84 protein-coding genes, 1 tRNA gene and 3 pseudogenes are annotated in these 90172 nt (G+C 59.8%); 47 read left to right on the top strand and 41 right to left on the bottom strand.

Translation table 11 applies throughout. The features are described 5' to 3' along the window. Positions 1 to 740 precede the first annotated feature (740 nt). The 10 genes from HV670_RS19250 to HV670_RS19205 all read right to left on the bottom strand — a co-directional run bounded on the left by HV670_RS19250 (position 741) and on the right by HV670_RS19205 (position 7440). Entirely contained in the window at positions 741 to 1295 is a 555-nt protein-coding gene (locus HV670_RS19250; RefSeq protein WP_175106465.1) for a metal-dependent phosphohydrolase, read from the bottom strand. A 187-nt stretch (positions 1296 to 1482) separates the two neighbouring features. Further along, positions 1483 to 2391, bottom strand: coding sequence for an ATP-dependent DNA ligase (locus HV670_RS19245; protein WP_175106464.1), 909 nt, complete (start codon positions 2389 to 2391; stop codon positions 1483 to 1485). Further along, positions 2388 to 2687, bottom strand: a complete 300-nt coding sequence (locus HV670_RS19240) for a hypothetical protein (protein WP_175106463.1) — start codon at positions 2685 to 2687, stop codon at positions 2388 to 2390. The genes HV670_RS19245 and HV670_RS19240 overlap by 4 nt, the downstream gene beginning before the upstream one ends. After that, positions 2684 to 3979, bottom strand: coding sequence for an AAA family ATPase (locus HV670_RS19235; protein WP_175106462.1), 1296 nt, complete (start codon positions 3977 to 3979; stop codon positions 2684 to 2686). Before HV670_RS19235 ends, HV670_RS19240 begins: the two co-directional genes overlap by 4 nt. A gap of 220 nt (positions 3980 to 4199) precedes the next feature. Then, positions 4200 to 4766 carry a toprim domain-containing protein gene (locus HV670_RS19230; RefSeq protein WP_175106461.1) on the bottom strand — a complete coding sequence of 189 codons (567 nt, stop codon included), beginning with the start codon at positions 4764 to 4766 and terminating at the stop codon, positions 4200 to 4202. Positions 4767 to 5228: 462 nt separating this feature from the next. After that, a complete protein-coding gene (locus HV670_RS19225; RefSeq protein WP_175106460.1) occupies positions 5229 to 5522 on the bottom strand; it encodes a hypothetical protein in 294 nt (97 codons plus the stop codon). A 38-nt stretch (positions 5523 to 5560) separates the two neighbouring features. After that, complete coding sequence (locus HV670_RS19220; RefSeq protein ID WP_175106459.1) at positions 5561 to 5932, bottom strand: hypothetical protein; 372 nt, start codon at positions 5930 to 5932, stop codon at positions 5561 to 5563. 280 nt (positions 5933 to 6212) lie between these two features. Then, positions 6213 to 6632 carry a hypothetical protein gene (locus HV670_RS19215; RefSeq protein ID WP_175106458.1) on the bottom strand — a complete coding sequence of 140 codons (420 nt, stop codon included), beginning with the start codon at positions 6630 to 6632 and terminating at the stop codon, positions 6213 to 6215. Beyond that, entirely contained in the window at positions 6629 to 7228 is a 600-nt protein-coding gene (locus HV670_RS19210; RefSeq protein ID WP_175106457.1) for a hypothetical protein, read from the bottom strand. Before HV670_RS19210 ends, HV670_RS19215 begins: the two co-directional genes overlap by 4 nt. Further along, positions 7225 to 7440: a hypothetical protein gene (locus HV670_RS19205; protein WP_175106456.1), complete on the bottom strand. Its 216-nt coding sequence runs from the start codon at positions 7438 to 7440 to the stop codon at positions 7225 to 7227. The genes HV670_RS19210 and HV670_RS19205 overlap by 4 nt, the downstream gene beginning before the upstream one ends. 1189 nt (positions 7441 to 8629) lie before the next feature. On the opposite strand from HV670_RS19205, the gene HV670_RS19200 reads away from it, so the two are divergent. Continuing rightward, positions 8630 to 9604 (top strand): S24 family peptidase, encoded by a 975-nt coding sequence (locus tag HV670_RS19200; protein WP_175106455.1) that lies wholly within the window; start codon positions 8630 to 8632, stop codon positions 9602 to 9604. A gap of 11 nt (positions 9605 to 9615) precedes the next feature. Here HV670_RS19200 and HV670_RS19195 read toward each other — a convergent pair whose 3' ends face one another. Further along, positions 9616 to 10476, bottom strand: coding sequence for a DUF2806 domain-containing protein (locus tag HV670_RS19195; RefSeq protein WP_175106454.1), 861 nt, complete (start codon positions 10474 to 10476; stop codon positions 9616 to 9618). A gap of 311 nt (positions 10477 to 10787) precedes the next feature. Between HV670_RS19195 and HV670_RS31120 the strand changes: the two genes are divergently transcribed. The 22 genes from HV670_RS31120 to lysC all read left to right on the top strand — a co-directional run bounded on the left by HV670_RS31120 (position 10788) and on the right by lysC (position 32726). Further along, positions 10788 to 11105: an HNH endonuclease gene (locus HV670_RS31120; RefSeq protein ID WP_175106475.1), complete on the top strand. Its 318-nt coding sequence runs from the start codon at positions 10788 to 10790 to the stop codon at positions 11103 to 11105. A 1016-nt stretch (positions 11106 to 12121) separates the two neighbouring features. Beyond that, positions 12122 to 13660, top strand: a complete 1539-nt coding sequence (locus HV670_RS19185; RefSeq protein WP_175106453.1) for a terminase large subunit — start codon at positions 12122 to 12124, stop codon at positions 13658 to 13660. Beyond that, positions 13620 to 14273 carry an HK97 family phage prohead protease gene (locus HV670_RS19180; protein ID WP_175106452.1) on the top strand — a complete coding sequence of 218 codons (654 nt, stop codon included), beginning with the start codon at positions 13620 to 13622 and terminating at the stop codon, positions 14271 to 14273. Before HV670_RS19185 ends, HV670_RS19180 begins: the two co-directional genes overlap by 41 nt. A gap of 10 nt (positions 14274 to 14283) precedes the next feature. Beyond that, positions 14284 to 15621, top strand: coding sequence for a phage major capsid protein (locus tag HV670_RS19175; RefSeq protein WP_175106451.1), 1338 nt, complete (start codon positions 14284 to 14286; stop codon positions 15619 to 15621). A 227-nt stretch (positions 15622 to 15848) separates the two neighbouring features. Further along, on the top strand, positions 15849 to 17216 hold the full coding sequence (locus HV670_RS19170; protein WP_175106450.1) for a phage portal protein: 1368 nt from the start codon (positions 15849 to 15851) through the stop codon (positions 17214 to 17216). Further along, positions 17209 to 17499, top strand: coding sequence for a head-tail connector protein (locus tag HV670_RS19165; protein WP_175106449.1), 291 nt, complete (start codon positions 17209 to 17211; stop codon positions 17497 to 17499). Before HV670_RS19170 ends, HV670_RS19165 begins: the two co-directional genes overlap by 8 nt. Then, the gene (locus HV670_RS19160; protein ID WP_175106448.1) at positions 17496 to 17852 is read left to right on the top strand and encodes a phage head closure protein; all 357 of its coding nucleotides are present in this window, start codon (positions 17496 to 17498) and stop codon (positions 17850 to 17852) included. Before HV670_RS19165 ends, HV670_RS19160 begins: the two co-directional genes overlap by 4 nt. A gap of 158 nt (positions 17853 to 18010) precedes the next feature. Next, positions 18011 to 18358: a DUF3168 domain-containing protein gene (locus HV670_RS19155; RefSeq protein WP_175106447.1), complete on the top strand. Its 348-nt coding sequence runs from the start codon at positions 18011 to 18013 to the stop codon at positions 18356 to 18358. A gap of 9 nt (positions 18359 to 18367) precedes the next feature. Continuing rightward, positions 18368 to 18793: a phage tail tube protein gene (locus HV670_RS19150; protein ID WP_175106446.1), complete on the top strand. Its 426-nt coding sequence runs from the start codon at positions 18368 to 18370 to the stop codon at positions 18791 to 18793. 153 nt (positions 18794 to 18946) lie between these two features. Further along, on the top strand, positions 18947 to 19282 hold the full coding sequence (locus HV670_RS19145; RefSeq protein ID WP_175106445.1) for a hypothetical protein: 336 nt from the start codon (positions 18947 to 18949) through the stop codon (positions 19280 to 19282). Positions 19283 to 19299: 17 nt separating this feature from the next. Continuing rightward, complete coding sequence (locus tag HV670_RS19140; protein ID WP_175106444.1) at positions 19300 to 19650, top strand: phage tail assembly protein T; 351 nt, start codon at positions 19300 to 19302, stop codon at positions 19648 to 19650. Then, positions 19613 to 20017 (top strand): HK97-gp10 family putative phage morphogenesis protein, encoded by a 405-nt coding sequence (locus tag HV670_RS19135; RefSeq protein WP_175106443.1) that lies wholly within the window; start codon positions 19613 to 19615, stop codon positions 20015 to 20017. The genes HV670_RS19140 and HV670_RS19135 overlap by 38 nt, the downstream gene beginning before the upstream one ends. After that, a complete protein-coding gene (locus tag HV670_RS19130; RefSeq protein WP_175106442.1) occupies positions 20007 to 22808 on the top strand; it encodes a phage tail length tape measure family protein in 2802 nt (933 codons plus the stop codon). The genes HV670_RS19135 and HV670_RS19130 overlap by 11 nt, the downstream gene beginning before the upstream one ends. A gap of 16 nt (positions 22809 to 22824) precedes the next feature. Next, positions 22825 to 23166 (top strand): phage tail protein, encoded by a 342-nt coding sequence (locus HV670_RS19125; RefSeq protein WP_175106474.1) that lies wholly within the window; start codon positions 22825 to 22827, stop codon positions 23164 to 23166. Further along, the gene (locus HV670_RS19120; RefSeq protein WP_175106441.1) at positions 23163 to 24464 is read left to right on the top strand and encodes a hypothetical protein; all 1302 of its coding nucleotides are present in this window, start codon (positions 23163 to 23165) and stop codon (positions 24462 to 24464) included. The genes HV670_RS19125 and HV670_RS19120 overlap by 4 nt, the downstream gene beginning before the upstream one ends. Before the next feature lie 29 nt (positions 24465 to 24493). Continuing rightward, on the top strand, positions 24494 to 25168 hold the full coding sequence (locus HV670_RS19115) for a phage minor tail protein L (RefSeq protein ID WP_175106473.1): 675 nt from the start codon (positions 24494 to 24496) through the stop codon (positions 25166 to 25168). Further along, positions 25168 to 25941: a C40 family peptidase gene (locus tag HV670_RS19110; RefSeq protein ID WP_175106471.1), complete on the top strand. Its 774-nt coding sequence runs from the start codon at positions 25168 to 25170 to the stop codon at positions 25939 to 25941. The genes HV670_RS19115 and HV670_RS19110 overlap by 1 nt, the downstream gene beginning before the upstream one ends. Positions 25942 to 25958: 17 nt before the next feature. Further along, complete coding sequence (locus tag HV670_RS19105) at positions 25959 to 26474, top strand: tail assembly protein (RefSeq protein WP_343054467.1); 516 nt, start codon at positions 25959 to 25961, stop codon at positions 26472 to 26474. Next, entirely contained in the window at positions 26474 to 30361 is a 3888-nt protein-coding gene (locus HV670_RS19100; RefSeq protein WP_175106440.1) for a TipJ family phage tail tip protein, read from the top strand. The genes HV670_RS19105 and HV670_RS19100 overlap by 1 nt, the downstream gene beginning before the upstream one ends. A 1126-nt stretch (positions 30362 to 31487) precedes the next feature. Beyond that, a complete protein-coding gene (locus HV670_RS19095; protein WP_175106439.1) occupies positions 31488 to 31820 on the top strand; it encodes a hypothetical protein in 333 nt (110 codons plus the stop codon). Between the two features lie 269 nt (positions 31821 to 32089). Beyond that, complete coding sequence (locus HV670_RS19090) at positions 32090 to 32449, top strand: hypothetical protein (RefSeq protein ID WP_175106438.1); 360 nt, start codon at positions 32090 to 32092, stop codon at positions 32447 to 32449. Continuing rightward, positions 32439 to 32726, top strand: a complete 288-nt coding sequence (lysC, locus tag HV670_RS32265) for an Rz1-like lysis system protein LysC (protein ID WP_425511443.1) — start codon at positions 32439 to 32441, stop codon at positions 32724 to 32726. The genes HV670_RS19090 and lysC overlap by 11 nt, the downstream gene beginning before the upstream one ends. A 411-nt stretch (positions 32727 to 33137) precedes the next feature. Here the strand turns inward: lysC and ntrC are convergent, their stop codons facing one another. The 3 genes from ntrC to glnA all read right to left on the bottom strand — a co-directional run bounded on the left by ntrC (position 33138) and on the right by glnA (position 37587). Next, positions 33138 to 34694, bottom strand: coding sequence for a nitrogen regulation protein NR(I) (gene ntrC, locus HV670_RS19085; RefSeq protein WP_175106437.1), 1557 nt, complete (start codon positions 34692 to 34694; stop codon positions 33138 to 33140). Positions 34695 to 34778: 84 nt separating this feature from the next. Then, entirely contained in the window at positions 34779 to 35909 is a 1131-nt protein-coding gene (glnL, locus tag HV670_RS19080) for a nitrogen regulation protein NR(II) (RefSeq protein ID WP_175106436.1), read from the bottom strand. 262 nt (positions 35910 to 36171) lie between these two features. After that, complete coding sequence (gene glnA, locus HV670_RS19075) at positions 36172 to 37587, bottom strand: type I glutamate--ammonia ligase (protein WP_175106435.1); 1416 nt, start codon at positions 37585 to 37587, stop codon at positions 36172 to 36174. Positions 37588 to 38017: 430 nt separating this feature from the next. Between glnA and HV670_RS19070 the strand changes: the two genes are divergently transcribed. After that, on the top strand, positions 38018 to 38482 hold the full coding sequence (locus HV670_RS19070; RefSeq protein WP_175106434.1) for a rhodanese-like domain-containing protein: 465 nt from the start codon (positions 38018 to 38020) through the stop codon (positions 38480 to 38482). A gap of 6 nt (positions 38483 to 38488) precedes the next feature. Continuing rightward, complete coding sequence (locus HV670_RS19065) at positions 38489 to 39874, top strand: TAXI family TRAP transporter solute-binding subunit (protein WP_175106433.1); 1386 nt, start codon at positions 38489 to 38491, stop codon at positions 39872 to 39874. Here the strand turns inward: HV670_RS19065 and HV670_RS19060 are convergent. The 5 genes from HV670_RS19060 to hrpA all read right to left on the bottom strand — a co-directional run bounded on the left by HV670_RS19060 (position 39871) and on the right by hrpA (position 48120). Beyond that, on the bottom strand, positions 39871 to 40689 hold the full coding sequence (locus tag HV670_RS19060; RefSeq protein ID WP_175106432.1) for a competence/damage-inducible protein A: 819 nt from the start codon (positions 40687 to 40689) through the stop codon (positions 39871 to 39873). The two genes, HV670_RS19065 and HV670_RS19060, sit on opposite strands and share 4 nt — an antisense overlap. 197 nt (positions 40690 to 40886) lie before the next feature. After that, a complete protein-coding gene (locus HV670_RS19055) occupies positions 40887 to 41726 on the bottom strand; it encodes an EI24 domain-containing protein (RefSeq protein WP_175106431.1) in 840 nt (279 codons plus the stop codon). After that, a complete protein-coding gene (locus HV670_RS19050; RefSeq protein WP_175106430.1) occupies positions 41726 to 42736 on the bottom strand; it encodes a sterol desaturase family protein in 1011 nt (336 codons plus the stop codon). The genes HV670_RS19055 and HV670_RS19050 overlap by 1 nt, the downstream gene beginning before the upstream one ends. A 19-nt stretch (positions 42737 to 42755) precedes the next feature. Then, positions 42756 to 43757, bottom strand: coding sequence for a YVTN family beta-propeller repeat protein (locus HV670_RS19045; RefSeq protein ID WP_175106429.1), 1002 nt, complete (start codon positions 43755 to 43757; stop codon positions 42756 to 42758). Between the two features lie 127 nt (positions 43758 to 43884). Beyond that, positions 43885 to 48120: an ATP-dependent RNA helicase HrpA gene (hrpA, locus tag HV670_RS19040; protein ID WP_246257691.1), complete on the bottom strand. Its 4236-nt coding sequence runs from the start codon at positions 48118 to 48120 to the stop codon at positions 43885 to 43887. A gap of 22 nt (positions 48121 to 48142) precedes the next feature. On the opposite strand from hrpA, the gene argA reads away from it, so the two are divergent. The 3 genes from argA to HV670_RS19025 all read left to right on the top strand — a co-directional run bounded on the left by argA (position 48143) and on the right by HV670_RS19025 (position 50570). Then, entirely contained in the window at positions 48143 to 49489 is a 1347-nt protein-coding gene (gene argA, locus HV670_RS19035; protein WP_175106428.1) for an amino-acid N-acetyltransferase, read from the top strand. Between the two features lie 141 nt (positions 49490 to 49630). Next, positions 49631 to 49903: an oxidative damage protection protein gene (locus HV670_RS19030; RefSeq protein ID WP_175106427.1), complete on the top strand. Its 273-nt coding sequence runs from the start codon at positions 49631 to 49633 to the stop codon at positions 49901 to 49903. Positions 49904 to 49925: 22 nt separating this feature from the next. Then, positions 49926 to 50570 (top strand): FMN-binding negative transcriptional regulator, encoded by a 645-nt coding sequence (locus HV670_RS19025; RefSeq protein ID WP_175106426.1) that lies wholly within the window; start codon positions 49926 to 49928, stop codon positions 50568 to 50570. Between the two features lie 25 nt (positions 50571 to 50595). Here the strand turns inward: HV670_RS19025 and HV670_RS19020 are convergent, their stop codons facing one another. From HV670_RS19020 to rnr, 5 genes are all read right to left on the bottom strand, one after another. After that, positions 50596 to 50793, bottom strand: a complete 198-nt coding sequence (locus tag HV670_RS19020) for a hypothetical protein (protein ID WP_175106425.1) — start codon at positions 50791 to 50793, stop codon at positions 50596 to 50598. Between the two features lie 29 nt (positions 50794 to 50822). After that, positions 50823 to 51509: a ribose-5-phosphate isomerase RpiA gene (rpiA, locus tag HV670_RS19015; RefSeq protein ID WP_175106424.1), complete on the bottom strand. Its 687-nt coding sequence runs from the start codon at positions 51507 to 51509 to the stop codon at positions 50823 to 50825. Positions 51510 to 51548: 39 nt separating this feature from the next. After that, positions 51549 to 52325: an SIR2 family NAD-dependent protein deacylase gene (locus HV670_RS19010; protein ID WP_175106423.1), complete on the bottom strand. Its 777-nt coding sequence runs from the start codon at positions 52323 to 52325 to the stop codon at positions 51549 to 51551. Positions 52326 to 52330: 5 nt separating this feature from the next. Beyond that, the gene (gene rlmB / locus HV670_RS19005) at positions 52331 to 53086 is read right to left on the bottom strand and encodes a 23S rRNA (guanosine(2251)-2'-O)-methyltransferase RlmB (protein ID WP_175106422.1); all 756 of its coding nucleotides are present in this window, start codon (positions 53084 to 53086) and stop codon (positions 52331 to 52333) included. Positions 53087 to 53421: 335 nt separating this feature from the next. Then, positions 53422 to 55986: a ribonuclease R gene (gene rnr / locus HV670_RS19000; RefSeq protein ID WP_175106470.1), complete on the bottom strand. Its 2565-nt coding sequence runs from the start codon at positions 55984 to 55986 to the stop codon at positions 53422 to 53424. 201 nt (positions 55987 to 56187) lie between these two features. On the opposite strand from rnr, the gene HV670_RS18995 reads away from it, so the two are divergent. After that, positions 56188 to 56272 (top strand) — tRNA-Leu (locus HV670_RS18995). Between the two features lie 263 nt (positions 56273 to 56535). Here the strand turns inward: HV670_RS18995 and HV670_RS18990 are convergent. The 3 genes from HV670_RS18990 to HV670_RS18980 form a co-directional block, all read right to left on the bottom strand. Continuing rightward, positions 56536 to 57009, bottom strand: coding sequence for an acyl-CoA thioesterase (locus HV670_RS18990; protein WP_175106421.1), 474 nt, complete (start codon positions 57007 to 57009; stop codon positions 56536 to 56538). A 169-nt stretch (positions 57010 to 57178) separates the two neighbouring features. After that, the gene (locus HV670_RS18985) at positions 57179 to 57787 is read right to left on the bottom strand and encodes a glutathione S-transferase family protein (RefSeq protein ID WP_175106420.1); all 609 of its coding nucleotides are present in this window, start codon (positions 57785 to 57787) and stop codon (positions 57179 to 57181) included. A gap of 335 nt (positions 57788 to 58122) precedes the next feature. Continuing rightward, complete coding sequence (locus HV670_RS18980) at positions 58123 to 58950, bottom strand: PAS domain-containing transcriptional regulator (protein WP_175106419.1); 828 nt, start codon at positions 58948 to 58950, stop codon at positions 58123 to 58125. Positions 58951 to 59348: 398 nt separating this feature from the next. Between HV670_RS18980 and HV670_RS18975 the strand changes: the two genes are divergently transcribed. From HV670_RS18975 to HV670_RS18940, 8 genes are read left to right on the top strand one after another with little or no spacing between them, the layout of a single operon-like run. Continuing rightward, complete coding sequence (locus tag HV670_RS18975; RefSeq protein ID WP_175106418.1) at positions 59349 to 60215, top strand: FAD binding domain-containing protein; 867 nt, start codon at positions 59349 to 59351, stop codon at positions 60213 to 60215. Between the two features lie 34 nt (positions 60216 to 60249). Next, positions 60250 to 60774, top strand: coding sequence for a (2Fe-2S)-binding protein (locus tag HV670_RS18970; RefSeq protein WP_175106417.1), 525 nt, complete (start codon positions 60250 to 60252; stop codon positions 60772 to 60774). Positions 60775 to 60790: 16 nt separating this feature from the next. Beyond that, the gene (locus HV670_RS18965) at positions 60791 to 63202 is read left to right on the top strand and encodes an aerobic carbon-monoxide dehydrogenase large subunit (protein ID WP_175106416.1); all 2412 of its coding nucleotides are present in this window, start codon (positions 60791 to 60793) and stop codon (positions 63200 to 63202) included. Between the two features lie 41 nt (positions 63203 to 63243). Further along, the gene (locus tag HV670_RS18960; RefSeq protein WP_175106414.1) at positions 63244 to 63921 is read left to right on the top strand and encodes an SRPBCC family protein; all 678 of its coding nucleotides are present in this window, start codon (positions 63244 to 63246) and stop codon (positions 63919 to 63921) included. A gap of 14 nt (positions 63922 to 63935) precedes the next feature. Further along, positions 63936 to 64829 carry an AAA family ATPase gene (locus HV670_RS18955; RefSeq protein ID WP_175106412.1) on the top strand — a complete coding sequence of 298 codons (894 nt, stop codon included), beginning with the start codon at positions 63936 to 63938 and terminating at the stop codon, positions 64827 to 64829. Then, positions 64823 to 66022, top strand: coding sequence for a vWA domain-containing protein (locus HV670_RS18950; RefSeq protein ID WP_175106410.1), 1200 nt, complete (start codon positions 64823 to 64825; stop codon positions 66020 to 66022). Before HV670_RS18955 ends, HV670_RS18950 begins: the two co-directional genes overlap by 7 nt. A gap of 8 nt (positions 66023 to 66030) precedes the next feature. Beyond that, positions 66031 to 67119, top strand: a complete 1089-nt coding sequence (locus HV670_RS18945; RefSeq protein ID WP_175106408.1) for an XdhC family protein — start codon at positions 66031 to 66033, stop codon at positions 67117 to 67119. Continuing rightward, a complete protein-coding gene (locus HV670_RS18940; RefSeq protein WP_175106406.1) occupies positions 67116 to 67793 on the top strand; it encodes a nucleotidyltransferase family protein in 678 nt (225 codons plus the stop codon). Before HV670_RS18945 ends, HV670_RS18940 begins: the two co-directional genes overlap by 4 nt. 87 nt (positions 67794 to 67880) lie before the next feature. Here the strand turns inward: HV670_RS18940 and HV670_RS18935 are convergent, their stop codons facing one another. From HV670_RS18935 to HV670_RS18905, 7 genes and pseudogenes are all read right to left on the bottom strand, one after another. Then, complete coding sequence (locus HV670_RS18935; RefSeq protein WP_217478461.1) at positions 67881 to 70106, bottom strand: xanthine dehydrogenase family protein molybdopterin-binding subunit; 2226 nt, start codon at positions 70104 to 70106, stop codon at positions 67881 to 67883. Then, the gene (locus HV670_RS18930) at positions 70103 to 71083 is read right to left on the bottom strand and encodes an FAD binding domain-containing protein (RefSeq protein WP_175106404.1); all 981 of its coding nucleotides are present in this window, start codon (positions 71081 to 71083) and stop codon (positions 70103 to 70105) included. Before HV670_RS18930 ends, HV670_RS18935 begins: the two co-directional genes overlap by 4 nt. 3 nt (positions 71084 to 71086) lie before the next feature. Continuing rightward, positions 71087 to 71659 carry a (2Fe-2S)-binding protein gene (locus tag HV670_RS18925; RefSeq protein ID WP_175106402.1) on the bottom strand — a complete coding sequence of 191 codons (573 nt, stop codon included), beginning with the start codon at positions 71657 to 71659 and terminating at the stop codon, positions 71087 to 71089. A gap of 109 nt (positions 71660 to 71768) precedes the next feature. Further along, a pseudogene (locus HV670_RS18920) lies at positions 71769 to 71877 on the bottom strand (PAS domain-containing protein); the annotation flags it as partial. A 27-nt stretch (positions 71878 to 71904) separates the two neighbouring features. Further along, positions 71905 to 72336 (bottom strand): BON domain-containing protein, encoded by a 432-nt coding sequence (locus HV670_RS18915; RefSeq protein WP_246257688.1) that lies wholly within the window; start codon positions 72334 to 72336, stop codon positions 71905 to 71907. A gap of 495 nt (positions 72337 to 72831) precedes the next feature. Beyond that, positions 72832 to 73521 (bottom strand): glutamine amidotransferase, encoded by a 690-nt coding sequence (locus tag HV670_RS18910; RefSeq protein WP_175106400.1) that lies wholly within the window; start codon positions 73519 to 73521, stop codon positions 72832 to 72834. 150 nt (positions 73522 to 73671) lie between these two features. Further along, on the bottom strand, positions 73672 to 74562 hold the full coding sequence (locus HV670_RS18905) for an NAD(P)-dependent oxidoreductase (RefSeq protein WP_175106398.1): 891 nt from the start codon (positions 74560 to 74562) through the stop codon (positions 73672 to 73674). A gap of 223 nt (positions 74563 to 74785) precedes the next feature. Here HV670_RS18905 and HV670_RS18900 point away from each other — a divergent pair, with 223 nt between their 5' ends. Both HV670_RS18900 and HV670_RS18895 read left to right on the top strand, forming a co-directional pair. After that, positions 74786 to 75367: an RNA polymerase sigma factor gene (locus tag HV670_RS18900; RefSeq protein WP_175106396.1), complete on the top strand. Its 582-nt coding sequence runs from the start codon at positions 74786 to 74788 to the stop codon at positions 75365 to 75367. A gap of 12 nt (positions 75368 to 75379) precedes the next feature. Beyond that, positions 75380 to 75694, top strand: a complete 315-nt coding sequence (locus tag HV670_RS18895) for a hypothetical protein (protein WP_175106394.1) — start codon at positions 75380 to 75382, stop codon at positions 75692 to 75694. A gap of 110 nt (positions 75695 to 75804) precedes the next feature. On the opposite strand, the gene HV670_RS18890 is transcribed toward HV670_RS18895, so the two are convergent. The 3 genes from HV670_RS18890 to HV670_RS18880 all read right to left on the bottom strand — a co-directional run bounded on the left by HV670_RS18890 (position 75805) and on the right by HV670_RS18880 (position 79895). Continuing rightward, positions 75805 to 77025: an MFS transporter gene (locus HV670_RS18890; RefSeq protein WP_175106467.1), complete on the bottom strand. Its 1221-nt coding sequence runs from the start codon at positions 77023 to 77025 to the stop codon at positions 75805 to 75807. A 290-nt stretch (positions 77026 to 77315) separates the two neighbouring features. Further along, entirely contained in the window at positions 77316 to 79064 is a 1749-nt protein-coding gene (acpA, locus tag HV670_RS18885; protein ID WP_175106392.1) for an acid phosphatase, read from the bottom strand. 204 nt (positions 79065 to 79268) lie between these two features. Continuing rightward, positions 79269 to 79895: a glutathione S-transferase family protein gene (locus HV670_RS18880; RefSeq protein ID WP_175106390.1), complete on the bottom strand. Its 627-nt coding sequence runs from the start codon at positions 79893 to 79895 to the stop codon at positions 79269 to 79271. 226 nt (positions 79896 to 80121) lie between these two features. On the opposite strand from HV670_RS18880, the gene HV670_RS18875 reads away from it, so the two are divergent. Beyond that, a complete protein-coding gene (locus tag HV670_RS18875) occupies positions 80122 to 80523 on the top strand; it encodes an FKBP-type peptidyl-prolyl cis-trans isomerase (protein ID WP_175106388.1) in 402 nt (133 codons plus the stop codon). A gap of 187 nt (positions 80524 to 80710) precedes the next feature. Here the strand turns inward: HV670_RS18875 and HV670_RS18870 are convergent. Then, positions 80711 to 80836, bottom strand: a pseudogene (locus tag HV670_RS18870) (LysR family transcriptional regulator); the annotation flags it as partial. Positions 80837 to 80975: 139 nt separating this feature from the next. Between HV670_RS18870 and HV670_RS18865 the strand changes: the two are divergent. Next, the gene (locus HV670_RS18865; RefSeq protein WP_246257687.1) at positions 80976 to 81815 is read left to right on the top strand and encodes an aldo/keto reductase; all 840 of its coding nucleotides are present in this window, start codon (positions 80976 to 80978) and stop codon (positions 81813 to 81815) included. Between the two features lie 90 nt (positions 81816 to 81905). Here the strand turns inward: HV670_RS18865 and HV670_RS18860 are convergent, their stop codons facing one another. From HV670_RS18860 to HV670_RS18855, 3 genes and pseudogenes are all read right to left on the bottom strand, one after another. Then, a complete protein-coding gene (locus HV670_RS18860; protein ID WP_175106386.1) occupies positions 81906 to 82226 on the bottom strand; it encodes a type II toxin-antitoxin system PemK/MazF family toxin in 321 nt (106 codons plus the stop codon). Continuing rightward, a pseudogene (locus tag HV670_RS31115) lies at positions 82223 to 82468 on the bottom strand (AbrB/MazE/SpoVT family DNA-binding domain-containing protein); the annotation flags it as partial. The pseudogene HV670_RS31115 and the gene HV670_RS18860, both read right to left, overlap by 4 nt. Before the next feature lie 136 nt (positions 82469 to 82604). After that, positions 82605 to 83516, bottom strand: a complete 912-nt coding sequence (locus tag HV670_RS18855; RefSeq protein WP_175106384.1) for a LysR family transcriptional regulator — start codon at positions 83514 to 83516, stop codon at positions 82605 to 82607. Between the two features lie 282 nt (positions 83517 to 83798). Here HV670_RS18855 and HV670_RS18850 point away from each other — a divergent pair, with 282 nt between their 5' ends. From HV670_RS18850 to HV670_RS18825, 6 genes are all read left to right on the top strand, one after another. Further along, positions 83799 to 84578 (top strand): 5-oxoprolinase subunit PxpA, encoded by a 780-nt coding sequence (locus HV670_RS18850; RefSeq protein ID WP_175106382.1) that lies wholly within the window; start codon positions 83799 to 83801, stop codon positions 84576 to 84578. Positions 84579 to 84633: 55 nt separating this feature from the next. Beyond that, positions 84634 to 84876: an acetyl-CoA carboxylase gene (locus HV670_RS18845; protein WP_175106380.1), complete on the top strand. Its 243-nt coding sequence runs from the start codon at positions 84634 to 84636 to the stop codon at positions 84874 to 84876. A 5-nt stretch (positions 84877 to 84881) separates the two neighbouring features. Then, positions 84882 to 86324, top strand: a complete 1443-nt coding sequence (locus HV670_RS18840; RefSeq protein ID WP_175106378.1) for an acetyl-CoA carboxylase biotin carboxylase subunit — start codon at positions 84882 to 84884, stop codon at positions 86322 to 86324. Beyond that, positions 86321 to 87196 (top strand): 5-oxoprolinase subunit B family protein, encoded by an 876-nt coding sequence (locus tag HV670_RS18835; RefSeq protein WP_175106377.1) that lies wholly within the window; start codon positions 86321 to 86323, stop codon positions 87194 to 87196. The genes HV670_RS18840 and HV670_RS18835 overlap by 4 nt, the downstream gene beginning before the upstream one ends. Further along, positions 87186 to 88181: a 5-oxoprolinase subunit C family protein gene (locus HV670_RS18830; protein WP_175106375.1), complete on the top strand. Its 996-nt coding sequence runs from the start codon at positions 87186 to 87188 to the stop codon at positions 88179 to 88181. The genes HV670_RS18835 and HV670_RS18830 overlap by 11 nt, the downstream gene beginning before the upstream one ends. Positions 88182 to 88592: 411 nt before the next feature. Beyond that, positions 88593 to 89945, top strand: coding sequence for a purine-cytosine permease family protein (locus tag HV670_RS18825; protein WP_175106374.1), 1353 nt, complete (start codon positions 88593 to 88595; stop codon positions 89943 to 89945). Positions 89946 to 90172: the final 227 nt, after the last annotated feature.

Here is a 90172-nt window from a genome sequence, read left to right as displayed (position 1 = left end):
ACGCGCGGCACTCTACGAGACTGCACGGCAGCGCAATCCGCTCCGATGGAAAGGCCGCATGCGCAACTGGCAGCGCGTACGTGCTGTGCACCTGAACCCGGATCGCATCGACAACCAGGACGGCGCCCCACAGCGCAGTAACCAGGAGCGAAAAGCCGCCTGAGATTTAATCGTCGAGGCGACAACTACCTTGAAAATTTCCGGGAGCAGGTACTCTGCTAACTGCACGTCCCACACGTTCCCGCCGCGCGCTACGAACGCCATCCACGCCTCAAGGTTCTGGGGCTCACGCAGGGCGTACAGCAGGTCAAACTTGATGTTCTGGCCCACGAGGATGGTTGTCCCCGTAAGCAGCTTCGTGAACCAATCGAACGGGCGTGGGCCGCGTCCAAAGTATTCACCTGTTACTTGCTTGTCGCCCTGGCGTTGCCATCCCGAAGCGACCACAAAATTCTCAGGGAGAAAAGGAGACGCCTTACGTTTCATGTAAGGCTTAATCGTGGTCTCCACGTCCCAAACGCAATAGCTTATGTGCTGCTCCTTGATTTTCAGTGGCCGCGAACTAGGATCAATAAGACACAGTACGGAGGCTCAAATGTGGACGTGCATAAAATGCTTTGCCTCTATCCCGTGCAATCAGGTAGAGGCTTCAATAGATGACTTCGGGATTTACTTCCTCTGCCCGCACTGCAAACGCCGTAACCGTCTCGTGAACGTGGGCAAGCACGGCCGAATAGCGCTTATGCAGCAGGAGCGGTCAGCTCCTTAAAGCGGGCGAGAAATAGCAGCTCGGCGCTACCGGGTGTACGCGCGCTGATGGTTGCGTCGAGCGGTTCGATAGCTGCCGTCCAAGACCATGCAACAGCGTCAACAACGCGCTGACGCTCGTATGGCTGAGGCATCAAATCCCGCCGCTCCGTCACGAGCATACGGAGGTCCGCCTCTTTGATAGACGGATGCAACGGGAACGGGAGACCAAACCGCTTACAGATGACCCGCTCTACACGCTCCTCAATAACCTTGTACTCTGGCAAGAGCTGTTTAAGCGGACTGGACACATCGCCTAGGTACGCCTCGGCGGCATCATGCAGAAGCCCTTGTAACCCGTACTCTGGTGGGACCGCATATGACACATGCACGCTGTGTTGTGCGACGCTGTAGAACTGCGTTGTGTGTCCAGTGAATCGGCATATGCGGGATAAGGCTGTAGCGATGTCCTCGATATCGATACTGTCAAGTGCAGGGTTCGCGAAGTCGAAATACTTTCCGCTCGCGGTGAGAATAGTTGGCTTCATTGCTTGGCCTTCCAATCAAGGTACGCGGATACCGGACCAGCCCAGCTAAGACCTACCTCACCCGTCGCGGGAAGTCCGCACCACCACGCGCCGTATTCAAACCAGATGCGCGGCTTTTCGGTGGCTCGCTTTGGCGCAGGCGGCGGAGGTATCGGCCCATCCCTCGGCGTAGGTTGATAGCCAGCGATCAAGATATGTCCTCCGTTGCTCGGAACGACTTGAACACCGGATGACGCGGAGCATCCTTAATGCCATGGTCAAAGTACTTGAACGTGACCAAGCAATCGATAATCTCGCTCTGTCGCTGCCAGAACTCGGCCCGCTGCGCGGCCGTAAAACCCGTGCCGATGTTGAACTCGGTTCCGTCCGGGTCGTCCGCGTACCGAACAATCAACGCGCCTAGCGTGCCCTTGCCGACAAGGCCCGATTTCTCGGTGCTCCGCTCAGTGCGGCCGAATGCGTCCTTCTTCGCCTCATTGGTGTTGTGCATCTCCTCGACAAAACCGACTACCAGAGCCTCGGCATCGCGGAACCGCTTTACCTTGACTAGACCGCCCTCGCGCTCCGTGCTGCGGCCACACTTGTAGAGCGCGGAGGGGCTACGAATCATCATGCCTTCGTAGCCCGCCTCAAGGAATTGGGCTTCCAGCGTAGCCATATCCGCAGTGTTGGTTACGAGGTGATGTGGAAGCACACGGATACGGGGACTATCCGCCCCTTGCTCGGCCCACCAAGAAAGCTCCTCTTGACGAGTCTCGTAGTAGTGGGACAAATTGAATAGATCAAACACGTAGAACGTAAAATCTGGCTCTCCGTCCTTACGCATAACGGCCATACTGTTCTGCATACAGTTCGGGTCGGTCGAACGACCCACAACAAGCTCCCCGTCGCATGCCTCCAATTCGTCCGCATGGTCCTTTGCCCACTGCTGAATGAAATGGTTAGGGATTGGTTTTAGCGAGCGGCTATATGCAACACCGTCAAATACAACATAACGAATTCCGTCAATCTTCGGAGAGGCCCACACCGGGAACTTGATAAGCTCCGGCTTCGTGAGGGTCGCTGCGAGATTGGGTTTGAAGCCGCGTGGGATCACTTACCGACGCACAGGCGAACGCGCTGGAGCTGCTTAGCAGCGGCCCGCACCGCAGCCCCCGCAAGACGGGGTAGTACCAATACGTCGTGTAGCTTCACGTGCTGCTCGCGGACTGCGTAGCTAACGGTCGCCCCCGGCACCAGTACGCCGAACACCGGGTACAGCGTCTCAACACGAATTCCATACTCTCCCGTTCCGTGCACGTGAACCAGCGTGCCGCGTTTGAGCCAGTGAACCGGCCCCTTTTGCACACCGTCACTCTCTTTCTTCTGCGTTCGGATTACTCCGTATCTCATGGATTCTCCAGAGGCATACAAATGCGGCCCCGCTCGCCGTCGAACAGGACTTCACACTGCGGGGATTGGGGAGCGCCCTGTCGGCGCAGCTTGTTCTTAGTCGTTCCTATCCAGCGGGACGATGCATAGAACGGGTCATTCACGGAGCCCAAGGTAATGATTGCGTCCGCCGCGCCTTGCTTTCCGGTCTTACTATCCTTAAGCATGGGCAGCGTGGGGAACTGCAGGCCGTCGCCGTCTGCGGAGATTTGCGAGGTGGCAATAACGGGCGTGTCGTACTTCACGCCCATCAATCGAGCCCATTGATACTGGGCCTCTAAAATCTGGTCCGTCCGCTGCCCACCGTTCAACGCCTGTCCACCGAACTTGATGTTATCCACCATGTCCATAATCACGAGGCCGGGCGGGTAGCGCTTCATGATGTCCTCTACCTCGTAGTTCCAGAAATCGTGTATATCGAGCACACGAATGCGGTCCAGTGCGCCTACGGCCGCCGCGTACTCATCCTTGAGCGTGCCCGCGTTGGACTTGCGGATAAGATCGGACATGGTTGCGTTGATCGCGCTTTGATAGTTCCGCTGCACGATGCGTCGCCCCGGCCCCTCGTTGTTCATCCACAGCACGTACCGACCGTGCTGCAGCCCGTAGTAGGCGTCAAACTGGCCCGCCATATACGTGACCTCGGAGGAGATGCCCGTTGTCTTGCCCTTGTCGGGACGACCCGCGTACACGAGGAAGTCACCACCCCGCAGTGGACGCATTACCGTGTTCAAGCAATCGAGGCGGAAATGCAAGCCTCGGTCGTTCTTGTCATCCTGCAAGATCGAGTCGATATCTTCACTGACCCACGGCACACGTACTTTGCGGTTTGTATTCGCCTCAAATCGCTCTATCTCGTCGCGGAGCGCTACGTATAGATCAATCTCACCGCCCTCGTTGTACTGAGTGATAAGGTCTGTGACTCGGTTCGCGGTCTCTGCTGCAAGCATGCGCTCCATGATTCCGGACTCAAGCGAGGGATCGCAATCCTTGTTCAATACGTTCGCTAGAAGTGCGCTGTAAAGCCCTAGCTGCTCTGCCGTGAGGGTCGGATGTGCGAACGCCTTGAACCACAACATGAAAGGCTCATGTTCGATTCGGGCTGCATCAGGGAACTCTTGGAAAAATGTGCCGTAGTCGTTCAGGATGACAACGGACTTTGCTTCGAGTGCTGCGGCAGGTACTGCCTTTGCCAGTCTCTCATATCGCTCGCGGTACTTGAGGAGCTGGAGGAGCGTTACCTCAATGCTCAATCACCGTTCCCATAGTGTGCGTACAATTCTTCCCTCCTTGTCCGTGCGAGTAACTGCCACCACGTTTCCGTCCTTGTCGGACGTAACTGTTATCTCTTGCGCTTCCTTAAGCTGAACCTCAAGCGTGCGTATCTTCGCCTGCAATACAGCCTCCCGGCAGATGGCGTCTACCGCGTCTACACAATCCCCTTCAGCATCCGGCACCCTGTAGACACCGGCATCATGACGAGGCGTGCAGTCGAACCGCGCGTACACAAAAGACTTCGCCATTACCCGCGCCTCCAGCTTTCAGCGTCCATTCGATTTCCTCCCGCCCTAATAACTTCGGGTCTTTCTCCGATACCACGTTGCGCACGGTTACGCCGTAGGCTCGTAGTTGCTTAATAATCTTTGTCGCGTTGGTCTGCCCCGCCGCATCCGGGTCTAGCCATACCGTTACCGGCTTACCCGACGCTAGGATTCCGGTAGCAATGAAGTCCGTTATCTTCGTGCCGAGCAGACACCACGCGGCCACGTTGCCCCGCGTCGCAACCTTGTAGGCGGACAACAAGTCCTCCGTGAGCACGAGCAATGACCCGCTGCCGAACTTCGCAACGAGTCTGCGTTTGTCCACGTGAGGATTAAGGTACTTCTTTGGGTTCGTCTTATCGAGCGTCCGGGCCTGCCAATACACGACATGGCCCAGCTCGTCACGCACGGGAATAACTACCCGCTGCATGTATCGATTCCAGTAGATGCCTAGCCCTTCAATCTCCGCATTTGAAATGCCCGCTTTGTACAACCACACGCGGGCCTCAAGCGGCCACACTCGTGGGTCATGCTCTGCGGGAAGGGGTAAGGCAGGACTAGCGGTTACGGCCTCCTCTGCGGCCTTGATACGCTGTAGACGGGCCAGCTTCTCCGTAAGACTTTCGGCGGGTCGGGGAACCCAGCCCTTGTATGCACACCTATGGCAGTACGCGCCCCAGCCGTCCCGCTTGTGGTTAATGTGCAGGCAATCGCCGGGTCCGCAGTCGTGCGGTATCTTTCTACTGCCTCCCTCTGCGAGGGATTGGGCGTGCTGAAGCCAAGCATTCGATTCCAGCACGCGTTCTCCTTACTTGCCTCTAAGTGCCACTTGTCGCGCTAATTCATGGCGTTGCCAATTGCAACCCAGGCGGTCATACAGGGGCCAAAGATAATCACGCGGCTTTAACTTAAGCCGCCTGCACATCCGCAGCCCGAGAGAAACCGGGTCTGTCCGCAAGAGTTAGACGCTCAGCGTTGCGCCTGCTGCAGCCGCGTCCGCCAGGGCCTTGGCCGTAACGACCTGGGCGTCAAGTGCGGCGGCCTGGGCGACCGTGGTAGCTTCGATGTGCGCGGCACTGTGGTAGTCCGCGACACGGAACAGACGTGCTGCGCGTGCCTCTGCCCGCTCAACCATAGCCTCCAAGCTGGCTACGTGGAGATCAATGAGGAAGCTGTGAATGCGTGCGGCAAGGCTCGCGGAGACGCGCTTGAACGACACGAAGGCGGACAGGAGAGCAGCGGTAAGTTTCGACATGGTTTTCCTATGGGGAAGTTAGAAAGTGGTTGCGCTGCTTACTGAATCGAGGCCAGCGGATCGGCTGCGGCATCTTGTGCCGTGCTTTCCGGCGCGTCCGCTTCCTTCTCCGCGTCGCCCACCGACAGAATTGCGCTCGGATCGATCACAACGATTTGCGCATCGAAGCCCTCCCCGTACTGCACCTTGATACGCTTGCCCTTGTCGGTTTCCGCGATGCCCAGCACCACGCCGTCATATTCCTTCCGGTTCTCGGCGCGGCCAAACACAAAGCGCACCGGAGCATCCGCAGCAAGCGTTTCGAGGGCGCTACTCGCCTTCTCTGCGGCCTGCAGTTCGTTGAGCTTCGCCGTGTCGGCTGCAATGCGGGCTTGGAGTGCAGCGATTTGTTCAACGGTAGTCTTTGCCATGCGATGTAGTCCTAATAGAGTGAATGAAAGTTACTGCGGGTTTGATAGAACGGCTAGATGCAAGAGATTGCGAGAGGCGCGGTCAATCTGCGATGCGTAGCCACGTAGCAAATGTGGCCTCCGTCCACGATACGAGCAATGTTCGTGTCGTCGCCTGTCGTGCCCAGGTACTCGCCCAATCTCGGTGAGTCCGCCCGTGCCTGCTCATTGCACCCGGCCACACTGGCCGCCGATGCAATTACGATTGCTGCGAGGACGATCCCCGCCAGCTTCTTCAAACTCATACCCTGACGACCTCCCGGGTTACGGTTTGCTTGACCGTGAGCGACACGCAGGGCACCTTTTCATAGATCACGTAGGTAACACCACAGCTACCGTGATCTTTAACCCAAGTCTCCGCAGCGTCTCGACTCGGCAGGTTGTCGGGTGGGCAAACAGGGAAGCCCATAAAACTACCGGGACTGACGGAAATGCCGTACGGGTTCGGCGGCGGGACAGTGGCACGCACGTACTTGTTGACGCTTCTCGTGTGGCTTGGATACCTTTCCGAGAACTCCGCCAGCCGAATGTAGTATCGACCGTCGCCGCCGGAAATCCTGTCTACCGTATAGACCTCGCCCACCACGGGACCGTCCGAACCGTGCCACTCAGTATCCCCAAGGTTCTTAACCTTATCGCCTACCTTAAACGGATGGCTCACGCGGTCTCCTTCAGTTCGCGGGTAACGCTGTAAGTCGCGACATCGCGCACCTCTTGAATCGTGTACGTTGCGCCCACGTCGCCGTTTTCCTGCAGCCACTCCTTGGCCGCTGCTGCGTCCGCATGGTGAGTGGTGAACGTGAGTGCACCGGCTTGGATTCGGTAGTACGTGTTCGCGATGGGCGGAGCGGATTCGAAGATATCCGGGTTGCAGCCAAGGGTCTCGTCGGCGGATTCCCATGTCAGGATCGGCCAGCCGCGAAAGTCGAGCGACCGCACAACCATGCGCGCCGGGTCGAATCCAGCGCGTTCACACAAGTTCCGCAGCCGCTCACCGATTCCGCCCGCTGCCGGGATGAGAACATCACCCACCTTGAACTCGCGCTGCACAAGCTCGAAGCGCTCCGGGAACCAGTTCTCCTTACTCGGGTCCCCGTCGAACCTCACCCAAACAGTGGTATGACCCGGCTCGCTCGGATGCACCACGCTAGCCAGCTTACCTACCCTGTCGAAGCCCGCGTTCCCAGGCTCCAGCGCTTTCCCCGCAAACACACCATGAAACCGCAGACGATCCCCTACCTTAAATTGCTTGCTCATTTAGACTCCTGTTCGGATTTTGGATTGGGTTTGCTGCGTGATCCTGGCGCGATGTCGGGCATCTCGCACCTGTTCCATTCAAGCTGAAACGCGCGGATTTCCTTGGCTTCAGTGTTCATAAACGCAGCATTCGCGGCCGTTCCAAGTAACAAGCGGCGGCGGCTCTTTCGCATGGCGCAGTGCTGCCCAGCGGTCAATACGGTGGCCGTCAATCTGAATCGTCTGCGTTGCTGTGTGGAACGACACGGCTGCGCCTGCGAGGTGCGCCGCGTGGAGAATTGCTCGTTGGCTCATGGTCTGTTTCGGTTATGCAGGAAAGGCCGTGTGGTGCGCTGTCTAGATACTTCCGGGACAGACGCACCGCACGGTCCTCACCGTGCTTGCTATTAGCTGAGACGAGCCCGTGCGCCGAGAGAGAACGCGGCCACATGCTCCGCCGCGTGGCGTTTCATCGTGCGGAGAGCTTCGGAATGCGAGCGGAGAAACTGCCCTACCGTGTGCTTGCGGTTCAAGTCGAACTCGTGTTGTTGCTTTTGTGTCATTCGTAGTCCTATACGGTGTAGAAATGAAAAAGCCCGCACGATGGCGGGCCGGGAACTATCAGCGAACTACAGACGGATTTACAGATTTATCCGTCGCAGTCCTACATTTTTGAATGGTAAACGTGCACCTTCTACGGGATTCCCCGCGTGACTAACTTCTACTGCTCACTTAAGACCGTTGATGCTTGCCCAGCGAGTAAGCGGGTTTATACCCACGTACCAGCAACGTGCGGGACGATTGAACCAGGGCTTAGCCCCTGCTTCCCGTGCCGCCGTGAGAAAATACGTGATGCGGTCGGCACTGCTCAGCGAGGCGATGCGTCCCGCACCGGTAGGTACGGGTCCTCGGATCACTGTAACTGTGTGCCCCTTGATGACTTTTTGTACGCGACCCGGACTTATGCCAGGACTCGCATTGTTGTGTTGTGTGCTGCGCACTTCTCCTCCTAGGCGTCAATGGACCGGGCTCGATCCACTCACAACTAGGTAGGTATTCAGCGTAGCTGGGTTCCGCAGAGCCTAACCGGATGTGTATCAGCCGATGGGTACGGTACTACGTCACGACTCGAATAAGAGCCGGTAGGCTAGTCCACAAGGGAGACCTACTCACTAGATTGTTAGAGAACGATCCCGATACCTAGGACGCTATGCCTAGCGGGTAATACTTTGTTACTCGTCAGTGCACCTATCCGCCTGATTCTGCTAGAATCGCGGGCAACTCGATGAAGAAACCTAACCGACGAGACGAACTCTACTTACTCATAAGAGTAGAATCTACTCAAACATTTGTATTAATCTTACAAATTCGATAGTTTCGTGCTATAATTTAGTTAAATCAATGGTTTAGGGAGAAATCGAGATGGCTGTTACGGTAGTCACCAGCGGCAAGCGCGCACCTGCGGAGAACCCATCTACTGATGTGGTTAGGCGGATAGTTCACCCCACTGGCTCAGTGGAACGCTTGTATGCAGACGGGCATCAGGAACATGAGAGTAGTAGCGGTAACATCTTTAAGGTCCCTCCATCGCCTGAGAGCACCGCGCTGGCTCGAAAGCTATACATTGAGCGCGACGCGCGCTTAAAGGCGGCCCTCCAAGCGAAACAGGCGGAGGAAGCCGCATTGAAGGAAAAGGAGGGGTCGGAGTTTTTATTGTTCTTGACGCGCCTATTTGAGGCAACGAGCACTGAAAGCGCCTCCAGTCTGTACGCCTGGGCGGAGCCCCACGGCTTCAATAAGCAGACGCTCTACAACATGATTAGCCAGAACCGGGTTCCGGGACTGGAGATGCTGCGGCGCTTTAGTAGAGCTACCGCGCGCCCTATCGACTGGCTCCTAGGTGAAGACATTTTATCTCCGGCAACTCACGTCCTTTCCGGTGGCCCCGCAGTACCTGAAAACACACCCTGGGATGAATTCGTATTCATACCGAGATATGACGTTAAAGCGTCCGCTGGCTCGGGTCATTGGCACGATAACGGCGCCGAGGCCAAATTTACTGTGGCATTTCGTCGGCATTGGGTAGAAAACTACCTACACGCAAAGGAAGAAAGCCTATCTGTGGTACGTGTACATGGAGACTCCATGTCACCCACCCTGCAGGATGGCGATAACATCCTAATTAATCATACGTTGAACGCGCCGCAAGACGGCATCTACGTCATTAGAATGGACGGCCAGATTCTGGTAAAGCAGACGCAGATAATTGCGGGCAAAAAGTTGCGGGTCGTTAGTGCGAACCAACTATATGAAACCTTTACCATTGATCTCAACGCAGATAACCAAACCGATTTCGAGATAATCGGTCGGGTCGTATGGTTTGGACGTCAAATGTGATTAGCTATACGCTACTGCTCGGAGACTATGTACCCACGCTTCCGCCATTCAACAACCGCCATATAGTAATGAGAATAATTGGGCTGCGCGCCGCAAATTTCCCAAAGCTCCGCTCCCAGGGTTGTCAAGGCCACTTCACCCACGTCCAGTTCTGACCCAGAAGCGTCGCTAAGGTCTATTACTATCTCACGGTCAAAATAGTAAAATTTTTGAGGGCCACTAACTTCTAGGAGACTAAATCCCAAATCGTGCTGGTAGGTAATCAAGCCTAAGCTTTGTAGTTGCAAAATGCTAGAACCGTTAATGACATCTTTTAAGCTAGTCGTCTCGTTGAGCCGGCGCACTACCGCTAACGGAGAGTCTTCCCTTTGCCACACGTACGCGCCGAGTGCTGTGAATAGTTCCGCTTCGCTTTGACTAAGGCCGGAAAGGAAGTTCAACGTTCGCTTTGAGAATTTACCAGGACTTGTGGATTCCGCAGCCAGTATTTTTGCCCAAAGCGAACGCATCTGAGTATCTGACACCGTATCACACTGCTTAAACATGTAAGCCACCCAGTCTTCATTCAACTCCTCCACCTGCGCATTTTCAGGTAGAAACTCGATAGCCTCGGAAACAATTGACTCAATATTCTCCTGTTTCCGAACCTCTTGACTTACGAGTCGCTGTAAAGCCCGCTGTTCTAATTCCCCCAATTCGAGCTTGGCAATTGCCTTTATTTTATTCACATCGGCTTGTGCTCGTGCCTTTCGCCTGAGATGCGTAGGCTCATATAGTAGTCCGATCGCACCCGCCACCTTTTGTATCAAGACCGTAGCAGGCTTGGAAAACTTCCCCAGATCCATTTTTATTATTGCATTACCGTCGCCCATCACTTTTATCCGGTTAGAGTTGCAGTTGGTCCCACGCGTGCATCCTAATTTTCACCCAAACGACACTTGATTGCTATACCCCCGGGGAGCCCCGCATGACAAGGCCCGTCGCCGCTAGTTTCACTATATGAAAAGCCCCTGAGCAATGGAGAGGAGAACCTTTTCCCGCGCGGTAGAGTGGCCCGATGCACTCCCCGGCAGGTAGTGGCCTGCCCTTTTATATCAAGATTATCTCCTGCTGTTCCCGGTAGTTCTATCCGAGGAGCGAAGCGACGAGGAGATTAGCTTACCCAATATTCCAAGGATTATAGATAGGCCATAATCCCATCATACACGCTCGTCTTGTCGGTAAGGCAGGACTAGAGCAGCGGAAGCATATTAGGCTTAGAGATAAATACACTTGCCAACACTGCAAACGTGCTACTCGTATTGGTGAAGTAGACCATATTACAGCACTAGAGAATGGTGGCTCTAATGATGATAGTAATCTACAGCTACTATGTATTCCATGCCATAAGCTGAAAACTGCAAAGGATAGAGGATACGTACTCAAGTCTGGTAGCTCAGTAGATGGACTACCTATCGATAGTCATCACCATTGGAATCAGTCAGTAGCAGCGTTACAGTGAATGTCTCAGTGATTACTACAGTGAGGTTATCCCGTGGTTAGTCAGTGGTTGTCATTCGAAGAATGTAGTTACAGTAGTCTACAGTGAGTCAGAGTGTAGGCTATCAACAATCCGGCCTGATAGCGTAGAAATGCACACGGTTGGTGCATGATAGGTACAACCTAACGTGTAACATCATTGATAGCTCATAGCATAGACCTATAAGACGGGGGTATGCATGGATTTCGGCTATCGACAGCGGGACACCGACTGGTCCACCCTGAAATAACGCTAACTGCAAATTTTCCGTCCGGAATTCTCCTAACCTTCCGTATAGCCTCTGGATCGCTCCAGAATCGTCCGGAACGGTCTGTATCAGCCGAAACAACACCTCCCCGCTGTCCACACACTCAAGCCCACCACGGGCCTGTAATTGAGCCTTTACGAATGTCTACCAGCTATTGGTAAGGGCTTCTCGTAGTTACCCCGTACAGCTAACGCGCTTGCGGTCATTCGCACTATTAGCAAGCCCTCGCGCGATCACGCGCGCATAGCCCAATATAAGGAGTCCCTATAGCTAAGACCCGTTCGGACTCGGTTACTACCGCTGTCCTCTCAGCGCAAGCGGCCTCACTCGGCCCGATCAAACCTCCGGCCCATATCCGGTTACGCGATGTTGATATTCCGTATTGGAACAGCATTGTGCAGGCCAGAGCCGCCAGTACGTGGACCGACATCGATCTAGCCCACGCCGCAAACCTTGCTCACTGTCAAGCCGACATTGGTCGCATTCAAGAGGAGCTTGAGGACGAGCCGGATATTGTCACCAACGCCAAGGGTACTCAGGTTGTTAATCCCAAGCATGCGCTACTCAACACCCTTAGCGTTAGGTCTATGGCCCTCTCTGCCAAACTGCATGTACACGCGGCGGCAACGGTAGGCCGCAGCCAGGACGCGGGTAAAAAGCTAGCGACTGAGCAAGCGGCGCGGAGCGGCCTGCCGGATGATGACGAATTAATCCCGCGCCTCCGGGCGGTATGACCCGAGGCGAAAAGGTAATTGCGTTCTGCGAGCGGTACTGCAAGGTCCCCGAGGGTGCGCTAGTCGGTCTACCTCTCAAGTTTGAGGAATTTCAGCGAAAGTTCATCCTTGATGTGTATGACAACCCGCACGGCACCAAGAACGGGTATCTGAGCATCGCTCGCAAGAACGGCAAGAGCGCGGTAATCGCAGCCCTGCTCCTGGCCCACTTGGTAGGTCCTGAGGCGAAGCTGAATAGTCAGATTGTCTCCGGTGCTATGTCCCGCGAGCAGGCAGCAATCATCCACGCCTTAGCGTCCAAGATGGTCGCGTTGTCTCCGGAGCTATCGGCAATCGTCCGTATTGTTCCATCGGGCAAGCGATTGTACGGCCTCCCTCTGAACGTAGAGTACAAAGCCTTATCGGCTGAGGCAAAGACGACTCACGGGCTAAGCCCAATCCTCGCGATCATAGACGAGGCTGGACAGATTCGAGGCCCGCAGAGCGACTTTATCGATGCAATCACCACGGCCCAAGGCGCGCACGAGAACCCGCTAATCATCGTCGTAAGTACGCAGGCCGCCTCCGATGCGGATTTGCTCTCCATTTGGATTGACGATGCGCTTACGAGTAACGATCCGCACACAGTAGTCCATCTCTACGCTGCGAAGCCTGACGCGGAGCTTATGGACCGCCAAGCGTGGCGAGATGCCAATCCGGCTCTCGCCATCTTCCGGTCTGAAGCGGACGTGCTCAACCAAGCACAGAAAGCCGTTCGGATGCCGACAAGCGAGAACACGTTCCGCAACCTGATCCTAAATCAGCGCGTCTCCACCGTGTCTCCCTTCATAAGCCGGGACGTGTGGAAATCCTGCGGAGCTGCGGCACTGCCTTTCGACAAGGACACGCAGGTATTCGGTGGCCTGGACCTCTCGGCCCGCACCGACTTGACCTCGCTGCAGCTTATCGGCCGCATTAAGGGCATATGGCAAGTTGCCTCCTTCTTCTGGACACCGGAGGACGGCTTGGCGGATCGGGCCAGGACAGACCGCGCGCCGTATGACGTGTGGGTTAAGCAGGGGTTCCTACGCACCACTCCGGGCCGCACCGTGGACTACGAGTATGTAGCTCGCGACATCGCGGAGATTTGCTCCGGCCTAAATCTGCATTCCATCGCGTATGACCGCTGGCGTATTGACCTCCTCAAAAAGGAGTTCTCGGACCTCGGCATAGACGCGGACAAATCCACCAAGGACGGCGGCGCACTACCGCTCGTTCCGCATGGGCAGGGCTACAAGGACTTTAGCCCCGCGATGGATGCAATCGAGGAAGCATTGCTTAACGCACGCCTCTCTCACGGGATGCACCCGGTACTCACGATGTGTGCGGCCAATGCAGTGGTGCTCAAGGACCCAGCAGGAAACCGCAAGCTCGACAAGAAAAAGGCAACAGGACGCATAGATGGTCTCGTGGCGCTAACTATGGCATTTGGGGCTACGGTCCTCGCCGCTGGCGATGTTGAGCCCGAGCGCACATATCAATTCTTCGCACTGTGAGGCACAGATAAACAAAAAGCTATTTTCCGCGATTCTCATTAAGTCTGTGAATGAGGATTCGCGAGAATTCGAGGGCATTGCATCCACACCTACCCCGGATCGCGTCAAAGACATCGTGGAGCCAAAGGGCCTCACGTTCCAGAAGGAAACCCCGCTTCTCCTCAACCATAAGTCGGACCAGCCTGTAGGCACCGTCTCATTCGGGACGCCCACCGCTAAGGGGCTCCCGTTCAAGGCAAAGATTGCCAAGGTAGACGAGGAAGGCGCCGTTAAAGACCGGACGGACGAGGCATGGCACAGCGTAAAGACTGGTCTTATCAAAGGCGTCAGCATCGGCTTTACCCCGAGCGAGTACAGCTACAAGGATGACGGAGGTGTGCACTTCACGAAAGCGGATGTGCATGAACTGTCGCTTACGGCGGTTCCCTGTAACCCCGAAGCAATGATTACGGCTTTCAAGAGCCTTCAAGAGCCTACGGATACATCCGTGTCCGAAGTGACGCCAACGGCGACGCCCGCAGGCGAACCAGCGAACCCGGAAGGGGCGCAAAACAAAGAAGTAAAGACACCCCGCACGGTCGCAATCGACCTCTCTTTTCGCCGTTACCACTAAGGATTACTTAATGAACATTTCACAGAAAATCAAGCAACTTCAGGCACGCCTCGCACAAGCCGAAACCGCGCGTAACGAGCTGGTCTCTAAGTCGGTCGCGGAAGACCGCGCGCTTACTGAGGATGAGGTGACGCAGTACAACGACTTCGGCGCGGAGCTGGATGCGGGCGCTAAGGAACTTGAACGTCTCCAAACCGTGGAGAAGTCGATTGCCGCGCAGGCTGTTGCAGTCCCCAAGACGGAAGCTGCAGTCAAGGTTCCGGGCGCGCACGTAGAAGTTAAGAGCAACGCGCCCAAGGGAAGTACTTTTACGCGCTTCGCCATGTTGCAGGTAAAGGCACAAGGCAATCTGGCGCTTGTTAAAGACCTCGCTGCAGTCCACTACAAGGACGACGACAAGCTGAACTCGTTCGTTAAGGCTGCTGTGTCGGCTGGTAATTCGAATGTTTCAGCGTGGGCGGGTGCGCTTATCTATCCGCAGGACTATATGGCGGACTTTATTGAGCTTCTGTATCCGCAAACGGTCCTGGGTCGCCTGACGCTCCGCAAGGTTCCGTTTAACGTGACCATCGCGGGTCAGACAGGCGGCACGTCCGTTAGCTGGGTTGGCGAAGCTAATCCGGCTCCGGTTACGTCTGCGGCGTTCAATCGTATCAATCTGGGTCACACCAAGATTGCGGCTATCTCGGTCCTCTCGGACGAGCTTATCCGTTTCTCGGACCCGGCAGCCGAAGCCCTGGTACAGGCGGACCTCCTCAAGGCCGCATCCAAGGGTCTGGATTTGACTTTCCTCGGCACAGGCGCAGCAGTCGCTAGCGTTTCGCCCGCTGGCCTGTTGAATGGTATCGCGGCTGTTCCGGCATCCGGTACGAGTCCGCTTAACCTGATTGCGGACGTGCAGGCTGTCCTCGCTCCGTTCATCGCGGCTAACTACGATATGACCTCGGCGGTGTTCGTTATGTCGCCCGCCCTGGCCTTGGCTATCGGCTCGCTGCGTAACGCGCTCGGTGGTAAGTACTTCCCTAATCTGGGTATGCAAGGCGGCGTGTTGGAAGGCGTGAATGTCATCACGTCGAATAACTGCCCCGCTGGTCAAATCGTGCTTCTGATTCAGGATGAAATTTATCTGTCGGAGGATGCAGCCCCGCAAATCGATATCAGCCGCGAGGCATCGATTGTTATGGATACGGCACCGGGTAGCGCTAGCTCGGCACCCGTGAGCATGTTCCAGAACGGCATGGCCGCCGTAAAAATCGTGCAAATGATTAACTGGCAGAACCGCCGCACTTTGGCCGCTGGAGTAATCACCGGCGCGGCGTACGTGTCGGATATGGTTACCACTTCGTAATTAAGCCCTCTTAGCCCTGCATAAAGCGGGGCTATCCTTTAGGGTCGCTAACCAAGGAATATATGTCGTGTATAAAAGTTCGCGCCCTAAAGGATATCAACCTTAGTCCGCCTGTTCGCACGGGTGACGTTTTCTATCTACCCGCATCAGACGCCTTGACGTTGCGGCTGCTCGGTCGTGTCGCGTTTGTGCGTCCCGGTCGTCCAAAGAGCAAAGGAGGCTAACGATTGGGTATATTCACATGGGTAGGTAAAGCCGTAAAGAAGCGCCCGAAGGGTGCAGACGGAGCGGTAGCAATCGGAGCGTCTGCAGCGTCAGGATTTATTCGTGAGCCCTTCACGGGCGCATGGCAAAAGAATCAGTCGCTCACTACGCGCGACGGGATGCTAGCTAGCTCCGCCGTGTTCGCCTGTGTTGACCTTATTTCCTCGGACGTAGCGAAGCTCCGTATTAAGTACGTGAAGCTCCTCAAGGGTGTATGGCAAGAAGCCAGCGCACCGCGCTACACGAGCGTTCTACGCAAGCCTAACCACTACCAGACGCGTGCACAGTTCATCAAGGCATGGGTAAGTAGCAAGCTTACGCACGGCAACACGTATGTTCTCCTTGGTCGTAACAGCCTCGGCGCCGTCGTCTCTATGGACGTTCTTAACCCGCGCTGGGTCGTGCCTCTCGTTGCTCCAGACGGCTCCGTTTTCTATCAAGTCACTATGTCCCCGCTCCAGGTGACACCCCTGGAGACTGTGGTAGTTCCCGCGCGAGACATCATCCACGACCGGGGCATTACATCATGGCATCCGCTCATTGGGATGACGCCTATTGCGGCCTGTGCTGCGAGCGCAACGCTCGGAAACAGCATCACGACCAACTCGGCCGCTTTCTTCTCGAATGCCGCCCGCCCGTCTGGTTTCCTCAGTGCTCCGAGTGCTATCGGCAATGAGACGGCAGCACGCCTCAAGCAAACGCTAGACGAGAACTACAGCGGCACAGGCGCGGGTAAAACGATGGTCGGCGGGGACGGTCTTACCTACCAGCCCATGACAATGAGCGGCGTAGACGCGCAGACCGTCGAACAGCTCAATTGGTCCACCGCAGACGTAGCCCGTTGCTTCCATGTACCGCTGCACAAGATCGGCGCGGATACGGGTAGCCGTTCCGTTACCAGCTCGTCAATCTACGAGGCTATGTACTACTCGGACTGCCTACAGGCGTATCTGGAGGCTATCGAGCTGCTGCTAGATGACAGTTTCGACGTAGCGGACGGTGCTGGGTTTGAGTTCGACACCACGGGCCTTATGCGTATGGACGAAGCCGCTCGCCATGCAGCGAACGCGCAGGCTGTGGGCTCTGGAGTCATGGCACCTAACGAGGCGCGTGCAACGATCGGTTTGCCTCCCGTAGATGGCGGTGATACCCCGTATCTGCAAGCTCAATGGGTTCCCCTCTCGATGCTGGCGAAGCGGCAGGCCACGGCCACCACTACACCGGCAGGCGAAAACCTCACGTCTCCCGATCCTGCTACTTCTACAGCGGACGCTGCGGGTTCCGCTGACTCACCAACACAATCCGAGGGCACCGACAACGGCGATGAGTGACCTAATCACGCTGGACCAAGCCAAAGCCCAGCTCCGCATTGACGATACCGAGTCAGATACCGAGCTGGGTGAGATGGTCACGGCTGCGAGCGCGCTTGTTATCGGCTACCTCAAGACGGGGACCGCAGCGGCCTACACGGTAGATACCGTTCCGCCGCACGTCCAGACAGCGGTAAAGCTTGTACTCGCATCCTTGTACGCGGACCGCGAGGGCTCTACAGACCCTATCGGCGTAGCCGTGCAATCGATCCTCGCCCGCGACCGTGACCCGGCCCTAGCTTGACACGACCCGGAAACGCCTCAGGCGGCCTCAAGGCAGGCACGCTCGCCACGCGGGTATCCCTACAGCGCAAGTCATCCGGAAAGGACCCTCTGGGCCAGCCTCTCGATACGTGGACCGAGTACGCGCGGGTATGGGGAGACATCCTCCAGCTCTCCGGCAAAGAGACCGTATCAAGTGGCACGCAGGTAGACACCGCCAGCGCAAGTATCCGAATCCGCTACCGCACTGACGTAACAAACGGAGACCGCGCTGTAGCACGGGGCATCGTTTTCAACATCGCCTCGGTTATCCCTAACGCTAAGTCCCGTGAGTACGCAGACTTGGCCTGCACACAGAACGCTAACAATGGCTAAAGATAATATTCGCGTGAACCTCGTATGCGACACGAAAAAGCTTGTGGATGCGCTCCGTACCTGTATCGACCTTCCCGAGTACATCACGGAAGTAACGGTGTCGGCGGGTATTGACAAGGTGACTACGATTACCTGTACGTTCCTGCCTACCGCCAAGAATGACGGCTGAGGCCATCGTCTATGCAGCGCTCGAAACGCTCGCCAACGGTCAAGTATTCCCCGATGTTGCCCCGGCAAAAACGCCAGCCCCTTGGATTACCTACCAAGCTGTAGGCGGCCAAGCATTCAACACCGTGGACGGCGAGACGCCCGCGCTCCGCAATGCCCGAATGCAAATCTCTGTGTACGCGACTACGCGCCTTGGCGCAGCTCTCATCATGGAGCAGGCATTCCAGGCCCTCGTAAATCCGGCTGTTAAAGCAGTCCCCATCGGCGGCCCCGTCAGTGGTTTTGAGAAGGACACCCTTCTCTATGCCTCGACCCTCGATTTTTCGATTACATACTAAGGAATACGAATGAGTTCAACAGCAGTCTCCGCACAAGGTACTAAGATCGAGCTGGACACGGGCGTATCGGGCACGCCAACTTTTACCCCCGTTGTCAACGTCACAGACATCAGCGGCTTTGACGGCAAGGCAGCGGAAATCGATGTTACCGATTTGCTATCCGCAGCCAAGGAGCGTGTGCTTGGCCTCCAAGATTGGGGCAGCGTCACCCTTACCACGAACATTAACCTCAAAGAGCCGAGCCATAGCGCCCTGCTCGCGGCTAAGAAGGCATCTACGGAACGCTCGTTTAAGATGACCCTCTCGGACGGTACGGTTATCGCGTTCTCGGCGTTCGTTGCCTCGTTCCCGATTGCAGCCAAGGTAGACGGTGTGTATAGCGGCGCTATCAGCTTGACGATTACCGGCGACATCGAAATTACCGTAGGTACGTGATAGACCACGTAGAGGAAATAGTGCGTCTCGCAATGGAGGAAGTCCAGCGTAACGCCGTACCTGTCATTAACGCCCTGCTGCGCGAAGCGCGGGGCGAGCCAGTCAAGCTATGCAGCCTCGATGAGGGTTGTGAATCGTGCCAATAGGAATCTAATGAATAAAGAGCAAATTTTTGCGGCCCTTGCAGCCGAGGTGCGCGAGCTTGAAGTTAAAGCGCTGGGTGCGGTAGTCCGCTTTCAGAAGTTCTCCGGTAAAGCGCGGGACGAGTTCTTTGCTGCAGTCCGCGACGGCGACAAGTCCACGAGCAATTTTGAGGCGTCCATCGTCGCGGCTACCGTGGTCGATGAAACCGGCGCTCCCGTGTTTTCACGTGAAGACTTGGACGGCCTGCGGGCTATCAATGCGGACGCGTTGACCGAGCTAGCTATGCACTCACTCTCCGTCAACAAGATCGGCGGAGACGCGGAGGCGGCAGCAGCAAAAAACTAAGGGCCAGCCCGGAACGCATGCTCTGGTTCCGGCTGGCTTTAAAAATGGGCCGTACTGTTGACGAGCTGCAGCGTTCAATGACAAGCGCGGAGTTTGGGGAGTGGATCGCGTTCTATTCTATCGAGCCATTCGGAGACCACATTGCCGACATCCGCGCAGGAACCATCGCTGCATCGGTCATCAATCCGCAGCTCAAGAAAGACTCAACCCCCTACAAGCCTCTGGATTTCTTCCAATGGGCCGACCCACCGGAACAACCCTCTGTAGCTCCTCCTCCGGAGGCCGTTGCCGCTGGTGTGTTCGGTGTCAACCTCGCGGAGCTAAAGGCTAGTGGCAAAAAGAAACTCATTCTCCGTAGAAAACCCTGAGGCGCTGACCGATGTACTGCGTAACGCGGCCGTGGCTACCTCCGAGTCCGCGTTACGTCAGGGTGCGCTCGCGGGCGCACGGATTTTCTACGATGAAATACTGATGCGCGCGTGGCCACATTTCCGAACGGGGAATCTACAAGAGTCGTTGCTTATTGTGTACGTCCCGGAGGACTCCGTGACGGGCGCTCTTGCTACCTACTCGGTCACGTTCAATCAAAAGGCTTGGTACGCGCGACTGCTTGAGTACGGCACCTCAAAGATGGCCGCCAAGCCCTTTATCCGGCCTGCGTTCGAAGCAAAGAAGGGGCAAGCCGCGATAGCGGTCATTAATCAAATTCAGGAGGTTGTGAGCAGTGGCAGCTAATCAAACATCGGTAAAGGTCACTGCAGACGCCTCCGGCTACACAGCCGAGTTAGACCGTGCGGCAAAGTCGGCCGCCGCATTCGGCGCAGCACAAGACGCGGCAAGCCGCCGCGTACAAGCGGCACAGGCAGCTATCGCGGAAGCTGCAGATAACGGCTCGACGGCCAGCGCAAAGGCAATTAATAATTTCGTCTCGCAGCTCTCACGACAGGCTGACGCTGCGGGCAAGACGCAAGCGCAAATGATGCAGCTCAAGGCCGCGCAGCTCGGCGTAGCGGATTCGGTCTCCGAGTACATCAGCCAGATTGAATCCGCAGCAGAGCATACCGAACACCTTAGCTTTGCGTCATCAGGCGCACGCCGCGAACTGCTTGTACTGGCGCATGAGGCATCACAGGGCAATTGGTCCCGCTTTGGCGGTTCGCTCATGGTGCTCGGTGAGCGAATCGATGCGATGGCTCTGCTACTCAGTCCCTTGGGCCTTGCGTTTGCTGCGACGGCGGGCACGGCCGCACTGTTTTTCAAGATGGTGCACGATGGGTACGCGGAGATTGACGCTTTCAATAAGGCGATCAACGCAACAGGCGGATTTATCGGTCTGTCTGCCGCGCAGATGGCGGAGATGTCGAACGGGCTGCAGACCGGCAGCATGAGCCTCAAGACGGTACGCGATGCGATGGCGCAAGTCGCGGCCACGGGTGCATTCACAGCCGATAACCTTGGCCTAGCCACGCAAGCCGCTGTAGCAATGGCGAGCGATATCGGCATCGGCACAGATAAAGCCGCCGAATCGCTGGCGAAGATTCAAGATAACGTCTTGAGCTGGGTTGACTCGTATCAGCGCGCGCACCACACGTTTAGCGCTGCCCAGGTAGAAGAGATAGATAACTTCGTAAAGCTGGGCGATACGGCGGGCGCTACCAACGCGATTATGCGAGACCTCGCGAATTCGCACGCCGCTATCGAAGCAGACGCAAATGCGCACATGGGTGCGGTGCTCGATTGGTGGAACCAGCTTAAGTACTCGGTTACTACCGTACGCAACGCGATTTCGAACATCGGCGTACCTGACAGCATCGATAAGCAAGTGGGAGACCAGTTTGCGAAAGTTGAGGCTGCGCAAAAGGCACTTGCAGCGATTCAGGGCGGCTCCTCTTTCAGCGTGGATGCGGCCAAGCAACAGCTCGCCGTCGAAATGCAAAAGCTCGATGTGTTGCGCCAACAGCAAACCGTGGTCAACTCCGCCCAGCGTGCACGCGAGGCAAGTGCAAAGAGTGGGGATGCAAAGGTAGCCGTCGATAGCTACCTCCGAGACGACAAGTACGCTACTCCGTCCGAGAAGCGCGGTAACGAGCTGGACGCGGAGAACACCGCATTCACCAAGGCTACTAAGGACCTTTCGCAGACATCGGCCGACTATCAAGCGGCGCTGAAGAAGCACTACGCAGCGGTCCAGCAGATAAACGACGAGTACGCGAAGAAGACTAAGCCAAAAAACAACTCGCAGGCGTTCAATGGTCGTCTCACATCGATGGTCGCGGCTAACCAGCTCATCGAAGCTGAGGAGAAGCGAAGCGCTACGGCTCTGAAGGCTCAACGCGACGCGGGCTATATTGACAACACGACTTACCTGCAGCGTCTCCACGACTTGCAGGCAACGGCGATTGACCAAGAGATTGCGAACGCGCAGAAGCGTGTAGATATCGCGGCGGCCAAGCCGGAGTCCTCGGCGTATCAGGAAGCCCTAAAGACCCTGCAGGACTTGACCTCGCAGCGCAAGGCCGTAGATCAGGAACTCACGCTAGCTCTGCAGAAGTCGGCGCAGGTACGCGCGGGCAACGTACAGAAGTACTCGGAGCAAGAAGCCTCAGTATTGGGCAAGCAGACAGACAGCTACAGCACCACGTACAAAACTCGATTCCTTAGCACGGACCAGAAGGCGGATTACGACGCGCGGCTTAAGGTTGTACAGGATTACCAGACGCAACTTGCCGCACTGAAGGAGAAGTACTCCGGGCCTGCTGCCGATCAGCTTGAGTATCAGCAGGAGAAAGCTGTAGCTGCTCAAGCGTACGAGGACCAGCGCGCCGCGCTTGAGGCGCACTTGCAGCAAGAGCAGCAGCTAAGAGAGAGCTATTCGGAGCAGTTTCAAAAGGCCGCGCTAGCGGTTGTAGGGTCCGCACAGACAAATGCACAGACCGCAGCCGCCGCGTTTCAAGCGTCTTTCAACGACATGAACAATGCGCTTGAGTCGTTCGTGACTACCGGCAAGTTCAGTTTCAGCTCATTCGCTACATCTGTCTTGGACGACCTAGCCAAGATCGCGCTCAAGGCTGCGGAGAGTCAGATTTTTAACGCCTTGTTCAATACAGACTCAACGGGCTTTAGTACAGGCGGTTCGGTGGGCCACTACGCTACAGGCGGCTCTATCACAGGAGCGGGTACGGGGACGAGTGACAGCATCCCCGCCATGCTTTCAAACGGCGAGTACGTCATCCGCGCGTCTCAGGCTAACAAGTACCGTAGTCTGCTAGACAGCATTAATAATGGTCGTGCTGCGCACTTCGCAACAGGCGGCGTAGTCGGGTCGGTCGGCACGCAGACAGTAGGCCCAAGCGTATCGGGCGGTTCGCCTATTCACCTCAGCCTTTCCGGAGGCGGAGGCGGCCTGACACCCCAGGACCTCGTAGCACTAGCCCCGCAGTTCCAATCGATGATTGACAAGCGCATGTCTCAGAAGATGGGCGGCCAAGGGGGCTACGCGGACATGATTAGGCGCAACAGAATCTAACTCTCCGGGAGGGGCACTGACAACACCTGTATTTACCTGGGCGCCCACGCCCGGAGTAGTTGGGACTACTTCATATAAAACGAGAACCGCGCAATTCAATGATGGTTACTCGCAAGCTGTAGCGGACGGGATCAACAACGTATCCGACTCCTGGCCGCTCACTTTCACAAAGCCGTCTGCCGTCATCGCCGCTATCAAGGCTTTCCTTGACGCTACGGGTGGATGGCAGTCGTTCCTATGGACGCCCCCGCTTCGTGCTCAAGGGCTGTTCCGCTGCCCTGTTAGCTCCGCCATTACTCCGGTAGACGGCGACGCCTACACGCTGACAGCTACTTTCATAGAGGTATTCAATCCTTGACAGCCCTTAGCACTATCGCCTTTGGTGCCGCCTCTGACGGTAGCCAGGGCGATACTGTCCGTACGGCCTTTACCAAGGTCAACGCGAACACTACAGTTCTCGGCACACAGGCCGCCCTAACATCCGCGACCGCCGTTACGGTAGCCTCGGCTCTCACGCCCGCTCAAGTCGGTCGCCGGGTCAGCATCAGCTTGGCCGCTGCAGGCGTTATTCAGCTTCCGCAAGCGTCCCTATGCACGGCGGACAGCATCATTCATCTGCGTAACACTGGCGCAACGGTAGTGACGCTGGCCGGAGCCACGGGCGCGGGTGATACCGTAGCGCTGTCCAAGCTCAATCCGGGTGAGTCCGCAATTTTCGATACGGACGGTGTGCATACGTGGTCGGTGCTAGTGCGGGGCCGTGCGAACTCGGATAACGAGTCTGTCATCGGTACATTGACAGTGGGTGGTAGTGTGGTCGCGGCGGGGAATGGCAGCCTTGGTTTCCTTGGAGGCGCTTTTTCGTTCGCCGCTAACACATTTATCAATGCGTCTAGCGCAGCGCTAATCGCCAATGACACCAGTGGATCTAACACCAGCAATGTTATTTTCCAATCGAACGGCGTGACGCTATGGAATATCCAAAAAACCGGGGCGAACGCCCTCGTTATTCAGCGATCCGTAGCAGGCGCGATTGTCGATAACCCCATTTCAATTGCCACGGCGACCGGGATTACTTCTTTCTCGCAACGCCCCGTATTCGCCGGCAACACCCCCTACGATAGTGGGAACTTAAATTTTGCTACCCCTCCGGCAATTGGTGGTACGACTCCCGCATCCGGAAAGTTCACGACGCTTCAGGCTACGGGCACTATCACGCCGTCTAGCACGGCGGGGATCGTCGGCACAACCACGAACAACAATGCCAATGCGGGGAGCGTTGGCGAATATGTTTCCTCGACCTCGGGAGCAGTGGCGCTAACGACAGCAACGAACATTAACGCTACTAGTATTGTCTTGTCCGCCGGAGATTGGGAAGTTAGTGGCTCATGCGCGTTCGCGGGCACCTCCGTAAATATTTCCCAGGCGGTCGCAGGTGCGAGCAGCGTGTCAGCGACTCTACCGGCTCTGCCGCTCTATGCCGCAGCAGTAACAAATGGCGCGTCTCTAATTGAGTATCCTATTTTCGCTATACCTCCCCAGCGCTTCCTCGTGAGCGGCCCGACGACCATCTACGGGGTCGCTGCCGCAAACTTTAGCACGGGCGCTGGCACTGTCACGGCCACTTTCAACCTGCGCGCGCGGCGGGTTCGATAAGGAGATCGGATTAAAATGGAGAACATTAACTGAGCATCGCTGCTGATATTCAGCAGCTTGAGCCGGGAAAACTGATTGAGCTTTACGAACTGGACGCTAGCGCATTTGGTGGAGACGTACTCCGCTTTCATGCGCACCTCCAGTCCGGCCCGATCACTTGGCAAGGTAATGCTTATACCCCGTGGCCTGTAACGGCTGCGGGATTCGAACGAACGGGCGACGCTAGCCAGCCCTCGCCTACTATCACAGTCGGTAACGTAGACGGCTCTATCTCCGCACTGTGTATCGCCCTGGGCGATCTTGTAGGTGCAAAGGTAAAGCGGCACCGGACCCTATCGAAGTATCTCGACGGTCAGCCTGAGGCTGACCCAGACGAGGAGATGCCGGTAGAGCTTTGGGTTATTCAGCAAAAGACCGGCGAGGATAATCTCCAAGTCGAATTCACGCTGTCCTCAATCCTCGACTTCGCAGGTAGGCAGCTCCCCTCACGGCAGGTAGTCGCAACGCTGTGTCAGTTCGAATATCGCGGCATTGAATGTGCGTGGACTGGCGTTGCGTTCTACGACAAGAACAATCTCCCCACCTCCGACCCATCGCAGGACGCCTGCAGCAAGCGGCTATCCGGCTGTAAATGCAGGTTCGGTGCGAATTCACCTCTCAGCTTTGGCGGGTTCCCCTCTGCTGGTCTCACGGGCTCTTTATGATCGACTCAAATCTTAGGAGTGCCATCTCCGAGCATGCACTCTCGGTTTATCCGGCCGAGTGCTGCGGGCTTGTCGTGGCTGGGCAGTACATCCCCTGCAGGAACATCGCGCAGCCCGCCACGGAGGCGTTTTCCATTGCTCCTGAGGATTATGCGAACGCGGAGGAGCTTGGGGACATTCAAGCCATCGTCCATTCGCATCCGGGCGACCACGCACGGCCCAGCGAGGCCGATCTAACCGTGTGCGAGGCGGCTGGTGTACCGCTGTGGGTAATCGTGAGTCTCGGTGCACAAGCCGATGGCTCCGTTGCTATCGAGGACTGGTGCGAGTTCGGTCCCACCGGCTATGAGGCTCCGCTCATCGGCTGCGAGTTCAGCCACGGTACGAACGATTGTTACGGGCTAATCCGGCGCTACTACCGTGCGGCTTACGGGGTTGTGCTGCGTGATTTCGACCGCTCCGGGCATTGGTGGAATGACGGGCATAGCAGCCTGTACGTGGACGGCTACGAGGCGGCAGGATTCACCGCGCTTCGACTCGATACCGAACCGCAACCCGGCGACGTGCTGCTTATGAAAATCCGCAGCCGCAATAACGTCCCGAATCATGCCGCCGTCTACCTCGGCGCGGATATGATTTTGCATCACCCGTGGAATGCACCCTCGCGGCGTGATTCCCTTCCCCGCTATCGCGATCACGTCACACACATCCTGCGCTACAAGGAGGAACTATCACAGACACAGTTCGATGTATCCGCCTCTACGGCGCACTAGGAAACAAATTTGGCCGCGTGCATAGGTTTGTAGTGCGGTCTCCAAAGGATGCGCTGCGCGCCCTTATCGCGATGGTTCCCGGCTTCGAGCGGGAGCTAATGACAAGCAAAGACCGAGGCGTGCGGTACGCGGTGTTTGTCGGTAAGCGGAACCTCGCACAGACCGAACTCGAATACCCCAGCGGCCAAGATGATATCCGTATCGCTCCGGTTGTCACCGGCCGCAAAGCTGGTCTGTGGATGACGATTGCAGGCGTAGCCCTGGCAGCAGTCGGGGCTGTCTCTATGTACTTCGGCAATCCCTACGGCGGTCAAATGATGCTCATGGGCGCCTCTATGGCGTTCGGTGGAATCTCACAGATGATCTCGGCCAATGCCACAGCATCCAACGGTAGCGGCAACACGACTCAATCTTACTACTTCAGTGGTGCTGAGAATACGACGACACAGGGCGGACCTGTACCGCTGCTGTACGGCGAGATGGTTGTTGGCAGCACGGTCATTTCATCAGGAATTCAAGCCACGGACACTTAATGCGGAGAGCAGTAACGGGTAGTAAGGGCGGGTCTACGACTACGCCAACGGAAGCGCCGGATAGTCTTATCAGTACAGCATCGGCACAAATTCTAGACCTGATTTCGGAAGGTCCTATATTTGGGCCCGCTCTGGGCTCGACGCTTGCACAATCGACATTCTTTAACGGAACCGTTGTACAGAACGCGGACGGTTCCAACAACTTCACCGTTACTTCTCTGGATGCGCGCCTAGGCGACCTAGACCAAACGTATATCCCCGGCTTTGAGTCCTCGGCCAGTGAGACACAGGTAGGGGTCGTTCTCCAGCAAGTGACACCGTGGGTACAGGCACTCACGGATTTGGATATCAACGCTGTGCGCATCACGCTTAGCGTGAACGCGCTATCACAGACGGACGCGACCAACGGAAACATATCCGGCTATCAGGTTGCGTACCAAATCCAATTGTCTGTAGACGGCGGCGCATACACGACAGTAGTCAACACGTCGTTTAACGGCAAAGCCTCGTCTACCTACACACGCTCGCACCGAATCGAACTCGCGGGAGCGAAGTCCCTGTACACAGTGCGTGTGGTCCGTACGACTCCGGATACCACGTCTGAGTACATTCAAGACGTTACCAACATCGTGAGCTTCAGTGAGCTTATCGATGCGCAGTTGCGGTATCCGGGTAGCGCCGTGGTCGGCCTGACGCTGGACGCGTCGCAGTTCGCCTCAGTGCCCACGCGCTCGTATCACATGAAGGGCCTGCTAATCAAATACCCGTCCAACTATAACCCGGACACGAGAACTTACGCGGGTACGTGGGATGGCACCTTTGTAACGGGCTACACGAACAACCCCGCATGGATTTTCTATGACCTCGTGTTGAACACGCGGTATGGGGCTGGCCGGTGGGTCGATGCTTCGATGATTGACCGTTACGCGTTGTACACCATTGCGCAGTACTGCGATGTCATGGTGTCAGACGGTATGGGTGGCTTGGAGCCCCGTTTCGCCTGTAACTGCTACATAGCTACCCGTGCCGGCGCATTCCAAGTGCTGCAGGATTTGGCGAGCGTCTTTCGTGGCATGGCCTATTGGGCCGCTGGGCAGGTTGTCGCTACGGCTGATATGCCGCTCGACAGCGCGTACACCTACACGGCCGCAAACACCACGGCCGCATTCAAGTACGTGGGCAGCTCGCTCAACACGCGATACACGGCCGCACAGGTTACGTGGAATGACCCGCAGAACGCCTATCAACAAGCGGTCGAATATGTAGAGGACGCGGACGGTGTAGCTCGCTACGGGATCAACCAAGCGGAGCTAGTCGCGTTCGGCTGCACAAGCCGGGGGCAGGCTCAACGTGTCGGGCATTGGACGCTGCTTACCTCGCGGTACGAAACGCAGGTTGTTACTATCGAGCTTGGCTTAGATGGTACGGTCGCACAGCCGGGCCAGATTGTGGCTGTTGCCGATCCTTCTCGCGCTGGTCGGCGTATTGGCGGTCGTATACGTGCGGTAAGCGGCACGAATCAAATCACCTTGGACCGTGCGCTGCCAGAGGCAAAGGTAGGCGATACGCTTACCGTCATGATGCCCACCGGGGTTCCAGAGAAACAGCCAATCGGCGGAGTCAACGGCGCAGTAATCACGGTAGGTAGCCCGTTCTCCTCACAGCCGGTAGCTAATGCCGTATGGATGATCGAAAGTTCAACCTTGCAGGCGCAGCTATTCCGCGTCTCTACCGTGGCTGATAAGGGCGGTATCGCATTCGAGGTAACAGGCACTCAGTACGAGCCCAGCAAGTACGCAGCTATCGACACAGGCGCCGCTATCGACGTGCGGCCGATCACTGGTAGCACGCTTACGGTACAGACTCCGCCTACGGGTGTCACGGTCACTCAGAATATTGTGATTGACCAGGGTATCGCCAAGACGGATATGTACATCTACTGGACGGCCGCGCCAAACGCTGTCGGGTATACGGTTCAATGGCAGAAGGATAACGGGGATTGGGTCGTAGCCGGAACCACGGGCGGCCTATCGATGGACATTCCCGGCATCTACAGCGGGTCGTATCTGGCCCGTGTTTGCGCTATCAACGCAATGGGTATCACGTCGCCCTACGCTTACTCCACGCTCACGCAGCTTGCAGGTAAGACAGGTGCACCTCCCGTTGTTACGAGTCTCGCCGCCAGTACAGCCCTTGTCTTCTCGGTGCAAGTCGGGTGGTCATTTCCGCCGAACGCTGGAGACACGGCGTACACGGAAGTCTATTACAGCCACACCTCCGATTTCTCTACTGCTGTCTCCCTTGGTCAGTTCTCCTACCCTACTAGCTCAACCTCGTTGCTCGGACTTTCGTCCGGCTACAAGTTGTTCTTCTGGGCGCGGCTTATTGATACCACGGGCAACGTAGGGGCGTTCTATCCGGCGATAACCGATGCTGGTATTGCGGGCTCAAGCAGCGCAGATGCAGACGCTATTTTGGGCTACCTTACCGGGCAAATCACAGCTACCCAGCTTTCCCAGGATTTGCTCTCTCCTATCGAGTCTATCCCGGGATTGCAAACTAGCGTAGCGGCTGCTCAATCGGCTATTACGCAAGAGACTACAGACCGGGTGGCAGCTATAAACGCGGAGGCAACCACGCGCGCGGCTGCGATACTTGCAGAAGCTACGGCCAGAGGTACGGCTGTAACCAATGAGACTACCGCGCGGACTGCTGCTGACACGGCACTAGGTCAGCGTATCGACACCGTAACGGCTACCACAGGCTCTAATGTGGCGGCTATTCAAGCGGAGACTACTGCACGCACTACGGCGGATACGGCGTTAGGTTCTAGGATCGATACCGTTGTAGCTTCCACAGGTGCCAACGCAGCGGCAATCGGTACGGAGACCACAGCTAGAACTAATGCGGATTCGGCATTAGGTTCGCGGATTGACACCCTCAGTACAACCACGGGCGCTAACACCGCTGCTATCACGGCGGAGCAGACCGCCCGAACTAATGCGGACTCCGCGCAAGTAACCGCTACAAATGCCCTGTCGTCTAGGGTAGACGCGGCTAACTCAGCTATCACTAGTGAGGCATCTACTCGCGCCGCCGCAGATAGTTCTCTAGCAACGCAGATTGATTCCCTCTCCGCGCAGATAGTAATTCCAGAGATGGCAGGCGATCCGAGCGACTTCGCGGGCGCTACTACCGTGTATGCAGGGCTGTGGTCCGAGCAGTCCGCTCGGGCGGAAGCAGATTTGGCCTTGGCCGATCAAGTCAACACGGTAACGGCCCAAATCACTACGGCTACATCCTCGATGCTGGCCGCTGTGCAAACGGAAACCCAGGCCCGTGTAGACGCGGACAGTGCAGCAGCAGCCGTAATCACGGATGTCCAAGCCCAAGTAGCCGACAACACAGCAGCGGTGCAAACCAATGCTGCGAGCTACGCGGACATTAACGGCCGTGTCTCCGCGTCCTATCAGATCAAGACTCAGGTTACGGCCAACGGCCAAACGTACATAGCTGGCATCGGCATCGGCGTAGACAACGATTCCGGCATATTGGAATCGCAGGTAATCATCTCCGCCAGCCGGTTCTCTGTGGTTGATCCGAACGGCCCCGCCGCTATCTCCCCGTTTGTCATTCAGGGTGGGCAGGTGCTCCTAAGCCAAGCAATGATTGGTACGGCTTGGATTACCAATGGGATGATTGGGGACACGATCCAGTCCACCACTACTAACGACCTGGGGCAGCCTAGCTGGATTATCAGCAAATCAGGAGGGATTACATTGAACGGTCCTCCGGGGACTGGCTATCAAAGACTTACGCTCGTCGGTGGAACGCTGGCCGTGTATGACGCCAATAACGTTCTACGCGTCCGTCTGGGGCTCTGGTAATGGCGGGGCTGCAAGTGTTCGGCCCGGACGGTCGTATCGTTATGGATACTCCGCACCGGCTGGGCCGCGTCTTAGGCGCTGTGTTTATCAACGGTGCAGGGTCATTAATAAATGCGGCCCTTGCGCAAGGAACACCCTTTGTGTCTTTCAGCCCGTCTGAGATTTTCGGCACAGTAGGCGGCCAGATCATCTCCCCCACAATCACGTTTTCCGGAACGGTGATGTCTTGGACGTATCCGGCCGCAGGCGGGGGCCTCGCGGCTCCTGCCGTAAAGAATGGGTGGGCTATCTATGGAATCTGGTAATGAGCGCAGGACTTCAAGTATGGAATGAGGGGGATTTATTTCAGATAGACGGTACGTACTCAAATATGCAATTGCGGTCTAGTCAATCGGCCGATGCTATTTATACGTCCGTGTACATTGGGAGTAATCCCCAAGGATCGTACACGGGGATTCTGCCTATCGCTACCTTTAACGTACGCGCGAGTAGTCCCGTATTCGCCCTGTATTCCCCTGGCAACCCGTCAGTAATCAAGAGCACGCAGACAGACAACGCGGGGAACTGGACGGTACAAGTATTATGCGCGTTCGTAGGTCAAGTGGTCACGCTCCTATCTTTCGATACCGCCACTCCTACCGCCAGTAACTTTGGGCTGCAGGTATTCAACGAATCCGGCGTCCTAGTTTTTGATGCTAATAGCGCACCGTTGCTTATATCCGGGGCATATTCCGGCAATATCGCAAACTTAGACCCAAACGCGTACGTATACAACAGCACAGTAACCCGTCCGACTAACATTATTTTCCCGACAGACCCCGCACATAAGTTCGCTGTAGTTGGGGCAATGGGGCCGCTGCTTGCTTACTCCGGTGGCGTGGTGGGGAACGGGAACCTAACCACGTACCTATACCCGGGAATGTTTCAGACTGACCCGGGACAAATCCAGATGCCCATATGTGGATTCGGTCAAACACCGGGACCCGTTCAAGCATTCGTCCAATACGACACGACTCCCTTCACGGCCACCAATCAAACGACAGCTTACGGTAGCTGTTTTAACTATCAATTTTTGGTCGCAGACGTAACCGGAATCGTATAGCGATCTATTATCCCTGGAGTACGTATGCCCTTTTCTCTACCCTACGTTGTGCCGACTACAGGCGCACCCGCGAGTTATCACGAGGTAAGCCAAATTACGCTGGACAAGGCTAGCTTAAGTTCCGTGGCTACGATTGGTTCATACGTAAGCGCTGATACCAAGACAGCGGGCAAGCTTCCGCTATATACGCAGCAGATTCAAATTTCCGGATTGCCGGATTCGACCGATCCATTTCAATGGTGTGAACAGATGCTTATCGAGGCAGCCCCGGATCAACCTACCTCCGGTATTGCACCTAATCGCTACACCTTTGCTGGTGGCACCATGATTGAAGCGGATGCACCGACTACTACCTAGGAATAAATGGGAATTTTCTCTCACGCCTCGTCCGTCGCGGAATCCGCGTCAGGCACCAACATAATCACAAGCGCGGCTGTCTCGGTCGCGTCATTCCAGTTCAGCACTATTGTTTCAGCGGCGGGCTTTGTACTCACCTTGGTCTATCTATGGGGAGCACTGCCGCGATTCTGGCGCGTCACAGTCGCGGTTAAGCGCGGGCTGTTCAACAAGGATTGGTCGCTCTGGCGAAAGCTCGGTAATCAGCCTACGCCTATGAAGGAGGATTAATGTTTGCCACCCTCGAAGCAAAGCTAATTGCTGTGGCCTTGGGCCTATTCCTGTTGGCTGGGGCCGCAGTAGGCGCCTACGCAGCCTACGAGCACAACCTAGCCCAGAAATCGCAGATTCAAACTCTGCAGGCAGATAACGCGAGAGAGGCTGCGAACACCGCCGCAGCACTTCAGGAGGCGAGCGGACTACAAGCGGCACTGACCGCAGCGTCCGGAGCCCAGGCGTCCGCCAAGGTGACCCACCACGCCGCTGTAACCCGCCTCGCCTCAGCGGTCGCAGCGAGCCCCGCCGTAGCCTCCACGGTCGTTCCTGAATCGTACTGGCAGGCAATCTACGGGAGCGACAATGCGCAATAGCCTCATCATCCTTGTCCTACTGGCCGCCTCTGCTTGTATGTCCGGATGCGGTATCGTTCCGGTCCCCAAGAACACGGTACAGGTGCTCACGCCACCGGATGACCTCCTGCAGGACTGCAATCACGCCCCGCGCCCCGCAGACAACACCGTGAACGGTCTCATGCTTGGGATTGTCAATGAGCGGAACGTGGTGGAGTCCTGCGACTGGTCGGACAAGGCCGCACTACGGGCTTGGAAAGCTGGGGCTACGGCCACCACTCCGACACCGCAGAAGTGAGGCGCACCTACGTTGTGCCGCCCTACGGAATGCGCGTTGTATTCACGAACACCGTAGAGGAGTTTCACGCGCTCCGGGCCAGCAAGGAGTACTCTGCACGCGGGCTATGCGGAGCGTTCGACGCGGGTAAGCGGGTGGACTGCGTGGTAGGTGTATTCGATGGAAAGCTCCTGACGCTCGTACACGAGGCTGTACACGCCGCCGCAGTCATCCTGCAGCAATGCGGTATTGACCCTCTGTCGAACAACGCCGAGCCGCTGGCATACCTCGTAGACCATTTGACGGCGGTAGGCGCTGGGCGACTGCGTTTGCGCTAATCTTCGTCCCCGGTATGCCGGGGACATTCTGTACCACGCGATAGTTACGCGCGCCCGCATCAACCTTTTAAGTTATTGATTTTAAATGAACTTATTAGGGTTCTAAGTTCAGCTCCTGGATCTTGCGCGTGATCGTGTTCCGGCCGATTCCGAGACGCTCCGCGGCCTCGACCTTGCGGCCGCGCGTGAAATCGAGCGCTTCGAGAATCACAGCGGCTTCGAAACGGCGTGTCAGGGCGTCCATCACATCGGCTGACTGCTCGCGAAGCAAGCGTGCGACTTCCACGCGCAAGCCGCTTTCCCAACCCTGGGCGGCAGCGTCGGCTCGCCCCCCACCACGCGAATACTGTGCTCCCGCACCCGGCACGGTACTGGCCGCAGCGACGCCGCCCGCAGGTCCGCCCAGCACGGCACCGCCCTCTGCCACCGTCGGAGTTCCAGCCGCCGGCAGCGTGGTCCCCTCGCCGCTCAGCTGCGCCATCGAGTCATTCTCAGCGGTCGGAAGCAAATCGGTCGGCAGGTCCTTGACTTCGATCGTCTGTGCCGGCGCCATCACGGTCAGCCAGTTGCACAGGTTTTCGAGCTGGCGAACATTGCCAGGAAACGACAGCGACGCGAGAAAAGCCAGTGCCTCGTCAGATACGCGCTTGGGCTCGACACCCAGGTCGCGCGCGCTCTTCTGCAAGAAGTGGCGCGTCAGCAGCGGAATGTCTTCGTTGCGCTCACGCAAGGCCGGCAGCCTCAGACGGATCACATTGAGCCGGTGATACAAGTCCTCGCGGAACATGCCCTGGCGCACACGCTGTTCAAGATTCTGATGGGTCGCCGCGATCACCCGCACGTTGGCGCGCAAGGGGTTGTGACCACCCACGCGATAGAACTGTCCATCGGACAGCACGCGCAACAGACGTGTCTGCAGATCGAACGGCATGTCACCGATTTCATCGAGGAACAAGGTACCGTTCTCGGCTTGCTCGAAGCGGCCCTGCCGCATGGCCTGCGCGCCCGTGAAGGCGCCCCGCTCATGACCGAACAGTTCGGATTCAAGCAAGTCCTTCGGGATCGCCGCAGTGTTCAACGCGATGAACGGACCCGTCGCGCGCGGGCTATGCCGATGCAGCGCGCGCGCCACGAGCTCCTTGCCCGTGCCCGATTCGCCGGTGATCAGCACGGTCGCACTCGAGTTCGACAGGCGCCCGATCGCCCGGAACATATCCTGCATCGCACTCGCCTGGCCGAGCATCTCCGGCGTCTCATTGAGCCGCTCTTCGTAGGCATGCTCGCCGCGCAGACTCTCCTCGACCGCGCGCTGAATCAGCTCGACCGCTTTGTCGATATCGAAGGGCTTGGCGAGATATTCGAATGCACCGCCCTGGAAAGCCGCGACGGCACTGTCAAGGTCGGAGAATGCCGTCATGATGATGACGGGGATACCGGGCCACCTCTCACGTACGGTCTCGAGCAATTCAAAACCCGAGCCGCCGGGCATCCGGATATCGGAGACCAGGGCCTGAGGCGTTTCGTGTTCGAACGCGGTCAGGGCTTCACGCGAGTTCGAGAAACTGCGGGTCGCGAAATTCTCGCGGGCAAGTGCCTTTTCAAGCACCCAACGGATCGATTCATCGTCGTCCACTATCCAGATCGGCTTCATATATCGGTCAGCTGAAGTTCTTGGGAGCGCAGCGGTTCAAGCACGATGAGCAGGCGGCCAATACGCCCAGCACGTACACGTCGACTACGGCGTAAGCGGCAGCAGGATCTGGAATTCCGTTCGTCCAGGCCTGCTCTCGCATTCAATCAGACCCTCATGCTGGTGCACAAAAGTCTGGGCAAGTGTGAGCCCCAGTCCGCTGCCATCTTCGCGTCCGCTTACCAGCGGATAGAAGATGCGGTCGCGGATGTTCTCGGGAATCCCGGGGCCGTTATCAACGATATGCAAGTCCAATGCCAGCTTGTGTCGTTGCTTCGAGATCGTCACGTTGCGTGCGATCCGCGTCCGCAAGTCAATCCGCGCATCGCCCGAGGCAATACGTTCCTTGAGCGCTTCCGCAGCGTTGCGCACGATGTTCAGAATCGTCTGGATCAACTGTTCCTTGTCGCCGCGCAATTCGGGCACGCTCACGTCGTAGTCGCGCTCGATCGTCAGCCCGCGTGGAAACTCGGCAAGAATCAGCGCCCTCACCCGTTCGCAGACCTCATGGATATTCACGTCGCCGACGATATGCGGATAACGGTGCGGTTCGAGCAGGCGATCGACGAGCGTCTGCAGGCGGTCCGATTCTTTGATGATGACCTGCGTGTACTCGCGCAGATCGCGCGCATCGCCGAGTTCGAACTCGAGCAGCTGTGCCGCGCCCCGGATACCTCCGAGCGGATTCTTGATCTCGTGCGCAAGATTGCGGATCAGCTGCTTGTTGACGGCCGTGAGATCGTGGATGCGTTCCTCGCGGTCGGTGCGCAACTGTTGCTCGTTCTCGAACAGCTCGAGCAGCACGAAGTCGGGCAATACTTCGAGATAACCGACGATCGCATGGACATGCAGGGGCTCGTGTCCCGCGCGTTCGAGCGAAGCATCGAGATGCGTCGCATTGAAACGGCTATCCGCAATCGCGTCGATCGTCTCGATCAGTTCGTCGGAGTTGTTGAAGAGGTCGGGCCAAGACATCTGCGACAACTGGCGCCGCGACATGTCGAGCAGCGCCTCGGCGACGGCATTCGCGAACACGACTTTCAAGGTGTGCCGCTCGATCACCAGTACGGCGGTCGGCAGGGCTTCGAGTCCGGGGAGCAGCGGCGACTGCGCGAGTAAGGCATCGCGCGACTGACTCTCGCTACGCTTGGACTTCATCAGGTCTTTCAGTCCCATCTGATCATCCTAAAGACACTGACAAAATGAGTCTGGCCGGCAACCCCAGACATTCGTGTACCCACACCACACGGTGGCCGCGGCGTAAGCTTGCGTCGTGCCACTGACCGCTCGCGACCGGTGCCCGCACCATCCCCGGACAGGCCAAGCTTTCATTTTGTTAGGCTCTCACGGACAAAAAAGGGACGGCACTGCCGTCCCCCGTGCTGCAAGCGGAAACCGGCAAGACGGAGCCGGTTTCCGCCACCATCGACAGCGTGGCTTACAGCGAGTAGTACATTTCGAATTCGATCGGATGCGTCGTCATGCGGAAACGCGTGACTTCTTCCATCTTCAGCGCGATGTACGCATCGATCATGCCGTCGGTGAACACACCACCGCGCGTCAGGAACTCGCGATCCTTGTCCAGGTATTCGAGCGCCTGATCGAGGCTCGAGCACACGGTCGGGATCTTCGCGTCTTCTTCCGGCGGCAGATCGTACAGATTCTTGTCCGCGGCTTCGCCCGGATGAATCTTGTTCTGCACACCATCGAGACCGGCCATCATCAGCGCCGAGAACGACAGGTACGGGTTCGCCATCGGGTCCGGGAAACGCGTTTCGATACGGCGGCCCTTCGGGTTCGACACGTGCGGAATACGGATCGAAGCCGAGCGGTTGCGTGCCGAGTAGGCCAGCTTGACCGGTGCTTCGAAGCCCGGCACGAGTCGCTTGTACGAGTTCGTGGTCGGGTTCGTGATTGCGTTCAGCGCGCGCGCGTGCTTGATGATCCCGCCGATGTAGAACAACGCGAATTCAGACAGGCCCGCATAGCCGTTGCCTGCGAACAGGTTCTGACCATCCTTCCAGATCGACTGGTGAACGTGCATGCCCGAACCGTTGTCGCCGACCACCGGCTTCGGCATGAACGTCGCCGTCTTGCCGTAGGTGTGCGCGACGTTGTGGACGATGTACTTCAGTTGCTGCGTCCAGTCGGCGCGTTGCAGCAGCGTCGAGAACTTCGTGCCGATTTCGTTCTGGCCCTGGCCCGCGACTTCGTGGTGATGCACTTCGACCGGAATGCCGATTTGTTCGAGCAACAGGCACATTTCCGAACGGATATCCTGGAACTGGTCGACCGGCGCTACCGGGAAGTAGCCGCCCTTCGTGCCCGGACGATGACCCGTGTTGCCGTGTTCGAATTCCTTGCCCGACGACCACGGTGCTTCTTCGGAATTGATCTTCACGAAGCTGCCCGACATGTCCGACGACCACTGGACCGAGTCGAAAATGAAAAATTCGGGTTCCGGACCGAAGAAGGCGGTGTCGCCCAGGCCTGTGCTCTTCAGATACGCCTCGGCGCGACGCGCGAGCGAGCGCGGATCGCGTTCATATCCCTTGCCGTCCGACGGCTCGATCACGTCGCAGCTCAGCACGAGCGTCGATTCTTCATAAAACGGATCGACGTAAGCGGTGTTCGGGTCCGGCAACAACAGCATGTCCGATGCCTCGATACCCTTCCATCCGGCGATCGACGAACCGTCAAATGCATGGCCGCTTTCAAACTTGTCTTCGTCAAACGCTGACACCGGTACCGAGACGTGCTGTTCTTTGCCGCGCGTATCCGTAAAACGGAAGTCGACAAACTTGACGTCCTCGTCCTTGACGAGCTGAATGACGTCGGCCACGGATTTGCTCATACCAATCTCCTGTATCACTCTCAATAGAAAGGCGGCCTGCGCCGCCCGAATCCATACGTTTTGCTGCCGCGCTAGCTGGACGTATTAAAAAAGCACATACCATGCCAAGCATCACCCGGCCTGCGCCCGGACAACAACTTGCAGAGTATTTTCACCAGCTTGCGCGAAGGTATCGTACAGGGTCCGCTGCCCGCCGTCAGCGGACTCCGCTGCACGGCAATGCTGCAAAGGCACCACTTTAATGCATCCTCCCCTCCGACCGCCATATCCCGCACCAGGAAAGCTCATGAATCCACAGGAGCACCGGGCTTGTGCGTCAGTGCCTTTTCATCGAACACGGCAGGTTTTTGCCGGATTCCAGCCCGCTTGCGAGGCAATGCGGCTGTCATGCTCGACTAGAATGATTATTTTCCGCTCCAGAGGCACCGCCATGATTTCGCCTGAACAAATCTATGCCGAGGCCGAACAACGGCGCACGGCCAATCAGCTTGCCTACGCGGGCGCCCTCTCGCCAGCTGAATCGCTCGAACTGCTCAAGCAGGTCCCCGATGCGCGCCTCGTCGACGTGCGCACGCGTGCCGAACTCGACTGGATCGGCCGACCGCAGCTCCCCGACACGCAGTACATCCATATCGAATGGTCGCGGTATCCGGGCGCTGTGCCGAACGCGGCATTCCTCGACGAGCTCCGCGCGGCGGCAGGACCTGATACGCCCTTGCTGTTCATGTGCCGCAGTGCCGCGCGCTCAAAGCTCGCCGCGGTCGCCGCGACAAAGGCGGGTTTCAGCAAGGCGTTCGACCTGCTCGAGGGTTTCGAGGGTGACAAGGATTCGCAGGGCCATCGCAAGAATGTGAATGGCTGGTGCTTCCGCGGCCTGCCGTGGCTCGGCGCCTGACGGCGCATGACCCGCTCCCCGCGTGCTCCACGTGAGCCTCGGCCGCCCGCCAGCCCGATCAAGCGCGTCCATGCGCGATTCGTGTCGGTGTCGTGGCACGACTTCGCGCTGTTCTTCCTGCCGATCGCGCTGCTTTGCGCGCTGGTGATCGGGCTGACCATCTGGCTGGTCGATCCCGCGCCGCCGAAGACGATCACGATCAGTGCCGGCCCCCGCGACAGCTCGTTCTGGCCAACCGCCATGCGGTACAAGGAGATTCTGGCGCGCGACGGGGTGACGCTCAACGTGCTGCCATCGGAGGGCTCGCTGCAGAACCTGCAGCGCCTTGCCGATCCGAAGCAGCACGTCGATCTCGGCCTCGTACAGGGCGGCGTGTCGAGCGGTATCTCGACCAAGTCGCTGGTCTCGCTGGGGAGCATGTTCTATGCGCCCGTTGTCGTGTTCTATCGCGGTGCGGGCCTCACTCAGCTGTCGCAGTTCAAGGGGATGCGCCTCGCGATCGGGCGCGAAGGGAGCGGCACGCGCGTGCTCTCGCTCGATCTGCTCAAGGCCAACGGCATCGTACCGGGCGGTCCGACGCAGCTGTTGCCGCTCGACGGCCAGCAAGCCGTGCAGGAGCTGATCCAGGGCCGCATCGACGCGGCTATCCTCACCGGCGACTCGGCCACGCGCGCCATGATGCTGCGGCTCGAGCGCGTGCCCGGCATCTCGCCGATGGACTTCGTGCAGGCCAAGGCCTACACCCGGCTGTTTTCCTATCTGGATGAAATCGACCTGCCGCCCGGCGTGCTCGACCTCGGCCAGAACATCCCCGACCACACCATTCACCTGATCAGCCCGACCGTCGAACTGATCGCGCGCAACAATCTTCACCCTGCCCTGTCCGACCTGCTCATCCAGGCGGCGATCGAGGTCCATGGGCGCTCGGGGCTATTGCAGCGCGCGGGTGAATTCCCCTCGCCCAGCGAGCACGAATTCCAGATCAGCGACGATGCGGCGCGCTACTACAAGTCCGGCAAGAGCTTTCTATACCGGACGCTGCCCTTCTGGCTCGCGAGCCTGGCCGACCGGTTGGTCGTGCTGCTCGTGCCGATCATCGTCCTGCTGATTCCCGGCTTGAGGATCGTGCCGGCGCTTTATGCCTGGCGCGTCAAATCGCGGATCTACCGGTGGTATGGCGCGCTGATCACGATCGAGCGCGCGGCACTCTCCGAGGCGACCGTCGAGGAACGCCGGACCTTGCTCAACCGGCTCGACCATATCGAGGAATCGGTCAATCGCCTCAAGATGCCGCTTGCCTATGCCGATGCATTCTATGTACTGCGCGAACACATCGGCTTTGTGCGAGCCAGGCTGATGGGGCAGCCCATGCAGGCAGCGGCACAGGACTAGTAGGTTTTGCTTTCCGCGCTGTCTTCGGCAATCGCGCCCCCAAGCGCTTCGACCCCTGCGCGCAGCGCCATGAACGCCGCTTCGACGAGCACGGGCTCGCCCTTCACGCCGAGATCGATATGTCGGCGTGCATAGATACCCCCACGCAGCGCATCACCGACGCTTGGCAGGCTGAACACCCGGATGCCGGGGAAGTCGGTTTCGATCTGGATCATCAGCGGCGTGAGATCCGATTCGGCCATTTCGAAGACGATCAGCGAACGCTCGGCATGCGGCCGCGCATGGTGCAGATGCGGATAGTGCGTATCGAGCACCCATTCCATCATCGGCCAGGCCATGACCGGAAAACCCGGCATGAAATGATGGTCGCCCACCGAAAAACCCGGGATCTTGTTGTAGCTGTTCGGAATGACCTTGGCGCCGGCCGGGTAGGTTCCCATATTGAGGCGGTGGAGATTTTGCGGCGTCGTCATGTCGACCGCCTCGCCGGGCGGTGCGGTGTCCTGCATGCGTTCGGTGATCAGCCGTTTGGCTTCCGGGTGCAATACGAGTTCGACCCCGAGTGCCTTTGCCGCGCATTGCCGTGTGTGGTCATCCGGCGTCGCGCCGATGCCGCCGGTCGAAAACACGATATCGCCCGATGCGAACGTGCGTTTGAGCGTCGTGACGATCCGCTCGGGGTCGTCACCGATATATTCGGCCCACGCGAGCGACAGGCCGCGTGCGCCGAGCAGTTCGATCAGCTTGGGCAGGTGTTTGTCCTGGCGACGGCCAGACAGGATTTCGTCGCCGATGATGAGTGCGCCGATAGGCATCTTGGGGTCCTTGTCAGAGTCGACGCGGCGCATGCGCCGCGCGTTGCCCTGCGCACCGCGGCCGGGTAGTCGATCACCGGGGTGTGAGCTGGGGAATCCGGACATTGTACTAAGCCAAGGCGCACCATGACGGCATGCCGACTTCGCGGCCGGCCACGGCGATTCACGCGATGCCGCAGTTGGCGATCAGGTGGAAATCAGGAGATCAACCGTGTCGGGCCATCCACCGGCAAAGATGGCTCGGCCGTATGCCGGAGCTGCTGCAGCGCATGCAGGCAGTAGTGCCCGAACCAGAGCGCCGAAAACACGAAGATAAAAATGTACAGCCAGACCGCCCCGACCGCGACGACCGGAAACAGCACGATCACGACCATCGAACTCGCGAGGACGAAGGTGGGCACCGAGCCGAGCAGCCCTGTGCAGATGCCGATCGTGAACAGGGACCAGCGATGCCGGCGCACCAGCGCGCGCCGCTCATCCGGCGACGCGTGGTCGGCCAGGGCGTCGTAGCTCATCACGCGATAGCTGAGCCAGCCCCAGAGCAAGGGCGGCAGCAAGGCGAAGAGCGGCGGAACCAGCCAGAACGGAATCGTCACCACCGTCAGCACCAGGCAGACGAGCGTCACGCCCAAGGAATGAAAGAGGCTGCCGAACCAGCTGCCGCCGCGCTTTTTCTCGAGCAAGGCAAAGCGTCCGCGCGCGAGATGGCGCAGGACGACCGGCATCGCGACCGCGGCGATCAGCACGAGCACGGAAATCACCATCAGCGGAATCGCGAGCACCACGACCACAAACGGCGCGACGACCGCGTGCGCGGTGGCGAGCCCGATCGAGCCGAACAGTGAATAGAGATGCGAGGCAAGCGACCAGTGGCCGAGCATCGAGGCAACGAACGAGACCGCGTATTCCCAGCCGAACCAGAAGATGGCAAGCCATGTGAGCGCGGCCACGGCAAACGGGATCAGCGTCAACAACAGCATCCGGGGATGGAATGCCGTACCGACGGCACGTACGAACGCGTCGAACAAGCCGCTCATCAAGCGAGCGGGGCTGGCGGGCTAGGCCGGCGCGATGCGCGCAGCCGGCCGGCTATGCGGACCATCGCATACCAGTGCTGCGCGAGCAGACCATGGCCGTAGTCACGTGCCGTACCGTCGGCAGCTGGAAGCTGGTCGCGAATACCGGTCGGCTCGAGATGCGTGACCCAGGACGCGGTGCCGTACATCATGTCCCACCACGGGAACAGCACACCGAAGTTGCAGCCATACTTGACGCCTTCGTGGCCGAAACCAATCGCATGATGGCGGCGATGAAAGGTCGGGCTGACGAACACGCGCTCGAACACAGGGCCGTAAGGCAGGCGCGCGTTCACGTGCTGGATGCTCTGCAGCAGGTTGCCGACCGCGACGAGCACGACGAATTGCGAAGGCGGGACACCGATCGCAATCGAGATGGCGGCAAAGAAGGCGGCCTGCACCAGATCGTCGAGCAGGTGGTTGCGGTCGTCAGCCCACAGCGACATCTGCTGCTGGCTGTGATGAACCGCATGCAGTTCCCACCAGACGCCGAACTTGTGCTGCCACCGGTGATACCAGTAGCCGGCGAAATCGAGCACCACGAGGTAGATCAGGAACGACACCATGCCCTGATCGGTCACGCCGGGCCAGACACCGTCGAGCTCGAAAGTCGAAATATTGTGCAGCGTGAGCCAGCTCTGGATCTTGAAGAAAGCCGGTTGCAGCAAGAAGAAAAAGGCGAGATTGATGATGCCGAGCTTCGCAATCCACGTATAGAGGATATCGGCACGCACGACCTTGCGATCGCGCCACCCCTCGACGGGCCGCAATGCTTCGAGCGGCCGCAGGATTGCATACATCACGACGATCTCGAGCACACCGACGATCACCCAGTACAGCATATCGTACGTGTCTTCGTCGTAGTCCATCAGGCCGATCTTATAGAGCATCGGCTGTACGACGTCGACGTACAGCAGCGTCTGCAGGAACGAGACAAGATTGTCGAGTTGGTCGACGATCGTGTGGAACATGAGCGGATCCTCTCGCGGCTCAGGCGCCGTTGGGCGCCATGACGGGCGCGCGGTCGAAGAAATAGATGCCGTGCGGCGAACGGCCGACCGCGATCGTCTTGATCAACTGATGCGATTGCATATCGATCACGCCGACGTGCTTGGCGAATCGAAACGTCACCCAAAGATAGCGCTTGTCGGCCGACAGTTCCATATCGTCCGGTCCGGGCGGCAGGCCCGTGATATCACCGACGTTGGTCAGCGTCTCCTCGTCGAGGATGCTCAGCGAATTGCCGACGCGGTTCGACACCATCACATGCCTGCCGTCGTCGAGCGAACGGAAGTTGTGCGCGCCCCGGCCCGTATGGATCGTCTTGACGACCTTCTGGTTGCGCCAGTCGACGACCGCGACATAGTCCGCACCGGTCATTCCGATCAGCAGGTATTTGTCGTTCGGCGTCATCCAGAGGCCCGCGGGCACCGGACCGACCTTCATCTTCCAGAGCACGGTCTGCGAGGCCAGATCGATCGCGGCGAGCTCACCCGAGATCTGCAGCGTCACGAACACGATCTTGTTGTCGTTCGAAAACGCCATATGGCTCGGCATCGTCGCAAGCGGCACGCGCTTTGCGAGCTGGAGATCATCGCCGATCGCATGGTAGATATCGATGCGGTCGAGGCGCAGCCCCGTCGTCACGAACCACTTGCGGTCGTATGAAAAGCCGATCTGATACGGATCCTCGATATTCTCGACCCAGCGCTGGATACGACCCGTTTTAGGATCGAGAAAGACGAGATTATTCGACACCGAATTGGCAACGATCAGCGACTTGTTGTCGGGCGTCGCCATCAGATGATGCGGTTCCTTCCCGACCGGAAAGGTCTCGATCAGTTTCTGCGTTACCGGATCGATCAGCGAAATACTCGCCTCCGCCGAATTCAGTACCACGACGTTGCCCGCTGCAGCATGGGCGGGCGGGGCAAACGTCGCAGCCGACACGAGAGCGCAGGCGATCACAGCCGAGGAAGCAAATTCGCGCATACAAGCCACTATTCAGGAGCAGCTTGTATTGTAATTCGATTATCTCGACGCGACATTGTCCAATTGGCCCAAGTGCGCAAAATCTGACGCTATTCTACGATTGCCATGTTCGAGCCGCCCCCGGATCTCAGCGTTCGAGCGAATCCCAGACTTTATACAGACGTTTGACGGAAACCGGCATCGGCGTACGCAATTCCTGTGCGAACAACGAAACGCGCAATTCCTCGAGCAGCCAGCGGAATTCCGCAAGCCGCGCATCGGCCACCGACTTGCGCTGTGCAACCGTGCGCTGATACTGCTGGACGAGCGGCGCCATCTCGGCGGACTGACGCAGATCGCGTGATGCATCGGCCTTGAGCTTGTCGATTCGCATACCCACCGCCTTCAGATAGCGCGGAAAGTGGACCAGTTGCGCATACGGCGTATCGAGCAGAAAACGCTTGCCGACGAGTGCCTGCAACTGTTGGGTCATGTCGGCGTAAGCCGAAGCAAAGGTCTTGGCCTGGACGAGTTTCTTCGTCGCGGACGTGTATTCGGCGAGGATGGTCGCCGCGAGCCGCGCAATTTCCTGGGCAAGCAGCGTGAGCCGGCTGCGGCCTTCGTCGCGGCGGGTGTGGAACGATGCGGCATCGACCGGCAATGGGTCCTGCAGGCAGGCGCGATCGAGCGCGCATTCGACGACCTGGTCGCGCAACTCTTCCTGTGAGCCCAGCGGCATGTATTGCATCGCCATCTGCTGGATGCCCGGAATGTTCTTTTCGAGGTATTTGATCGGCTCGCGCAACTGCAGCGCGAACAGACGCCGCAAGCCGGCGCGGTGAATACGCGCGGCTTCCTCGGGCGAGTCGAACACCTCGACATCGCAGTGATCGACGCGATCGACGAGCGCCGGGTAGCCGAACATCGTCTGGCCGCGCCGCCGGATTTCGAGCAGCTCGGGCAGTGTGCCGAAGCTCCAGTTGGTGAGGTTTTCGTAGAGCGCGGTCGACTCGGACGAGAACGGCGCGCGGGCCGCGGCGGCATTCGCCGACGTCTGCGCGCCACCACCCGAACTGCCCTCCGCGGCACGCCCGGCGCCGGCTGCCGGCGCGGTCCGCGGACCACGTTGGCCAGCTCCCGCCTGATGAGCTCGTAGTCCTGCACCTGCCTGAGCGCCCGCCTGTGTGGCTGATTGAGTGGCTGATTGAGTGGCTAACTGAGCCCCGCGACCGTCCGCGCCAACCCCGCCGCCGTACGCCAAGCCATCTCCCCCCTCATCCGCCGCCTGCCCGCTCCTGTGCTCGGCAGCAAGCTTCTGGAACTCCTGCTGCGCCTGGGCTCCGAGTTCGGCGCGCAACTGCGCGAGATTCCGGCCCATGGCAAGCTGCCGCCCGTGTTCGTCGATGACCTTGAAGTTCATGAACAGATGGGGCGGTAATGCTTCGAGCTTGAAGTCCGGCGCTCTGGCCTGGACTTGAACCTGCTCGCGCACATCGGCGATCAGCGCATCGACGAGGCCACCGATGCCGTATTTGGCACGGTCGACGAACCCCGCGGCGTAGTTCGGCAACGGCACGCAATGCCGGCGCAGTTTTTGCGGCAAGGACTTGAGCAGCAGTTGGGCCTTTTCCTTCAGCATGCCCGGCACGAGCCATTCGCAGCGGCGCGCATCGACCTGGTTCAGCGCATAGAGCGGCACGCTCAGGGTCACGCCGTCGCGTGGCGAGCCGGGCTCGAAATGGTAGGACAGCCCCATCTCGACGCCGGCTATCGTGGTCTTTTTCGGAAACAGCTCGGTCGTCACGCCGGCCGCCTCGTGGCGCATCAGGTCGTCGCGCTGGAGGAACAGGAGCCGCGAGTTCTGTTTCGAGGCTTCCCGGTACCACTTCTCGAAGTCGACGCCCGTGTACAAGCCGTCGGGCAGCGCCTGGTCGTAGTACGCGTAGATCAGTTCGTCGTCGACGAGCACGTCCTGGCGCCGCGACTTGTGTTCGAGCTGTTCGATATCGGCCAGCAGCTTGCGGTTGTGCGCGAAAAACGGCAGCCGGGTCTCGAATTCGCCCTCGACCAGCGCGCCCCGAATGAACAATTCGCGTGCACGCGCCGGATCCTGTCGTCCGAACGCGACACGACGCCGGTTATAGACCGTCAGCCCATAAAGCGTGCCGCGCTCATAGGCCGCGACCTGCGCGGCCTTCTTTTCCCAATGGGGCTCGGAGAGGGATTTGCGCAACAGATGAGGGCCGACCTTCTCGAGCCATTCGGGCTCGATCTTCGCGATGCCGCGCGCGAACAGGCGGCTCGTCTCGACCAGCTCGCCTGCGACGACCCAGCGGCCGGCCTTTTTGACGAGCGCCGAGCCGGGCCATAGATGGAACTTGATCCCGCGCGCGCCGAGGTAATACGGTTCGTCATCGGCCTTCACGCCGATATTGCCGAGCAGACCCGTCAGCAGTGACCAGTGAATCTGCTCGAACGTCGCTTCCGATTCGTTCAGCCGCCAGCCCGCCTCCCTCACGACAGTCAACAACTGACTATGCACATCGCGCCACTCGCGCAGCCGGAGATGCGAAAGGAAGTTCGCGCGGCAGGCGTCGACGAGCTGCCGGTTCGACTTCTTGTGCGCGACGGCTTCCTCGAACCATTTCCAGATCTTGAGCCAGCCGAGGAATTCCGATCGCTCATCGGCGAATTTCTTGTGGGCCTGATCGGCCGCCTCCTGCGCCTCGATGGGCCGATCGCGCGGGTCCTGGACCGACACAGCGCTCGCGATGATCAACAATTCGCTGAGCGCCTGGTGGTCGCGGGCCGCGAGAATCATGCGGCCGATCCGCGGATCGAGCGGCAGGCGCGCAAGCTCGCGGCCACTCGGCGTCAGCACGTTCTCGTCGTCAGTCGCGCCGAGCTCGTTGAGCAGTTGATAGCCATCGGCAATTGCACGGCCCGGCGGCGGTTCGATAAACGGAAACTCGTCGATCTCCGTCAGGTTCAGCGACTTCATCCGGAGAATCACCGCGGCCAGCGAAGAACGCAGGATTTCGGGATCGGTGAAGCGCGGCCGCGCGACAAAATCCGTTTCCTCGTAAAGACGGATACAGACGCCGTCCGCCACCCGTCCGCAGCGACCGGCCCGCTGATTGGCTGCCGCCTGGGAAACCGGCTCGATCTGCAACTGCTCGACCTTGTTCCGATACGAATACCGCTTGACCCGGGCCATGCCCGTGTCCACCACGTACCGGACACCCGGCACCGTCAACGACGTTTCTGCGACATTGGTCGCAAGCACGATACGGCGCGCGTTCGAGGTTCGGAACACGCGCTCCTGCTCGGCGGCGGAAAGCCGCGCAAACAAGGGCAGGATCTCGGTATGCGGGGGATGGTGCTTGCGCAACGCTTCGGCCGCATCGCGTATCTCGCGCTCGCCCGGCAGGAACACGAGCACATCGCCCGGACCTTCGCGGCAGAGCTCATCGACCGCGTCGACGATCGCATCGTGCAGGTCGCGTTCCTGTGCTCGGGCTGTTTTCTCCGAAGCGCGGCCGGACTGCGCGGAGCCAGGCCCCCCGCCGCCCGCGCGCGCACCGCCACCCGTGCCGCTCGGGCCGCCTGAACCGGAGCCTGCCCCAGAGGCCGACCCGTGGCGCGGGTTCGAACCCGCGCGCGGTCCGGAGTCGTCGGCCACCGGCCGGTAGCGGACTTCAACCGGGTACATCCGGCCGCTGACCTCGATCACCGGTGCCGGTGTGTCCGCGTCCCCAAAATGGCGTGCGAAGCGGTCGGCGTCGATGGTCGCCGACGTGATGATCAGCTTCAGGTCCGGCCGCCGCGGCAGGATCTGCTTGAGATAGCCGAGCAGGAAATCGATATTGAGGCTGCGTTCATGCGCCTCGTCGATGATCAGCGTGTCGTAGGCGCGCAGCAGCGGATCGGTCTGCGTCTCGGCGAGCAGGATCCCGTCGGTCATCAGCTTGACCGATGCGCCGGCCGCGAGGTTGTCGTTGAACCGGACCTTGTAGCCCACGACCTCCCCGAACGGCGACTTGAGTTCGTCGGCAATGCGCCGCGCGGTCGCACTCGCGGCGATCCGCCGCGGCTGGGTATGGCCGATCAGCCCCGTGCCGCCCGCCCCGCGTCCGCGGCCGAGCGAGAGGCAGATTTTCGGGAGCTGGGTGGTTTTTCCCGAGCCAGTCTCACCGGACACGATCACCACCTGGTGTTTCGCAATGGCGCGTGCGATCTCCTCCCGCCTGCCGCTGACGGGCAGCTCGGGCGGGAACTCGATCGGCGGCACGGGATTCGCGACAATCGTGCGGGCAGACCGCGGTACGTGTTTCGGCCTTGGGCCGGGCGCCTTAGGTGGCGCGCTTTCACCGACATTCGACATGGGCGCGCATTATAATCCCGCCATGAATTCGCAAACCGATCTCGTCAGCCTGCCCGAAACCACCAACCACTCGCAATTCGTCGAATGGCTGCGATCGGTCGCTCCGTATATTCACGCGTTCCGCAACAAGACCTTCGTGGTCGCGTTCGGCGGCGAGCTCGTGAAGGAAGGCGGCCTGAACGCACTGGTACAGGATCTCGCGCTGCTGCACGCGATGGGCATGCAGATCGTGTTGGTACACGGTTCGCGGCCCCAGGTCGAGGAGCAGCTCCAGCTTCACCGCGTGGTCTCGGAGTTCGCGCTCGGCATGCGCATCACCGACTTGCGCGCGCTCGAAGCCGCGAAGGAAGCCGCTGGCGAAGTGCGCCTCGATATCGAGGCGGCAATCAGCCAAGGTCTGCCGAATACGCCGATGGCACATGCGCGCATCAGCATCATCTCGGGCAATTTCGTGACGGCGCGGCCGGTCGGGATTCTCGAAGGGGTAGATTTTCAGCATACGGGCGTCGTGCGCAAGATCGATGCCGATTCGCTGCGGCAGTCGCTCTCGAGCCGCAAGATGGTGCTGCTCTCCCCGCTCGGCTTCTCGCCGACGGGCGAAGCTTTCAATCTGTCGATGGAAGATGTCGCCTCATCGGTGGCGATCGCCTTGCGCGCCGACAAGCTGATCTTCCTGACCGAAATGCCGGGTATCGCCGACGAAGAAGGCGAACTGCGCCGCGAACTTTCGCTCGAGGAAGCCCAGCAGATCCACGAGACGATGTTGCCGGAAAGCGACGAAGCGTCCTACCTCAAACACGCGATTCGCTCGTGCCGCGGCGGCGTGCCGCGCGCGCACATGGTGCCGTATTCGCTCGACGGCAGCGTGTTGCTCGAGCTGTTCCTGCACGACGGCGTCGGCACGATGATCTCGTACGAGAACCTCGAGAGCCTGCGTGAAGCCTCGTCAGACGACGTCGGCGGCATTCTCCAACTGATCGAACCGCTCGAGGTCGACGGCACGCTGGTGCGCCGCGGACGCCACCAGATCGAACGCGACATCGACCATTTCTCGGTGATCGAGCATGACGGCGTTCTGTTCGGCTGTGCGGCGCTTTATCCGTATCCGCAGGACCGCATCGGCGAGATGGCCTGCCTGACCGTCGCACCGGAGGCACAGGGCTCGGGTGACGGCGAGCGCCTGCTCAAGCGCATCGAGCAACGTGCCCGCGCACGCGGTCTGACACGGATCTTCGTGCTGACGACGCGCACCGAGCACTGGTTCCTCAAGCGCGGCTTCGTCAAGGCGAGCGTTGAAGATTTGCCCGAAGACCGTCGAAGGTTCTATAACTTTCAGCGAAGATCACTGGTATTGATGAAGCAGTTGTAGCTCGCGCCGCAGGCATGCATCGCGCTTGACAAGGCTTGGCGCGAGCCCGGCCTGGCCCCGATTCGAAAGCGTCCGCGCAGACGGACGCCGACACCCCACCGGACGCCTCGCGCGTCCACCCAAGATTGGAGAAGCACTACGATGGCACGCACAGTTCATTGCGCAAAACTGGACAAGGATGCTGAAGGTCTCGATTTCCCGCCAGTCCCCGGCGAGCTCGGCAAGCGCATTTACGAAAGCATCTCGAAAGAAGCGTGGCAAGCCTGGCTCAAGCAGCAGACCATGCTGATCAACGAAAACCGCTTGAACATGGCCGATTCGCGCGCGCGCCAGTATCTGATCAAGCAGACCGAGAAATTCCTGTTCGGCGAAGGCGCCGATACGGCATCCGGCTACGTTCCACCCAACGCCTGAGCCGGTCATCGCGGGAGTCCCCATGTATCTGCCCGAGGCATTTGCTGAGAACCGCCCCGAAGCCCTGCACGCGCTGATTCGTTCGAATCCGCTCGGCGCCGTCGTCGTGCATACCGACGACGGTTTCGATGCGAATCACCTTCCATTCGAACTCGATATCGAGCCGGACGGACGCGTCGTGCTGCGTGGACATTGCGCACGCATGAACACGATGGCCTCGCTGAGCCGCGACGGCACTGACGCGCTGGTGATCTTCGAGGGTCCGTCGGCCTATATCTCGCCGAACTGGTATCCGAGCAAGCAGGTCACCCACGAAGTCGTGCCGACCTACAACTACGCGGTGGTCCATGTGCATGGGCGGCTCGTGCCGATCGATGATCCACGCTGGGTGCGCGGTCTCGTCGCGCGGCTGACCCGCCGGATGGAACAGAGCCAGCCGACACCGTGGAAGATGGGGGATGCTCCGGCCGACTATCTCGAGCAGATGATCGAAAAGATCGTCGGCATCGAGATTCGGGTCGACCGAATCATCGGCAAGTGGAAGATGAGTCAGAACCGGACCACGGATGACCGGCTCGGGGTCGTCGCGGGGCTGTCGAAGACGGGTAACCCCGTGGATGCCGAGGTAGCGGCACTGGTCAGGGACGCGATTATCAAGTCGAGTTGAATCTCGACCGAGTTTTGCTCACCACTCAGAACAACTGGTCCTCGAGCGGGGCCAGGCTCTTCCACTTGACAGTACTGCGCTGGTGCGTACCGTCGTGCGCGACCCATTCGATCATCGAACGCTGGCCGCGCGCCTCGCCCTTCACCCTGACGACTCGATCCTTGTATCTCGCGAGCGTGCCCGCGTCGAGACACAGGATTTTTGGTTTGCGCGATTTCGCCATACGATTTGAGAAAAGCGAAAATCGCTTGTTCAGTAGTCGATCCGTTCGACGCCCTTCGCGCTTCCCAACAGGCAGATATTCGCGCCGCGTTGCGCGAACAGTCCGACCGTCACGATGCCGGGCCACCCATTGATTTCCGCTTCGAGGGCTTCAGGATCATCGATCCGAAGGCCATGCACATCGATGATCGTGTTGCCATTGTCCGTCACAAAGACCGACTGATCCTTGGCAAGGCGCACCACAGGCTCGCCGCCCAGCGCGGCAAGCCTGCGCATCAGTGCCGCGCGCGCCATCGGGATCACCTCGACCGGCAGTGGAAACTTGCCGAGCCGGTCGACCCGCTTGCTTTCATCGACGATGCACACAAAGGTCTGCGCGACCATCGCGACAATCTTCTCGCGCGTGAGCGCACCACCGCCACCCTTGATCATATGGCCGCTGTGATCGATCTCATCCGCGCCATCGACATAGACCGGCAGCGTTTCGATCTCATCGAGTTCGAGCACGGAAATACCATGCTTTTTCAGACGCTCAGTACTCGCGATCGAACTCGAGATCGCGCCGCGGAAGCGGTCCTTCATTGCGGCGAGTTCATCGATGAAGAAGTTGACCGTCGAGCCGGTGCCGACACCCACCACCGCGCCTTGCGCGACGTTGGACAGCACATAGTTGGCGGCCGCGCGGCCGACCAGGTGTTTGAGTTCGTCTTGGGTCATGAGCGGGTACCGCAGAATGGCTGAGGCCAGTAGTTTAAATCACGACGCTGCAACGTCATACGGGTTCGCGAGCAACATCGGCAGACATTCGGCAGCCTTACGGTAAAGCACGATGTCCGCGTCATGGTCGAGATCGCTGCGCTCGGGATTGACGACAATGACGCGCGCACCGTGTTCGGCCGCGACCGTCGGCAATGCGGCTGCCGGATAGACCATGCCCGAGGTGCCGATGACGAGACAGACATCCGAAACCGCCGCGGCATCTTGAGCTTTCCTGAAGGGCTGCTCAGGCAAGGACTCGCCAAACCAGACCACGGCGGGCCGCACGCGCGCACCGCAGGTCTTGCACTGTGGCGGCTGGCCCTCCCCTACGGGCTCAGCGAGCTTCGTCGCGCATCGGCCGCAGCCGCGGTGCCAGCGATCCACAAACAGATTCCCGTGCAGTTCAATCACACTCGCACTGCCCGCACGTGCATGCAGGCCATCGACATTCTGCGTCGCAAGCGTCATGCGCTTGTGCTTGTGCCACGCCGCCAGCGCGAAATGAGCCGCATTCGGCTGAGCCCGCTGCACCAGTTCGCGACGATGGGCGTACCACTGCCAGACGAGACCGGGGTCGCGCTCGAACGCCGCGGGAGTGGCCAACTGAGTCGGATCGTACCGGGACCAAAGCCCCGTTTGCGAATCGCGGAAAGTTGGCACGCCGCTTTCAGCCGAGACGCCTGCCCCTGTCAGCACGAACAGATGGTTCGCATTCGCGATCCAGTCACGCGCACGCGTCAGCGGCTGGCCGTCTGCGAATGCGCGTGGAATCATGGTCGCTAGCGCTTGGTAACGCCGACAGCGGCTCGCTGCCGGACAGATTCGAACAGACACACGCCGCTCGCGACGGACACATTCAGGCTTTCGACGCTGCCGAACATCGGGATATGCATCAGGCTGTCGCACGTATCGCGCGTCAGACGGCGCATCCCCTCCCCCTCGGCACCCATCACGAGCGCGATCGGACCTTCGAGCTTCGTTTCATACAGGCTTTCGGTGGCCGCATCGTCCGTGCCGATCACCCAAACGCCCGCTTCCTGCAATTCGCGAAGCGCGCGTGCGAGGTTCGTCACCGTGATGTACGGGACGGTTTCCGCGGCGCCGCTCGCCACCTTCGCCGCCGTTGCATTGAGGCCGACCGCGCGGTCGCGCGGCGCGATGACTGCATGCGCCCCCGCCGCATCCGCTACTCGCAGGCAGGCGCCGAGGTTGTGCGGATCGGTCACGCCGTCGAGCACCAGCAGCAGGGGTGGCCCCACGACTGAATCGAGCAGTTCGGCGAGGTTCTGCGCGAGCGCGACATCGCCCGCTCGGGCGACCACACCCTGATGACGGTCGCTGCCCGTCAGGCCCTGGAGCCGCTGGGCATCGGCCGCGATCGCACGCACCCCGAGCTTCTCAGCCTGTGCGAGAAAATCGAGCATCCGGCGATCGCGCCGGGTCGGGTCGTAGAGAATCTCCTCGATCGTCGACGCGTCATGCCGCATTCGGGCCGTGACCGCATGGAAACCGTAGAGAACCTTGAGACGCGCCATCGAGATGTTGTCCTTCAAATGAATAGAAATGATGTGGCTTTAACCTGAAGGCTTCAAGCCGGAGATTTCAGCCCGACCGGTTTAGCCCACACTGTTGCGGGGCATTGTGCCAGCACTAAACGTCCCTGTCAGACGGACGTCGCAGTGCCACACGCGGCCGGGTAGCCGACGGGGTGCTCGGATCCCGGGCGGGATCCAGGGCGGGTCCAAGGCAGCTCCGGTGCAGGACAGTCAGCATCATCGAGACGCATCGTGCCAGCGCCAAATGCCCCTGTCTGAGGGGCACCGCACGTTGTCTGGCGCCGCCGGCTGAAGTCCGCCAGCAGCGCGCCCGATCAATGCTTGCTGCTGCGTGTCCGTTTCTTGGCTGCCGGACTTGCCGCGCGCTTCTTCGCTGCCGGGCGGGATGAACGACCCGCCTCGGCGACCGGCGCCGAAGTTTGCTGCTGAGCCGGCTGACGCGAACCGCCGCGCTGCGGACGGCCTGCACCATTGAATTCGCGAATGGACGGGCCGCCAGTCGGGGCATCCGCGCGCTCGAGCGCCGCCGTGCGCTCCGGCTTGTCCGACGCACCGCGAGAGCCCTGCCCTGGCTTGACCGGCGTATCGCGAACCAGACGGAAATCGATCTTCCGCGCATCGAGGTCGACCCGGCTGACCTGGACCCTGACGCGATCCGACAGCCGGTAGCGAATGCCCGTGCGTTCGCCGCGCAGTTCATTCTTGACCTCGTCGTACTGGAAGTAGTCCGAGCCGAGCTCGGTGACATGGACGAGCCCTTCGATGAACAGCGAGTCGAGCTGCACGAAGATGCCGAACGACGTGACACCACTGACCATGCCGCCATATTCCTCGCCGAGCTTGTCACGCATGAAGTAACACTTGAGCCAGGCTTCAACGTCGCGAGACGCTTCATCGGCACGGCGCTCATTGGCCGAGCAGTGCATGCCGAGCTCTTCCCAGATCGCATTGGTCGAGCGCGCGCGACCGCGCGAGGTGTCGTCCTCGCGCTGCATGGCACGCGCGGCCGGCGACAGCGATGTGCTCAGCGTGACATCGTGCGAGAGTTCCGGGTGGTACTTGCGGCGTGAGAGGATCGCGCGGATCACGCGGTGAGTCAGCAAATCGGGATAGCGGCGAATCGGACTCGTGAAGTGCGCGTAGGCATCGTAGGCGAGCCCGAAGTGGCCGATATTGTCCGGATTGTAGACGGCCTGCTGCATCGAACGCAGCATCATCGACTGGAGCATCTGCGCATCGGGCCGCGTGCGGACCTGCGCCATCAGCGCCGCGTAGTCGCTCGCATGCGGCTTGTCGTTGCCGCCGAGCGTGAGGCCCATGCCGCGCAGGAAGGTGCGCAGGTTCGCGAGCTTTTCCTCGGTCGGTCCCGCGTGGATCCGATAGAGGCCCGAATGCTTGTTGCGCTTCATGAAGTCGGCCGCGCAAACATTGGCCGACAGCATGCATTCTTCGATCAGCTTGTGGGCATCGTTGCGCGTGCGCGGCACGATCTGCTCGATCTTGCCTTGCGCATTGCAGACGATGTACGTTTCAGTCGTGTCGAAGTCGATCGCACCCCGTTTCTGGCGCGCGTGTAACAGCGACTTGTACACACCGTAGAGATTCTGGAGATGCGGCAGCAGATGGGCGCGCTTTGCTGCTTCCGGCCCCTTGGTATTGCCGAGCACCGCCGCGACTTCCGTATAGGTCAGCCGCGCCGCCGAATGCATGACCGCCGGATAGAACTGGTAAGCCTTGACGTCGCCCTTGCTCGTGATGACCATGTCGCAGACCAGCACGCAGCGGTCGACTTCGGGATTCAGCGAACACAGGCCGTTCGACAGCTTTTCCGGCAGCATCGGAATGACCCGGCGCGGGAAATAGACCGAGGTGCTGCGTTCGAGTGCATCCGTATCGAGCGGGTCGTTCGGGGTGACATAGTGTGAAACATCCGCGATCGCGACCAGGAGACGGAAACCTTCGCCGCGTCCGACCTTGAGCGGCTCGCAATAGACTGCATCGTCGAAATCGCGCGCATCCTCGCCGTCGATCGTCACGAGCGGCACATCACGCAGGTCGACTCGATGAGTGAGATCCGCCGGGCGGACTTCGTCGGGCAGCTGAGCAGACTTGGCGATCGCGGCGGGACTGAATTCGTAGGGCACGCCGTACTTGCGCACCGCGATTTCGATTTCCATGCCCGGATCGTCGATCTCGCCGAGCACCTCGATCACGCGGCCGAGCGGCTGCGAATGGCGGCTCGGGAAATCCGTGATTTCGACACTGACCACTTGCCCGACCCGCGCCTTGCCCTGCGTGCGCGACGTGATGAGGATGTCGTGGCCGATACGCTTGTCTTCCGGCGCAACCAGCAAGACCCCGTTTTCGTTGAGCAGGCGGCCGATGACCTGGCGGTTCGCGCGGTCCGTGACCTCGACGATATGCCCTTCGGGGCGGCCGCGGCGATCGTAGCCGACGATGCGCGCGAGCACGCGGTCGTTGTGCATGACCTTTTGCATTTCCGAATTGACGAGAAACAAGTCATCCTGGCCATCATCACGGATCAGGAAACCGTAGCCATCGCGGTGGCCCTGTATCCGGCCCGCGACGAAGTTCGATGGGTGCGTGAGCAGGTAATAGCCGCGCTTGTCGAGCCGCAACTGGCCATCACGCTCCATCGCGCCGAGTCGCTTCAGGAAGCCTTCACGTTCCTGGCGCTTGATGGCGAGCGCTTCGGCGATGTCATTGGCCGCCAGGGGCGCTTCGGTCGTGCGCAGCACGCCGAGGATTTCCTCGCGGCTCGGGATCGGATAGGGGTATTTGCTCAAGTGCAGGTCGGCGCGTTTATAGAGGGTGGTGTAATGGCATGGAAAGACTGCAATCGATTCTATCACCAGCATCTCGCGCCAAAGCGCGGTGATGGCTTGCAGCGGGATTGAGGCCACGCGATTTTTCGGGATCGACGGCGGCCTTTTACGATTCGTCGAGAAAATGCGCCTGGCCTGTTGACAGCCGTTCGGAACCCCGGAATAATTGCGGCTTCTCTGAACGAACAACGGCACGTAGCAAGTAACAAGCCACGCAGTCGGTTCAGACGCAGTGCCCAGGTGGCGGAATTGGTAGACGCACATGGTTCAGGTCCATGCGCCGCAAGGTGTGGAGGTTCGAGTCCTCTCCTGGGCACCACAAGATAGTTTCAAGATTGTTCGAAAGACCCCGCAAAGCGTTCAGCCTGCGGGGTTTTTTGTTTTTGAACCCTCAGTTCGCTCCATGACGAGCCGCGGCATTTTCGTACGCCTTCCTGTGTGTCGGTCGCAGCGGTGGCATTGGAACATGGTCTCAACGCGAATCTCATTCACCGCTGGTCGCGCCAGCCCGAGGGCTAGGTGAGCGAAGCCGAAGTGATCCCTGCTCGCCTGGCGCGATCGAGCGGCTTCATGCCGCTGCGCTCAGTGCATCGTGTCTGCTTCGGCGCGCGCTCCTGCATCAGTGTCCCCCACCGGCGGCTGCGCAACAGGCGGTCGGTTCCCGCGGTTCCGCGCGAACGCCTCATCCGCATAACAAATCTTCGTCTGCCCATGCGGTGCCGGTTCGCCGTTCTCGTCGAGATTGACGAACACCATTTTCTCGACCGTCAGAATGCTCTTGCGCGTGATCTTGTTGCGGACTTCACAGCGCAGCGTGATCGACGTGTTGCCGAAGTGCGTCGCGATCATGCCGAGTTCGATGATGTCGCCTTGACGCGCCGAGCTGACGAAATTGATCTCCGACATAAACTTCGTGACCACGCGCTGGTTGTCGAGCTGGCAGATCGCATAGATCGCTGCTTCTTCGTCGATCCAGCGCAGCAGGCTGCCGCCGAACAGCGTGCCATTCGGGTTCAGGTCTTCGGGCTTGACCCATTTGCGGGTATGAAAATTCATCGGGCGTCCATCCTTGAAAGTGGCGGTCCTGATGCAAAGGCATTAGGGTTAACGCTAGGCCTGGTGCGAATATAAGGGTTTTCCCTAGCATTTGGCAAGGACGACAAAAAAGCCGGCTCGAGGCCGGCTTGCTGATAGCACACGGTTTTCGGCCCAGAGGGCGGCAAGCCTACGCTGGAACCTGATGCTCAGTACGCTGCATCGATTCGCGCGCGCTGAAGCGCTCATACCATGCGGCAAGCGTGGTATGTCGGCGCCAGCCTTCGTCCGGAAAGCGCAGGTCGAGGTAGGCCAGCGCGCACGCAATCGAGATCGTGCCGATATCGACGCGCTCGCCAAAACCCGGCGCCCACGATTCGAGCCGGGCAAGCGCCGATGTCACCTTCTCGTGCTGGCCACGCTGCCACGGTTTGAAAAACATCTCGTCCGGCCGCATCACTCGCTCGTAACGCATCAGCAGCGCCGCATCGAGAAGACCGTCGGCAAGCGACTGCTCGGTCAGCCGTTCCCAACGCGCGGCGCCCGGGGCCGGAAACAGGCGATTGCCACCCGCGAGCGCGTCGAGATACTCGCAAATCACCCGGCTGTCGTAGAGCACCATGCCGTCGTCGGTGAACAGCGTCGGCACCTGGCCGAGCGGATTGGTCGCGACAATGGTCTGGTCGCGCGTCACGGGGTTCGCCGCCGAGGGCAGTCGTTCCATCTCGAAACCCAGTTCCGCACCGGCCACGAGCACCTTGCGAACAAACGGGGAAGTCGGCGAGTAGTGAATCTTCATTTTCGTCCTTTCGTACGATCAAAAAGAGGGTGCAGCTGTCACGACATCGGCTTGACCGTGCAGCATGTGTTCCGCGCCCGGCGATGGTTCAGAAAGCCGCTTGTCAGACCGCCATCGGCCTCGAGAATCCTACCAGCCACACTAGGAAGCTGCATCCGACAGAAACAAACCGATCGGCTCGCAATATCCCCGGCCGCGAGAAGCCCCAGCCGTCGCGAAGATCTTCAAGCTCGCCCGACACTCGCAGGGCAGGACATCTGTAATCGCGCCGAGCACACGCTCCGTATCGGCGACGAATACATCTCCACACTACCCCTGCGCGACTGAAACCTAAACTACACAACCCCAAGCATATCCTTCAACTGTGCCGCCTTTGACCGGCTTACCGGCACGAGCGTCTGATCCGCGTCAGCCATGACTAGGTTGACGCTCTCTTCCGCCTTGACCAGTTCGACCGCATACGGAAGGCTGACGATATGACTGCGGTGGACACGCAGATAAATGCTGTTATCCAATCGAAGCTCGAGATCGGCCAGCGACAAGTTGGAGAGGTAGCGGTCATCCTTCGTGACGATCGTCGTGTAATGACCATCGCCCTGGAAACGGACGATGTCCTTCAGATCGATCAAGATCATCCGGTTCTTTCGATAGACGGGAATCTTGAACAGCCGGCGTGGTGCGGGCGCATGGTCCCGGCTCCCCGAATACGGTTCGGCCGGCTCGGCCGGTTCGGTCGTGATATCGGTCACGTCGTAGAAGATCATGCACGTACCGCATACCCCATGACGGTCGGCCATTTTGGAAACCTTGATCATCAATATCCTGTCCGGGATATTGATCATCATCGCGACAGGCGGCGGTGATTTCACCGGGCACCCCCCCGCGTCCTGCGATTGCAGCAAGAAGCGCAGCTTGTCGCGGCTCTTCTCCGGATGCAACTGCACCACGTCAATGCCGTACAGGCTGTCCTGCGTGACGCCCAGCGACTGCTCTGCCGCCGGCCCCAGGATCTGCAACGCAACGTCGTTGAATGCCGTCACATGCCCCTGCGTATCCAGCCAGACCATGCCGGGATTGAACTGCTCCAGTTTGTGCTGGAAGGTCTCATTGCGGCGCGGCTCCGACGACGGCGTCGGTATCGAGGAGTGCTCCAGCGGGTTCATCAGTGTCTCCGAGAAACCTCGGCCTTCAGGCCGGGGAGATAAGGAGACGGTTTTTGTGTTGTTTCCGTTCTCCAGTTGACTGGGGGTTTGTCCGTCGCTTCCCGAATTCACGCAAGCTTTTACATAGTTGACGCAGGAAAAACCGGTCTTCGTGAAATCGCGTTGAATTGCTGCGCCGCGTTGTGAAATTCTCGGTTTTTCTGTACTCCCCCGCTACCCCGTAAACCCGGTGTTTGCGCCGCGATCAGGCACGAGGGTACGCAACTGGCTAGCCGGCGTTCACGCTCGCCAACCGCATTTGGCGCAGCCGTTCCACCGTTGAAGCACGGCCGTTGAATTGCGGCATCGCATTGTGAAATGCTCAGTCGTTGGTGTCCAAACAAAACAAGGAGACATACGTGATACCGCGCCCCTTCGAATACCACGTTCCCCGTACCCTTGCGGAAGCAATCTCGCTGCTGAACCAATATGGCGACACCGCAAAGCTGCTGGCCGGCGGCCACAGTCTGCTGCCGATGATGAAGCTCCGTTTCGCCGAGCCGGGTCACCTGATCGACCTCGGAAAGCTCACCGAGCTTAAGGGTATTCGCGAGGTCGGCGATGAAATCCGCATCGGCGCGATGACGACGGAAAACGAGCTGATCGGCTCGAAGGTATTGCAGGAAAAGTGCCCCTTGCTCATCGAGGGCGCCCGCCAGATTTCAGATCCGCAAGTACGGTACCGGGGCACGATCGGTGGCGATATCTCCCATGGGGATCCCGGCAATGACCACCCCACGCTGATGATCGCGCTGGATGCCTCGTTCGTGTTGGTCGGCGAGCATGGCGAACGCGTCGTGGCGGCCGACGGTTTTTTTCTCGGCACCTATATGACGCAACTCGAACCCGGCGAGATCATGACCGAAATCCGCATTCCGACCCCTGCGGCGGGAACCGGCTGCTGCTACGCGAAGCTCAAGCGCAAGACCGGCGACTTCGCGACCGCCGCCACCGCCGTCACGCTTCGCATGAACCGCGAAGTCGTCGCAGACGTTCGCATCGTCCTGACCAATGTCGCACAGTGCTCGCTTCGCGCGCTCGCCGCGGAACAAGCGCTGCGAGGCAAACCGCTCGATGACGAACATATCGCCGAAGCCGCGCGGCTGGCCATGAGCGTCTGCGAACCGGCAGAGGACTTGCGAGGGGACATCGAATACAAGACGGCGATGGCGGGCGAGATGACGCGGCGCGCACTGAGCACCGCCCTTGCGCGGGCAACGCATTGAAAGACGTACCCAACCTGCATCGAGGGGACCCGAGATGAGCAAGAAGATCATGGTGTCGTTCAAGCTGAACGGCACACAAACGGATGTCGTCGTCGAGCCGCGCGAATTGCTTATTCACACGTTGCGTGAGAAGTGCCTCCACACGGGGCCGCATATCGGCTGTGAGACGTCCCACTGCGGCGCGTGCACGGTGGACGTGAACGGCATGTCAGTCAAGTCCTGCACCATGCTCACGGTTCAGGCCGAAGAGGCGGAGTTGCTCACGGTGGAGGGGCTCGCGAAAGGCGGCGAGTTGCATGCGTTGCAGGAAGCCTTTATGCAGGAACATGGCCTGCAATGCGGCTTTTGCACGCCGGGCATGCTCATACGCGCTTACCGGCTGTTGCAGGAAAACCCGAATCCGAGCGAAGAGGAAATCCGCTACGGGATGTCGGGCAATCTCTGCCGTTGCACCGGCTACCAGAACATCGTGAAAGCGGTGCAGTACGCCAGCGCCAAGCTGCGTGGCGAAACGGTCACGACCTCGCATCCGCTCATGGCGGAAGTCTCAGCGCACTGACACCGGGAGAAACGCAATGGGAAATATCGACGCCAATCTCGATCGCCTCGCTGCGCTGGAAGGCATGGGCTGCTCGAGGAAACGCCGCGAGGATCCGCGCTTCATCCAGGGCAAGGGCACCTATGTCGACGACGTCAAGATGCCCGGCATGCTGTTCGGCGTGATGGTACGCAGCCCTTACGCGCATGCACGGGTACTGAAGATCGACAAGACGCGCGCGCTCGCCCACCCCGGCGTGCACGCCGTCCTCACCGCCGACGACCTCAAGCCGCTCAAGCTCCACTGGATGCCCACACTCGCGGGCGATGTCCAGGCCGTGCTCGCCGATGAGAAAGTCGTCTTCCAGAACCAGGAGGTCGCGTTTGTCGTGGCCGACGATCGCTACGTCGCGGCTGATGCGGCCGAGCTGGTCGAAGTCGAATATGAAGAACTGCCGGTGGTCATCGATCCGCTGAAGGCGCTCGCACCCGACGCGCCCGTGATTCGCGAGGACATCCGCGACAAGCAGACGGGTGCGCACGGCGCCCGCTCGCACCCGAACCACATCTTCACCTGGAATGTCGGCGACAAGGACAAGACCGCGCGCGTCTTCGACAATGCGGACGTCACCGTCAGGCAGGAGATGCTGTATCCGCGCGTGCATCCCTGCCCGCTCGAAACCTGCGGTTGTGTGGCCTCCTTCGACAAGGCGCGTGGCGACCTGACGGTCTACATCACATCACAGGCGCCGCATGTCGTACGCACGGTGGTGGGCATGCTGTCTTCGATTCCGGAATCGAAAATCCGCATCATCTCGCCGGATATCGGCGGCGGTTTTGGCAACAAGGTCGGGGTCTATCCCGGCTACGTGGTGTCGATTGTCGCCTCGATCGTGCTGGGACGCCCCGTCAAGTGGATCGAATCGCGCGCCGAGAACCTGAGCACCACCGCGTTTGCACGCGACTATCACATGACCGGCGAACTCGCCGCGGACAGCAGCGGCCGCATCAAGGCGCTGCGCGTACACGTCGTTGCCGATCACGGCGCCTTCGATGCGTGTGCGGACCCGACCAAGTGGCCCGCCGGCATGTTCCATGTCTGTACCGGCTCTTATGACATACCCAATGCCTTCGTATCGGTCGACGGCGTCTATACCAACAAGTTTCCGGGCGGTGTCGCCTACCGGTGCTCGTTCAGGGTGACGGAGGCGGTGTACCTGATCGAACGCATGGTCGACGTGCTTGCGCAAAAGCTGGGCATGGACAAGGCTGAGATCCGCCTGAAGAATTTCATCCGCAAGGATCAGTTTCCGTTCTCCACACCGCTCGGGCTCGACTACGATTCGGGTGACTACGAGCCTGCGCTCAGGAAAGTGCTGGCCGCCGTCGACTACCCTGCCTTGCGCGCCGAGCAGACGGCACGGCGCGCGGATGCAAACGCCGAGTGGCTGATGGGAATCGGCATCGCGACCTTTACGGAAATTGTCGGCGCGGGGCCATCGAAGATGTGCGACATCCTGGGCGTCGGCATGTTCGATTCGTGCGAGATCCGCGTGCATCCCGATGGTTCGGCCATCGCCCGCATGGGTACGATCACGCAGGGCCAGGGGCATCAGACCACCTATGCGCAGATCATCGCATCCGAGGCCGGCATACCCGCGTCGGTGATCACGGTCGAAGAAGGCGATACGTCCACCGCGCCTTATGGACTCGGCACCTACGGATCGCGCTCCACGCCGGTCGCCGGTGCGGCGGTCGCGCGAGCGTCGCATAAGATTCGCGAGAAGGCCCGGCAAATCGCCGCCCATCTGCTCGAAGCCAGCCCGGACGATGTCGAATTCGATCTCGACCGCTTCGTGCTCAAAGGCTCGCCCGAGCAGTTCAAGACGATCAAACAGGTCGCCTGGGCGGCCTACCACAACGTGCCGGAAGGAATGGAGATGGGGCTCGAAGCGGTCGATTACTACGATCCGCCCAACTTCACGTTCCCGTTCGGCGCGTATGCGTGTGTACTCGAGGTCAACCGCTTTACGGGCGAAACACGGGTGCGGCGCTTCTACGCGCTCGACGACTGCGGCACCCGCATCAATCCGATGATCATCGAAGGCCAGATCCATGGTGGCCTGACCGAGGGTTTCGCCGTAGCGATGGGACAGGAACTGCCTTACGACGAAGCCGGCAACCTGCTCGGAGGCACGCTGATGGACTACTTCATTCCCACCTCGTTTGAAACGCCTCATTGGGAAACAGACTTCACCGTGACACCCTCCCCCCATCATCCGATCGGTGCGAAGGGCGTGGCCGAGTCACCGCACGTCGGCTCGATTCCGTGCTTTACCTCGGCGATGGTCGATGCGTTCGCGCATCTCGGTGTCACGCATATGAACATGCCCCACAACGCGTATCGCGTGTGGCAGCAAAGCCGTTCGCTCGGGCTCGCACGGCAGTAGCACGGGAGACTGGAGAACTCGGACAGACAAAGGATGATTCAATGAAAGTCGTCATCGAAAAGGTATTTCCTTTGGCATCCACGGCGGATGCGGCATGGCAATGCCTGCAGGACATCGAAGCGGTAGGCAACTGCATGCCGGGCGCGAGAATTACGGAGCGTGTCGACGCGACTCACTACAAAGGCACGGTCACCGTGCGAGTCGGGCCAGCCATGATGTCCTTCAGAGGCAATATCGAAGTCGTTGGCCTCGACGCGGCGCTTCACACCTTGCATCTGGTCGGAAAAGGCTCGGATTTGACGGGCACGTCCGGCGCGTCGATGGACCTCGTCGCAACCGTGCAGGCCAGTGGCGCGAGTTGCGAACTGGTCGGAAAGAGCGAAGTCACGATGAGCGGCAAAGCGGCTGCGTTCGGAGGCCGAATGATGAACACCGTGGCGGACCAGATACTCAAGCAGTTCGTTGCCAACTTTGCCGCGTTGGTAGAGGCCGAGAGCATCGCGCAGGATTCACCCTCATCTGGCGACCCGGTGGTGGGAGCGGTGGAGATAGCTGGAGCGGCAGCCGCTTCGCCCGTCCCAGCTTCAGCCCCAGCTTCCGGCCTAGCCCCAGCCACGGCTTCAGCTCCAGCTCCAGCCACCGAGTTGAACGGCCTCGCGCTTGCGTGGGCCATCTTGCGTGACTGGCTGCGCGGACTGCTCTCGCGCAAGACGGCCTGAGCGGCGAGATCGTCATGTTCACTGACCGCATGAGCGATGTGCTGATCCTGCAGCAACGGCTCGACCATCACGGCTATATTGCCGAACGCAGCCTGGCGGCCACACTGCTGCTGACGATGGAAATGCGGCGGCCCGTGCTGCTGGAAGGCGAGGCCGGTGTCGGCAAGACGGAAGTCGCCAAGGCACTCGCGCGGCTCTCAGGCACGCGCCTGATCCGGCTTCAATGCTATGAGGGCCTCGACGTCCATTCGGCGCTTTATGAGTGGAACTATCAGCGCCAGTTGCTCGCGATCAAGCTGCTCGAGCAGGACGACCGGCCGGTACCGGACAAGGAACAGGATATTTTTTCCGAACGCTATCTGCTCAAGCGGCCCCTGCTCGAAGCGATCACGACGACGCCCGCCCCTGTTCTGTTGATAGACGAAATCGACCGCACGGACGAAGCGTTCGAAGCCTATCTGCTGGAACTGCTGTCGGACTTCCAGATCTCGATCCCCGAACTCGGTGTGATTCGCGCTGTCGAGCGGCCGGTCGTGGTGCTGACGTCCAACGGAACCCGCGAGATTTCCGATGCGCTGCGTCGCCGCTGCCTGTATCACTACGTCGACTATCCGAACTTCGAGAAAGAACTCGCGATCGTGCATGCGCAAGCGCCGGACATGCCTGCGAAACTGGCGCAACAGGTGGTCGAGTTCGTGCAGGCGGTCCGGCAGATGGACATCCAGAAAAAGCCCCGCATCGCCGAGACGCTCGATTGGGCAGCGGCGCTCCTGCGCGTGGGCGTAAGCGCCCTCGATTCGGACGGGATCGACCGGATCATGGATACGCTGTCCGCGCTGGTGAAGACACGCGAGGACCAGGCGGGCCTCACGCGGCCTGTCGTCGAAAAACTGGCGGCCGCATGTTGACCGATATCCACAGCGCCGCCCGCACGGCGTCACCCGACCTGGCAGAAGCCATGACGTCCCGCTACGTCGGGTTCGCCGGATGGCTGCGTACAAACGGTTTCCAAATCACGAGCAGCGACGTGACCGCATCGATGGAGGTCGCGCAGCGCGTGGGGCAGTTCGACCCGCTGCTGTTGCGCTGGAGCCTGCGCGCGTGGCTCTGCTCGCGTGCCGAAGAGTGGCGGCGTTTCGATGCACTTTTCGATGCCTATTTCCTCGCACCGAATCGCCGTGCGCTTGTCCAAACGCGGGCGGGTGGTGTGGGCAGCATCGCACCCGATCGCGACGGTGCCGCGCGTGACGACAGCGATGGCATGCCGCTGTCCCTGGCCGGTGACGGCGCCGATGCCGCGCTTGCGGGCGGTAAAACGGCCGAGCATGGCATGAGCCGTGAAGCGTCGCTCATGCACGCGGATTTTCGTCATCTGAACCAGCCCGACGAATTGTTCGCCATCGATGAGGCGATCAGGCGCTTCGTCCAGAAACTGCGCGGCGTGCAGGTGCGTCGCGAGCGACGTGCGGTGTCCGGTCGCACGATCGACATGGCGCGCACCATCCGCCTGAGCGTGCCTCACGGCGGCATGCCGCTGGAACTCGCGTGGCGCCGCAAGCAGCGCGTGCGCCCGCGCATTGTTCTGCTGCTCGACGTCAGCCGCTCGATGAGCCTGTACAGCTTCTTCTTCCTGCGGCTGGCCAGGGTCATCAGCACGCGCTTGTCCGACGTCCATTGCTTCATCTTCCACACCCAGCTCGTCGGCATTGCGCAGGCGCTGCGCGATCCCGATCCGTGGCGCTCGCAGGAACGGCTGCAACTTCTCTCCGCGGGCTGGGCGGGTGGCACGCGCATCGGCGACAGTCTCGAAGAATTCAATCAGCGACACGCAGCCGCGTTGCTGCATTCCCGGACCGCCGTCGTGATCGTCAGCGATGGCTACGATGCGGGCGAACCCGCGCGCCTGCAGCAAGCGCTGCGCAGAATGCGGTGCCGCTGCCGGTATCTGGTCTGGCTCAATCCGCTTGCCAGTCGCCCCGGCTTCACGCCGAGCAGCGCCGGCATGAGGGCCGCCATGCCTTACATCGATCTGTTGGCCGGCGCAGGCGATCTCGCCAGTCTCGAGCGCGTACTGCCACAAGTGTTGTCCATACTGCAATGAGCCCCGCCATGAACCCGACCGGCCATTCTGAAAACCACTCGGCGCTCAATGCCGATGAGCTGCTCCAGCTCGAACAGCGGCTCGCTCAAGAGGCGCGCTTGTTCGCCGTGGCCACCGTGATCCGGACGCAGCCGCCCACGTCGACATGGGTCGGCGCGCAAGCGCTGGTCGAAAGCGACGGCACCCTGCACGGCTGGATCGGCGGGGGCTGTTCAAGGGCGATCGTGGTCCAGGCCGCGCAGGAATCGATGCGCTCAGGACAGCCGAAGCGCGTTCGCATCAGTAACTCGGAAGGAGCGTCGGAACCCGGCGTGGAGCATCACGCCATGCCGTGCGCAAGCAACGGCACGATCGAACTCTTCATTCAGCCATCCGTGCCCGCGCCGTCGGTCCTGGTGTTGGGATCGACGCCGACCGCCCTCGAAGCCTGCGTGCTGGCGCAACGAATGGGGCTGCGCGTCTATGCCGCGGCCAGTGTGACCGAGCCGTTTGCCCCGCTCGGATTGTCTCGGGTCATCTTCGGTTTCGATAGCGAAGCGTTCGGCCTGTTGAGGCCTCGACTGATTCTCATCGCCACGCAGGGCGATGGCGATGAGGAGGCACTTGAAGCGGCCTTACGTACATCGGCATCGGCTGTGTTGCTGGTCGCGAGCCAGCGCAAGGCGGATAGGTTGCGCGAAACGATGCGCGAGCGCGGCATCACTGCCGAACGGCTCGCCGCACTCCATGCACCGGCCGGGCCTCGTATCCATGCGCGCACGCCGCAGGAGATCGCGCTTGGCGCGGTAGCAGGGTTGGTGATGCTGCGTCGCGTGCTGGAGCAGGACGCGGCGGAGGCATCGAATGCACTTGCGACCGCAGCCGAGGTATTGCCGCCTGTGCCGCCCTGCGAATCGATGGCATCGGTCGAGCCCCCACCGCGCTACGTCAATCCGGTGTGCGGGATGGTGGTCGATATGGCATCGGCGAAACATGTCGTCGAATTCGGCGGGCAACGCTTTTATTTCTGCTGCGACGGCTGCAAGCTCGAATTCGAGGGCACGCCCGAAAAGTACCTCGGGATCGTGCACGATGCGCAACGGCGGGCCCCCGTATGAACGAGCCAGGCACCACGCGTGCGCGGCACGCCGCGCTGTCCTTTTCCGCCGTCGTACTTGCCGCGGGCATGTCGACGCGGATGCCCGGCAAACACAAGCTCTTGCTACCCATCGACGGACAGCCCGCGGTCAGGCGCACCGTGAGCGCACTGATTGCGGCCGGTCCCGAGGAGATCGTGATCGTGACTGGCTTCAATGCCCACGCCATCGTCGATGCACTCAACGACTTGCCGGTGAGATTCCAGTTCAACCCACACTACGAGGAAGGACAGGTGACGTCGGTCGCCGCCGGCGTCGCCGCGCTCAACGCACCATGCAGTGTCGTGCTGGTGTGCCTGGCCGATCAGGTCCTGCTTTGTCCCGACGACTATCGTGAACTGATCGATGCCTACGGTGCGATGCCGCGCGGATCGATCCTGGTGCCCACATGCAATGGACAGCGCGGCAACCCCGTCGCGTTTTCGGCAAGCTATGCCACGGAGGTCATCAGCGGGCATGTGAACCCCGGGTGCAAAAAGCTGATCGCCGAGCATCCGGATGAAGTCTTCGTCCACGAAGCCTTGCACGATCGCTTCGCGCTCGACATGGATACGCCGGAGGACTACGCACGCGTCCTGACACGGCTTGGACTTGGGGGCGTGACAATCGCCGTCGAACCGCGGGCAACGACTTGACCCACGGCGGCATGCCTTCTCGGCACTTGCAGCGTCCTGCCCCGCACGACTTGATCCTCCGCAAGCTGCATGGTCCTGCCTTTCCACTCAGGAGGCCTCGAGCATGCTTTCAAGACGTATGGGAAGGTGTCGTATCCGCTTGCCGGTCGCATGAAAGACTGCGTTGGCGATCGCGGGGGCTACGCCCACGAGGGCGATTTCCCCGACCCCCTTCACCCCCAACACATTCACATGGACATCGTGCTCGTCGATGAAGTGGACATCCATGGCCGGGATGTCCAGATTCACCGGCACCAGGTAGTCAGCCATATGCGCATTCACAGGGCGTCCATCCCGGGCATCCAGAACGGTGGACTCCATGAGTGCCATACCCATGCCTCCGATCATGCCACCGGTACATTGACTCTTCGCCAGCCGTGGATTGACGATGTGCCCGGCACCATATGCGCCTGTCATCCTGCGCACCTGAATCGTCAGGACGTCCGGGTCGACGGCCACCTCGACGAACACGGCGCCAAAAGCGACCATGGTGAATTTCTGCGCGACCGAAGTGTCACGCGAGCCCACGGCCGTCACCTCGACAGGCTCGTTGCCAAGCAGGGGCACGACATCCCTATAGGCGAGACCAGGGCCGTCCTGCTCGCGCGCACGGACGCGGCCCTCACTCCATTCGAGCTCGCCGGGCTGCATGCCAGACAGAGCAGAGCCGGGCCTGGACGTCAGTTGACTTGCGATCTCGGCCTGTAAGGCCTGGCAAGCAGCGTAAACAGCGGAACCTACCGAAGCCATCGTCATTGAGCCACCATGCGGCGGTGTCGGAGGATAGTTGGACTGTCCCAGACGAAACTTCACGTGATCCATCGGCACGCCGAGCACGTGTGCCGCCACCTGTGTCATCGAAGTGTAGGTACCCGGCCCCATGTCGCTGGAAGCCGTCTCGATCTCGAACATTCCGTCGCCGAGCATCCGCGCACATGCTTCAGCCGGAGCAAAAAAGACCGGATAGGCGGCCGAAGCCATCCCCCATCCCACGAGCAGACGAGCGTCACGCATTGAACGAGGTGCGAACTGACGCTGTGACCAGCCGAAGTGCTTCGCACCCACGTCGTAGCATTGCAGCAGCGACCTGCTCGAAAAAGGCAAACCGGAGCCTTCATCGATTTGCGGTTCATTGCGGCGTCGCAACTCCAGCGGGTCGATCTTGAGCGCGTAAGCCAATTCATCCAGCGCCGCTTCGATCGCGAATACTCCGCTCGCCTCGCCGGGCCCGCGCATGTGCGTCGGGGTACTCGTATCCATTGGGAGGAGCCGGTAACGGGCGCGAAGACTGGGGCACGAGTACATATAGTGCGTGGCCGATGTCAGCGCCTCGGCGTGCTGCTCGTAGCGGCTCGTCTCTGCCGTTCCCTCATGCACGAGGCTCAGGAGCTTACCGTCGGGTGTCGCGCTCAATGAAATCCGCTGCACCGTGCGAGGACGATGCCCCGTCGTATGAAAGGACTGGCGTCGCGAGAGGACGAGCTTGACCGGCCGCTCGATCAGCTTCGCAGCAATGGCCGCGAGCGTCACATGGGGCCATGTCCTCAGACTCGTCCCGAAAGCGCCGCCGACGAACGGGCAGATCACCCGCACATTCTCCGGGGGCAAACCGAAGATCGCGGCGATCTCCGCTTGCTCGTTCACTACGAACTGGCTCTTGCTCCATAGCGTCAGTTGCTCGCCTTGCCAATGGGCGACCGTGGCGTGAAGCTCGATCGGCGTGTGATTCTCGCGCGAGATGTCATATTCGGCATCGACGGTAACCGCTCCAGCGACGGGGGCCGCCAGTGCGTTACCACGCGACTTGTCAGCCTGCCTCGTCCCCAGCGCCTCCGGCAGAATCTCGATTGCCCGGGGGTCGTGCGGATCGACGACGGGCGTTTGCGCGTCGTAACTGACGCGAAGCGCCAAAGCGCCGCGCTCCGCGTCGTCCAATGTATTCGCGATCACGACGGCCACAGGCTGACCATAGAAGCGAACCTGGTCATCCTGAAGCACGTGAAGGCGTTCGCCAGCCGCGGGATCGATAAACCCCTTGTGTGGCCGGTAAGCGAGGCGCGGTGCGTTCAGGTGGCTGATGACACTGACTATTCCGGGCAGTTCGAGCACCGGCTGTACATCGATGGCGGTGACGCGGCCGAGCCCGACTGCCGCCCCTACGACCACTGCGTAAGCCTGGTTCGGCTGGTTGAAGTCGGCGGCATACTGTGCGAGCCCAGTCACTTTCGCGTGCCCGTCGATACGTTTTTCCGCGCTTGAGATCAACGTGTTCACGATTGGACCTCGCTAGCCATTTCGAGCGCGCGTATGACCGTACGCTCCAGCAATCCGACCTTGTATCGATTGCCTGACAAGGGGACGGTGCCGTCCTTCGCCATACGGCCTGCTGCCTCGAAGACAGTCCGGCCGGGTTTTTTCCCGGCGAGAACTTGCTCGCAGGCACGCATGCGCCATGGCTTGGTTCCCACGCCTCCGCATGCAATGCGAGCATCGTGGATGACGCCTTCAACGATGTCCAACGCCGCGGCCGTCGACACAAGCGCGAACTCATAGGATGCGCGATCACGCACTTTCAGATATCGAGCGTGCCGTGCATGGTTGCCTCCTGGCACCCGTATGTCGATGATCAGTTCGCCCGGCACAAGCATATGCTCCAGATGAGGCGTGGTTCCGGGAAGTCGATACAGCGCTTCGACCGGAAACGACCGCTCGCCATCCGAACCTCGCACGCGCATGGTTGCCTCCAGTGCCACCAGCGAGACGGCCAGGTCCGATGGATGGGTCGCAACACAGTGAGCACTGCCGCCCAGAATCGCATGGCCAGCATTGAGTCCGTCGATCGCGGCACAGCCGGAGTCAGGGACACGCTTGTTGCACGGCGCGTCCAGCATGCGGAAGTAAGGACAACGCACCCGCTGCAGCAGGTTGCCCCCAATGGACGCCATGTTGCGCAGCTGAGGCGACGCCCCCTCGACAAGCGTTTCCGCAATCAGCGGTTGCAGCCGGCGAACGACGTGATCTGCTGCCACATCGGACATTCGCGCCAAAGCACCGATGATCAGATCGCCTTCGTCTTCGCGGATATAGTCCAGCGGAACGGCATTGATGTCGATGAGCCGCTCTGGCCGTTCCACTTCCTCACGCATCAGGTCGATGAGCGTAGTGCCACCGGCGATGTAGCGTCCGCCTGACAGGGCGGCCTCGATGGCTTCGCTTTCGTTCAGCGCGTGTTGCATGGAAAAGGGGAGCATGATCTAGCCTCGACCTGCTGTTTCGGCGATGGCGTCGACGATACCGGGATAGGCTCCACATCGACAAATGTTGCCACTCATCCAGAATTGAATTTCCTCCCGTGAACCTGCGTGGCCCTCGGCGATGCAAGCTACGCCCGACATGATCTGCCCTGCCGTGCAGTAACCGCACTGAAATCCCTCGTGCTCGATGAAGGCGGTTTGCAACGGATGAAGTTGGCCGTCTTTCTCCAAGCCTTCGATCGTTGTGATCACGGCTCCATTGTGCATGGACGCCAGTGTCAAACACGATACAACGCGGCGCTCGTTCAACAACACGGTGCATGCGCCACATGCGCCCTGGTTGCATCCCTTCTTTGTTCCGGTCAGGCCGAGTTTTTCGCGCAGCACGTCGAGTAGCGATTGGCGCGTATCGACGATCAGTTCCTTCATCTCACCGTTGATTTCCAAACGAATCAACACCAGTGAATTGACGCCGGTGGTCTTGCTGATCGGGATGTTCTGGAAGGCTTCGGGGCTACTCTTCGGGCTCCCCGGTAGCGTTTGAGTGGCATTCGAGGAATCTGTATCGTCCATGAGTCACCTCCTGTTCATGGCGTAGCAATCGCTTGATTGACCCGGCCTACCCCCAGGTCGTCGCCGACTACTCGAACACGTTCGCCGACAACGGCCGGGCAAAAAGCAGGACGCGGGCCAGCCCGAGTTTAGTCGCAGGACTGCTTATCTCCCGACCGGAGAGGTTGTGATGAATCGCCAGAACGGCCTGCTTCGGGTCGAAGCAGATCATGCACAATGACACCTCGTGCCGTCGAGTGCGCGCTTCAGTTCTTTTCCGCTAGCTCTACATTATTTTTCACGGACGTGACACCGGCGACGGATTGCGCGCTATTTCCGGCAAGTGCGATCTGTCCTTGTTCGGGCACTGTCCCGTTCAAGGTGACCACACCGTTCTTGGCAAGCACGGTAATCCCGCTCGAAGTCAGGCCCTTGGTTTTGGTGAGCGCATGGCGGACACTTTTCGCCAGTGCGTGATCCTGCTGTTTCGGCGTGCCTTCAGTCGATGTACCGGCAGCGGGTGTGGATGGGGAATCGCCCTCGGCGCCATTGGCTGCGCCGATGGACATCGTGACGAGGGCGGCTCCGACCATCAGGACACTAAATCGAGTTTTCATGGCATGGACCTTGTCTGAAAGTAAGGGTACCTCCGAGCTGACCGACCGAGACATCCGGACTGCCGAAGCGGTCTGCTTCATCAGCACAACTAATACCTTGAATGACACAGTTGCCAGTCAAATTGAACTTGCACAAAGCCTGGATTGCAGGCGTTTGTTCCGTGGCGGTCGGTTGCTTCAGTCAAGGTTTCCGACACGCAGCGCCTGGATCGTCCCGATTGCGTGATGCCCCGGTACGTCATCGCCACCGAGCCGTTCGTCGAACCACGTTACCGAAATCATAGGCAAGAATGCGGTCGTGGGCACGGACGATTTCACGCCGATAATTGGCGACAGCCAGATTCCTGAAAGGTACGCGTCCCGGACAATTGGCGACCGTGTTCTGCGCGCGCGAGCCCGACTCGCAGACGCCGCGCAGGGATGCTTCCGAATGAGCGGACTCGCAAAGCGGGCATCGATCAAGAAGCGAGGAATGTGCCCGGTCCCCGCATCGTTGGTGAGGCAATCTTGACCGAAGCCATGTCGTCCTGGTACGTCAGGCGGTGGTTCTTGCAGCCATGTGGCAATCGAGCGCCTTCAAGAACAGCCCCGCAACAGCCATTCCCGCAAGACGGCCCCTCCCGCTGTTGACGACGACGGTGCCCTGTCGCGCAATGACTGCAAGTCGACCTTCGCGTGCGCGAGTTCAACGGCATGGCCGACCAGCCAGCTCTCTATCGCACTCGCACATGCCTCGATATGAAACTGGAGCGCCAACGTGCGCGGCCCCATCGAGAAGGCCTGGTTCTCGTAGAGCGCCGTCGAGGCCAGGCGTTCGGCCCCCTGCGGCAGATCGAAGGTGTCGCCGTGCCAGTGCAGGACCGGCACCCCGCCGGACAGCGGAGCGAGCATCGAGCGCGAACCTGCTTCGGTCAGTGTCACTTCGCCCCAACCGATCTCTTTTTGTGAGCCGGCATAGACCTTCGCACCACCCACTCGCGCGATCAACTGCGCCCCGAGACAGATCCCGAGCAGCGCGCGGTCCGACTTCAGACGCTGCTCGATCAGCGCGAGTTCGTGACGAAGAAACGGATATTTGTCTTCCTCATATGCGCCGATCGGACCGCCGAGAACCACGACGACATCGGGCGAATCGATGTCGAGCCCCTTCAAGGCATCTGTCGGGGCCTCGACATATTCAATACGGTAGCCCGCTTCGACAAAGACTTCTTCAAACGTCCCCAGGCCTTCAAATGCCACATGACGAATGGCAAGAACATGCTTCATTGCTTGAACCTCTCGTTGAGAGCCATCAGGCTCCAGCGAATGATACAAAAACCTCGGACGGATTGGGGTCTCGTCCGAGGATTTGTATCGGGTCAGGGATCATATGCGGATCCCCGCCTAGCCTTCAGGCAACGGCATGCCAACTCGCCTCTATTCCCTGACGAGCCCCGCATCCGACAGAGCGCATAGCGCAAGCGCGGACAGATCGTGATCGGGGCCGGCACCTCGCGCGCGTGCGGCGAGGAAGCGGTCGTGGACAAAACTCGCAAGCGGCAGCGGAACAGCCAGTGTCTCGGCGGCGGCCAGCATCAGGCGGTTGTCCTTCTGACATAGTGGCAGGGAAAAACCGGCTGGTTGAAAACGCTGCTGCGCGATCATTGCACCATAGATCTTGTACGCCGGCGCATTGAAGGAGGCATTCGTCAGCAGTTCGACCAGGCGCGACGGATCGATCCCGCCCTTCTCCGCCACCGCACAGGCTTCGCCCATCGTCTCGACGATGACCGACAGCATGAAGTTGCCGATCAGCTTCACCAGATTCGCCTGTGCCGGCTCAGCCCCGACGATGCCGACCGATTGGCCCAGCGTTTCAAGCACGGGCACAGCGACCTTGAGATGTTCGTCAGCGCCCGCCGCCATGATGAAAAGCTTGCGCGCGGCTGCGGCGTCGGGTCGGCCGAAAACAATCGCGGACACAAACCCGGTATGCGTGTCACGATGCGCCGCGGTGAGCGCCTCGGAGGTCGCCACGCCGATCGTGCTCATCGAGACATGGAGTGCCCCCTTTGCCAGACCGGACAGGATGCCGTCATCGCCATAAGTCACCGCGGTCAGCGCCGCATCGTCGGACACCATGGTGAAGACGATTTCCGCACCGCGCGCAGCTTCGGCAGGCGTGGTTGCGACACTGGCACCCACGGCGCGCAACGGCTCGGCGCGCGCGGGGCTGCGGTTGAACACCCGTACTTCATGGCCGGACTCGACCAGGTTCTTCGCAATCGCGGCACCCATTGCGCCCAGTCCGACAAATCCAATCTTCATGCTCAATCTCCTGATTTCAACACAAGTCAACTCACGCCCCTCGGGCTAGATTGACGAAGAATAAGCGAATAGCGGGGGTCCGCGCAGTGATGCGTGCCTCACAATCGGGATAGACGCGCAAGATAACGCGCTAGACAGGTGCACTTCGTGCATTCAGGCTGAACCTGTGAAATTTTTTTCATCCAGATCGCAATATCCTTCGGCGTGAATCGTCATCACACGTATGGAACCGCCGCTGACCACGAGCCCGATGATCGAACGAGATCGCGACATCGCTGCAACCGTCTTGCGTGAGCGTACAAAGCTCGGGAATTTCATCCGGCGTCGCGTGCGTGATCCGGGTGATGCCGAAGACATTTTGCAGGATGTGTTCTATGAGCTCGTGCAGGCCTACCGGCTGCCCGAACCCATTGAACAGGTCAGCGCCTGGCTCTTCCGAGTAGCGCGAAACCGCATCATCGACCGTTTTCGCAAGAGAAAAGAGCTACCGCTGACCGAAACCGTCGACGAGACCGACGATACGGACGGCGAATATCGGCTGGATCTGGCATTGCCCGCCTCCGAAGCTGGGCCGGAAGCGGCCTACGCAAGGTCGATCCTGCTGGAAGCACTGCAAGAAGCGCTCGACGAATTGCCGAGAGAGCAGCGCGAGGTCTTCATTGCCCACGAACTGGAGGGGCGCAGTTTCAAGGAGCTCGCATCCGAAAGCGGTGTGAGCATGAATACGCTGCTGGCGCGCAAACGCTATGCGGTGCTGCATCTGCGCGTTCGCCTGCGGGCTGTGTATGACGAACTGGAAATTTAATGGAGAAAGTCAATGCGTTTCAGACTGAGATTTTTGGGCAAGGCGGTACTGGTTCTTGCAGCCATTGCGGCGCTAGGATGGGTCGTGATGGTGTTGTGGAATGGGGTCATCCCGGCTGCATTCGCCGGCGCCCGTGTGATTGACTATGGGCATGCCTTGGGCTTGCTCGTCCTGAGCCGGATCTTGTTCGGCGGGTTTCGCGGCTATGGCGGCTGGCATGGACGCCGCCATTGGCGCCGGTGGGAACAGATGACACCCGAGGAACGCGAAAAATTCCAGCAAGGCAAGTCTGCGGGCCGCTGCAAGCACCGCGCGGAAACCGTATGAACGCGCTGAACGCATGAGCAAGCTTCGCTGGTTGGGCCCATCCTCGGGCCCACTCCTTGCCCCCCAATTTTTGCGCCTCAGCGCAACGCAGCCCTCACCGGGAAAATTCGCTACGTTGATGCGGGCTGAAAGTGCACCGGTTTGCGCCACAACACGAGTGACAGTCCCAGCGACATCGCTACCAGGACGCACGTAAATTCAATGACCGAGGTCCAGCCGTGCTTTTGCCAGAACCAGCCGCCGGCAGAACCGAGAATGCTCGAACCAAGGTAATAGGCAAGAAGGTACAGTGACGACGCATGTCCTTTGGCCCCTTGCGCCATGCGCCCGACCCATCCGCTCGCGACCGAGTGTGCGGTGAAGAAGCCGATCGTCATCACCACGATGCCGGTAATGACCGCAATCAAGGAATGACTCAGTGTAAGCACGAGCCCCAGCGTAATGATGATGCTCCCTGCTGCGAGAACCGGTCCGCGTCCGAGCCGGTCGGCCAACGCACCTGCCCATGACGACGCAACGATTCCAAAGACATAGGCGCTGAAGATCAGCCCTGTCTCCGTCGTCGTGAGATTGAACGGGGGCGCAATCAGCCGGAAACTCGCGTAGTTGTAGATCGTGACAAAGATGCCCATCACCAGACAGCCGATCGCGAACACGATCGGCAAACGGGGATGGGAGAGGTGGCGCCCCCATGACCTCATGTGTTGCCGGCCGTTGAACGTTGCCGTGCGCACGAAGTTCTTGGATTGAGGTAGCAGCAGTACAAACGCGATGGCCGCCGCGATATCGATGACCCCGATCATCGTCATGGCCACGCGCCATGAGAAGTACTCGGCGATGATGCTCATACCGACGCGGCCGGCCATGCCGCCAAACGCGGTCCCGCCGACATAGAGACCCATTGACAGGCCAAGGCCGTTTGGATGGATCTCTTCAGCGAGATAGGCCATCGCGACCGCGGGCACGCCACCCAGAGAGAAACCTTCGAGCGCGCGCGCAAGCAGAATGGCATGCCAGCTTGGCGCCGCCGCTGCCACCAGATTGAAAACGGCGGCCAGCGTCATCGACGCGAACATCAATCCACGGCGCCCCGCCCGCTCGGACAACGCACCCGCGCACAGGATCGAAAATGCCAACAACCCGGTCGACAAGGACAAGGCAAGCGAACTCTGCGCCGCCCCGATTCCGAACTCGCTCGAGAACGCCGGCAGCAGGGGCTGGACGCAATACAGCAGCGAGAACGTCGCAAAGCCCGCAAGGAACAAGGCAATGCTGATTCGCTGATAGGCCACCGTACCGCGTGCGGTCCACGCAGGCGTCGGCTCGCCCATCCCTAGTGCGACGGGATCGATCGGCGGGATCGTGTGGAGATTCGATTTCATTTTTCTGACAACCACAGTAAAGCAAGTATGAATATTGTGGCTTCCCTGAGATGGGCTGTCCAATGTCTACGGGTGGCTTACTCCATACTCAAAGCACTATTGTCGATATGCATCTCCTCGGGCTGCCCGCCAGCGAGGACCCCCTCGCCAGCGTTTGTGCCCGGCTCCGTTTACCGCTCGCAGCAGTCTTTGCGATGCCGGCACCGTCGTTGCCGCCGGTGCAGTTCAGTCTCGGAACATCACGCCTCGAAGCTCAGCGCATTGGTCAGGTCGCCCATCGGCGTCTGGCCGCGAGCACGCATCGCCTCGTCGCGGTGCTTGATACCGTCGAGCGTTTCCAGTTGGAACACGCGGGAAATCAGCCGCAGGATCGAAGCCGTGTCATAGGTCGTGTGATCCACATATCCCCGCTTCGCAAACGGCGAGATGACCAATGCCGGCACCCGCGTGCCTGGCCCCCAGCGATCGCCGCGAGGCGGTGCCACGTGATCCCACCAACCGCCGTTTTCGTCGACGGTCACGATCACCACCATGTTCTCCCACTGCGGACTGGCGCGCAGTGCCTTGACCGCATGCGTGATATGGCGGTCGCCCGATGCGACGTCGGCATATCCAGCGTGCATGTTCAGATTGCCCTGGGGCTTGTAGAACGTCACCGTCGGCAATTTGCCCGCTCTCGCATCGGAGAGGAAACGGTTGGTACTTTCATCATCGCCAAGGCCCCCATCGCGCAGCCGGCGCGCACGCGCCGCCGTCCCGGGTGCCAGATCCTTGAAGTAGTTGAATGGCTGATGGTGGTACTGGAAGTTCGGAACGACGGGTGTGCCGTTCGACAGGTTGGCACCATGCTGGTCCAGCGTCTCCTGAAACGCCCCCGCATACCACGCCCATTCCACGCCCTTCTTCTCGAGCTTGCTGCCGATGTGCTCATGCGTCTGCGGGATCAAGGCCATCGCGTTGGCTTCGAGCGTGAAATCGACGACGGCTCCACTCGCATCGAGTTTCATGGGCGTGGGCGCATAGGGCGGCAACATCGTGTTGACGGCATAGCTGAGCACCGTGCCGTCGGCAAGCGTTTCGACCGGTGTCAGGCTGCTCGGGCCGAACTTTGGAATGCCGTCCCTTGCACTGGCGGGCGAGACTTTGAGCGGCTTCAGATTCGGATCGTCGGGCCTGCCGCTGACTGTCTCGGCAATCTGAAACTTCGCGATGCTGTTGGCCGGATCGAGATAGCGAGGCACGGTGGCCGATGCGAGGTACTGATGGTTCAGGAATGAGCCTCCGAAGGCACCCTGGAAAAAATTGTCGCAGAGCACGTATTCGCTGGCCAGATCCCACAACCTCAGGTCGTAGCTCGTATTGGCATAGTGACCCATCGTGAAGCCAGCGGAGTCGGCCCAGGCCACGAACATATTGTTCTTGCCGCCGTTGATCTGCATCTGGTTCTGGTAGAACACATGCCACAGGTCATGCGTAACCAGCGACAAAGGCAGATTCTCTCCCTTGGGTCCACGCAGGGCGAACGGTGCATTGGGCAGGTTGGTCTGATACTGCTGCCCGGCGCGGTAAGTGACGCCGTCGGCCACCTGGTCCGCGAGCAACCAGCCGCGCGGCACGGGAGGCAGCTCGGACAGTACGGTCTTGCCATCACGGTCGAGCTGGAGATAGTCGGCCGGCGCAACGGCGGACAGCGGTTTCTCGACACCCGGGAAGTCGCCGAACAGATTATTGAAGCTGCGATTCTCGGAATAGATGACGACGATGGTCTTGACCTTGTCGCGCAGCACACGGTCGAGCTCCGTGTCCGACAGGCTTCTCGTCCGGCCATCCGCGGCGGTACCGGGCACGACGCAGCCCGCCAGTCCACCACCCACGGCGACTGCGGCAAGCCCGCCAAGAAATGTGCGCCGTCTCGTGTTCAGCGGGGGCTGGTTGTCTTCCGTCGAATCAGGCTGCTTCGTGGATGAAATGGGGGGCTGTTCCTTCATGTCATTTCCTTTTCTGGGTCTTTGATCCGGTTCGCAGGGTCCGCGCGAACGTGGGGCGCGAGCGGCACCTTAGCGCCATTGTCGGATCAGTCTATCGGCTCGGACGAATCGCCGGGCAACAGGTGCTGAGGCTGCCGGGAGAAAGTCCAGCCGGTGGAAGTGCGATCGAATATCCAGACGGCAGCACCCCGCCCTTGCCTTTCGTCAGGTCAACGTCGGCGCCACGAACTTGACGAAGCCGGAGCGCGAGCCCAGTCCCTCATACCATCGGGCGAGGTTGTGAAGCGGCGGCCGCTCGATTCCCTCGAGGCCGAACCAGCGGCGCGCATAGGCACCGAGCACGATGTCGGCCAATGAAAAACCAGCGCCTTCGAGAAAATCCCGGCCGACCAGATGCGCATCGACGATACCCCAGAGCACGGCGACCTTTTTTGCCTCGGCCGCGATCGACGCCATATCGCGTTCATGGGGCGGCGTCCTCACCATTCCCCAGAAAACCGGCCGCTCCGCCGGTTGCAGCGTCGAGAGCGACCAGTCGAGCCATCGGTCGATCGCAGCGCGCAACCGCGCATCGACGGGATAGAGTGTGGCCTCCTTACCATACTGCATCGCAAGATAGCGGAGAATCGAGTTCGACTCCCACAACACGAAGTCCTCATCCATGATCGTCGGTATCCGGCCGTTCGGATTCATCGCTCGATATGACGGCTCGTCGGTACGACCGAACTCCATGCCTGCATCGAACCGCTCATAGACCAGGCCAAGTTCGTCACAGCACCACAACACTTTCTGCACGTTGACGGAATTCACCCGCCCCCAGATCTGCATCATTGAGCACCCTTCTCCGAGCTTGATTGCGGCCATTGCCGATGGGGGGTCATAGTAGCGCAAGCGAATCAAGAGGTGATCGTGCGCGGATTCAGGCAGGCCAATACTCGGACATTGCCACCTCAAAATGTCGAGTGCCGGTACTGTCGCACTCTCGTGCTAATGTATCTGGCAGCCGGCCCGGCATCATACGGGGCTGGCGACAGCACTCTCATTCACGGACGTCTCTATGAAAAAACTTTCGCTGCTCCTGACCTTTGCTGTTCTCACCTCGTCTGCCTATGCGGCCACCGGCAAGACCGAAACGCTGCCTTCCGGCGTCACCGTCACGCAGATCAAGGAAGGGACTGGAGCACAACCTACCGCGTCGGACACGGTGACCGTGAACTACCGCGGCACACTCGCGAACGGCACCGAATTCGACTCGTCGTACAAGCGCGGCACGCCGGCGTCATTTCCGCTCGGACAGGTCATCCCGTGCTGGACGCAAGGTCTTCAGAAAATGAAGGTTGGCGGCAAGGCAACGCTGACCTGTCCGTCGGCGACGGCATATGGCGAGCGCGGAGTAGGTCCGATCCCCCCCAACAGCGATCTGACATTCGAGGTCGAACTGCTGAAAATCGGAAACTGATGGTATAGGCGTGAGGTCATTCCGCAGAAGCTGACCGCGCGGGGCCCTGCCGGTCCGCCGCAGCGACACGTTCAGGCAAACCAGGCCCACGCGTCCTGAAGTCCTGAACGCGTCATTGCGCGGGACGCAAAACTGCGAACTGCGAACCGTGCGACCCGGACGCAGTTCGCATAGTTCGCGCAGCGTGCCCCTTCGTGAGCACGAGCCCGCGCGTCGATCGGTTGAACAGCACGATGCCGAGGTCTGTTTCCAGGTCGGTTACGTATCGCGAGATCGTCGACGTCTTGACCGCCAGTTCGTGGGCGGCCTTGCTTAGACAAGTTTATTCATAAGTGAATTGAGTCAAACAGACTTTATTCATTTGTGGAGGCGTAGCACTATTTGCTACGCGACAATGCTGGCTCGGCCAGCGTCACGATCAGCCTTCCTTTATCCGTACAGGAGCAGTCAGCATGACCACGATGTCCCACCTCGATACCCAGGGTCTGTCCATTCCCCGGCTTGGCTTCGGCACCTTCCGCATGCCGGGTGGCGGTTGCCAGCCCGTTGTCGAAAGCGCCCTCTCGCTCGGATATCGCCACATCGATACCGCCGCAATGTATGAGAACGAAGATGGGGTAGGCGCAGCAATCGCCGCGTCCGGTATCGCGCGCGACGATCTGATCGTGACCACCAAGGTCTGGCATGAAAATCTGGCGCCGAAGGACATTCAACGTGCCTTCGACAAGAGCCTGTCCAATCTCGGGCTCGACTATGTGGATCTGTATCTGGTGCATTGGCCATCCAGGACCATGGATTTGCCGGCCGTGCTCGAAACGCTGATGCGCCTGCGTGAAGAAGGACGAACCCGGGGGATCGGTGTCTGCAATTTCAACATGCCCCTGCTGAAGACGGCTGTCGAGACGGTCGGCGCGCCGATCGCCTGCCACCAGATCGAGTATCACCCCTTCCTGGATCAGTCGAAGATGCTCGCTTATCTGCGCGGAAAACAGATCCCGCTTGTCGCCTATTCGCCTTTGGCTCAGGGTCGGGCTGCCGACGACGTCACGCTGCAGGCCATCGGCCGCAAACATGGCGTCTCAGCGGCGCAGGTGGCGATTGCGTGGTTACTGGATCAGGACGGAGTGATCGCGATTCCGAAGGCACAACGCCGGGAAAGCCAACAAGCGAACCTCGACGCGCTTGCAGTCCGTCTGGATGAGGAGGATCGCAAGGCCATCGCCGCGTTGCCGAAGGATCAGCGCTTCGTAAAGCCGCCATTCTCGCCGGATTGGGACGCGCCGGCTGTCTGAGTTGGGCTGCGCGCGGTGTGAATTTCACTGCCGCGCGCAGCGCGGTCCAGGTAACGCTTAGATCTTCCGTGACCCCTGAATCGCTTTCCTTTAGTGGGCAAACACTTCTTGCAACGTATGCAGTGTTGCCGTTAGCGTGTTACCGCCAATTGCGCCCATTCTCTTTACCAGTCGCGCCTTGTCTACTGCGCGGATTTGGTCCAGCAAGATGAGACCTTTTTTTCGACTGAATGTCACGGATACACGAAACGGTGCCGACCTGCCCTTGGATGTCATGGGTGCGACGATGACCGTACGCAAATGATCGTGCATCTCCGCCGGTGACACGATGAGGAATGGCCGCGTCTTCTGAATTTCACTACCGAGCGTTGGGTCAAGTGCCACGAGCCAAACCTCCCCGCGCACCACCACGCGAACTCCGCGTCGTCAGCATTGCCAAATTCCCCCATCACCAGAGTATCGTCGCCCGCATTGGCAACTGTCTTGCTTGCCTCTGCCCACCCTTCCCGAACCTTCTTAGGCGGCCTGCGCAGAACAATCGTATCGTTCTCCACTTGCATTTCCACCTCATCTCCGAACCCGAGCTGCGCTAGGATGGGCTTTGGAATCAGCACGCCCTGCGAATTGCCCATTTTACGAATCATCGTTTTCATAGTTTGACCGTATAGATAAAAATAGGCTTTCACATGTAATAACAATGTTATTCCGTTGCGAATTGAAACTCAATACAATGTTATTCCGCTTTTGGCATTGGACGACTACGGTATCGCTATGGAGAAATTTCGAAGGCTAGCCGACGAGGGATCTCGGTTCCATGAACATATGCCGGAAGTACTCGCGAAACGCGTACATCGCCGGGCTCATTTCCTGGTGCCGCCGCCAGGCAAGGCCGACGCTCATCGGCGGAACCGGGTCGCGCAGCTGCACGGTTTCAATGCGCCGGCCTTCCAGTGACCACGGCCGGTACACCATATCCGAGAGAATCGCGACGCCGCTGCCGTTGGCCACCATGCTGCGCACGGCCTCGACCGACGAAGTTCGCAGCAGCGTCTTGGGCTTGTACGGCGTTTGGGACCAGTAGCGCAACGCCGTGACGGCGGCTTCATCGACCGTCAACATCACAAACGGCTCGGCGGCGACATCGGCAAGCGTCACGCTCTCCTGTTTGAGCAGGGGATGTTGTGCGCAAAGCCATAGGCGCCGCGCCGAGTGAATCACAGGCTCGAGCACCAGCTCCGGGTTGTCGACATTCGACGTGAGCAGCACCGCCATATCGTAGCGCCCGCTGATCAGCCCTTCTTCGATGGACTCCCGGTTCAGTTCATGCAGCCGGATCGTGAGATGAGGGTATAAGGTGTTCAGGCGCTGAATGTGATTCGGCAGGAAATAGCCGAGTACCGTATAACTGGCCGCAAGCGTCAGGGTCGCGGTCAGCGTACTCTCGAGGTTCGGAATGCGCATCGCCTCGTCGACCGATGACAGGATCGTATAGGCGTGGTTCAGAAAACGCCGGCCCGTGTGAGTCAGGACGACGCCCGAGGCCGCGCGTGAAAACAGCTGCGTGCCGAGCGTGTCTTCGAGTTCCTTGATCGCCGTGGTCACGGCCGACTGTGAAATCGTTAGCTGGATCGCCGCCTGCGAGATCTGGCCCAATTCGGCGGTCGCAACGAAGTATTTGAGTTGCCTGAGAGTCAGTGCCATCAGTTGATCCGATAAGCCAATCCAATTAACGCATAGTATTGCATTGGATATCTTATTCCCAGAAGCTGCCATGAACCCCTCCTGGGGAAATCCCCACTGCCCCTTCCAGGCTGCCTTTCCATGCAACCGGCCTCGTATCCAACGGCTCGAGCAAATATCTAAAAAACAGATACTCATTCATACAAAAATAGTTCTTTTTTGGCGACCCAGACCGCGCTAATGTCGTGAAATTCAGTTGGCCGTGCCTACGGCGGTCATTGCACCGATCTGGAGACCTTCAGCATGAAAAAGCACAGCGTCGATCTGAATTCGGATATGGGGGAAGGCTTCGGTCCCTGGCGATTCGGCGACGGCGTCGACCAGGCAATCATGCCGCTGATCAGTTCGGCCAATATCGCGACCGGTTTCCATGCGGGCGATCCGAACATCATGGCCGATACGGTAGCGCTCGCGAAGCGTGAAAACGTGCGCATCGGCGCCCACCCGGGCTTTCGCGATCTCGTAGGTTTCGGACGACGCGCCATCAACGAGTCCGCGGAAAAGCTCGTCAACGACATCGTGTACCAGTTGGGCGCACTGCGTGAATTTGCCAGGCTGAATGGCGTCGACGTCCAGCACATCAAGCCGCACGGCGCGTTGTATATGCTTGCCGCTCGTGATGAAACGCTCTCGCGCCTGCTGGTCGAAACATTGCAGACACTGGACCCTGCTCTGCCGCTGTTCTGCATGGAATCGTCCGTGACCTTCCGGGTGGCGAAGGAACTCGGCCAGCCGGTCGTCCGTGAATTCTATGCGGATCGCGACTACGACACGAGCGGCTCGATCGTCTTTACGCGGAGTGTGCAGCGTCTCGATCCGGAGCGGGTTGCCGACAAGATCCTGCGTGCCTGCACGGAGGGGCGTGTGGCAACCGTGGACGGCGGTGACATAGACATCGATTTCGATTCGATCTGCATTCATAGCGACACGCCGGGTGCGCTTCAGCTTGTCGAGGCGGCCCACGCGGCGCTCACGCGAAGCGGTATCCGCATAGCAGCACCATCGCCCCGGCCGGCGGACTGAGCGCACCGCCCGTTTGCCGACACCCTCGCAAAACAATGAGACAGGAGATACCAAGATGGCGCAACACGACATTGTCAGCCCCTTGCCCGGCACGTTCTATCGCCGCTCATCGCCCGACGCGGCACCGTATGTCGAAGTAGGCACATCGGTCGACAATGGAGCCGTGATCGGACTTGTCGAAGTCATGAAGCAGTTCAGCGACGTGGAGACATCTGTCGCAGGCCGGATCACCGAAATTCTCATCGACGACGGCGAACCCGTGGACGCGGGCCAGGTCGTCATGCGGCTCGAGGCATGAGCGGAATGGACATTCAAGCGACGGACATCGAACCGTCCCCTCATAAGGACACAGCCACCCCGTTCTATCAGCCGAAACGCATTCGCACCGTGCTCGTCGCGAATCGCGGCGAAATAGCGGTACGTGTGATTCGCGCCGCGCACGAGCTGGGAATGCGCGCCGTTGCCGCGGTCAGCGATGCGGACCGCGACAGTCTGGCGGCGCGCACAGCCGATGAAGCCATCCACATCGGTCCGTCACATGCAGCAAAAAGCTATCTGAACCCGGCTGCCATTCTGGCGGCCGCGAAAACATGTGGCGCGGATGCCATTCATCCCGGTTATGGCTTCCTCTCTGAAAATGCCGCATTTGCCGCGCAGGTCGAAGCGGCGGGCCTGATCTTTGTCGGACCTTCATCGCAAGTGATCGCGACGATGGGCGACAAGGCCAAGGCACGCGAAACCGCACAGCGGGCCGATGTGCCGACCGTGCCCGGCAGCGACGGCATCGTTCATTCGCTAGACGAAGCGCGGGTGATCGCGGCGCGCATCGGCTATCCCGTGATGATCAAGGCGGCTGCTGGTGGCGGCGGGCGTGGCATCCGCGTCGCCTGCGACGCGGCTCAGCTCGATACCGAATTGCCGCTGGCTCAGCGCGAGGCGCAGGCCGCGTTCGGCGATGGCGGCGTGTATCTCGAACGCTTTATCGCGCGGGCCCGACATATCGAAGTGCAGGTGCTGGGCGACGGCAACGACGTCGTTCATCTGTTCGAACGTGAATGTTCGCTGCAACGGCGTCGCCAGAAGATCCTCGAGGAAGCGCCCTCTCCGTCGCTTACCCCCGCACTGCGCCACGCGCTGTGCGAATCGGCGACCCGCCTTGCGCGCCTCGTGAAGTATCGCAGCGCGGGCACGCTGGAGTATCTGTTCGACGAAACACGCGGCGAGTTCTACTTCATCGAAATGAACACGCGCATCCAGGTCGAGCATCCGGTAACGGAAGCGATCACGGGCATCGATCTCGTCCGCGAGATGCTGCGCGTCGCCGACGGCGAGCCGCTGCGGTTTCGTCAGAGCGACATCACCCTGCGCGGTGCCGCGCTTGAATGCCGGATCAACGCGGAAGATCCCGAGAATGATTTCCGTCCGAATCCCGGCCGTATCGATGAACTGGTATGGCCCGCCGGGCCGGGGGTGCGCATCGACTCGATGCTCTATCAGGGCTACACGATCCCGCCGTTCTATGACTCCCTGCTCGCAAAGCTGATCGTTTTCGATGAAAGCCGGCCTGCCGCGCTTGCGCGGCTCGATCGGGCACTCCGCGAGCTGTCGATCTCGGGCGTCAAGACCACCGTGCCGCTGCATCGCGCCCTGCTCGCCGACGACGACATCCGTGCCGGCCGCTACCACACGAACTATCTCGAAGCCTGGATGACTGCCTGGCGTGCACGACTCGCGGAGGAGGCATGACGATCCGATACACATTCGGTGGCGACGAGTTCATCTTCGTCGAGATCGACGAAGCGATGTCGCTCGACGCGTTCTTCAAGGGCACGGCGATCACGCGTGAGCTGCAACGTCGCGCCGTGCCCGGGGTGACTGAAATCTGTCCGGCGAACGCTTCGTATCAGGTCCGCTTCGATCCGGACGTGATCGCGCCGGACGCCCTGCTGGCCGTGCTCAAGGACATCGAGGCGACGCTCGGCGATGCGGAACTGGACATGGCGACCCGCATCATCGAAGTGCCTGTGCTCTATAACGATCCCTGGACGCACGAGACGCTGATGCGTTTCCGGGAACGGCACCAGGACCCTGCCTCGACGGATCTGGAATACGCGGCGCGCATCAACGGGCTCGACGATGTCGATGCGTTCATCGCCGCGCATTCGGGCTCACCCTGGTTTGTTTCAATGGTGGGTTTCGTGGCCGGCCTGCCCTTCATGTTCCAGATGGTCGAGCGCGAACGGCAATTGCAGGTACCCAAGTACCTGCGCCCGAGAACGGATACCCCCAAGCTGACGGTCGGCCACGGCGGCTGTTTCGGCTGTATCTATTCGGTGCGCGGTGCGGGCGGCTATCAGATGTTCGGGGTGACGCCGGCGCCGATCTTCGATCCCGCGCAGCGCCTCGACTATCTGCGCGATTTCATGGTGTTCTTCCGCCCGGGTGACATCGTCAAGTTCAAACCCATCGATCGCGCGGCCTATGACGCTGCGATTGCCGCTGTCGAAGCCGGGACGTTCTCGCTGCGCGTGCGCCCCGTGAATTTCGAGCTCAGCGCGTTTACGCGCGATCCCGATGCATACAACCGCTCCCTCGTCGAGGTACTCGATGCCGACTGATCTCATCAAGACCATCGAGGTCGTCAAACCCGGTCTGGCCACATCGGTGCAGGATATCGGACGACAGGGGTACTACCACGTCGGCATTCCGCCCTCAGGTGCGCTCGACCAATATGCGCTGCGCGCGGCCAATCTGCTGGTGGGTAATCCGGAAGGCGCCGCGGCGCTTGAATGCACGCTGCTCGGAGCGCAACTGCTGTTTCATGCGGATGCGCTGATCGCCGTGACCGGGGCCGAGATGGCGCCGAAGATCGACGGTGTCGTGCAGGCCTGCAACGTGGCCCTGCGCATCAAGGCCGGCAGTACGCTCGCTTTCGATTATGTGAAGGGCGGCGCACGAGCGTACGTCGCCGTGGGCGGCGGGATCGACGTGCCGGTCGTGCTCGGCAGCCGGTCGACCTATGCGCTCGGCGCGATCGGTGGACATGAAGGTCGGCGCCTGCAAAAGGGTGACCGCTTGAGCATCGGTGAGGCGAACGCCACGGCACGCGAAGGTGCGGAACTGCCCGCGCCCTTGCGCTCGCCGCTGGGCTCGGAAGTTGAATTGCGCGTGCTGCCCGGGCTGTATCACCATCGCCTGACTGACTTGTCCGCCGGCACGTTCTTCGACGATACGTGGATCGTCGCACCTGAAGCCGACCGGATTGGCTATCGATACAAGCAAGGGCGGCCGCTCGAATTTCGTGAACGTGAGCAACCGTTCGGCGCGGGAGCCGATCCGTCGAATATCGTCGATGCGTGCTATCCGGTCGGATCGATCCAGGTCCCGGCCGGACTCGAACCCATTGTCTTGCACCGCGACGCGGTGTCCGGCGGCGGCTACGCGACGATCGGCACCGTCATCAGCGCCGACATGGACCTGATCGGTCAGATGCAACCGAACCATCGGGTGCAGTTCGTGCCCGTCACGATGGAACAGGCGCTGGCCGCACGACGCGATGCGCAATCGCGGCTTGCACGTCTGCGCGAGGCCTTGTTGATTTAGGCCTTGTTGCCTTAAGTCTTACTGCCTTAAGTCTTGCCGCCTTAAGCATTGCTGCCTTAAGCCTTGCTGCCTTGCTGCCTTGCTGCCTTAGGCCTTACTGCTTTAAGTCTTCTTGCTTGAAGTATTGCTGCCCTGGATCTCATTGCTCCGAGTCTTGTTGCGTCGAGCCTCGTTGCGCCGAGCATTCGAGCGGTGCGTTGAGGACCGGTTGAGCCCCGTGTGGTTCTTTGCCGGCCTCTCCTTCTGCCCTACCTGTTTGCTGATTCGTCACGCGGCGCCCTGGGCCGCGTGGGGAAACTCGCGTCGTTGCACTAATGCAATACCGGTTGTCACCGAGGGCGCCATTGTCATGCATGCGGTTACAGATAAGGCGCATTTCCCAGACCTGCAAGTGTATTGAGGAACACGATCATGGCTAATCTGGCACACAAAGCTGCCGAGGCTGAGCAGGACCTGTCGACCGTCCCCATTCCGGCCAATGTACGCATGCCGGCCTTTTCTCTCACGATGGCGTGGTGGGCGGTTTGCAGCGCGATGTTCTATATCGTGGTCGGCGCGACGCTGGCCTTGACCTATGGCGCACGCAGCGCGCTGATCGGTATGGTGTTGTCGGTGCTCACCTATGGTGTGGTCAATACGATCATCAGCCGCTTCGCGATCCGCACCGGACTCTCGGTCGCCCTGTTTTCGCGAGTTTTGTTCGGCAGTGCGGGGGCCGCGCTCGCAACTTTGATCTTCTTTGCGACGGCGATCTACTACGCGGTCTTCGAAGGTTCCGTGATCGCCGTTGCCGCACATACCCAGTTTCCGGCGCTCGACTACCGATGGGCCGCGCTGATTGTCGTGTGTTACAGCGTGCCGCTGGTATTCGGCAGCGTGCAGCACTGGCTCGACAAGTTCAACGGTGTGCTTCTGCCCTTCTATCTGTTGGGGCTGCTGGCCGCCGTCGGGCTGACGACACACGAATACGGCTATAACGCCGCGTGGCTCGATTTCGGGCCGAAGGGCGCGTTGCCTGCCAACGGCTGGTGGCAATGCTTCGTGTACTACATGGGCGTCTGGATTCTGATGATGTTCACGTTCGACTATGCGCGCTTCGGCCGCAAGGAGGACAGTGCCTACCATGGACGCTTCAATTTCGGCATGCCGTTCTACCTTGTCACCTTCCTGCTGAACGGCGCCGTCGGCATCTATCTGGTCAGTACGATTCCGGAGCTCGGCACGCTGTCGGAAGTATCCGTCGTACTGGCCTTGTTGAAGCTCATGGGAATCTGGGGGCTGCTGTTCGTCTGGGTGACACAGTCGCGCATCAACACGGCCAACTACTACCTCGCCACGATCAACATGCAGGCGTTTTTCCAGAAAGTATCGGGCATTAGTGCGCCGAAGTTTGTCTGGGCCCTGATCGTCGGCGTCGTCGTCTACATATTGATGATGGCCGACGTATTTTCGAGGATCCTGCAGGCGCTCGCCTATCAAGGGATCTTCGTGGTGGCCTGGGTCGGCGTGGCTCTCGCGCACATCCTGTCGACCCGCTACGACACGTTGGTCGGGGGCGAAATCGAAACGCGTGATGCCTATGTGCCGGCATTCAATCCCGGTGGCTTGACCGCCTGGTTTGCGGGCGCGATTGTAGGCTTCGTGCTGATGAACGGTCCGGATTCGTTGCAGTCGTTCTCCGCACCCGCGACCTTTGTCATATCGTGGCTTGTCTATCGCGCGATGCTGGGATCGGCGAAGCGGACGTGGTTCGTCCGAGAGTAAAACCGGCACGATGATGAAGCCGGTCAGTGTTGTGGCAGCAGCCGAGACCTTAGGACACGCTGACCAATACGCATCGCATAGCCGGTTGACGTGCGAATGGATGCGACGATCGGCCCGCGGGCACTGCCGATGCTGAATAGCGGGTCTCGACAGCCTTTGGAAGGCGCGTTTTGCAAGGATCGGCGCGTTTAAGACGCACCTTGGGCATCGATGGCCAGCAACCGCCT

Origin of the sequence: Pararobbsia alpina (assembly GCF_902859895.1) — a bacterium.
Taxonomy (GTDB): domain Bacteria; phylum Pseudomonadota; class Gammaproteobacteria; order Burkholderiales; family Burkholderiaceae; genus Pararobbsia; species Pararobbsia alpina.
The sequence above is the reverse complement of the archived record's forward strand: the minus strand, read 5'-3'. Positions and strand labels throughout refer to the sequence as shown.

What these genes read in the sequence shown, in the direction of transcription:
- HV670_RS19100 (WP_175106440.1), top strand. Translation starts at nt 26,474, where the DNA reads ATGCGGAGAGCAGTAACGGGTAGTAAGGGCGGGTCTACGACTACGCCA.
- HV670_RS18875 (WP_175106388.1), top strand. Translation starts at nt 80,122, where the DNA reads ATGAAAAAACTTTCGCTGCTCCTGACCTTTGCTGTTCTCACCTCGTCT.
- HV670_RS19150 (WP_175106446.1), top strand. Translation starts at nt 18,368, where the DNA reads ATGAGTTCAACAGCAGTCTCCGCACAAGGTACTAAGATCGAGCTGGAC.
- ntrC (WP_175106437.1), bottom strand. Translation starts at nt 34,694, where the DNA reads ATGAAGCCGATCTGGATAGTGGACGACGATGAATCGATCCGTTGGGTG.
- HV670_RS19220 (WP_175106459.1), bottom strand. Translation starts at nt 5,932, where the DNA reads ATGGCAAAGACTACCGTTGAACAAATCGCTGCACTCCAAGCCCGCATT.
- HV670_RS19185 (WP_175106453.1), top strand. Translation starts at nt 12,122, where the DNA reads ATGACCCGAGGCGAAAAGGTAATTGCGTTCTGCGAGCGGTACTGCAAG.
- HV670_RS18930 (WP_175106404.1), bottom strand. Translation starts at nt 71,083, where the DNA reads ATGCTCCCCTTTTCCATGCAACACGCGCTGAACGAAAGCGAAGCCATC.
- HV670_RS18895 (WP_175106394.1), top strand. Translation starts at nt 75,380, where the DNA reads ATGCGTTTCAGACTGAGATTTTTGGGCAAGGCGGTACTGGTTCTTGCA.
- HV670_RS18985 (WP_175106420.1), bottom strand. Translation starts at nt 57,787, where the DNA reads ATGAAGATTCACTACTCGCCGACTTCCCCGTTTGTTCGCAAGGTGCTC.
- HV670_RS19155 (WP_175106447.1), top strand. Translation starts at nt 18,011, where the DNA reads ATGACGGCTGAGGCCATCGTCTATGCAGCGCTCGAAACGCTCGCCAAC.
- HV670_RS19045 (WP_175106429.1), bottom strand. Translation starts at nt 43,757, where the DNA reads ATGCGCGAATTTGCTTCCTCGGCTGTGATCGCCTGCGCTCTCGTGTCG.
- HV670_RS19030 (WP_175106427.1), top strand. Translation starts at nt 49,631, where the DNA reads ATGGCACGCACAGTTCATTGCGCAAAACTGGACAAGGATGCTGAAGGT.
- HV670_RS18850 (WP_175106382.1), top strand. Translation starts at nt 83,799, where the DNA reads ATGAAAAAGCACAGCGTCGATCTGAATTCGGATATGGGGGAAGGCTTC.
- glnL (WP_175106436.1), bottom strand. Translation starts at nt 35,909, where the DNA reads ATGGGACTGAAAGACCTGATGAAGTCCAAGCGTAGCGAGAGTCAGTCG.
- HV670_RS18915 (WP_246257688.1), bottom strand. Translation starts at nt 72,336, where the DNA reads ATGAAGCAGACCGCTTCGGCAGTCCGGATGTCTCGGTCGGTCAGCTCG.
- HV670_RS19145 (WP_175106445.1), top strand. Translation starts at nt 18,947, where the DNA reads ATGAATAAAGAGCAAATTTTTGCGGCCCTTGCAGCCGAGGTGCGCGAG.
- HV670_RS19140 (WP_175106444.1), top strand. Translation starts at nt 19,300, where the DNA reads ATGCTCTGGTTCCGGCTGGCTTTAAAAATGGGCCGTACTGTTGACGAG.
- HV670_RS19010 (WP_175106423.1), bottom strand. Translation starts at nt 52,325, where the DNA reads ATGATTCCACGCGCATTCGCAGACGGCCAGCCGCTGACGCGTGCGCGT.
- HV670_RS19090 (WP_175106438.1), top strand. Translation starts at nt 32,090, where the DNA reads ATGTTTGCCACCCTCGAAGCAAAGCTAATTGCTGTGGCCTTGGGCCTA.
- HV670_RS19060 (WP_175106432.1), bottom strand. Translation starts at nt 40,689, where the DNA reads ATGCCTATCGGCGCACTCATCATCGGCGACGAAATCCTGTCTGGCCGT.
- acpA (WP_175106392.1), bottom strand. Translation starts at nt 79,064, where the DNA reads ATGAAGGAACAGCCCCCCATTTCATCCACGAAGCAGCCTGATTCGACG.
- HV670_RS18880 (WP_175106390.1), bottom strand. Translation starts at nt 79,895, where the DNA reads ATGATGCAGATCTGGGGGCGGGTGAATTCCGTCAACGTGCAGAAAGTG.
- HV670_RS18940 (WP_175106406.1), top strand. Translation starts at nt 67,116, where the DNA reads ATGAACGAGCCAGGCACCACGCGTGCGCGGCACGCCGCGCTGTCCTTT.
- rpiA (WP_175106424.1), bottom strand. Translation starts at nt 51,509, where the DNA reads ATGACCCAAGACGAACTCAAACACCTGGTCGGCCGCGCGGCCGCCAAC.
- HV670_RS18925 (WP_175106402.1), bottom strand. Translation starts at nt 71,659, where the DNA reads ATGGACGATACAGATTCCTCGAATGCCACTCAAACGCTACCGGGGAGC.
- HV670_RS19055 (WP_175106431.1), bottom strand. Translation starts at nt 41,726, where the DNA reads ATGAGCGGCTTGTTCGACGCGTTCGTACGTGCCGTCGGTACGGCATTC.
- HV670_RS18910 (WP_175106400.1), bottom strand. Translation starts at nt 73,521, where the DNA reads ATGAAGCATGTTCTTGCCATTCGTCATGTGGCATTTGAAGGCCTGGGG.
- HV670_RS19065 (WP_175106433.1), top strand. Translation starts at nt 38,489, where the DNA reads ATGACCCGCTCCCCGCGTGCTCCACGTGAGCCTCGGCCGCCCGCCAGC.
- HV670_RS18960 (WP_175106414.1), top strand. Translation starts at nt 63,244, where the DNA reads ATGAAAGTCGTCATCGAAAAGGTATTTCCTTTGGCATCCACGGCGGAT.
- HV670_RS18865 (WP_246257687.1), top strand. Translation starts at nt 80,976, where the DNA reads ATGACCACGATGTCCCACCTCGATACCCAGGGTCTGTCCATTCCCCGG.
- HV670_RS18950 (WP_175106410.1), top strand. Translation starts at nt 64,823, where the DNA reads ATGTTGACCGATATCCACAGCGCCGCCCGCACGGCGTCACCCGACCTG.
- HV670_RS18990 (WP_175106421.1), bottom strand. Translation starts at nt 57,009, where the DNA reads ATGAATTTTCATACCCGCAAATGGGTCAAGCCCGAAGACCTGAACCCG.
- HV670_RS18945 (WP_175106408.1), top strand. Translation starts at nt 66,031, where the DNA reads ATGAACCCGACCGGCCATTCTGAAAACCACTCGGCGCTCAATGCCGAT.
- glnA (WP_175106435.1), bottom strand. Translation starts at nt 37,587, where the DNA reads ATGAGCAAATCCGTGGCCGACGTCATTCAGCTCGTCAAGGACGAGGAC.
- HV670_RS19020 (WP_175106425.1), bottom strand. Translation starts at nt 50,793, where the DNA reads ATGGCGAAATCGCGCAAACCAAAAATCCTGTGTCTCGACGCGGGCACG.
- HV670_RS18900 (WP_175106396.1), top strand. Translation starts at nt 74,786, where the DNA reads ATGGAACCGCCGCTGACCACGAGCCCGATGATCGAACGAGATCGCGAC.
- HV670_RS19095 (WP_175106439.1), top strand. Translation starts at nt 31,488, where the DNA reads ATGCCCTTTTCTCTACCCTACGTTGTGCCGACTACAGGCGCACCCGCG.
- rnr (WP_175106470.1), bottom strand. Translation starts at nt 55,986, where the DNA reads ATGCTGGTGATAGAATCGATTGCAGTCTTTCCATGCCATTACACCACC.
- HV670_RS18830 (WP_175106375.1), top strand. Translation starts at nt 87,186, where the DNA reads ATGCCGACTGATCTCATCAAGACCATCGAGGTCGTCAAACCCGGTCTG.
- HV670_RS18835 (WP_175106377.1), top strand. Translation starts at nt 86,321, where the DNA reads ATGACGATCCGATACACATTCGGTGGCGACGAGTTCATCTTCGTCGAG.
- lysC (WP_425511443.1), top strand. Translation starts at nt 32,439, where the DNA reads ATGCGCAATAGCCTCATCATCCTTGTCCTACTGGCCGCCTCTGCTTGT.
- HV670_RS18965 (WP_175106416.1), top strand. Translation starts at nt 60,791, where the DNA reads ATGGGAAATATCGACGCCAATCTCGATCGCCTCGCTGCGCTGGAAGGC.
- HV670_RS19050 (WP_175106430.1), bottom strand. Translation starts at nt 42,736, where the DNA reads ATGTTCCACACGATCGTCGACCAACTCGACAATCTTGTCTCGTTCCTG.
- HV670_RS18905 (WP_175106398.1), bottom strand. Translation starts at nt 74,562, where the DNA reads ATGAAGATTGGATTTGTCGGACTGGGCGCAATGGGTGCCGCGATTGCG.
- rlmB (WP_175106422.1), bottom strand. Translation starts at nt 53,086, where the DNA reads ATGGCGCGTCTCAAGGTTCTCTACGGTTTCCATGCGGTCACGGCCCGA.
- HV670_RS18825 (WP_175106374.1), top strand. Translation starts at nt 88,593, where the DNA reads ATGGCTAATCTGGCACACAAAGCTGCCGAGGCTGAGCAGGACCTGTCG.
- HV670_RS19165 (WP_175106449.1), top strand. Translation starts at nt 17,209, where the DNA reads ATGAGTGACCTAATCACGCTGGACCAAGCCAAAGCCCAGCTCCGCATT.
- HV670_RS18890 (WP_175106467.1), bottom strand. Translation starts at nt 77,025, where the DNA reads ATGGGCGAGCCGACGCCTGCGTGGACCGCACGCGGTACGGTGGCCTAT.
- hrpA (WP_246257691.1), bottom strand. Translation starts at nt 48,120, where the DNA reads ATGTCGAATGTCGGTGAAAGCGCGCCACCTAAGGCGCCCGGCCCAAGG.
- HV670_RS18955 (WP_175106412.1), top strand. Translation starts at nt 63,936, where the DNA reads ATGTTCACTGACCGCATGAGCGATGTGCTGATCCTGCAGCAACGGCTC.
- HV670_RS18855 (WP_175106384.1), bottom strand. Translation starts at nt 83,516, where the DNA reads ATGGCACTGACTCTCAGGCAACTCAAATACTTCGTTGCGACCGCCGAA.
- HV670_RS19210 (WP_175106457.1), bottom strand. Translation starts at nt 7,228, where the DNA reads ATGAGCAAGCAATTTAAGGTAGGGGATCGTCTGCGGTTTCATGGTGTG.
- HV670_RS18980 (WP_175106419.1), bottom strand. Translation starts at nt 58,950, where the DNA reads ATGAACCCGCTGGAGCACTCCTCGATACCGACGCCGTCGTCGGAGCCG.
- HV670_RS19025 (WP_175106426.1), top strand. Translation starts at nt 49,926, where the DNA reads ATGTATCTGCCCGAGGCATTTGCTGAGAACCGCCCCGAAGCCCTGCAC.
- HV670_RS18970 (WP_175106417.1), top strand. Translation starts at nt 60,250, where the DNA reads ATGAGCAAGAAGATCATGGTGTCGTTCAAGCTGAACGGCACACAAACG.
- HV670_RS18840 (WP_175106378.1), top strand. Translation starts at nt 84,882, where the DNA reads ATGGACATTCAAGCGACGGACATCGAACCGTCCCCTCATAAGGACACA.
- HV670_RS19200 (WP_175106455.1), top strand. Translation starts at nt 8,630, where the DNA reads ATGGCTGTTACGGTAGTCACCAGCGGCAAGCGCGCACCTGCGGAGAAC.
- HV670_RS19240 (WP_175106463.1), bottom strand. Translation starts at nt 2,687, where the DNA reads ATGAGATACGGAGTAATCCGAACGCAGAAGAAAGAGAGTGACGGTGTG.
- HV670_RS19225 (WP_175106460.1), bottom strand. Translation starts at nt 5,522, where the DNA reads ATGTCGAAACTTACCGCTGCTCTCCTGTCCGCCTTCGTGTCGTTCAAG.
- HV670_RS19175 (WP_175106451.1), top strand. Translation starts at nt 14,284, where the DNA reads ATGAACATTTCACAGAAAATCAAGCAACTTCAGGCACGCCTCGCACAA.
- HV670_RS19180 (WP_175106452.1), top strand. Translation starts at nt 13,620, where the DNA reads ATGTTGAGCCCGAGCGCACATATCAATTCTTCGCACTGTGAGGCACAG.
- HV670_RS18845 (WP_175106380.1), top strand. Translation starts at nt 84,634, where the DNA reads ATGGCGCAACACGACATTGTCAGCCCCTTGCCCGGCACGTTCTATCGC.
- argA (WP_175106428.1), top strand. Translation starts at nt 48,143, where the DNA reads ATGAATTCGCAAACCGATCTCGTCAGCCTGCCCGAAACCACCAACCAC.
- HV670_RS19250 (WP_175106465.1), bottom strand. Translation starts at nt 1,295, where the DNA reads ATGAAGCCAACTATTCTCACCGCGAGCGGAAAGTATTTCGACTTCGCG.
- HV670_RS19070 (WP_175106434.1), top strand. Translation starts at nt 38,018, where the DNA reads ATGATTTCGCCTGAACAAATCTATGCCGAGGCCGAACAACGGCGCACG.
- HV670_RS19195 (WP_175106454.1), bottom strand. Translation starts at nt 10,476, where the DNA reads ATGGGCGACGGTAATGCAATAATAAAAATGGATCTGGGGAAGTTTTCC.